The sequence below is a fragment of the Zobellia sp. OII3 genome (assembly GCF_002211465.1).
Classification (GTDB): Bacteria; Bacteroidota; Bacteroidia; order Flavobacteriales; family Flavobacteriaceae; genus Zobellia; species Zobellia galactanivorans.
The window spans coordinates 1-115343 of sequence record NZ_MWRZ01000003.1; the positions used below are offsets into that span (position 1 = coordinate 1).

95 protein-coding genes, 1 other RNA gene and 1 pseudogene (1 of these 97 running past the window's edge) are annotated in these 115343 nt (G+C 41.2%); 44 read left to right on the forward strand and 53 right to left on the reverse strand.

The genetic code is table 11. The features are described 5' to 3' along the window. On the forward strand, window positions 1-389 hold a 389-nt coding region (locus B4Q04_RS10770; RefSeq protein ID WP_236631007.1), incomplete at its 5' end, for a transposase. Window positions 390-485: 96 nt separating this feature from the next. Here the strand turns inward: B4Q04_RS10770 and B4Q04_RS10775 are convergent. Further along, entirely contained in the window at window positions 486-1484 is a 999-nt protein-coding gene (locus tag B4Q04_RS10775; protein WP_088696816.1) for a hypothetical protein, read from the reverse strand. A 553-nt stretch (window positions 1485-2037) separates the two neighbouring features. Between B4Q04_RS10775 and B4Q04_RS22445 the strand changes: the two genes are divergently transcribed. Both B4Q04_RS22445 and B4Q04_RS23085 read left to right on the forward strand, forming a co-directional pair. After that, the gene (locus B4Q04_RS22445; protein ID WP_123772361.1) at window positions 2038-2247 is read left to right on the forward strand and encodes a hypothetical protein; all 210 of its coding nucleotides are present in this window, start codon (window positions 2038-2040) and stop codon (window positions 2245-2247) included. A gap of 188 nt (window positions 2248-2435) precedes the next feature. Next, on the forward strand, window positions 2436-2567 hold the full coding sequence (locus B4Q04_RS23085; protein WP_262508233.1) for a hypothetical protein: 132 nt from the start codon (window positions 2436-2438) through the stop codon (window positions 2565-2567). A 24-nt stretch (window positions 2568-2591) separates the two neighbouring features. Here B4Q04_RS23085 and B4Q04_RS10780 read toward each other — a convergent pair whose 3' ends face one another. The 4 genes from B4Q04_RS10780 to B4Q04_RS10795 form a co-directional block, all read right to left on the reverse strand. Beyond that, a complete protein-coding gene (locus tag B4Q04_RS10780; protein ID WP_088696817.1) occupies window positions 2592-4004 on the reverse strand; it encodes an alkaline phosphatase D family protein in 1413 nt (470 codons plus the stop codon). Between the two features lie 100 nt (window positions 4005-4104). Continuing rightward, window positions 4105-4680 (reverse strand): NAD(P)H-dependent oxidoreductase, encoded by a 576-nt coding sequence (locus tag B4Q04_RS10785; protein WP_013994006.1) that lies wholly within the window; start codon window positions 4678-4680, stop codon window positions 4105-4107. Between the two features lie 74 nt (window positions 4681-4754). Continuing rightward, window positions 4755-5567 (reverse strand): helix-turn-helix domain-containing protein, encoded by an 813-nt coding sequence (locus tag B4Q04_RS10790; protein ID WP_088696818.1) that lies wholly within the window; start codon window positions 5565-5567, stop codon window positions 4755-4757. A gap of 13 nt (window positions 5568-5580) precedes the next feature. Beyond that, window positions 5581-6006, reverse strand: a complete 426-nt coding sequence (locus tag B4Q04_RS10795) for a hypothetical protein (protein ID WP_123772362.1) — start codon at window positions 6004-6006, stop codon at window positions 5581-5583. Window positions 6007-7134: 1128 nt separating this feature from the next. Between B4Q04_RS10795 and B4Q04_RS10800 the strand changes: the two genes are divergently transcribed. From B4Q04_RS10800 to B4Q04_RS10810, 3 genes are all read left to right on the forward strand, one after another. Continuing rightward, window positions 7135-10077, forward strand: a complete 2943-nt coding sequence (locus B4Q04_RS10800; protein ID WP_161496066.1) for a carbohydrate-binding protein — start codon at window positions 7135-7137, stop codon at window positions 10075-10077. 152 nt (window positions 10078-10229) lie between these two features. After that, entirely contained in the window at window positions 10230-12173 is a 1944-nt protein-coding gene (locus B4Q04_RS10805) for a T9SS type A sorting domain-containing protein (protein WP_088696821.1), read from the forward strand. A gap of 71 nt (window positions 12174-12244) precedes the next feature. Further along, a complete protein-coding gene (locus B4Q04_RS10810) occupies window positions 12245-14983 on the forward strand; it encodes a right-handed parallel beta-helix repeat-containing protein (protein ID WP_088696822.1) in 2739 nt (912 codons plus the stop codon). Window positions 14984-15102: 119 nt separating this feature from the next. Here the strand turns inward: B4Q04_RS10810 and B4Q04_RS10815 are convergent, their stop codons facing one another. From B4Q04_RS10815 to B4Q04_RS10830, 4 genes are all read right to left on the reverse strand, one after another. Next, complete coding sequence (locus B4Q04_RS10815; protein WP_088696823.1) at window positions 15103-15312, reverse strand: hypothetical protein; 210 nt, start codon at window positions 15310-15312, stop codon at window positions 15103-15105. Window positions 15313-15405: 93 nt separating this feature from the next. After that, on the reverse strand, window positions 15406-15708 hold the full coding sequence (locus B4Q04_RS10820) for a DUF3817 domain-containing protein (RefSeq protein ID WP_046287482.1): 303 nt from the start codon (window positions 15706-15708) through the stop codon (window positions 15406-15408). Between the two features lie 2 nt (window positions 15709-15710). Then, complete coding sequence (locus tag B4Q04_RS10825; RefSeq protein WP_088696824.1) at window positions 15711-16169, reverse strand: hypothetical protein; 459 nt, start codon at window positions 16167-16169, stop codon at window positions 15711-15713. 68 nt (window positions 16170-16237) lie between these two features. Next, window positions 16238-16828, reverse strand: a complete 591-nt coding sequence (locus B4Q04_RS10830) for a TetR/AcrR family transcriptional regulator (protein WP_088696825.1) — start codon at window positions 16826-16828, stop codon at window positions 16238-16240. Between the two features lie 376 nt (window positions 16829-17204). Here B4Q04_RS10830 and B4Q04_RS10835 point away from each other — a divergent pair, with 376 nt between their 5' ends. The 14 genes from B4Q04_RS10835 to B4Q04_RS10905 all read left to right on the forward strand — a co-directional run bounded on the left by B4Q04_RS10835 (window position 17205) and on the right by B4Q04_RS10905 (window position 36309). Beyond that, a complete protein-coding gene (locus B4Q04_RS10835) occupies window positions 17205-18368 on the forward strand; it encodes a DNA-binding transcriptional regulator (RefSeq protein WP_013994017.1) in 1164 nt (387 codons plus the stop codon). Window positions 18369-18610: 242 nt separating this feature from the next. After that, entirely contained in the window at window positions 18611-21688 is a 3078-nt protein-coding gene (locus tag B4Q04_RS10840) for a SusC/RagA family TonB-linked outer membrane protein (protein ID WP_088696826.1), read from the forward strand. 11 nt (window positions 21689-21699) lie between these two features. Then, window positions 21700-23169, forward strand: coding sequence for a RagB/SusD family nutrient uptake outer membrane protein (locus B4Q04_RS10845; protein WP_088696827.1), 1470 nt, complete (start codon window positions 21700-21702; stop codon window positions 23167-23169). Between the two features lie 97 nt (window positions 23170-23266). Further along, window positions 23267-24649, forward strand: a complete 1383-nt coding sequence (locus B4Q04_RS10850; protein WP_201723394.1) for a right-handed parallel beta-helix repeat-containing protein — start codon at window positions 23267-23269, stop codon at window positions 24647-24649. A gap of 224 nt (window positions 24650-24873) precedes the next feature. Next, window positions 24874-25836 (forward strand): ROK family protein, encoded by a 963-nt coding sequence (locus B4Q04_RS10855; RefSeq protein WP_088696828.1) that lies wholly within the window; start codon window positions 24874-24876, stop codon window positions 25834-25836. 19 nt (window positions 25837-25855) lie between these two features. After that, the gene (locus B4Q04_RS10860; protein WP_088697014.1) at window positions 25856-27310 is read left to right on the forward strand and encodes a sugar porter family MFS transporter; all 1455 of its coding nucleotides are present in this window, start codon (window positions 25856-25858) and stop codon (window positions 27308-27310) included. Further along, on the forward strand, window positions 27297-29054 hold the full coding sequence (locus B4Q04_RS10865; RefSeq protein ID WP_236631008.1) for a class I mannose-6-phosphate isomerase: 1758 nt from the start codon (window positions 27297-27299) through the stop codon (window positions 29052-29054). The genes B4Q04_RS10860 and B4Q04_RS10865 overlap by 14 nt, the downstream gene beginning before the upstream one ends. Beyond that, window positions 29054-29836, forward strand: coding sequence for a glucose-6-phosphate isomerase family protein (locus B4Q04_RS10870; protein WP_013994024.1), 783 nt, complete (start codon window positions 29054-29056; stop codon window positions 29834-29836). The genes B4Q04_RS10865 and B4Q04_RS10870 overlap by 1 nt, the downstream gene beginning before the upstream one ends. A gap of 56 nt (window positions 29837-29892) precedes the next feature. After that, complete coding sequence (locus B4Q04_RS10875; RefSeq protein ID WP_088696830.1) at window positions 29893-31293, forward strand: sulfatase; 1401 nt, start codon at window positions 29893-29895, stop codon at window positions 31291-31293. Window positions 31294-31392: 99 nt separating this feature from the next. Then, window positions 31393-31596, forward strand: a complete 204-nt coding sequence (locus tag B4Q04_RS10880; RefSeq protein ID WP_088696831.1) for a hypothetical protein — start codon at window positions 31393-31395, stop codon at window positions 31594-31596. 651 nt (window positions 31597-32247) lie between these two features. Continuing rightward, complete coding sequence (locus B4Q04_RS10890) at window positions 32248-32994, forward strand: hypothetical protein (protein ID WP_088696833.1); 747 nt, start codon at window positions 32248-32250, stop codon at window positions 32992-32994. A gap of 7 nt (window positions 32995-33001) precedes the next feature. Then, on the forward strand, window positions 33002-33514 hold the full coding sequence (locus tag B4Q04_RS10895) for a LemA family protein (protein ID WP_088696834.1): 513 nt from the start codon (window positions 33002-33004) through the stop codon (window positions 33512-33514). Between the two features lie 4 nt (window positions 33515-33518). Further along, the gene (locus B4Q04_RS10900) at window positions 33519-34715 is read left to right on the forward strand and encodes a DUF3137 domain-containing protein (protein WP_088696835.1); all 1197 of its coding nucleotides are present in this window, start codon (window positions 33519-33521) and stop codon (window positions 34713-34715) included. Between the two features lie 1000 nt (window positions 34716-35715). After that, entirely contained in the window at window positions 35716-36309 is a 594-nt protein-coding gene (locus tag B4Q04_RS10905) for a hypothetical protein (RefSeq protein WP_123772363.1), read from the forward strand. A gap of 69 nt (window positions 36310-36378) precedes the next feature. Here B4Q04_RS10905 and B4Q04_RS23165 read toward each other — a convergent pair. Continuing rightward, window positions 36379-36591, reverse strand: a pseudogene (locus B4Q04_RS23165) (integrase core domain-containing protein); the annotation flags it as partial. 207 nt (window positions 36592-36798) lie between these two features. Between B4Q04_RS23165 and B4Q04_RS10915 the strand changes: the two are divergent. The 5 genes from B4Q04_RS10915 to B4Q04_RS10935 all read left to right on the forward strand — a co-directional run bounded on the left by B4Q04_RS10915 (window position 36799) and on the right by B4Q04_RS10935 (window position 42657). Further along, a complete protein-coding gene (locus B4Q04_RS10915) occupies window positions 36799-37083 on the forward strand; it encodes a hypothetical protein (RefSeq protein ID WP_123772364.1) in 285 nt (94 codons plus the stop codon). Between the two features lie 82 nt (window positions 37084-37165). Then, complete coding sequence (locus tag B4Q04_RS10920; protein WP_088696839.1) at window positions 37166-37870, forward strand: GLPGLI family protein; 705 nt, start codon at window positions 37166-37168, stop codon at window positions 37868-37870. A gap of 11 nt (window positions 37871-37881) precedes the next feature. Continuing rightward, a complete protein-coding gene (locus tag B4Q04_RS10925; RefSeq protein ID WP_088696840.1) occupies window positions 37882-40551 on the forward strand; it encodes a carboxypeptidase-like regulatory domain-containing protein in 2670 nt (889 codons plus the stop codon). Between the two features lie 607 nt (window positions 40552-41158). Continuing rightward, window positions 41159-42391, forward strand: a complete 1233-nt coding sequence (locus B4Q04_RS10930) for a tyrosine-type recombinase/integrase (protein WP_088696841.1) — start codon at window positions 41159-41161, stop codon at window positions 42389-42391. Window positions 42392-42450: 59 nt separating this feature from the next. After that, window positions 42451-42657 (forward strand): type II toxin-antitoxin system Y4mF family antitoxin, encoded by a 207-nt coding sequence (locus tag B4Q04_RS10935; RefSeq protein ID WP_088696842.1) that lies wholly within the window; start codon window positions 42451-42453, stop codon window positions 42655-42657. Between the two features lie 280 nt (window positions 42658-42937). Here B4Q04_RS10935 and B4Q04_RS10940 read toward each other — a convergent pair whose 3' ends face one another. The 7 genes from B4Q04_RS10940 to B4Q04_RS10970 all read right to left on the reverse strand — a co-directional run bounded on the left by B4Q04_RS10940 (window position 42938) and on the right by B4Q04_RS10970 (window position 52703). Then, on the reverse strand, window positions 42938-43378 hold the full coding sequence (locus tag B4Q04_RS10940; protein WP_088696843.1) for a hypothetical protein: 441 nt from the start codon (window positions 43376-43378) through the stop codon (window positions 42938-42940). A 4-nt stretch (window positions 43379-43382) separates the two neighbouring features. Then, window positions 43383-43859 (reverse strand): transcriptional regulator, encoded by a 477-nt coding sequence (locus B4Q04_RS10945; protein ID WP_088696844.1) that lies wholly within the window; start codon window positions 43857-43859, stop codon window positions 43383-43385. Window positions 43860-43861: 2 nt separating this feature from the next. After that, window positions 43862-44431 (reverse strand): hypothetical protein, encoded by a 570-nt coding sequence (locus tag B4Q04_RS10950; RefSeq protein ID WP_088696845.1) that lies wholly within the window; start codon window positions 44429-44431, stop codon window positions 43862-43864. A 352-nt stretch (window positions 44432-44783) separates the two neighbouring features. Beyond that, on the reverse strand, window positions 44784-45371 hold the full coding sequence (locus B4Q04_RS10955) for a GIY-YIG nuclease family protein (RefSeq protein WP_088696846.1): 588 nt from the start codon (window positions 45369-45371) through the stop codon (window positions 44784-44786). An 11-nt stretch (window positions 45372-45382) separates the two neighbouring features. Further along, on the reverse strand, window positions 45383-46450 hold the full coding sequence (locus B4Q04_RS10960) for a DUF3800 domain-containing protein (RefSeq protein ID WP_088696847.1): 1068 nt from the start codon (window positions 46448-46450) through the stop codon (window positions 45383-45385). Window positions 46451-46547: 97 nt separating this feature from the next. Further along, entirely contained in the window at window positions 46548-49403 is a 2856-nt protein-coding gene (locus B4Q04_RS10965; RefSeq protein ID WP_088696848.1) for a TrlF family AAA-like ATPase, read from the reverse strand. Between the two features lie 3 nt (window positions 49404-49406). Further along, entirely contained in the window at window positions 49407-52703 is a 3297-nt protein-coding gene (locus B4Q04_RS10970) for an Eco57I restriction-modification methylase domain-containing protein (RefSeq protein ID WP_088696849.1), read from the reverse strand. A gap of 1448 nt (window positions 52704-54151) precedes the next feature. Here B4Q04_RS10970 and B4Q04_RS10985 point away from each other — a divergent pair. Continuing rightward, on the forward strand, window positions 54152-54337 hold the full coding sequence (locus B4Q04_RS10985) for a hypothetical protein (protein WP_088696852.1): 186 nt from the start codon (window positions 54152-54154) through the stop codon (window positions 54335-54337). 383 nt (window positions 54338-54720) lie between these two features. Here B4Q04_RS10985 and B4Q04_RS10990 read toward each other — a convergent pair whose 3' ends face one another. The 12 genes from B4Q04_RS10990 to B4Q04_RS22715 form a co-directional block, all read right to left on the reverse strand. Next, the gene (locus tag B4Q04_RS10990; RefSeq protein WP_088696853.1) at window positions 54721-55647 is read right to left on the reverse strand and encodes a hypothetical protein; all 927 of its coding nucleotides are present in this window, start codon (window positions 55645-55647) and stop codon (window positions 54721-54723) included. A 238-nt stretch (window positions 55648-55885) separates the two neighbouring features. Then, window positions 55886-56119: a hypothetical protein gene (locus B4Q04_RS10995; RefSeq protein ID WP_088696854.1), complete on the reverse strand. Its 234-nt coding sequence runs from the start codon at window positions 56117-56119 to the stop codon at window positions 55886-55888. A 49-nt stretch (window positions 56120-56168) separates the two neighbouring features. After that, window positions 56169-56777 carry a ParA family protein gene (locus tag B4Q04_RS11000; RefSeq protein WP_236631009.1) on the reverse strand — a complete coding sequence of 203 codons (609 nt, stop codon included), beginning with the start codon at window positions 56775-56777 and terminating at the stop codon, window positions 56169-56171. Next, window positions 56756-57205 (reverse strand): DUF6730 family protein, encoded by a 450-nt coding sequence (locus B4Q04_RS11005; protein WP_088696855.1) that lies wholly within the window; start codon window positions 57203-57205, stop codon window positions 56756-56758. Before B4Q04_RS11005 ends, B4Q04_RS11000 begins: the two co-directional genes overlap by 22 nt. Window positions 57206-57207: 2 nt before the next feature. Further along, complete coding sequence (locus B4Q04_RS11010; RefSeq protein ID WP_088696856.1) at window positions 57208-58059, reverse strand: relaxase/mobilization nuclease domain-containing protein; 852 nt, start codon at window positions 58057-58059, stop codon at window positions 57208-57210. Continuing rightward, window positions 58056-58361, reverse strand: coding sequence for a mobilization protein MbpA (gene mbpA, locus B4Q04_RS11015; protein WP_088697016.1), 306 nt, complete (start codon window positions 58359-58361; stop codon window positions 58056-58058). Before mbpA ends, B4Q04_RS11010 begins: the two co-directional genes overlap by 4 nt. Before the next feature lie 91 nt (window positions 58362-58452). After that, window positions 58453-59286 (reverse strand): toprim domain-containing protein, encoded by an 834-nt coding sequence (locus B4Q04_RS11020; protein WP_088696857.1) that lies wholly within the window; start codon window positions 59284-59286, stop codon window positions 58453-58455. Between the two features lie 397 nt (window positions 59287-59683). After that, window positions 59684-60775, reverse strand: coding sequence for a replication initiation protein (locus B4Q04_RS11025; protein ID WP_088696858.1), 1092 nt, complete (start codon window positions 60773-60775; stop codon window positions 59684-59686). 83 nt (window positions 60776-60858) lie between these two features. Further along, window positions 60859-61149, reverse strand: a complete 291-nt coding sequence (locus B4Q04_RS11030) for a hypothetical protein (protein WP_088696859.1) — start codon at window positions 61147-61149, stop codon at window positions 60859-60861. 67 nt (window positions 61150-61216) lie between these two features. Further along, complete coding sequence (locus B4Q04_RS11035; protein WP_123772365.1) at window positions 61217-62035, reverse strand: hypothetical protein; 819 nt, start codon at window positions 62033-62035, stop codon at window positions 61217-61219. A 143-nt stretch (window positions 62036-62178) separates the two neighbouring features. Continuing rightward, window positions 62179-62577, reverse strand: a transfer-messenger RNA (tmRNA) gene (gene ssrA, locus B4Q04_RS11040). 227 nt (window positions 62578-62804) lie between these two features. Continuing rightward, on the reverse strand, window positions 62805-62957 hold the full coding sequence (locus tag B4Q04_RS22715) for a hypothetical protein (protein WP_013994059.1): 153 nt from the start codon (window positions 62955-62957) through the stop codon (window positions 62805-62807). A gap of 51 nt (window positions 62958-63008) precedes the next feature. Here B4Q04_RS22715 and B4Q04_RS11045 point away from each other — a divergent pair, with 51 nt between their 5' ends. After that, the gene (locus B4Q04_RS11045; protein ID WP_088697017.1) at window positions 63009-64208 is read left to right on the forward strand and encodes an NAD(P)-dependent oxidoreductase; all 1200 of its coding nucleotides are present in this window, start codon (window positions 63009-63011) and stop codon (window positions 64206-64208) included. 82 nt (window positions 64209-64290) lie between these two features. Here the strand turns inward: B4Q04_RS11045 and B4Q04_RS11050 are convergent, their stop codons facing one another. Further along, window positions 64291-65403 carry an Sb-PDE family phosphodiesterase gene (locus B4Q04_RS11050; RefSeq protein ID WP_088696861.1) on the reverse strand — a complete coding sequence of 371 codons (1113 nt, stop codon included), beginning with the start codon at window positions 65401-65403 and terminating at the stop codon, window positions 64291-64293. 68 nt (window positions 65404-65471) lie between these two features. Next, window positions 65472-66143, reverse strand: coding sequence for a DUF1361 domain-containing protein (locus B4Q04_RS11055; RefSeq protein ID WP_088696862.1), 672 nt, complete (start codon window positions 66141-66143; stop codon window positions 65472-65474). Window positions 66144-66221: 78 nt separating this feature from the next. Between B4Q04_RS11055 and B4Q04_RS11060 the strand changes: the two genes are divergently transcribed. Beyond that, entirely contained in the window at window positions 66222-66581 is a 360-nt protein-coding gene (locus tag B4Q04_RS11060) for a DUF1801 domain-containing protein (protein ID WP_013994063.1), read from the forward strand. Here B4Q04_RS11060 and B4Q04_RS11065 read toward each other — a convergent pair whose 3' ends face one another. The 5 genes from B4Q04_RS11065 to B4Q04_RS11085 form a co-directional block, all read right to left on the reverse strand. Beyond that, window positions 66582-68171: a PepSY-associated TM helix domain-containing protein gene (locus B4Q04_RS11065; RefSeq protein WP_088696863.1), complete on the reverse strand. Its 1590-nt coding sequence runs from the start codon at window positions 68169-68171 to the stop codon at window positions 66582-66584. A 5-nt stretch (window positions 68172-68176) separates the two neighbouring features. Continuing rightward, a complete protein-coding gene (locus B4Q04_RS11070) occupies window positions 68177-68479 on the reverse strand; it encodes a hypothetical protein (protein ID WP_013994065.1) in 303 nt (100 codons plus the stop codon). Between the two features lie 4 nt (window positions 68480-68483). Next, a complete protein-coding gene (locus B4Q04_RS11075) occupies window positions 68484-68816 on the reverse strand; it encodes a hypothetical protein (RefSeq protein ID WP_088696864.1) in 333 nt (110 codons plus the stop codon). A gap of 9 nt (window positions 68817-68825) precedes the next feature. After that, window positions 68826-69563 carry a DUF4198 domain-containing protein gene (locus tag B4Q04_RS11080; RefSeq protein ID WP_013994067.1) on the reverse strand — a complete coding sequence of 246 codons (738 nt, stop codon included), beginning with the start codon at window positions 69561-69563 and terminating at the stop codon, window positions 68826-68828. Window positions 69564-69653: 90 nt separating this feature from the next. Beyond that, complete coding sequence (locus B4Q04_RS11085) at window positions 69654-71999, reverse strand: TonB-dependent receptor (RefSeq protein ID WP_088696865.1); 2346 nt, start codon at window positions 71997-71999, stop codon at window positions 69654-69656. Between the two features lie 69 nt (window positions 72000-72068). Here B4Q04_RS11085 and B4Q04_RS11090 point away from each other — a divergent pair, with 69 nt between their 5' ends. Then, a complete protein-coding gene (locus B4Q04_RS11090) occupies window positions 72069-73070 on the forward strand; it encodes a helix-turn-helix domain-containing protein (protein ID WP_088696866.1) in 1002 nt (333 codons plus the stop codon). Between the two features lie 11 nt (window positions 73071-73081). On the opposite strand, the gene kdsA is transcribed toward B4Q04_RS11090, so the two are convergent. Continuing rightward, window positions 73082-73903 (reverse strand): 3-deoxy-8-phosphooctulonate synthase, encoded by an 822-nt coding sequence (gene kdsA, locus B4Q04_RS11095; RefSeq protein WP_013994070.1) that lies wholly within the window; start codon window positions 73901-73903, stop codon window positions 73082-73084. 83 nt (window positions 73904-73986) lie between these two features. Between kdsA and B4Q04_RS11100 the strand changes: the two genes are divergently transcribed. The 4 genes from B4Q04_RS11100 (at window position 73987) to B4Q04_RS11115 (ending at window position 78215) form a co-directional block, all read left to right on the forward strand. Continuing rightward, window positions 73987-74553 carry a DUF3575 domain-containing protein gene (locus B4Q04_RS11100; RefSeq protein ID WP_088696867.1) on the forward strand — a complete coding sequence of 189 codons (567 nt, stop codon included), beginning with the start codon at window positions 73987-73989 and terminating at the stop codon, window positions 74551-74553. Between the two features lie 121 nt (window positions 74554-74674). Further along, window positions 74675-75214, forward strand: coding sequence for a hypothetical protein (locus tag B4Q04_RS11105; protein ID WP_013994072.1), 540 nt, complete (start codon window positions 74675-74677; stop codon window positions 75212-75214). 190 nt (window positions 75215-75404) lie between these two features. Next, window positions 75405-77204: a translational GTPase TypA gene (gene typA, locus B4Q04_RS11110; RefSeq protein ID WP_013994073.1), complete on the forward strand. Its 1800-nt coding sequence runs from the start codon at window positions 75405-75407 to the stop codon at window positions 77202-77204. A 99-nt stretch (window positions 77205-77303) separates the two neighbouring features. Beyond that, window positions 77304-78215 carry a hypothetical protein gene (locus B4Q04_RS11115; RefSeq protein ID WP_236631010.1) on the forward strand — a complete coding sequence of 304 codons (912 nt, stop codon included), beginning with the start codon at window positions 77304-77306 and terminating at the stop codon, window positions 78213-78215. 37 nt (window positions 78216-78252) lie between these two features. On the opposite strand, the gene ppgK is transcribed toward B4Q04_RS11115, so the two are convergent. The 5 genes from ppgK to B4Q04_RS11140 all read right to left on the reverse strand — a co-directional run bounded on the left by ppgK (window position 78253) and on the right by B4Q04_RS11140 (window position 83437). Continuing rightward, entirely contained in the window at window positions 78253-79002 is a 750-nt protein-coding gene (gene ppgK / locus B4Q04_RS11120; protein ID WP_088696869.1) for a polyphosphate--glucose phosphotransferase, read from the reverse strand. An 80-nt stretch (window positions 79003-79082) separates the two neighbouring features. Then, window positions 79083-80561, reverse strand: coding sequence for a sulfatase (locus B4Q04_RS11125; RefSeq protein ID WP_088696870.1), 1479 nt, complete (start codon window positions 80559-80561; stop codon window positions 79083-79085). A 39-nt stretch (window positions 80562-80600) separates the two neighbouring features. Next, the gene (locus tag B4Q04_RS11130; RefSeq protein WP_013994077.1) at window positions 80601-81416 is read right to left on the reverse strand and encodes an NUDIX hydrolase; all 816 of its coding nucleotides are present in this window, start codon (window positions 81414-81416) and stop codon (window positions 80601-80603) included. Between the two features lie 93 nt (window positions 81417-81509). Then, complete coding sequence (locus tag B4Q04_RS11135) at window positions 81510-82595, reverse strand: hypothetical protein (RefSeq protein ID WP_013994078.1); 1086 nt, start codon at window positions 82593-82595, stop codon at window positions 81510-81512. Between the two features lie 158 nt (window positions 82596-82753). Continuing rightward, complete coding sequence (locus B4Q04_RS11140) at window positions 82754-83437, reverse strand: cell division ATP-binding protein FtsE (RefSeq protein WP_013994079.1); 684 nt, start codon at window positions 83435-83437, stop codon at window positions 82754-82756. Window positions 83438-83734: 297 nt separating this feature from the next. On the opposite strand from B4Q04_RS11140, the gene B4Q04_RS11145 reads away from it, so the two are divergent. From B4Q04_RS11145 to B4Q04_RS11160, 4 genes are all read left to right on the forward strand, one after another. Continuing rightward, window positions 83735-86752 carry a tetratricopeptide repeat protein gene (locus B4Q04_RS11145; protein WP_088696871.1) on the forward strand — a complete coding sequence of 1006 codons (3018 nt, stop codon included), beginning with the start codon at window positions 83735-83737 and terminating at the stop codon, window positions 86750-86752. A 98-nt stretch (window positions 86753-86850) separates the two neighbouring features. After that, window positions 86851-88605, forward strand: a complete 1755-nt coding sequence (locus B4Q04_RS11150) for a TonB-dependent receptor (protein ID WP_088697018.1) — start codon at window positions 86851-86853, stop codon at window positions 88603-88605. 120 nt (window positions 88606-88725) lie between these two features. Next, window positions 88726-90204 carry a hypothetical protein gene (locus tag B4Q04_RS11155; protein ID WP_088696872.1) on the forward strand — a complete coding sequence of 493 codons (1479 nt, stop codon included), beginning with the start codon at window positions 88726-88728 and terminating at the stop codon, window positions 90202-90204. Window positions 90205-90305: 101 nt separating this feature from the next. Next, the gene (locus B4Q04_RS11160) at window positions 90306-91427 is read left to right on the forward strand and encodes an OmpA family protein (RefSeq protein WP_088696873.1); all 1122 of its coding nucleotides are present in this window, start codon (window positions 90306-90308) and stop codon (window positions 91425-91427) included. 14 nt (window positions 91428-91441) lie between these two features. Here B4Q04_RS11160 and B4Q04_RS11165 read toward each other — a convergent pair whose 3' ends face one another. Further along, on the reverse strand, window positions 91442-92230 hold the full coding sequence (locus B4Q04_RS11165; RefSeq protein ID WP_088696874.1) for an NIPSNAP family protein: 789 nt from the start codon (window positions 92228-92230) through the stop codon (window positions 91442-91444). A 164-nt stretch (window positions 92231-92394) separates the two neighbouring features. Here B4Q04_RS11165 and B4Q04_RS11170 point away from each other — a divergent pair, with 164 nt between their 5' ends. The 3 genes from B4Q04_RS11170 to B4Q04_RS11180 all read left to right on the forward strand — a co-directional run bounded on the left by B4Q04_RS11170 (window position 92395) and on the right by B4Q04_RS11180 (window position 95352). Beyond that, window positions 92395-93159, forward strand: coding sequence for an NYN domain-containing protein (locus B4Q04_RS11170; RefSeq protein WP_046287927.1), 765 nt, complete (start codon window positions 92395-92397; stop codon window positions 93157-93159). Window positions 93160-93234: 75 nt separating this feature from the next. After that, window positions 93235-93657: a hypothetical protein gene (locus B4Q04_RS11175; RefSeq protein WP_123772366.1), complete on the forward strand. Its 423-nt coding sequence runs from the start codon at window positions 93235-93237 to the stop codon at window positions 93655-93657. A 75-nt stretch (window positions 93658-93732) separates the two neighbouring features. Continuing rightward, window positions 93733-95352, forward strand: coding sequence for an amidohydrolase (locus B4Q04_RS11180; protein WP_013994087.1), 1620 nt, complete (start codon window positions 93733-93735; stop codon window positions 95350-95352). A gap of 58 nt (window positions 95353-95410) precedes the next feature. Here the strand turns inward: B4Q04_RS11180 and B4Q04_RS11185 are convergent, their stop codons facing one another. Beyond that, window positions 95411-95959, reverse strand: coding sequence for a DUF2911 domain-containing protein (locus B4Q04_RS11185; protein WP_013994088.1), 549 nt, complete (start codon window positions 95957-95959; stop codon window positions 95411-95413). A 239-nt stretch (window positions 95960-96198) separates the two neighbouring features. On the opposite strand from B4Q04_RS11185, the gene asnB reads away from it, so the two are divergent. Both asnB and gyrB read left to right on the forward strand, forming a co-directional pair. Then, window positions 96199-97863 carry an asparagine synthase B gene (gene asnB, locus B4Q04_RS11190; protein ID WP_013994089.1) on the forward strand — a complete coding sequence of 555 codons (1665 nt, stop codon included), beginning with the start codon at window positions 96199-96201 and terminating at the stop codon, window positions 97861-97863. Between the two features lie 352 nt (window positions 97864-98215). Next, entirely contained in the window at window positions 98216-100168 is a 1953-nt protein-coding gene (gene gyrB, locus B4Q04_RS11195; protein ID WP_013994091.1) for a DNA topoisomerase (ATP-hydrolyzing) subunit B, read from the forward strand. A 438-nt stretch (window positions 100169-100606) separates the two neighbouring features. Here the strand turns inward: gyrB and B4Q04_RS11200 are convergent, their stop codons facing one another. Further along, entirely contained in the window at window positions 100607-100981 is a 375-nt protein-coding gene (locus B4Q04_RS11200) for a hypothetical protein (protein WP_013994093.1), read from the reverse strand. Between the two features lie 353 nt (window positions 100982-101334). On the opposite strand from B4Q04_RS11200, the gene B4Q04_RS11205 reads away from it, so the two are divergent. Both B4Q04_RS11205 and secDF read left to right on the forward strand, forming a co-directional pair. Then, complete coding sequence (locus B4Q04_RS11205; protein WP_013994094.1) at window positions 101335-102261, forward strand: malate dehydrogenase; 927 nt, start codon at window positions 101335-101337, stop codon at window positions 102259-102261. A gap of 156 nt (window positions 102262-102417) precedes the next feature. After that, the gene (gene secDF / locus B4Q04_RS11210) at window positions 102418-105399 is read left to right on the forward strand and encodes a protein translocase subunit SecDF (protein WP_013994095.1); all 2982 of its coding nucleotides are present in this window, start codon (window positions 102418-102420) and stop codon (window positions 105397-105399) included. A 121-nt stretch (window positions 105400-105520) separates the two neighbouring features. On the opposite strand, the gene B4Q04_RS11215 is transcribed toward secDF, so the two are convergent. The 8 genes from B4Q04_RS11215 to B4Q04_RS11250 form a co-directional block, all read right to left on the reverse strand. Beyond that, on the reverse strand, window positions 105521-106762 hold the full coding sequence (locus tag B4Q04_RS11215) for an ATP-binding cassette domain-containing protein (protein ID WP_088696876.1): 1242 nt from the start codon (window positions 106760-106762) through the stop codon (window positions 105521-105523). Window positions 106763-107238: 476 nt separating this feature from the next. Continuing rightward, window positions 107239-111330, reverse strand: a complete 4092-nt coding sequence (locus B4Q04_RS11220) for a PKD domain-containing protein (RefSeq protein WP_088696877.1) — start codon at window positions 111328-111330, stop codon at window positions 107239-107241. A 277-nt stretch (window positions 111331-111607) separates the two neighbouring features. Further along, window positions 111608-112126, reverse strand: coding sequence for a GNAT family N-acetyltransferase (locus tag B4Q04_RS11225; protein WP_088696878.1), 519 nt, complete (start codon window positions 112124-112126; stop codon window positions 111608-111610). A 6-nt stretch (window positions 112127-112132) separates the two neighbouring features. Then, window positions 112133-112621 (reverse strand): DUF192 domain-containing protein, encoded by a 489-nt coding sequence (locus tag B4Q04_RS11230; RefSeq protein WP_013994099.1) that lies wholly within the window; start codon window positions 112619-112621, stop codon window positions 112133-112135. A 97-nt stretch (window positions 112622-112718) separates the two neighbouring features. Beyond that, window positions 112719-113681 carry a prolipoprotein diacylglyceryl transferase gene (lgt, locus tag B4Q04_RS11235; protein WP_088696879.1) on the reverse strand — a complete coding sequence of 321 codons (963 nt, stop codon included), beginning with the start codon at window positions 113679-113681 and terminating at the stop codon, window positions 112719-112721. Window positions 113682-113818: 137 nt separating this feature from the next. After that, window positions 113819-114028, reverse strand: coding sequence for a membrane protein insertion efficiency factor YidD (yidD, locus tag B4Q04_RS11240; protein ID WP_088697019.1), 210 nt, complete (start codon window positions 114026-114028; stop codon window positions 113819-113821). A gap of 155 nt (window positions 114029-114183) precedes the next feature. After that, complete coding sequence (locus B4Q04_RS11245) at window positions 114184-114555, reverse strand: DUF779 domain-containing protein (RefSeq protein ID WP_088696880.1); 372 nt, start codon at window positions 114553-114555, stop codon at window positions 114184-114186. 1 nt (window position 114556) lies between these two features. Then, a protein-coding gene (locus tag B4Q04_RS11250) for an aldehyde dehydrogenase family protein (protein WP_088696881.1) crosses the window boundary here: on the reverse strand, window positions 114557-115343 show its 3' portion. 734 nt of this gene lie beyond the right edge of the window; only the last 787 of its 1521 coding nucleotides appear in the window; its start codon lies beyond the right edge, outside the window; its stop codon occupies window positions 114557-114559.

Genomic DNA, 115343 nt, shown 5'->3' on the forward strand with positions numbered 1-115343 from the left:
AATCCACATGTCTGGGCAAGGTGAACGAAAAACAATTTTCGGTCACCTATTACCGGGCCGAGTACGAGCGGAACATCAAAAGGGTGAACAGCCAACAGGGCAGATATATGAAAGGCAAACGACAGAGCACGGTAGAGCCCGTTTTTGGAACGTTGACACAGTTCATGGGGCTGAGGAAGGTGAACACCATAGGGCTCAAACAGGCGAACAAGGTCATGCACCTCTCGGCGATTGCCTACAACCTGAAAAAGTACCTGAAATTCACGGAAAAACGTTCAAAAAGCGGGGCGGGAAGCTTTGTTTTGCCACGCATCGCAAAAAACTGCTTCCAAGCACTTCAAAGTTCACTTGTAGGCTACCCAAAAAATATAGGTTGGCCAGTGGTCTAAAAGATAAAACCGCCTTAAAAAGCGGTTATGTGAGTCGTTATTTTAATGATTATGGGGTTGTGCAACGGTTACTTTTGTTGTAAGCTGGCTTTTCTGCTAATTTTGATGATAAAAACCACCTTCTCCAAAAGGCGACCAGAAAGAATATTTAGCAAACTTATTAGTCCTAGTTTCTTCTGGAATTAGGTTTACTCGATTATGTGATTTATTTCTAACACTTTTATCTGCTAAATATGCGACCATATGCTCGAAAATCATAACTAGATTTTTCTTTGTAACATTTAGTGTTTCGAAAAGAGAATTTCTATTCAACTGACTATCTCGATAATTTAATTCGATACTTGGAGTATTAATATCTCCACTTGGTAAAAGTTCGTAGTTATAGACTTTCACATGAGGTAGTCTGTGGTCCAGACAATTTCTTAAAGACCTAACTAGTAATAGAAATGGGCGTACTTCTTTTATAAAATTGTAAAACCTATCATTCTCTCCATATTTTTCTAATAAGAATTTCTCGAATATCTCAAAATTATTGTTTTTGTCATCCGGATAAAAAATTGAGACAAGGTCCAACATTATTTGTTCAATGTGGTCAGCTTTTTGATAAATAGTTTTACACCTAGTTTCAACGTCACTAATTGAGGGTATCTTGAAGTTGGAGTTTTTTGCTTTCCCATCTTCATATTCATTATTTTCTTTTTCTTCTAATTGTAAATACTCATTTATCTCAATTTCTAGAACTGCCATTTCTTGAAGAGCTTCGAGTGCCAAACTCAAAGCTTTAACTGTATCTATTTCTTTTTTTAAATATTCTGTTTTGAATAACCGTTTTGCCGTAATAAAAACACGAGAAACTAATTCTGATTCTGTACCTTGATTTAGAATTAATCTTTGCGCATTGGGTTGAAGGTTAATATTTGTTCTTTCAGGGTCAATCCTGTCTGCGAACATAAATTCATAAATCGCTCTCTCTTTTAAACATATAAGTTTTCCTTCAAATTCGAACATTTCTACAATTGCTCCATCATCTTCAGTCCCAATAGTTAATGAACCTGATGATTCTCTTTTTATATCAATAGGTCTTCTTTCTTTCATTGATTGATAAATGTTTATAGCTTGCTTACAACGTACGTATATGTGTACAATTACACATATACCTCTTTATTTGGGTATAAATGTAATCGTTTAGCTTGCCCAAATACATGCCAATATAAAAAATCTTACACTTGTATTCTTACAGAAAAGCGTAATCTCAAAAAAGTGTAGCTAAAATCTGAACGAAAACTAGTGCTGTAATCCATAGTATCATTTTTCTATCATTCTCCAACATCCTTTTCCTACAGAACGCTAAATATCGCAAAATAGCCCTACAAAAGAGAAGGGCACAGATCTATATGAAGGGCTTTTCGATAAAGCGTAGGAATTTATAGACGTAGACCTGGTTTTGTACGCTATCCTTAAAATTTTGACTAAAAAATAAAGATATCGCTATTTCCTTGGCTTTTGCGGTCGGCTTCCGTGTGGGTTTGATGGCTATCCTATTTAGTGTGCTCTTTCCGTACTTCTGTTTTTTACTGGCCTCCCATGATTTTGGGCTATTCGGTCAGAGCGATGGGTCTCTAATCCTTTCCCTAAAAAGCAAAACGTTTTGATAGATGATGTGGTTTTTAATTACAATACCATGGTCGCCACCGAAGAACGCAAGTTCGGTTTTGGGGAGAGTTCCCAGTTTTTGGTGAACTCCCGGGAAAGCAAACTCATAGATGCCGAAATAAAAAGGAATGCCGTAGGGAACAAGTTTTTTTCGGCTAAGGCCCAATTGTTCCATTCCATTGGGGGGAATCCTAAAAACCTGTAGGGTAGTGGTGTAGCGGGGATTTTGGGGTTTAGGGTCCCATTTTTTAGCTAGGGGAATAAATTCGCTGTGCGGTATCGGTTTTACGACCATATATGGCCCCTATGCCGCTCATCTTCTATAGGTCCACTTGGTCGGCTTTCTGCCCCTTGCCCTGAAATAAGCGGGAACTTTGTAGTAAATTATAGGTTATGAAAGCCATGTATATAAAGCTTAAGACCCGTATAGAAGGAGGGGATACCTTGGCGATGGTCGTATGTTTCTTTATTTCCCTGTCCGTTTTCTTTATTCTGAAAGTCTTGAGCAGGGAGCTTCCTTTGTAATACCCGTTAGAGCTTTTAAAGAAGCTATACCCGTTTCTTTATGACCTCCTTGTTCACTTGGTTTCCGTCTACATCGTAATGGATGAATTCAATGACGGCATCCTTTTTCTCGCGGTACACCTTTACCGCTAAAAATCCACCTTGTACTCTTAGAAATTTATGTTCGGGACGTTTGTCTTCCTGCTTCCATCCTTGGGCGTGAAAATCGCTTACCGGCCCTTGGCTGAATTCACGTAGTCCGGTTACAGGGTCTGCGGAAACATATTGCCAATGTCGGTCACCGTTAATGACCAATACATTTTGGTCGGCCAGGTACTGGCGCAGCCATTTGCCTTCCGTGGCGAATGAGGTATTGGAGTGGTTGTCATACTTGCCTTTGGAGCGGTCGGGCCCTACGACCGGCGTAGGCGAGACCAGGATCTTAAACGTAGCGTCGGATGCTTCAACGGTTTCCTTGAACCAAGCGATCTGTTCCTCTCCCCAAATGGTTTTTTCCTTTCCATCGGGAGATTTGTTGTCACTTCTAAATTCCCGTACCTCTACGTTCCATAGCTGTACATCCTTGCCCCACCTGAAGGTACGGTAGGGTTTGTCGATAATGGGCACTTGTTCCCGCCAAATATCCAGGCCATCCTCATAGCTCAATTCCCCAAAGGGCGTGGAATACGGATTGGCATCGTCTTTCAGTAGATCGTGGTCGTCTTTTTGTAGGTAGGCGGGGGTAGTTTTATAAAAATCGAAGAGGGCGGGCCACGAATTCATGGCGTGCCATTTGTGTCGTGCCAGTTCTACGGTGTAGGCCATGGGCCCGGGTTTGTCGTAATACACATAGTCTCCCGTTTGGCAATGGAAGAGCGGGTTTAGTTTTCGCATGCTGTCGTAGATTTTAAAACCGCGAACGGCATCGTCATGCGACCAATAAAACTGGCAGGTCGATGAGGTAAAAAATACCGGCACCACCTGGTCGGCGGCCGGGGCGGTCGTAAAGGATCCCCTTATTTCCGCCAGCGGGGCCTCCGCATTTTTTCTCCCTTGGATCTGTATGTCGTAATGGGTGTTGGGGCGTAAGCCCTCAAACTTTCGTTTTAGGGTAAAGTCCCTATAGCCCGAAACATAGGTCCATTCCGTGCTGATCAGGGTGTCCTTTGATTTTAGGCTGATCTTTACCTGTCCCGAGGCGCCCTCAACCGCGCCTTCCATTTTAGAAATGGGCATGTTGTTGTCAAAGTCGATGGGCGGCCTAAATACCTTATCCTGTTGCTTGTGGTAGACGGCCACGGGCTGGGGCGATTTACAAAGCCGGGTGAGAAGAATGGCGGAAGTATCGGTTACTTCCCCAATTTTGAATCCGGTGGTAAAATAGACTTCGGTGTCGTCTTGGGCAGCGCCCGTAAAAAGTCCGATGCTCAGCAGTACTAGGGTAATGGTTCGTTTCATGTGGGTTTAGGTATAGCTTGTGGTCTCCTGTGGCCAACTTTTGGTAAAGTCGAACAGGAAGTATAAATATACCAATTCCAAACACTTTAGGCCCCCGGAATTAGTATTGGTAGGAGGCTATGAGCATTTCCGTCCATTCTTGAATGCGTTCGGGCGATGGTCTGTCCGCTTGGTCGAAGAAGAAATGTTGCGCTATTTCGAGTCCGCAATACCCGTACACACCGGTGTCGGAGGTCAGGGAAAGGGCCTTGTCCATACCTATGCCTTTGTACTCGGCCTGCGATTTTCCATGGGTATTGATAAGGGTCGCTCGCTTTCCTTTGAGGAGTCCTTTTTGAACGCCCCCATCGTAGCGGTAGGCAAAGCCATAGCTAAAGACCCGGTCGATATAGCCTTTCATGATGGCCGGCATTCCCGTCCACCAAATCGGGTAGACAAAGGTGATATGCTCTGCCCAGGTGATGTATTCTTGTTCTTTTTGAACCTCTTCGGAAACCTCGCCCTTGCGTTGTCCGGCCATATCGGCCAAGGAAAGAACGGGGTTGAAGTCGAGTTGATAGAGGTCCCTTACTTCAATTTGGTGCTCGCCCTGTTCAAGGGTTTGTATTACGGTCTGTTTCAAATGGTGGTTGAGACTTGCGGCATTCGGATGGGCGTAGATAATAAGATGCTTCATTTTCCGTAGATTTTTAGATTGATGAAACAAATGTAGCCCAGGGCCTTGGTCCGTAATTGTAAGAAAACGAAATGCTATTCGGGCTTGCAGATATTTTCTTGGAATTTGAGGTATTGGGTCGGCGTATGGCCGGTGAAGTGCTTGAAGTCGTGTATAAGCTGGCTTTGGTCGTAATAGCCACAAGTCTCGATGATGTCGAACCAATGTATCGGTGAACTTGAATCTTGCAAAATCGAAATGGCCTTGACGAATCTTAGGTACCGGCCTTTTTCCTTGGCGGTATAGCCAAAGTATTTTTTGTGGTTGAGCTGAATGCTTCTTTCGCTCTGTTGGGTTTCTTGGGCGATAATCTTAATAGGGTTGAACACGGTGTAGTCTTCCGTATGGTCCGAAATGTTTTGAAAAGCCGTATCGCTCTCCCTTAGGTAGGGTTTGCAGAAATCGAGAATCAGGTCGACCCGCTCGCCAGGGCTTGCGTTTTTGATAAGTCGCCAGAGGTTGGTAAAGCAGTTTTCGCCCAAGAGCGCATCTGGGTGTATGGGGAGATAGTCGGACAAGATAACCTTACCGAAGAAGCGGTAAAAGGCATCGTCTTTAAAATTCGCCACCAGCATGTCGGAACCTGGGGCAAGGGTGTAATCAAAGGCCTGTTTCAAGGGGCCAAGAACAAGGCATTTTTCAATGCTTATTTGAGTGTCATCCGCCGTCTTTAATTGAATTGGGGTGCCCAAACTAAAGACCATGATAATTTGAAAGTGGGGAAGAAGGGTGTGGCTTATGGATTGTTCCGTTTGATTTTCGGCCCTATAGAAATGGGTGAAGACGTCTTGGAAATCTTTGGGGACTTCTATTCTTTCGCCGTTTTGGTCGGGATGCTTGCTTTCCATTCTAAGACTTGGCTTATTCGATAAGTTGATTGCTTCCGCTTTGGGTCTTTGTGAATTGGGCCCTGTTCCTCGCAATGATTTGGCCCGGGTTGGTAAAGCTTCCGATACGAATTGAAATTTCCGCAATTTTAACGGGTTTTCTTTGGTTTAAAAATACAAGAAGGTATATGGAGTCGAGGTATTCAATATTATTTTTTCCCAAGGATTCTAGGTCGAGGTCGAGTTCGCTTTCAACGGCATCTATGGAGGTGTAGGGCGCAAGGATCAGGAGTTCGGTCCATTCAAAATCGTCAATTTTGCCCAAGTCGTTTATGTTTTTTTTCGAGCTGAATTCCGCTTCGATTTTTTCGGTCAACAGACGGTCTGATCGGAGTTGGTTTGAGTAATGGCATGCCATTAAACTTAAAAATAGAAGGGTGGAGCCTATAGTTTTTTTCACGGTTCAAATCGATTGATGCGGTCGTAGAAGGAAGGGGTGTTGGGTATGTGCGTCTGTTTCAATACCTAGGGAACCCTATCCTCGGCGATACCACTAAAGTAGTATTATTTTTATACATGGCTTCGGGGGTGTCCTTTCTGCTCGTCTTTATGGGGAGGGCTTCGTTTTTGTCTTTTGTTGGAGTAAAGCATAGGTTTTATTCTTCTATATGCCTATATATTAAAATGATATATGAATCAGTTAATTCTTACAATGTAATGTATTTTGTTCTATTCTTATGGGATTTATTTTTGAGGTATTGGTGATTTTTTAGACGAAGCAAAAAGTTACATTTAATGCGATATTAGGCCCTTTTAGAACTGTTAATGTGTTGTTGTACAGTCTTTTTTGTCATAGCGATAGCTTTTGTAAAGAGCTTTGGTTTACGGAAATTCGTAAAATTAACAATTAAAAATTTTGACAGGTAAGAAATTTCTTTAAATTTGATCGCCCTTTATTATGAACTTAATTACATTATGAAATGAGAAAATTATTACTTAAGACCTACTCTATTTGCACTAGTGAGTGTAGAACTTGTCAAGGCAAGTTTGATCGAATTCAATTTAACTTAAAATTGATTTGCTAGTCTAACTGTTTTACCGAAAGCAGTACCAATTTAATTATGATCCTTTTCTGGTTTGTGCCTTCATGGGTGTATTAGTATACGCGAAATGATAGGAGTCTGGATGCACGTATTTTTGAATGTAAGATATAGTGGTTTCCATTTCCTTGTAAACTAGAACCTAGTGAGGTCTGTTCTGAATCGTTTTTTTGCGATTACGGCAGGTTTTACAAATCGTCATGGATCTTTAAGGCGGTGTTCTTTCCGGTATTACTCCATTATATATAATGAATCATAGCGCTGTTTCCTCCATTTTTTTTGTTGAAAAGATGGGTGTTAGGTGGTTGTTTTCAAACTGTTTTAACCAATAAACTTAAGTGGTAAGGTAAAGTTGTGTCTTTCGGTTAGCGAAAATAAACGGTTAGGCCCTGATTTACCTAGGATAGTAGTTGTGACTGATTCATTGGTATTTAATTAAACAACATTAAATTTTGTGTTTTATGGATTTTTTAAAATCGAATGTATTCATGGCGTTATTACTGTTGGTGACAGTATCGAACGCCCAGACTCCAGACGGGGAATTAAAAAGATGGCATAAGTTATCGTTGACCTTTAACGGACCGAGCACTACCGAAACCTCGACCCCAAATCCGTTTTCCGATTATAGTTTAGAGGTAACCTTTACCCATGGTGGCAGTGGGAGGAGTTATACGGTTCCCGGATATTACGCCGCTTGTGGCGATGCGGAAAACACAGGTTGTGATTCGGGTAATAAATGGCGGGTGCATTTTGCCCCTGATGATGTAGGAAACTGGAATTGGACCGCCAGCTTTAAGTCGGGAACAAATGTAGCGATCAATGGTGGAGGGTCGAGTGGAGGCTTTATGGATGGGGCAACCGGTTCATTTAGTATTGCCGAGTCGGACAAATCTGGCAGGGATTTTAGAAGTAAGGGCCTAGGAAGGTTAAAATACGTGGGAGAACACTATTTAAAGCATATCGGAACAAATCCGACAGAACCGAACGGCCCTTGGTTTTTAAAAGTCGGTGCCGATTCACCGGAAAACCGCTTTCACTATGTTGACTTTGACGGTACTCCGGGAACGGTGGCCGGTAATGCCAAAAGTAAAACCTGGCAAGCCCATGAAAAGGACTACGTAGCTTCCGACGCAAGTGCCTATACCTGGAATGGTGGAAAGGGTAAAGGAATTTTGGGATCCGTAAATTATTTATCGGGTCAAGGCGCCAATGTAATGTCCTTTTTAACCTGGGCGGCCGGTGGCGATGATGGTGCCGTTTTTCCCCATGTTTTAAAAGTTTCGGCCCAAGACTATGGCAGTACCGGAAAAGCGGGGCAATGGGACAAATTGCACAAAGATCGTTTTGACGTATCTAAACTCGCACAATGGGAAAAGGTAATGGAATATGCCGATAAAAAGGGGGTTTACCTACACTTTAAGACCATGGAGGCCGAAAATTGCGAAAAAATGGACGGCCATACTTTTGGAAGGGAAAGAAAACTGTACTACCGTGAGTTGGTCGCAAGGTTCGGACACCACTTGGCCTTGAACTGGAACCTGTCGGAAGAGAGTACGATCAAGGACGATGTGGTTAAGGCTACGGTAAACTACATTAAAGATGTGGATCCATACGACCATCATATTGTATTGCATACCTACCCAGGGCAACAAGATCAAAGATACAATCCCTTGATCGGTAATAAGTCCAACTTAACAGGGGTATCGGTTCAGACCAGTAAGACCAACGTTCATAAAGACGTTCGTAGATGGGTAGAAAACTCTAAAAATGCAGGTAGAAAATGGGTGGTTGCCAATGATGAGCAAGGTAGTGCCTCCGAAGGTATCAGGGTTTCCGATAAGGAAGTCCGTGAAAAAGTGCTTTGGGCTACCTTATTGGCCGGTGGTGCCGGTGTCGAATATTACAGTGGTTACACCAGTGACGACGGAGACCTTAACGGTGAAGACCACCGAAAAAGAGGGGTGAAGTACAAAGAGGGAAGCTACGCCCTTAAATTTTTTAAGAACAACCTTTTGGGGGACTTAAAAAACATGGTTTCCGACGATGGTGTTACGGCAGATGGCAATGATTATGTCTTTGCAAGAGAGGGAAAAACATACGCTATTTACAGGCCTAACGGTGGAAGTACCTCTTTGAGTTTGCCTGCGGGGAACAATAAGTACGATGTGCAATGGTTCAATCCAAGAACAGGCGACGACCTTACGGCGAAATCGACCCTAGGGTCTAATTTGGTGGCCCCTGACAATAACGACTGGGTGGCTTTGATCACAAGCAAGGATAGCGACGGCAATGTAGATGACTGCGATAATAAACTTAATGCTACATTGACCCAAGATGCGTATCTGCAAGGCAGCACTAGGTTTAATAGTGGTGAACTTAGGGTTGAGAGTGGAAACCGGATCGCTTACCTCATGTTTACGGTGCCTGCAAGCACCAAAACGGTAACCAATGCCAAATTGGAACTTACCGTAGGTAGCGATGGAGGCAGTGGTTTGATAGAAGTTTATAAGGGAAGCTCAAATAGCTGGACCGAGGCCAATCTTTCCAGTGGCAACAAACCTGCCGAAGGTACAAAATTAGGGTCCTTGAACACCACCTATAGCGTGGGCTCTACCTATACTTTTAACCTGAGCGGTGTTACGCCCGGCCAGACCATTTCCTTGGTCTTGAAGCAAACGGGCGGCAACGATGTGTCTTTCTCATCAAAGGAAGGTTCCTATTCCCCAAAACTGATTCTAGAGCTAGAGTGTGAAGATGATGGAGGGGCCATAGATAATTCCATAGCCATTCCCGGGCTTTTAGAGGCTGAAAACTTCGATACACAATCAGGGGTTGAGGTAGAGAATACTACCGATGCCAATGGAGGTGAGAATATCGGCTATATAGAAAATGGAGATTATGTCACCTATAATGTCACTATTGCCGAGGCCGGTACGTATGAAGTAAAGGCAAGGGTAGCGAGTAAAACGGCCGGTGGCAAAATCAATATAGAGGCAGATGGTGTAAAAGTAGGTGAGTTTACCGTTGGCAATACAGGCGGATGGCAAACATGGACCACACTGACGACCACGGTTGACCTGCAGGCGGGCGAGCAAAACCTTAAGCTCGATTTTGCCGGTGGTACGGGCTATTTGTTCAATGTAAACCACCTTGATTTTGATAAGCAAGATAGTGCGGCAAGTGCCCTTTTTACAGCCGAAACGACTGCGGAAGTAAAACTTGTGGCCTATCCTAACCCGGCCCAAGACTATATTACCGTTTCGGGTATTAAACCAGGGAGCCGATTGGTGATATATGACTACTCGGGAAATAGGGTGCTTCAAACAGTGTCTCAAAGTACCGATGTATCTCTAGATATAAACCGCTTAAGAAAGGGCGTATATATCATTTCCATTCAAGGAGAGAAGAGTCTACAGTTTATTAAGGAATAAGAAAATTAAGGGCTATTTCGGGTACCCTATCCCGAATGGCCCTTACATCTTTATAGGGGACAATAAGCCTTTTTGTGCATGGTAGAATATAAGAACGCATCGAAAAAAAGGCTTGTTGTTTATTTTGTTAATAGATAAAAAATCAATGTGTTATGAAAGTTAATTTTTATATGCGCCATACTCGGCCTAAAGTGCTTTGCACTTTGTTCTTGCTGATGTCTACGGTGTACCATGTGAGTGCCCAGTTAAGGGTAGGTGACCCAGGGGTGACTTTTGATACGGGCAAGTATGACAGCCGCTATCCACAGATGAAGGAATGGCAAAAGGCAGGGGTTCGAGGCGGAATTCCCTTTCTAAAGGATGTCAAGGTCGTAAAAACCCTTACAAGTGGTGCCGATAGTGAAGCCATCAACAAGGCTATCGTCGACGCATCAAAAACGAGTGGATTGGTGGCCGTTCTTTTAAAAAACGGTACCTATTCCATTGATCAACGAGTGGTGATGAAATCGAATGTCTCTTTGATAGGAGAGAGTAGAACGGGGGTAAAGTGTATCGTAAAGATGAACAATGGCGATGCCTTTAGTTTTTATAAGGTCCAAAAAAGCGGCATATATACCTTGACAATCGAAGGTAGTTGGGGCAAACCAAAATACGACTGGAACTATAGCCTAGATGCCAACGACGAATTAAAGAACAACGATAATATATCGGTGAAGTTCAATAAGTCGGAAGATTGTTGGTTGGACAAGGTCGATATCATAAATTCCGCCAAAGACCCTGTGAGGGTTCCTGCTAACCATATTACCTTAAGGGATCTGCGGGTAGACGGAGCACACAAAAAAGCCGGAGGGGCCCAAGGATACTTTTTTATACAAGGGGCCTATAATCTCATTACGGGCTGCCAGGTTACCCATCTGAGACACATATCGCTTCAAGGGGGGAACGTAGAATACAATGTGGTGTACGACAACGATTTTAGACAAGAGGTAAGTTTCCACAGTGGCGATAAGGGGAATAACCTAATCGAGAATAACAGGATCACCTTGCCCTATGATATGCCCAACTCTAAGGCAGATACGCCCAATGCCGTCTATAATAGCAATAAGGAACCTAACTATTACGCTATTATGGGGCCTTGGTCCATTCAGCACGATAACTCCGAAAAACCCAATTTTATATTCAAAAACCAGTGTCTAGAAGAAAACCATGGCAACAAGAGACCTTGGTCAGACCCTAATCTATTGTATAAGGGACCGAAGGAAATCAAACCGAAGGATCCCGCTACAAATTTTCCCGCACTGCCCCAAAGCCAAACCCCATCTGGAGGGACGCTCTATCCCATAGTTTTGAATGGAAATACCGGCGGGGGCAATTCTTGTGATGCTTCTAGAACCGTGTTTGCCGATACGGATGCTTACCTGCAGGGCACTACAAGATTCAATACCAATGAACTTAGGGTGGAAAAGGATAAAAGGCTTTCCTTTCTCAAATTTACCCTTCCCGCTGATCTACCTGCAATTACCGACGCTAAATTAGATTTGACGGTTTCTACCGACAATGGCAACGGACGAATAGAAATTATAAAAGGCAAGTCGAACAATTGGACGGAAGATAACCTGTCTTCCTCAAATCGGCCACAGGAAGACCAAGTATTGGGCGTTTTGACAGATACCTATGCCAAGGGGAAAACCTACCAATGGACATTATCGGGCCTAAAGGCAGGGGAGACCATCACCCTGATCGTAAAGCAAAGCAGTGGTAACGATGTATCGTTTTGGTCTAAGGAAGGCAGCAATGCGCCCAAGCTTACCCTAAAGTCAGATTGTAATGCCGCTACGGAAAATGTAGCCCTAAGTATGGAAGCGGTAGGAAGCGATCCCATCGTTAAAGTGTATCCTAATCCTGCAAGCGACTTTATAAGCGTGTCTCATGTGAATATTGGGGAAGAGCTTATCGTGTACGATTTCCTAGGCAATATCGTGCTAAGGGAAGTTGTCAAACAAAGCGAGCCCGTTTTAGATGTTTCCCCTTTGAAAAAAGGAAACTACATCCTTTCCGTTCAAGGAAAAAATAGCTTTCAGTTTATTAAGAAGTAATACAAAGGCCGCCCTGCCGGTACATACAAGTAGGGCGGTTTATAAGGTCAAACAAAAAAAAGAAAACGATTATGGTACCAATAAAGCAAAGACGGAAGGCATATGTTTTATATGCATTTCTCATGTTGTGCGCCACTACGGCATTCGCACAGAACAATTATTATCTAAGTGCTTCGGGAAACGATTCCAATAGCGGAACATCGGAGGCTTCGCCTTGGAAAACGATAAATAAGCTGAATAGCGTAAAGAATTCCATTAAACCGGGCGATGTTATTCATTTCAATAGGGGCGATGTATTCTATGGCTCACTCGATCTAAAGGGCAAAAAGGGTTCATCGGGAAAAACAATAGTCTTGAAATCGTACGGCTCTGGTGACAAGGCCATTATTAGGGCGTCGGTAAAAATCAATAACTGGACACGTCACAGTGGAAATATCTGGAAGGCCAACTTGGCTAAGATTGATAACGGAAGGACACCGGCCCTATTTTTAAACAATGTGGCCCAGCAGATCGGTAGGGAGCCCAATGTTGATGCGGCCAACGGTGGGTACCGAAGGATCAAATCGCACGCGGGCAACAACAAATCCATATCGGAAGGGGCTAATTTGCCCTATGCTTCAAATAGGTTTCAAGGGGGCGAAATTACCATTAGGACTACTGATGATAACGTAAAGGTAGAAACGGTAACTTCCCATAGTGGTAATACGGTCAACTTCGGGTTGTCGGACCCAAGTGCCACTTTTGAAAATGCCATTGAAAACAATTTCGGATACTTTTTTCAGAACCATGTAAATACCTTGGATAAAAACGGGGAATGGGCCCACGATACCAATGCGGGCGTACTGTATTTGTACAGTAATACGAACCCGAACAGTTTAAGTGTAGAAATCCCTTCTGGGGAAAGTGCCCTAAGCCTTAACAATACTGACTATGTAAAAGTTCAGGATTTAAGATTGGAAGGCGGCTTGAAATATACCTTGGCCATTAGTGGGGCATCGAACATGACCCTTACCAATTGTCATATTTATAACGGAAACGAGTACTTGTCCCTAGGATACACCCTAACCAATATCACCGCTACCAATAACACTTTTGAACAAAGTAATAACATAGCCATCCGATGGGAGGGGCTAAGCGGACTCACTTTTGCCAATAATAAGATTATAAATATTGGTATGCGCTCCGGTATGGGCGCGCGTAGTTTTATTGGCTATACGGGGGCAAGGTTCGTTAGTAGATCGGGGTCTTCCGCCAATGTAATAGAAAAGAATACCTTAAAAAATATAGGCTACCATGCCATGCTTTTTTCCGGGGGTAATTTAAAGATACGCTACAACGATATTAGCAACTATTGCTATACGAAAGATGATGGGGGCGGAATATATTCCGTAGGAAACAGAAATTCGAATAACAGTGTGTACGGGAACATCGTTCATGACAGTCCTGGTGCCATTAGGGGCATTCCTGAAGGAAGGGGCGTAAAAACGGCCGGTATTTATATCGATAACGACTCACAAAACCAATTGATATATGAAAATACAGTGTATAACATCGTCGGTTGGGGATTGATGGCCAACTTGTCAAGTAAAAGCACCATTAGGGACAATACCGTCTATAATTGCGAATTCGGACTCGTATTATCTACCTATAACAATAGCTTTGGGGCCGGAGGAAGTACGGCAAAGGCAACGGACAATACCGTGATGGACAATATATTTTTCTCTAAGAAACCAAGCCAGGTTTCCGCACGTTACACCAACCAAATTACCGATGCCGGCTTTAATACCTTCTTGGGCGATATCAATAGCAATTACTACTGTATGCCCTATAACGGAAGCAAGCAAATAAGCGTAACATTGGCCAGAAAAACCGATGAGTACACCTTGGACGAATTCAGGACGAAATACCCCAATTATGAAAAAGAGGGTAAAAGCGCCCCTGTTAAGTTCGGTGCCTCGGTCGACCCGAATACCTTTATAAAGTTTGTGGTAAACAACACAGGTACGGCCAAAACCGTAAACTTGGGGTCGGAAAACTATGTGGACGCGAAGCATAAAAACTATTCGGGAAGTGTTACCGTACCGGCGTATTCCAGTATCGTATTGCTCAAGGGAAGCGGAAATGACGGTTCGACCGAAGAACCCCAACTCATAGAAAACGGAACGTATACCATAGGATCGGTTACGTCTAACCAAAGACTATTGTCCCGCGCCTTGGAAAATTACAATGCCAGAATGGTAAACCCTGGGGACTATGCCGATCAAAAATGGGTTTTTAACCATTTAGGGAACAACGTCTACACCATAAAGAACAAGGCCAATGGCCGTTTCTTGGAAGTACCTTATGCAAAGTGCCAAAACAGTGTGCAGGTATCAACCTATACCAGTGCGGCACAAGACCACCAAAAATGGAAAGTGGTCGAAAATGGCAATGCGATTTACGGCCTTAAACCGAACCATTGTTTAGAGCAAGGTTTGGATAGGAATAACGGCACCTTGGACACGAATGTCATTACCTATTCTTACGGGGCGGACAATGGTAACCAAAAGTGGAAAATTCTACCGATAGCGGCCAGTCTTAATGTAGATGAAGTGGCTATCAAAGCCTATCCTAACCCTTCGACCGAATTTATCAAGGTGGCAGGCATAAAAGTAGGCGATAGGCTTAAGATCAGAAATATGAGCGGTGTAGTCATAAGAGAGATACATGTAAAATCTTTGGAAGAGACCATTCCTTTAGATGATATTAAATCGGGAGTGTATATTATTTCCGTTTCCGACAAGGAAAGTATACAATTCCTAAAACAATAATCCTCCATTTCATGTGTTTTGAGCTGTCTAGACCTTAGGGTTTAGGCAGCTTTTTTTTGCCCACGCATAATCACGGATAAGGCAACTGGCCCTTTGCAACCGTTGTGGCCGTCCTGTTTTTATTCGAGTTCTTCACATTCGAAATTCTGCTTTTGTAACAGTTCTATGACCTTCTGCTCCGAACAATGGTCACTCTCTATCCGTAAGATATTATCACAGTCCTCAAGGTCAAAATTCCAATGGCTTTTCGGCAGTAAATGATCTAAGTGGGGCCTTAAAATTTTGATTTGGCTCTTGGTCCGTACGCTTGTTTTAAAGACGTGTATCATAGGTCGTAATGTATCGGTCTAGGCTTCGTTGAAAGCCTGCCTTTCTTTAGGTATTTTGAAAAGGGAAGGCTCAGGTTCAAAAAAAGCTTGGCATTAGAGTTTGCTTAAGATGCTTCTATCGATATAAAAGGTGCCGAAAGGAATGAAGCAGGCCAATAGCACCTTCCAAGTAGTCGTTGCGAATTTCCAATTTTGCTCGACCCCTACACTTAAGGCGTTAAATAGGAAAAGTAGAAAAAGGGCCCCATGGATCGGGCCGAGTGTTTTGGTCAATTCCGGATAGTCAAAGTAATACTTCAAGGGCACCGAAATAAATACAAGTACTAATAGGGAAATGCCCTCTAGAAAGCCTATGATACGGAGACGGCCAATATTTGTTTTCAATAGATTCTTCATAATTATCTGAAATAAGGTCTGTTGGCAAACGGTGAAAAGGGCCAGGGAATGGCTATAAAAATGATGGTCAGGGCCACCGAAAACCAAAGCAGTTGGGTTTTGAATTTTTCTCGGTCGGAAGGCTTTCGCTTTGCCAGGGCCGAACCAATGGTAAGAAAAACAATGGCCAAGAGCATGAGTGCCATATGTATGATTCCGAAAAAGGTGGTGTCGATATGTTCTAGGGCCTCATCGGTATGCTTCCAAAAATAGCTGACGATCGGACTCTGGGTGTATAGTAAGATGCCAATGAGAAGTTGGATATGGGCCAGGGTGGCGGTCCAATGCCTGACGCGGTTGTCGTGCTTTGAAAAATCCAAATTTTGAAAGTAACCTCGGTACGCCCGGTAAATGGAGTACAAAAGGCTTAGTAATACGAGCCAACGTACAACCGAATGGCCAAAAGTAAGTGCTTGATACATCAGTAAGGTATTGAATGCTGATGCAAAGATATAAAAACATACTAGTTAGTATGTTTTGAAGGTGATATTTATTTTAGCTGGTTTAGATACCGTTTAAGTTCTTTTAAATAAGCGTGATAGCAATCGGTATCGTTGTAGGCCTTACCGAAATTTCGAATGCCCCAATAGCTCGACATCACAAAATAGGCCACTTGTTTGGGGTTGACGTCACTGCGTACCGCTCCGTTTTCGATTTCCTTTTGAATGGCCTTTTCTATGGTAGTCTGCCACTCTAGGATCAATTCGTTCAGGGCTTTGGAAAACGCCTCGTTCCAAGGTGTCATTTCTTGGGCCAGGTTGCTCGCGGGGCATCCGTATTCAAGCTTTAGGAAAGGGGTTTCGAACAGCAGGGATTCCGTCATTCGGTATATTGCCTCGAGGGGACTTGAAGCATTTTGTAAGGGAACGATAAAGGCGTCTTGCATGGTCGGTTTGACAATTTCATTGATAATGGCGATTCCCATTTCGTCCTTTGTCTTGAAATGGTAGTAAAAAGCCCCTTTGGTGACTTCCGTAGTTGCTATGATCTCATCAATGCTCGTCGTTTGGTAGCCCTTCCTGTAGATTAGGTCAAATGCTTTTTCGAGAATGGTATGTCGGGTATTCGATGCCTTTGTCATAAAAGATACTAATTAGTATGCTGCGCAAAGTAATCAAAAAAATATTGGGAGGGGAAGTCGGTATAATTCCTGTGGCCTGTTTTTAGTTTGGGTTTCTCTTTGAGGAAGGTGTTGGGGGCGAGTTGAATTTGACCCTGTGTTTTGACTCGTTTCCTTCTTTTCTTCCTTCGGATTTGTTTAAGAAAGACAAAGTCTTGACCCTTCGCCGGAAGTTTTTGGTGGCCGGCATGGAAAAATAATAAGGGGGGTGGTGGTAAGTTATAGATAAAATATAACGTATTTTACCACGGATAAGATGTGGGTTTGTTAATACGCTTTATGTTCCCAACCTTACACACCGAGTCGTACAATAATTTATTAGTATCCATTCAAGCTGTTGATCAAAACTAAACCAAATAGAATTGCCATATTACTTGATTCGGCCCGAAGGTATGATCGTGACGTATTAAAGGGAATCATTGATTTTAGTCGGCAAATGGGGCATTGGTCGACCTATCACTTACCACCTGACTATATTCATGGCCATGATATGGACAAGATTATCGAGAATATTATCAAGTGGTCTCCCGACGGTGTAATTACGCGGACATTTACGGGTTGGGAACAGTTTAAGGCTTTGGGGGTTCCTCTGATACTTTCTCCCTATAAAAAGATTATTGAGAATGAAATCAGCTTTCATAGTGATGACCGTGAAATTGGTAGAATGGCGGCGGACTATTTTATGGCATTGGGTTTTGAGAATTTTGCCTTTATAGGGAATAGTGATTACCATTGGTCTGATGAAAGGCAAAAGGCCTTTAAAAAAGAAGTGAAAAGCAGGGGGCTATTTTATAAAAAGGCACCTGAGTTTATCAAAAAAAAGAGTTGGTACGAGATTCCCGAGCTTTTGGCCGAATGGCTCTCCGTACAGCCCAAGCCCTTGGCTTTGTTCGCCGCCTGTGATGAATTCAGCAGTCTTGCCAATAGGGCCATTGAAATTTCAGGGTATCACTGTCCTTCACAGATTGCATTGCTAGGTTGCGATAACGATGTGCATATTTGCGAGTTGGCCGAGCCACAGATTTCTAGTATTGGAATGAATGCTATAGGGGCGGGTTTCGAGGTAGCTAAAACAATGCACGGTCTAATTCGTGGGGAACAATTGGGTTCAGGTAACATTGTAACCCTTCCCGAAGGTGTTGTTACCCGAAAGTCTACCGATATCGTAGCCGTAAAGGATATTGAACTTCAGAAGGCGGTACGCTTCATTATAGAGAATGCACCTATAAAAAATATTAGGGTTTCCGATGTTGTTAAAATAACAAGCCTCTCTCGAAGGTTGTTGGAAATGCGGTTCAAAAAGGAACTAGGACTTTCCGTTCTTCATGTAATCAAGAAATACAGGATATCACATTTTAAAAAATTATTGAACGACAAAAGTATCAGGGTCAAAGATATTTATGCCGTAATGGATTTTTCCAATCAAGAAAGTGTTTCTCGTTACTTTAAGAATGAGACCGGTATGACTCCCTCTGAATATCGTGAAAAATTCAAAAAGTAAAATTCGCATTTTGTCATTTTATATGCGTTTTTTATCAATTACTCCTTCAGTTTATACCTTTCCTTTACCACGTTTTATAAGTGGTTCTCTTTCAATCTATTCTCTTAGTGACTATTAGTCGTTCTCAACAACGAACACTACAAGGGCGTATTCTGCGAAACTTCCAACTTATAATACTCAGATTGCCATTTTCATGAAATAGCAGAAATGTATAACTCCAACTTTAACTAAACCGTCAAATTATGAAACAAAAACTGTTCTTATATCTATTCATCATAGCTCCTATGTGCCTCTTGGCACAGGGCGGAGTATCGGGCTCGATTACCTCTGCGGAGGATGGAGCGCCCTTGCCTGGTGCAAATATCCTGGAAAAGGGAACATCAAACGGGACCCAAGCCGATTTTGACGGTAACTTCTCTATTGAGGTAAGTGGTTCAGATGCCGTACTGGTAATTTCTTATATCGGTTTTACCAGTCAAGAAATAGCAGTTGGGGTACAGACCCATTTTAATATTTCTCTTGAAGAAAGTGCCTCGGCGCTTGATGAAGTCGTACTTGTGGGCTATGGTACGCAGAAAAAGGCCAATGTAACCGGTGCCGTTTCTACCATCAAGGTCGATCGGCTTGCGAATATGTCACTTGGGGCCATTGACCAAAAGTTGGGCGCACAAGTAGCTGGTGTTCAGGTAAGGCAAATTTCCGGTGCCCCGGGTAGTGGCGCCGTTGTTAATATAAGGGGGGCGGGGTCCATAGGTGCAGGTGACGACCCCTTGTATATTGTAGATGGTTTTCCATTGGTTGCGGGAAGTGATAAAAGCTTTAATCCGTTGAATACCATTAACCCTGATGATATCGAAAGTCTTACGGTATTAAAGGATGCCTCTTCAACCGCTATTTACGGTTCTAGGGGGGCTAACGGTGTTGTGTTGATTACGACCAAGAGCGCGAAAAACGGAAAATCGTCCATAGAGTTTACGGCCTATGGAGGCCTGCAACAGGTTTCCCAGAAATTCTTTCCCCAAATGATGAACGCAACGGAGTTCGCACAATTTCAACTCGAGAAAGCCCAAGATTTTTGGGTAGATGAAGGCAACGACCTAAACACTTTCGATATCAACACCTTAGATCCGATCTACCGCAATCCGGCAAGTAACGGGGAAGGGGTGAACTGGTTGAAGGAAATCACACGTGTGGCTCCTATGCAAAACTACAACCTGACCATTACCAACGGTACGAAAAAAGTAAGATCGGTGATATCGGCAAGTTACTTCAATCAAGAAGGAACTATTCTAGGTACCGATTTTGAACGATTTAGTTTTAGGTCGAACCTCGAGACCGATTTAACCGATAAAATAAAGGTGGGTTTGAATATTGTTCCCACTTTAACCAAGCAGAACAGCCGACCTACGGAAGGGCACAATGGTAATTCACTTATTACCCAAGCCTTTATAACACCGCCCTTCGGGCCAATTTATAACCCTGATGGCAGTTACAACCCCAATATTCAGGTGGGAGGCCCGTTCAGTGATAGGGTAGGCGGTACTTTTCAATTTGCCAATCCGGTAAATCGACTCAAAAACCTTGTGGATGAAACCAAGGGGGTATCCTTATTGATCAATGCTTATGTGGATGCGGAAATTTTCGAAGGACTGAGGTTTAAAACAACCTTTAATGTAAGTCACAATAACTCCAACAGAGATCAGTACTTTCCTTCGGCTGTCGGAAATTATAGAGACCCGGCACCCTCAATTCCTAGGGGACAATTTCAAAAGAACACCTTGAACAATTTTCTTAATGAGAATACATTAAGCTATACAAAGTCCTTCAATAAACACAATATAGAGCTATTGGCCGGCTTCAGTAGCCAACAGGAACGATTTGAAAGGTCAACGATATTGGCAAGCAATTATCCGCTCAACGATGATATTATTACGCCCAATGCGGCGGCTACCGTAGAGAGTTCGGAGCTTGTTGATAAATGGACCTTGGTATCTTATTTTGGAAGGCTCAATTATAATTTTGACGGAAGATACTTGATAGGTGCTACCATTCGTAGGGACGGTTCTTCGAGATTTGGCGAGAACAATCGTTGGGGGCTGTTTCCATCCGCTTCTTTGGGTTGGAGGGTTTCCGAAGAATCTTTCTTTCCCGAAGACGGTTTTGTGTCAGGCTTGAAGCTTAGGGCGAGTTACGGGTTAACGGGTAACAATTCAATAGGCAACTACACCGCCATTTCTTCCGTTATAACCGACGACTATGTGTTTGGAGGCGTTTTGGCCCCAGGGAAACGACAGTCAAGTTTGGCCAATGTAGATCTGGGCTGGGAAAGCTCCAAACAGTTCAATGCGGGAATAGACCTAGAGCTCTTGAAAGGACGATTTTTTATAAGTCCGGAAATCTACGTAATCGATACCGAAGATATGCTTCAGGGTATTGATATTCCTGCCAGCTCGGGCTTCTCCAGTATCCAGGAAAATATCGGAAAGGTAAGGAACAAAGGTTTGGAACTTACCCTTACGGGACGGATCTTAACCGGTAAATTACGGTGGAATTCAGATTTCAATATTTCGTTCAATAAGAATGAAGTGCTCGACTTGGGCAATAAATCTGAAATTATCATAGGGTGGCCCCATAAGACGATTACCAAGACAGGGCAGCCTCTAGGCTTGTTCTATGCCTATAACTTTTTAGGGCTCTATGAAAACCAGGCCCAACTCGATGAGGCCAGTGCGCCCAATAGCACCATTGGTACGCCAAGGTTTGAAGATGTCAATGGTGACGGTGCCATCAATTCTTCCGATTTCACCGTTGTGGGTAGTCCGCACGCGGACTATAATTGGGCCATGACCAATACGTTCAACTACGGTGATTTTGATTTCTCATTTCAATTGGCAGGGTCACAAGGTGGTGAAGTAATTGATGTTTACAGAAGACATACCCAATTGTCCGTCGGATTTTGGAATTTGGAAAAAGACGTCGCCACTCGGTACAGGCCTTCAAATGCTTCCTTCGAAACCAATTATGGTAGGGTAACGAGTCCTTACGATTTTACCAATCAAGATATCAGCTCGCTCTTTGTGCAAGATGCTTCGTATGTGTCTATTAGGAATATTACATTGGGGTATACGCTCAATACGGAATACCTAAAGAATTTTAGACTCTACTTCAGTGCACAAAATCCCTTTGTATTTACCAAATACAAGAACGGTCATCCTGAAACCGCAGGATTTGGGGAGACTAGCTCTTTGCAACAAGGAATCAATTATGGTGGATATCCATTGCCACAAATCTTTACCATCGGGTTAAATTTTAAACTATAAATTCTGTAATCATGAAAAAATGTAATTATATATATATGCTCTTAACTTGTTTCTTGTTAGGGTGTAGCGAAGATTTCTTGGATGTGGCGCCCGAAACCTCATTAGGCTCAACTTCTTTCTTTAAAAATGAGGGACAGTTCGTAGCCGCATTGAACGGAACTTATGTGCCCCTTAGGGATTTGTACAAAGGCGGAAATTTTTGGTTGTTGGCCGAACAGCGTTCAGACAATACCTCTTATGAAAATTTGGATGGCTCGGGTGTTTCTAAATTTGAGATCGACGAGTTTCGGGTTACCGAATTAAACACTTTTCCCCCAACAATTTTTAGAATGTCTTACGATGGTATAGGGCGAGCGAACTTATTGCTTTCGAATATAGCCACGACCGAGGTGTTGAACGATGATATAAAAAACCAATTGGAAGGTCAGGCCTATTTTCTCCGGGCCCTGTATTACTTTCATTTGGTTAGGGTTTTTGGTGACATACCGCTGGTTTTAGAACCCGTAAACAATACGGAGCAAGCCTTCGCTACAGCTGAAAGGGTCGGTGTCTCCGAGGTTTATTCGGTAATTGTTGACGATGCTACCAAGGCGGCGGCCTTACTTCCCGATTCCTATACCGGCAATGACATTGGGCGTGCTACAAAAGGTGCGGCCTTGACCCTTTTAGGTGAGGTGCAGATGACCTTGAAGAACTTTGAGGCAGCAATAACCGCCTTAAATGGCGTTACGGGCTATACGCTTTTACCCGACTATGGGGAACTTTGGAATGCTGCCAATAAAAACAGTGCTGAATCTATTTTTGAAGTTCAATATTCCGTAGGCTTGGGATCTGAAGATTTTGCCAGTGGTTTTATGTACCGTTTTGTACCCCAGCATTCGGGAGCGGGTGAAGAAATCATTGGGTTTGCCGCAGGAAACGGTTCCGATTCCGGTCACAATACCCCCACCAATGATATGATCGGGGCCTACGAGGCCGAAGACCTTAGAAAGGATGCTTCTATCGGATTTTGGAATAACCCGCAAACGGGAATGGATATACCCTATGTGAAAAAGTTCAATAACCCCGGGCCGTTTCGGTTCTGGATGGATGACAATATGCCGATCTACAGATATGCCGATGTCCTTCTGATGTTATCGGAAGCACTAAACGAACAGGGCTATGTGGCCGATGGAGAAGCGTTCGACCTATTGAACCGGGTCAGGCAAAGAGCAGGTTTGGCTGATTTGACATCTGCGGAATTAACCGATCAAGATAGTTTTAGGGAAGCTGTAGCCCAAGAAAGAAGGGTCGAGCTTGCATTTGAAAACCACAGATGGTTCGACCTTTTAAGAACGGATAAGGCGGAAGAAACTATGACGGCACATGGCGTGGAGGAAAAAGCGCTGAAAAGTTATGTTCCTACCAATGCCTATCAAAATATATCCTTGTTGTACCCCTATCCGAACCGGGAAACACTTTTGCTCGATGCCGATAATTAAAGGTCTTGTTTATAAAATAAAGAAAGAATGTTTCCTTTTTGGTTACTTTAAAGAAATAATTGAGGTATCGCTTTTGCATACTTGAAAAACCATAAAAATGAAAAAACCAGCTAGAACCCTAATTTTATCGTCATTGTTAATTTTGTTTTTATCGACGGTCAGTGCCCAAAAGGGATATCAAGACCCTATGGATATAAGGGTTTCCGAATCAAAAATGGCTACGGTAGAAGTGATTACGAATGCGGGTAAGAGAAGTTATCACCTGAACAATACCGGAACCGTTGATGTTTCAAGGGCCCTGCAAGCTATTTTCGATGAGATTTCGGCAATAAAGGATGTGTCAGCTACCTTTTCGTTCATACCAGGGGTCTATTATTTAAACGGCCCGGTAAAACTGAAAATCGCAAGTGTTAAGATGATCGGGCACGGTCATGGGGGAATAGATATTCATGGCGCCAATATTGAAAGCGGTAGTATTTTTAGGTTTGGAAAAGACACGGGACCCAACTGTATTACATTTGATTATGCCGGAAGGAGCAAGGCTTTTCCATCCGGCGAAACCCCATGGGATAATCGCAATTTAAAGGTTGAAATTGAAAACCTCACCTTTGTTGGTTACAACAACACCGGGGTAAATACGGCTGATGGCTATAGCCGCTTCAGGGGTGATGAGCCGAATTTTAGAGGGCTACATTGGTACCCGTCAAAAGACCGGTACAAGGATGTCGAGGCAGAGGGGCAGCGGGCCATTGTCTTGCCAAGTCCGCCCAAGGGCAAGGGACATGCCAAGTGCGAGCTATTGAGGGTGACCGGCTGTTATTTTACAGATCTATATGTCGGGCTTGATGTAGCAGGGAGCGATGTGACCTATATCGATAAAAATTGGTTCGGACAGTTGACCTATGCCATAAGGCTTCATAAAAACGGGCAAGGAATGATGGTCGGGGATAATCTGTTTGCCGACCTTGAGACGGCAATGGTATTGGGAAACCCTAGCTTTTCTTCCTTCCATAACAATACTTTTGCCTATGTAAGCAAGTGTTTCGAAATCGATAATATTGAAAACTCTACCATAGTCGGTAACACCTTGTACAATTGGAAGATATCGACCGGTGCCGCCGCTTATGGGGCTTTTTGTCATATAAAAAAATCCAGTAACCTGGCCATAACGGGAAACACCATTTCCCAATACCTTGATAGCCGAAAACGGACCAAGACTATTGATGAAAAGAACAATGGTCTTTCGTTTATACAATTTGATAACGCAGATCAACTGCTCTTTTCGAACAATGTAGTGCATACTATTTTGACCCAGACCGTAGTACGGCTTAACGATTCGAAAAATTGCGTAATTACCGATAATATCATTACCCATGGTAAAGGAGGGAATGCCGTAGCCCAGACCGGTACTAGTAGTAATAACTATTATAGGCCCATCGATCCTAAAAATTCGGAACGCTTCGATGAATATAAATATTGATAGATAAAACAATTAGGGGTATGATGGCTAAGCTTGTTGGTATACGTCTACCTGCTTCCTTTAAAAATAGATGCCGGTGATGGTTCAAAAGCCATCTTGGCAGCTTAGTTGAGTTAGTTAGTTCGGGAAACACGGGTTTCTATTCGTGTTTTTTATTCGCTAAGAATCGATTCGGTTCCTTGCGTGGATCGAATGGCGATTCCATAGTTTTTAAAAATTAAAATATGCTTAAAGAAACGGTAGTCTTAGCGGCCGACGTTGGGGGGTCTCATATTACCTTGGCGCTTGTCGTAAAAGGTCATGTCATGGATTCTGTAACTATTAAGGCTGAGCCTATAAAGGGGATGAGGGCCTATCTGCCTTTGATGGAACAAATGGCGAAACAGCTCGTGGAGAACAATTCGTTGAGCTTTCTTGATCTTGCCGGTTTTGGTATGGCGCTCCCGATGTTGGTTGATTCAAAAAAGAATACGGTACTGTCTTGTGCCAATAATAAATATGAAGATGCTGTCGAAATTGATTTTGAACAATGGGCGAGGGAAAAATTCGGCTTGCAAATTAGACTGGAAGTTGATGGAAACCTTGGCTGTATGGGAGAGTGGAACTATGGTGCCGGAAAGGGAGTGCAAGACTTGGTCTATGTGATTTTAGGAACTGGTTACGGAAGTTCGGTCGTGCTCGGTGGCCAACCGCTAAGGGGGCGAAATTTTACCGCTGGAATTTTAGCGGGTCATATGGTGGTCAACCCTATGGGAAGCAAATGCATTTGCCCGGGAAATGGTTGTGTCGAAAGTGAAACCGGTACATGGGCACTGCCAGGAATCGCCAGAAAAACCGAGGGATTCCATACCAGTCTATTGGCAAAAAGGGAAAAAATAGATTATGCGGCATTGTTTGAAGACCACGCCTTAAACGATAGTGTTGCCATTAAAATTTTAGAGCGGAGCATCATGTATTGGGGGGCCTCTTTGGTAAACCTTATCTACGCCTACAATCCCCAAAAAATTATCATGGCCGGTTCGGTCATAAAGGCAGGTGATTACATCATTCCGAGATTGGACGCCTATATTAAAAAACAATTATGGACGATTGGGGAGTATCCTGAAATATGCAAGGCCCAACATTTTGATACGGCAGCATTGTTAGGGTGTTATTCCTTGGTCACTACTTCTGATGAATATGAATGAAACTATACTCCAGCCTAGAATGCGGAAATATCTTGTAAAATGCACTTTGGTCGCTGCCTTGGGCGGATTGTTGTTCGGTTTTGATACCGCTGTAATATCGGGTACCGAACAGTCACTCAGGGTATTGTTCGATGGAGAGTACCAAAAGCTCAGCCAAGTATTTGGTACCGTAAACTTTTGGCACGGATTGGCCATAGCCTCGGCCTTAATAGGGACCATTGTCGGGGCGATGCGCTTCGGGAAATTGGCAGATACCTACGGACGGCGGAAACTGCTGATGATCATCGGGGTTTTATATTTTATCTCGGCTATCGGTAGTGCGCTGGCCTATGACTTGTCTTCCTTTGTTCTTTTTAGGTTCGTCGGGGGTGTTGGTGTCGGAGGGGCATCGGTCATCTCACCCATGTACATTGCGGAAATATCACCGGCAAAGTTTCGGGGGCGCTTGGTGGCCATAACCCAATTCAATATCGTTTTGGGCATTCTATTGGCCTTTGTTTCCAATTATCTTATTGCCGGATTTGAACTAGGGGCGGTTACCTGGCGCTGGATGTTCGGCGTAGAGGCTCTTCCGGCCCTTTTGTTCTTTTTGTTTTTGTTCACCATACCTCGCAGTCCGAGGTGGTTGTTGGTAAAAGGATATGTAGACGAGGCCAAAAAAGTATTGTCGCAAGTAGGAACCGATTCCGGTAGTATTGAAGATGAAGTGGCCGAAATTCAAAATACTTTAAAAACCGACGAGCGGAACAAAGGGGAAACGATTTTTAAACGAAGGTATTATAAACCGCTTTTCTTGGCCATATCAATAGCGGCCTTTAACCAACTGTCGGGAATCAATGCGGTTATGTATTTCGCGCCAAGGATTTTCGGAATGTCCGGTTTTGGCGAAAGTGCCGCCCTCTTGGGGTCCGTTGGGGTAGGCCTGGTCAATTTGACGGTGACTATGTTTGCCATTTCCATTATTGACCGCTTTGGCCGTAAAAAACTAATGTTGTTCGGGTCTATAGGATATTTGGTCAGTCTTGGGCTCATCGCTTTTACATTCTATAGCTATGATTCTGAATTTCGATTGGTCCATGAGCTGCAACAGGGCCTGCGCGATGGTTCCGATTTGGCGTCGGCCATGGCATCGGCCGCTACGGGTGGCAGTATTATTATGTGGAGCTTGTTCCTGTTTGTCGCGGCACATGCTTTCGGACAGGGAACGGTTATTTGGGTGTTCATAAGTGAAATATTTCCGAACAAGGTGAGGGGCAAGGGAGTTTCGTTGGCGAGTTCCACCTTGTGGATTATGGCCGCCTTGATTTCGTGGACCTTTCCCATGTTCGCCGAAGAATCGGGTGGAAAGATATTTACATTCTATTGGGTGTCAATGCTATTGCAATTGCTTTGGGTAGTGTTTGTAATGCCCGAAACAAAAGGCATAAGTTTAGAGGATATGGAGAAAAAACTGAATTTAAATGATGAAAAGTAATTTTAATAAGACTCCTTTCGTACCTATAACAGGAAACCAAAACTGCTATGTCGGTTGGAGGCAAATAGGCACTGAAATAAAATCGGTACTTGATAATGTCCCCCGAAATAAAAAGGTATTGGCGGTGGAGTGCTATCATGGTGTAGATGAGCTGGAAATATTGAACGGTCTCGAGAAACATCTCGGTCCCGTAAGGATCATAAGATCTTCCGAAGCCTTTAAAACCGAAGCGGAAATCTCAAAAATGGTATTTTCCGATGTTACCGATGACCGCATATTCGGGAGAATTACGGAGCTCGGGCTAAATAGTTACTTCGATAGGGGTAAGACCGAAAATTTAAGGAGGGCCATTGATCGAATTTCCAATGGAACGGTCTTGGTGATAGGTATTGGGGCTTCCTTGTTGGTAGAAAACCATGATGGCCTCGTCTACGCAGATATGGCCCGTTGGGAGATTCAAACCCGTATGAGGCGAAAAGAGGTCGATAATATCGGCTTGGCCAATCGTGAAACGGATTTTATGCGCTTGTACAAGCAAGGATATTTTGTCGATTGGCGTATCTGTGATTCCCTTAAAGCCGATCTATTCGGTAAAATCGATTTCGTATTGGATACCCATACCAAGAACCAGCCTAAAATGGTTTCCGGGGAAACCATGATCGAAGGAATGGAAGCCGCCCTTAAGAGGCCCTTTAGTGTCGTGCCTTTCTTTGATCCCGGTCCCTGGGGAGGTCAGTGGATGAAGGAAGTGTTTGATTTGGATAAGGACAAACCTAATTATGCTTGGTGTTTCAATTGTGTTCCCGAAGAAAATAGCCTATTGCTGAAAATAAACGATACCCTCATAGAAATGCCTTCCATCAACCTTGTGCTCTATGCACCTGAAAAGGTCTTGGGGAAGAAGGTCTATGAACGTTTTGGCGCAGAGTTTCCCATTCGGTTTGACCTTTTAGATACCATGCAAGGTGGTAACCTAAGCTTTCAGGTACACCCTTCAACTTCTTATATCAAGGAGCATTTTAATATGGACTATACCCAAGACGAGAGCTATTATATGCTCGATGTGGGCGAGAACGCCCTTATTTATTTAGGGGTGAAAGAAGGGGTTGCTCCCCAAGAACTTATCGGTGACCTTAAAAGGGCCCAAGAAGAAAACCAAACCTTCGATGCAGAAAAATATGTGGCTACCTTTCCGGTAAAAAAGCACGACCATATTTCCATTCCGGCCGGAACGGTACATTGTTCCGGAAAAAACTCCATGGTGTTGGAAATCAGTGCTACACCGTATATTTTCACTTTTAAATTATGGGATTGGGGCCGTTTGGGAATGGATGGAAAGCCAAGACCGATAAACCTGGCTCATGGTGAGAAAAATATTGAATGGAACCGAACAACCCAATGGGTAAAGGGAAATTTAATAGATCAAGTGGAACCGATGGAAGAAGGGGAAGGGTGGCGCGAAGAACGAACAGGCTTACACAAATCACAGTTTATAGAAACTAGGAGACATTGGTTCTCTTCTAAAGTGAAGCATAGTACCGGAGGAACGGTAAATGTACTGAGTTTGGTTGAAGGTCGGGAAGTCTTAGTGGAGAGTCCTGATCATTTATTTGAACCATTTGCGGTACACTATGCGGAAACCTTTATAGTGCCGGCCTCAGTGGAAGAATACACGATACGGCCGTATGGCGAAAGCGAAGGTTTAGAGGTCGCCACGCTTAAGGCATATGTAAGAAGTCGATAATGGAAAAACTAGACCCTGGCTTTGGTATTGTACCCCATTTTGAACCTTTAGGGTTTGAATATGGCAAGAACTGTTTCGGACCTAAGGTAGAGCACCGTTCGTTGAACAGTATACGCCCTAGTCTGAGGGATCCCAAGTGCCACGGTCCTGAAATTGTTTATGCCATTGCCATGGACGTCGGAAAGAATGAACACCGGGAATTATTGCAAAATAGACACTTATTGTACGGGGCCGTAATCTATGCCGCGGGTAACTTGGGTGATGAGCCTATAAGAAGCCAAGGGCATATACATCAACAATCGACCTTTGCCCAAGGGTGGTCTACTCCGGAAGTTTATGAAATCTGGTCGGGCAAGGCGGTTATCTATATGCAGGAAACGGCAAATGATAATCCCGGAAGGTGTTATGCCGTACACGCCATGGCAGGGGAGGTCGTAATCGTTCCCCCTGGCTGGGCGCATGCCACTATCAGTGCCGACCCTAATGAGGCCTTGTCCTTTGGTGCTTGGTGCGACCGCGATTATGGTTTTGAATATGACCAAGTACGGGAGCATCAGGGCTTGGCATGGTACCCCATATTGAAGTCGGGTAAGTTGGATTGGCAGTATAATACCCGTTATAAAAGGCAAAAACTGATGGAGAAATCACCTGAAAAATATGCGGACTTCGGCCTGATACAAAATACTCCTATCTACACCCAGTTTGAAAACTGTCCAAAAACATTCGATTTTGTGTCCAGACCGGATAAGGTAAAGGGACTTTGGAACCATTTTTTGCCCTGACATCGCTTGGTAATAGTTTGGGAGAATACCGATAATAAGATTAGAAGCAAATAAATATGAATTATTCTAAGTTGATTTTGGCCCTGGCGGTATCGTTTGTAACTTTTATTGTCCGATCACAAGACCGAAAAGTTCCTAATATAGTAGTCATTTTTATCGATGATATGGGGTATGGCGATATAACACCTTTTGGTTCGACTACGAACTATACGCCAAACCTTGTGAAAATGGCCAAGGAAGGAATGAAACTTACAAGCTTTTACGTGGCTTCGCCCGTTTGTACTCCTTCGCGGGCCTCTTTGATGACCGGGTGTTATCCTCAGCGTGTTGGTCTAAACTGGGGCTCTGATCATATTGTGCTCTTCCCTGGTGACCCGCATGGCTTGAACCCCAAAGAGATTACGATTGCCGAGTTGCTCAAAACAAAGAATTATGTCACCGGATGCTTTGGGAAATGGCATTTGGGCGACCAACCGGGGTTTTTGCCCTTGGACCAAGGTTTCGATGAATTCTACGGAATACCTTATTCTAGTGATATGTGGATAGGGAACAAGAATTGGAAATTTCCTGATCTACCCGTAATGAGGGGAAATACGATCGAATACCTAGTTGAGGATATGGCAGGACAGGCCAAACTTTGTAGCCGATTTACCGAAGAGGCCATTAGCTTCATAAAGAGAAATAAGGAAAAGCCATTCTTTTGTTACATACCCCAAGCATTTGTGCATGCTCCGCGAATGGCTAGCCCCGAATTTATGGCGAATGCTAAAACTGCCGAGGAAGGACAGATAGAAGAAATAGATTGGAATGTTGGCCAAATTTTAGAAACACTGAAAGATTTGAAGTTGGATAAAAGTACCTTAGTGCTTTTTACCAGTGACAACGGACCGGCTGGAGGCCTTTCTGCAGGTCCTTTAAGGGGAAGGAAGGCTTCGGTTTATGAAGGGGGGCATAGGGTGCCTACCATTGCTTGGTGGCCGGGCCGTATACCTTCTGAAAGTGAATGCGATGAATTAACGGGTACCATCGACCTGTTGCCCACGTTTGCAGGGCTGGCGAAAATAGACCTGCCCAATGACCGGGTTATTGATGGAAAAGATATATGGCCTCTTCTCGCAGGAAGGGTAGGTGCAAAAACACCCCATGACCGGTTCTTTTATCAACAAAAGGGAAATTTGTCGGCAGTCAGGTCGGGTGACTGGAAGTTGTTGACGAATGGGGAATTGTATAATCTAAAGGAAGATTTGGCGGAGTCGTTAGATGTTGCGGATGAAAATCCGGAGGTGGTTAAAAAACTGCAAAGGATGTTAAGGGACTTTGATATTGAAATAAGCTCAAATAAGCGTGAGGTCGGTATTGTAGAGGGGTCACGCACTTTGGTGCCAAGGCCTGGTGTGGTAGGAGAAGATGCATATCTGCCCACATTGGTTCTAATGAAAAGGGATAAAGGGCAATAACATAAAATAGCCCAAACACCTCCAATTTCTTAAAACTAATGATAATAAACCTTTTTTCTGAATAGCTTATTTAGCTATTTTTGGGCCTTTGAAAAGAGAATGACGCGTCTGGCCCCACTTTTTTTGACACTGCTCTACCTTGTTGCCATGGTGCGACCGGTCTTTCCTATCCTTGAATTTGTTGTCAATCAAGATTATATCGCCGAATTCCTTTGTATCAACACCGATAAACCCGAATTGGAGTGTAACGGAAAGTGTTACCTAATGCAGATGATCAAGGCGCAGGAAAGCGAAAAGCAATAAAAATAAAGTTTACGTTCACATCGAATTTAATCCTCTTTCTTTTTGTTCATTTTATAAATAAGCCAAATAAAGCCCACGACAAAATGAAGTATAATTATGCCGGCAATCACATAAATCAATGTATTTGAGCTACCTCTCATATCACATCTATCTTAATATTCCCAAAACTAAGCATCATATGGAATTAAAAATATGATATTAATCAATAAGGCCCTTTAGTGAGGTGGAAATCACCAATTCCTTGTTTTCTATGTATAGAATGGCGTAAAACCAGTGGGGGTGGATGCTTATCTGGTTTTTTATGTTTCAAGTAGCGCTGTGATTTGGCTGAAACTTTTAAATTCGGGCCAAGTGTATAGGCCCCTATGTTGATCATAGATGTCTTCATCTTCAGGACTGAATTTTTTTTTTGCATCAAAATTTATAGGGCCATTTCTCTATCGGGGCCATTGCACCCTTTTTAAAATCACCCTGTTTTGTAAGGCGTTTTTGGGACTGGATATTAGGGGTAAACCGCAATAATCAATGATGGATATACTCAGATAGTAGAATTGTCGTTAAGATATACGATGAATTGAGTCGATTATTACAACTTTATTTGTAGAAAAAATCATCTTATTATTGAATCGATTTTCTTATGTATATAGTGTTATGGGTAATCTTGAAGTGAGTAGTGAAAAAATAGAAGATTTACGTCTAGATTATAGTAAATATGAGGTAGACGAACTTGTAGAGACCGTTTCGGATGCTGTCTTTTTTCCGTTATATATAGCCAAGGTAGTAGGTAGTGTATTGCTTACGGTGTTGGTCGTGTTGTTTGTTTTAACGGTTTATGGTACTTATCACTGGTTTACCGGTTTTTTGTTTTTTGTAATAGCACTGGTCGTTACAATGCCTAGTGTGATCCTGTTTTCGGTAATACGCCTTTTTAGTACTATAAAATCGGATCTCGAAAAAGTATATGCGATTACATTGGATACGGCATTACACGTGTATGACGATGCGAACAAACTAAAAGAACAACGAACGAACAATGTAGCCTTAAAATATTCCTTTGTCGATGTTTTTAAAGGGGTGGCGCTATATGTGATCAGACCGACCTTAAAGGGGGTTTTGTCGAAAAGGATAAAATGGTTTGCCCTGCCTTTTACTTGGTTGATCGATATTATTTTTAAGAAAATATTCTTGAGCAAGTCGGCCCAGGCCGCTTTGGAGAATGAAGATATGGCCAATGAGGAGGAATCGGGTAAAGAAACCGGGGAGAGGGATACGAATGGAATAGGGGCCAAGATCGTAAATGCCACTTTTATAACCTTGAAGTTTCCGTTCAGGTTGGCCTTGATGTTGTACGGCATCGTGAACAGCTTCATTATTTGGGTATTAATATATTTATTATAAAAGAGATATGATTTTCACCTATAACAAGATTGTTAAAAACAAAAACCAGATCGATTTTGCGTTAAAGAATATTGACGTTCAGTTAAAAAAGAGATTTGAAGCCTTGCCGAATCTGGTCGCTGTTCTAAAAAAGTACATGTCGCATGAGAAGGGAATATTCGAAAAAATAGCGGAACTACGTGTGGCGATACAAAACAGTAAAAACAGAAATGAACAGTTGGAGGCCGAACAAGAATTGTCGCATTTACTTGGTGGCATTAACCTTACGGTAGAAAACTATCCCGAATTGAAAACCAACGAGTCCGTAATCCATCTCCAACGTAGTATTAACGAATATGCCGAGCAAATCTCGGCCTCGCAAAGAGCTTATAACGGGGCGGTTTTGAATTATAATGATTCCATCACCGTTTTTCCCAATAACATTGTGGCCAAATTGTTCGGGTTTTCTAAGGAAGAATATATTTCCATTATCTCCAACGAAGAAGAAAGGAGAAATCCCGACCTAAACACTATTTTATAATTTCATGACTACTTATTCCGAACACTTTGATGCCGTAAGGGCCAAAGCGGTCAACATCAAACCCCCTTCTAAATTACGCTTGGTAGGAGCTTCTTTCTTAGGGCTTTTTTCGCTGTTTGCCTTTGTGGTGGCTTTGGTTTCATTTGTGATTTTCATTATTCTCTTGATTTTTCATGTAGGTTCCGGTTTTTTGTACGGCATGGCAAAATTCTCGTTTTTGTCGAGTTGTATCGGGTGGTTTTTTTTCTTTTACCTGATTCGTTCCTATAAAAAGCAACTGGGCAGGTTTAAGAATACGGAAATACTCAGAAGAGATTTTAAACTCGATATCTTGCCAGAGATAATCACAGAGAAATACAGCGATCTTGACTACAGGTTTGATGGTATTGTAGATGAGGCGCATATTTTAGAATCGGACTTCTTTTCGCCCTCACTGCTTTCGTCCTTAAAGGAACGTTGGTTTTTTGGGGACGACTATTTTAGTGGAAACCTCGAAAATGTTGAATTTGAATTCTGTGAGCTCTATTATAAGACCACAGGTATAAAACCAGGTGGTTGGGCTGTTATCGGACTCATATTTGCCATCGCATTCAGAACTAATTTAGACTTTATTATTGGTTTTTTAGACTTTTTTGGATCTATTGGTGATTTAGATTTTAGTGATAAGAATTCGGTTTCCCATGAGCAATCCCTCGGAAAGGGCAGAGGCCATGTTAAAGTAGACGAAAAAGCCTTTTTTTACGGGACTCAAACGAACTTCAAAGGCTTCTTCCTATATGCCGATTTCCATAAGAATTTTGAAGGGACCGTACATATTCGAACCAAGAAGAAATTCGCTTCCAGAAAAATGTTCAATTTTTCAAAGAAATTGAAACGTCTGCGTATTGAAAATAGGTTTGTAAACAAGAAATATATCGTAGAGGCATCAGACACCCAAATGGGATACTACGTTTTAAGTCCCTCGATTATAGAAGCTATAGACAATCTCAACAAACGATTGGGAAGGGATTTGTCGATGACCTTAAAGGATGGAAAACTCTACTTGATAGCGCCCATGAGCAAAGACTTCTTTGAAAACATCATTATCGGTGAAGATGAGATACAAGTCAATACGATCGAAGATATCCATAACGACCTGAACGTAATCAAAAACCTCATAACCGAGCTGAATATCAGTAACCGAATCTGGACAAAGGAATAGCCGAGGGCAAAGGTACTTTTTGATGTGGAAGTGGACAAGGTTATGAGATAGTCTTAAATATGCTAAGAAATGTATTTTTTTAGTTTTGATATGATTCAAATATGCAGAGGTCCATCGGCCCTGTTTATATTTTTTTAGGAAAAGACCATCTTTTACAAGCCCATATCGATTCATAATTTCAAGTTATTCAGAAGTTAAATGGCTTGCGCCTACACCACTCTTTTGACGGCTAATACATATAATTTTAGCCATTCCTAGTCTTTGTTGGTATTCCATTTTAAGTATTTATTTCTAGTCTCCGGATGCTGTTCAAAGAATCCATTGAAGTGATAAAGGGCATCTTTAGGCCCTGGGAGTGGTCGTTATCGATGATTCCGTTTACATCGGATTTGTTCAGGTCATCGGAAAATCATGTATTGATTTGGAGCTTTTAATGAACCTCTATCAAATTCAAATTTCGATGTTTACCTGTTTGTCGGGAGGAGATCAAAAGGAAGATTTCTTTCAATTATGTCTAGGTAATCGGATGTCTTACTTGAGAAAAAGTTAAGAAAAACTTTAAATAGGTTTAATGAAATATTAAAATCCATGTAAGGTTTTTACTCCAAATGATATATACATTGGTGGCGAAATCATTAACCATGAATATGAAAAACCAAAAGACCAATGTCCTACTCTTAGTATTAGTTGTAATTAACATATTGTCATGTAGCGAAAAAGAAACTCTAAATGACTGAATATACCCCAATTGTAATCGATTTGATAGATCAATGCAATCAAAACAAAATAGTGGACACATCAGGAGAGATTAGACCAATAGACAATGTTTCGGGGTATACCCTTTCAACCATTCAGTCCGCGCTTAACGGTTCTCGATATCAAAATATATGGAGGGATAAACTTAATAATAGTAGGCCCTCTGGTGTAACTACCGCTGAACTAAATCAATTGTTCGCATATACGCTAACCGCCTCATGTGACTGACTAAAATATTTTTAATATGTTCAAAATATCTGTAATGACAAAATACGTTTCAACATCATTTATCCTATTACTGATTGTAACAGGATGTAGCAACTGCGACGGTGACGAAAATAACTTGCTATCCGATGAAGAAAAAGGTTTAATTCCTTTTTCCGTAGACACGTCTATCAATTTTGCGAACGATGCTTCCGAAACAGTTATAGGTAATTACTCTCAAAAAGAAAGCGAGATTACAAATTTGGATTCGGGCAATGACGGAGATTGCTCAGCGACCAATGTAGAGAGAGAATTCACAACATTAGAGCTATCCGGCCTTGAAGTCGGTTTTAATATTGTGGTAAGGAAAGGAAGGAATAATGAGTTATTTTTTTTAATTAGTCAATCGGATGATAATAATGAAAGGTTTGCTGTTGACGATTGCGATGGAATAGTGGATGACCTAGATAATTTTTTACAGGACATTTCTGCAAAAGGATTTGAATTCACGGATGTTTATGTATTCAATTCTTGTACAGAGAATTCAATAGTTCAAAGGGTATTATATTCATCGACCAATGGTGTTGAATTCATTGAATTTAGTGACGGGAGTTACTTAAAACTTGATGTCTAATATTTCCATTTTTTTATGACTGTTCATTCCCCAATTAGTAGGACAGGTTTTCTATAAACCTAGGTTAATTTATGCTGCTTTTTTAAAGACATCCATCGGTCTATCATATGCTAATGATTCATGCCTTCTTTCCTTGTTGTAATATTCAAAGTATTCCGCCAATAGTAGGAACAGATCGAGTCTGTCACTTGGTGGGGCCAGATAGATTTTCTCATACTTTACGCTTCTCCATAAGCACTCTATAAATGCATTGTCGGTTGCCCTTCCCTTCCCGTTCATAGATAGCTTTAGACCAAAATACGGTCAATGAAAGAAAAAGACTACGTGTGTTCAAAAAACATTAATACGTTATGAGATAATTCTTACTTATTTTTTATTTTTGTCTATATTTAAAATGTTAATACGAGATTGAAAACATTCATACACGTCTTGTTTGCATTTGTTATGTGTTCAAATGCATGGCCCCAATCGAAAATAGAAATAGGTCTTATGGCTACTGACCAAATGAGCCTTTTGTACAAAGAGAATTGGTTCACCAAAAAATATAATCGCTTTTCTCCAGAAATGGACCTTACGAAAAAAGTAACTTTTTTATTTGCATTTGCTCTTGTAGCGGCACCTACTTTTGCTAGTGCTCCTAATACCGATATGGTAGAAGAAAAGGAAGCGTCCGATTGTCACACTTATGCTTGCCAAGTAGCGGAACAAGGAGAGTCAATGGGTGCTGACATTAATGAAATATACGAAATGGCCTTCGATCATTGCATGAGTTAATCATTTAAAAGTGGAACAGTTTGGAAAGCTGACTGTTCCACTTTTTGTATTTAACAAATATCATTTAAATCGAATCTTGAATATGAAAACTACTAAATCCCTTATTTTCATCTTATTTTTCTTTGCCCTGCAAACTTTTTACTCGCAGGAGGGCGAGATTGTATACAAATCCATTTTTTTTGATATGCCCAATGTGAAGAAGGATAAGGACTTTAAAATGAAGGTCTCACGGGAGATTAATGATATGGAATACCTGCTCAGGTACAATAAAGAGACTTCCTTTTTTGAAGGATTACCTCATATTCCACACGATAAGTTCATGGCAAAAATTGCAACCGGGGTCGCCCACTCAATTTTTAAGTGGTATCAAAATCCTAAAACAAATGAAGCGCTCCACAATAAGAAAATATTAGACTCCCTTTACATTGTCTCATATGATGACCGCATGAAGGGATGGGAATTGCACAACGAAACCAAAAAAATTGACGGATATACGTGTTACAAAGCGACAATGGACTACGTTCAATATTACACGGAAATTAAATTTACCATAGAGGCGTGGTACACACCTGAAATACCTGTACCCTATGGGCCAGCTGGCTATGGGGGACTTCCAGGACTGATATTGCAGCTTCAACGTAGCCATGTGATATTCGTAGCCAAAGAAATACGCCTCAACCCGAAGGGCGGGATAAAGCCTATAAAGGATTTGAAGCCGGGAAGACTTATCAGTGAAGATGAAAAGAGAACTCTCCAAATAAGGGCCAGAAAAGTCACTGAAGATTAAAACTTTGAAGATTGTTCCCGAAGAATATCCTGTTCCCGACCATCACCTTGTTTTTAGTCTTATTTGGCGAACAGCAATGCTATGCGCAAGAAAAACTGATTTTCTCCGGCGCAGTTTTGGATGCAGAGGAAAAAGGTCTTGAAGGTGCTAATATTATTCTATATCCCAACGATAAATTAAAGGCACTGTCTTTTACGACCACCGACGAAAATGGGAGGTTTTCTGCTCAAGTCCTTTCCAATACTCAATATGACTTGAATATTACTTTTATAGGCTTTGAGCCTATAAAAGAATCTATCAACTTTACCAATAGTAATACATTTAAAGAATTTACGCTTAAAGAATCTGCTGAAGAGCTTGAAGAGGTGATATTAAATTATACGCCGCCCATAGAGGTCAAAAAGGATACGACGACCTTTCTGACGGATGCCTTTGTAAATGGCAAGGAGAGGAAGTTGGGGGCCGTATTAAAAAAACTTCCAGGTATTTCCGTGAACAGGGATGGGGACGTTTTTTTCAAGGATAAGAAAGTCGATGGCGTAATGGTAGAAAACAAGACCTTCTTTACGGGACAACCAAAAATGGCGACCCAAAACATTCCCGCAGATGTTGTGGAGGAGGTACAAATGATCGAGAACCATAACGATACCCCTTTCCTTAAAGAGTTTGAAAGCTCAGATAACTTGGTCATGAACATCGTGCTGAAGGAGGGGGAAAAAAGATTTTTCTTTGGAGACATTGAGGCTGCTGTCGGCCATGAGGAAAGATATCGATTTCACCCCAGCGTATTTAAATATTCTCCAACTACCGTACATAATTTTATAGGGGACATTAACAACACCCAATCGAAATCTTTTACGCTATCGGACTATTTGAACATTGAGGGAGAAAAAAGTCCAGAAGCTATTTTGAGCATTTTAAACTCTCCCACTGCCAAATTCCTTCAGAACGAAGATTATTTCAGGAACAAGCATTTGTTCGGCGGCTATAACTTTCAATTCAATCCCGATGACAAAAGTGAGTTGAGAATATTTAGCTTGGGAATGCTTGATAAATCATTCAGGCAGGATTCCAACAATTTTATCTATCAACCATCCTTGGCAGTCGAGAATAAGACCAATGAGCGTAACGACAGGAACGCTATTTTTTTTGGGAAAGTGAAATATAAATATACCCCTGATCTTTATACCGTTGTAAAAGCGGATATTTCATATAACAGGTCGCAATTGAATGTAGATGGGACAAACTTTTCTGAAATTATCGATGAGCTACGGGAGTTTGGTACGTTAAATGAACTCAGGAATGATAAGGTGCTTTTTAATCTATCCGCTGATAAATGGTTTTCCGGAAATAATGTCTCAACAGCAAGTTTCAGCGTTGAAAATAATAACGAAGCCTTGCTGGATTCATGGCGTAGCGATACAAATATTTTCTCTCCACAGATTGTTTTGGAGGGCACAGACCGTTTTGAAGTTAAGGACATCGGTAACGCAAAAACTACAAATTTCGATTTCGATTTAAAGCATCACTATAGGCCCAAAAGGACAAGAATGTTAACCTTTGGCCTTAACGGGAAGATTTATCGAAATAATATTGAAAATAGCGCCTTCCAGGTAATTGGCGAAAATGAATCGGTAAGTTTGGATGGTTTCCGAAATGATTTTAGCAACCTTTTGACGGAATTGAACAATTCGTTGTCACACAAATTGTACGTTGGAGGTAATTTTATATTTGATGTTGGTTTGGTTCTGCAGAATATTTCTTGGACCGATAAGCAGTTTTCATCTGTAAGCAATTTTAGCGACTCTAGATTCCTGCCGATAGGAAAGATTGAATGGAACTTTGATGAAAAAAAGAGTATAAAATTGTCCTACAATATGTCTACCACGAACCCCGACGCTCAATCCCGTTTGAGCGGAAGAGTCATTGATGATTTCAACAGGGTTGTGCTTGGAAATTCTATTTTGGAACAACCCGTAAATGAAAGGGCACTTTTTTCCCTTTCACTATTCAAGACCTATGGCATAAGTTTTTATGCAAAATTGGGGTATAGAAAGCATAAAGATCCTATTGTCCAGAGCATTTCATCCGATGGTATCAACGTTAACGTCTCGCCCTTTCAATTGAATGGAGATTTCGTATCATACGATGCAACCATTCGCACGAGATATAACCGTAGGTATTGGAAGTTATCCCTGGAAAACAGTTTTTTTCAAAGGAACGGTATATCTATATTTAATGGATTACAACAATTTAATAATTCCCTTAATATCAATAACAATCTGGAATTCACTACGAATTTTGAGGAGGCCCCGAATATCGAATTTGAAACCAGAAACTCCTTCTTGGAATATAAAAACCCTTCTTTCACCAATATTACTTGGTCTACGGATATCGATTTCTCAATTGTATATGATTATAAAGATTGGAAGTTTGACTTTTCCATTTACCAAAACTTTTACAATAATAGAAGCCAGCGGAACCAATCTTATTTTAATCTAATAGAGTCAAGGATTTTTTACAGAAAGGAAGATTCACCATTTGAAATTGGTATCGAACTTTACAACTTGGGCAACAGTGCAAGACAAATTTCCAATCGATATACATCTGTTTTCTTTGTGGAAAACAGTAAGCGTTTGTTTCCAAGAACGATTATGCTAAATGTTAATTATAAGCTTTAAAAAAACCACGCCTTTGGTCGTGGTTTCTTGAGTGTCGTGGAGCCGGAGACGCCCGAGCGTTAAAAAAGGTCAGGTAGACCTTTTTAGCGAAGGGGCGAGAAGGCGCGCTGGCCTTCGAATCCCGTAGGCGGAACAAAAAAAGCCACCCAGAAGGTGGCTTTATTTTGTGGAGCCGGAGACGCCCGAGCGTTAAAAAAGGTCAGGTAGACCTTTTTGGCGAAGGGGCGAGAAGGCGCGCTGGCCTTCGAATCCCGTAGGCGGAACAAAAAAAGCCACCCAGAAGGTGGCTTTATTTTGTGGAGCCGGAGACGCCCGAGCGTTAAAAAAGGTCTGGTAGACCTTTTTAGCGAAGGGGCGAGAAGGCACGCTGGCCTTCGAATCCCGTAGGCGGAACAAAAAAAGCCACCCAGAAGGTGGCTTTATTTTGTGGAGCCGGAGGCTATTCTTTCTTATAGTTTGAGATATTCAATTTTAATGTGTATGTTTCTAAAAAACAGTTGATTAGGTCTGTTTTTTATGTCTGTTTATAACTTTTTTTAGTATACAGATATAACATTTTTGTCAACGATTTTGTCAACGCATTAATTAATTGAATTTTTTTAAAATTATGAAATATTCTTTTTACCTCAGAAAACCCAAGTCCAAAACCGAAACCTTGATTATGTTTTCCTGCTACTTTAATCAGGAAAAAAAGAAGTTTGTGTACTCTACGCAAAAGGCCATTTTACCCATGCATTGGGATTTTGATAACAAGTGGCCATTTAAGACCGGAAAAAATGTTTCTAGAAGAATGAGCGAGGTATCGAGACGTTTGAGAAAGTTTGAAAATGAGTTTGAAAGTATTATTTCTCAATGGGAAAGAAGTGAAGAGGCCTTTGATAGTATCTTGCTGAAGGAACATTTTGATAAGATTTTTCAAAGAGTAGATACGGCTAGCTCTTTTTTTGAAGTATACGATAAGTTTACAGAAGAGAAAACAAAGCTGAAAGAGTGGAAAAAGTCTACCGTCAAACGCTATGCGAACATTAAAAATCTACTTCAAGAATTTGAGCAAGTTTATAAATACAAGCTTACATTCAGTAAAATAAATAAAACCTTTTTCACGGACTTCACGGACTTTTGTTACGAGTATAAAAATCATTATACGAACACTTTCAGTAGAAATGTGGGTCTTTTTAAGACTTTCATGCTATGGTCCTACAGAAATAATTATTCTTATAATAACACTTTCAATACTTTCAAGAAACCGCAAAGGGTATTGACAAGAGAGGAAGTTTTAAGTCTTGATCAAATCATTGAAATATATAAAACACCATTGGGTAGTCTTCATCTGGAAAAAGTTAAAGATGCCTTTGTGTTTCAATGTCTGACAGGTATGAGATATGGAGAGCTAAAACTGATAAACAAGAGGGTTATTACAGCATCAAATTGTATTATGTTGAAAGAAGAGAAGAATACTGCCAAGGCCACTCGTCTTATTCCTATGTCGCAAATTGCGATTGACATATTACAAAAGTATGATTACCGACTCCCTTTAATTTCTAATCAAAAGCAAAATGATGCTATAAAGGAGGTTATCCAAAAGATGGGACTTAATCACGATGTAGAATATTCAAGAACTAAAGGTGTAGTTCAAGAAAGGTTTGTAAAACCATTCTATGAACGGATTTCTACTCATACAGCCAGAAGAAGCTTCATTACTATTATGAGAAATAAGGGTATTGCAGACAAAACTATTATGAGTATTAGCGGCCATACAGATATAAAGTCATTTAATCAATATCACCAAGTAGATAATACAGCCAGAATTACTGCAATTAATTCAGTTTTTAATATTTAATTATATGCCTTTACATACAATTTAGTGTTTTTGTTATTAATTATATTTAATTGCATATAATGAAGGAGCTATCCGATTTTGTAAAACAACGTAGAAAGGAGGTAAACCTAACGCAAGAAGAGTTTGCCGATAGGGCGGGCGTGGCTTTAACTGTGGTTAGGAAAATAGAGCAAGGCAAGACAAACTTGAATCTAGAAAAGGTTAACCATGTATTAAAAATGTTTGGGCATAAACTTGTTCCTGTTTCATTAAAAAAGCTAGAATAACTTGATTTTAATCAAAGTTTTAATATTAAGCGAGCAATGGAAAAAGTAATTAAAAAAATAGAAGAGGTCGAAGTGAGATTAACTGCCAAATTAAGAACCATTCAATTGGTAGTAGGTGTTATTATAGGCATAGCTTTAGTTTATCTATTAATTCTTTTAAAATAGTTTAGGAACTAGTTTTAGTGCTTTAAAAAATTAACTCGTTCACTATTTAGGGTTTTGTATATCTAGTCAAACAAATGGGTCTAACATTTAAAAAACCTATTGTTTCGTAGTGTTGCTAATCTGACGAATTTAGAACCAGATCTTCCTGAATCATACTTTTAACATCCATTGTAGGAAGCAGGTATTGGTTAAAAATAGTCCCCTCTGTTTTAGCATGTAAAACACCACGCGCCGATCCAAACATTAGTACAGCAAAGTGAGTTGCTAAATCTTTTGTAATCAGAAAAGAATTATCGGATTGTTTAACTTTTTTTATAAAATCATTTTTATTTATTTCAAAGAAGCCTTGTAACTCTAGTATTAAAAAAGGTTGATCTTTCTTTTTTTCAAATGAGAATTTTGTAGAGCAAGTTATAGTATGGTCATTTACATCTATACCAAAGGCAAGATTGGTAATCAAATCAACTTCCCCCGTTTTTTTATAAGCTGCTTCAATTTGAGCAAATGAAACAGTCTTTAATCCAACAAAAGCAAAACCAAGTTTGTTATAAGTCATATGCTTAAATTTGGTCCGCAGTGAAAGCGAGATTTTCTACATTTTCTAAAGTCGTTTCTAAAATTGAATTTTTTGTTGAACCAATATTTCTATTGTAAATAGGTTCAACCTGTTTTCTAGCAGCTTTGTGAACCAAAGTCATTGTATGTTCAATTGGTTTGGATTGAATTGGTTTTTTGTTAATAAAAGTAGGAGATGAAAGAGTAACACCCAATGCAGCTTCAATTTTATCTAAGGTCTCAAAGGTTAAATTAGCTTTAGCACGTAATATTTTATTTACTTGCTGTGGACTAACTTCCATTCGCTGTGCTAATTCTTTTTGAGAAATTTTGTTTTCATCTAAAAAATCCAAAAGATCTAATGCAAATTTCTGAGCTCTACTAATTTGCCTTCGATTGGCCCTGTCTTTTTTAGCACGATCTTTCCACTGAGTAGCGGTTTTCACTGCAATTTTATTAATATTTATTTTTTTTGGTGTCATGTTTAGAAATCTGTGGTATCTGTAATGTTGTTGTCTTTAAGCCAAGTTATCAAGTAACTCATTTTATCAAGCTCTAATTGTAGAGCCGTACTGTCTTGCATTTTACCAACTAATTTAATAGCTGCGCCAGTAATTATCAGGCAATTGTTTCCTAAAAGCACCCCATATATTCTAAGTAAGGAATCATGGTCATAGGTGTACATTTTGCGTCTGCCTGGGTCTTCATAATTTTCTTTTTCTGATAATCCTTTAAAATTATCGAATAAGGTATCAAAACAATTTTCACTTTGAGCTTCTTCCTGGACTTCATCTAATTTATCAAATAAATCAGCAGTCTCCTCTAAAACATCATAAGCTAAATGTGATAGAGCTACATTCTTGTAATCTCCCTTTTTCCAACCTGAAGCTGTTGATTTAATAAAGTTGCGAACGAAGAGAGGGTCTTGAAATTCTTCTTGAATTTTATCAAGTTCTGTTTCATAGGTTTCTGGTGTATTATAGAAAGGACATCGTACAAAGCGAGCTAGGTATATACCCTTAATTTGCTCATCAAATGTAGTAAATATTTCCATAAAATCAACCTGTAGGTTTATTTTTGATGTAAAATTAACATTATTAGTGGTCTACACCCTAAATGTTTGTTGCGAGTTATCAACATATTGAAGATTTCAAAAACAGGGAAAAATTCAGTGTTGATGCATTTATTTCAATTTCTTTATGCCTGCTTGTATTGCACCTTCAAACTATGATAAGGCTCATATTATGTTTTGCCAATTCTTCACATTTTAAAGGTTTACCGAAATCATTTTCAATACTAATTTTTTGACTTAATAGTTTTTAAAGTATTGTTGGTTCTTTTCTTGAAGATGAATTTTAATTTGTCGCAAGTATATTTTAGTTAGAATTATAGAATCGTACAAGTTATTAATGTGTTTTAAATTGATTGTAAAGACTTAATTTTAATTCTACAGCTAAGTATACTTCGAATAAATAGAGTTCCACAGGACTCTTTATTTTTAGCATAGATACTTGACATTCCTCCTTTAGCAACTTCTTGAATGGACTTGAATATTTGTCAAAATCCATTTCTCTTCTAGTTCCTTTATGCTTAATACCTAATAGCTCATGATGGTATTGTTTACCCATCAAATAGCTTAATGATGAGGAAAAATGATTTTTGCCTTTTATATGTTGATGAATTCGTTTAACAACACCACGTGATATTCCAGTATAGAAGGGTTCATTTTCATGCCAAAATAAATATATTCCTTGAAAATCTTCCTCATTAAATACTTTGGGAAATTTGCTTTTTAAAAGTTTTATGGAATTTTTTTTTCCTATTCCCGATTTACCAAAAACCGGATATATATCGATAATATTTGATTTTTTGGTGATTGTTCTGAGCATTTTAGGAAACCGGTTTATGATTTCATCAAAATTTCTAACATCTTCAGGAATGAAACTAGATGACCAATGTTTTTTAAGTTTGATAAATGGTTTTTGATGAGACATATTTGATGTAATTATTTAAAACCTTGAGGAAAATTTTTGGTTAAAAAACCTAAAGGATTTATACCTTCTCCTTTCTCTTTAGCTAAAGCTTTGAGGGTTAAATCGTCTGTTGGCCAAATGCATTGAGAATTTGATAATTGAAAAAGTCTAGAGGCTTTAATTTGATTTGAAAATTTTTGCATTTTACTTTCTTCATTGTTGTACGCAAAAGTGATTGAACTTGCAATTATATCAGCTAATTGAACTCCAAATTCTTCTTTAGAATCAACCAATTCTATAGATAATATTTGATGAGGAAAAGTCATTTTTCTACTGTCAAATCCGATTTCAACGGTATTATCCAATTTGGCGGTAAGCTCAATCATTTCATTTATATAATTCGAATAGTGTGCTACTTGCTTGGATTGATCAAATCTTATATCGATTTTATTTTCTAATTTTTTAGACCACTTATCGCACAAAACTAAAAAAGTTGAAAACGTTACATCTATCGAATAATGATCTAAAGGATCCAAAATTGATGTTATGTAATCTTTACTTTCAAGGACTGGTTCTAGTATTTCTGTTTCGCTATTTTGATCATATAATTCTTTTGTTAGTGTGTAGAAATTTTCGATTGAATTTTGGTCTTTCTTTCTTATCATCTCTACAAAGGATTCTAGGAACAATTTAAAAATCTGTTTGTTCCATTTGAAATTACCGAAATAAAATATCCAATTTGAATAAATTATATGGTTACCCTTTTTGTAAATATCAAAGCCTTTATTATGGAATACAGTCTCTATTAATAAGTTTACTATTTGTGCACAAGTAGCAAACTCCTTATTGACATAATATGGAATAATATATTTTTCATCAATCCAAGAGCTATTCAAAAATGATATAATTTTTTTTCTACCAGGTCCACTGTTCTTTAATTGCTTAAAATGGATTTCTTCTTCTTTCGTCCCAAAAAATGCTCTTATTGCCTCTTGTTCTAGAACATTATAATTGACTGATGCTAAGGAGAAAACGCGCTGATCTTTGTTAAGAAGATCTTGGCCAGTATTTCCTGATTCATCAAAGTAAATTTTATTCATAAGTATAGAGTAATTAAATTTAATAATTAGAATCAAATTCGATAGAAAAATATTTTCTAAATTTCAATAGAATGGGGCGTTAATGTAATAATGTAGCTTAGAATCCGTACTTATCTTTCCTCAATATAAAAGCTTTTTCTCCTCCTTCCATTACAGAAGTAATTTCGGATTTAATAATTGTATTGTCTATAGCTCCTTCTGCTTTGATAATTCCTCTGGTTTGTGAACTAGAATCTTTATAATCACAACATATGACTAATTCGGCATCACCATTAACTACTAAATTAGCATTGTGACTAGTGAAAATAAGTTGTCGTTTCTTTTTCGCTTCCCAAATACTATTTATTATTTTGTCAATTGCTCTATTGTCAATGTCATCCTCAGGTTGATCAATAATTAGAGGTATTCCTGGTTGATTCAAAAGTACGGTCAACAAGGCCGTTGCTTGCTGACCTGCTGAAGCATCTCTAAATGGAATCTCATCTCCCAATTCATTGCTTGTTATGTAGTAAAATTCTGGATCAAAATCTAGCTCGGCAACCGAAAGAAATAACCAATCATCTGTTGTAAGCTTATGCAGTATTTTAAATTTATGGTCATTAGTAAAACCTGTTCGGTTGAGAATAGGTGTTGGTGGCAATTCTTCTGGGTTTTCTTCATCATATCTAAACTCCGCTAATAGCCTAAGTTCATCAACTGCATTTATAAACTGTAAAATGGGGTCATTGTGATTTTTAATGTATTCTATAAGTGCATCGATCCGATCTTCTCGGATTCTAGTGCCTTCTAATATTGTTCGAAATTTCTCCTTAAATAATCCCAAGTTTATATTTTTTGTAACTTCTGCTTTTATCAAACCTTCTGATAATTCACTGAATTTGGTTGCTTGAGTATTTAAAATCTTTGCTTTTTCAATGTGTAAATTTTTCCATTGAATTTTGTATTTAGCAAAATCAATTTCAGGGTTGGCAAGCCCTTTTAAAACTGATTTTCTTTCCGCAACAGTAGTTTTAATTTCAGCTAACCTATCCTCGAGTTGTTTTATAGTATTAAGTTGGTCTTGACTAGAAAGTGATTTACTCTTTGCTGATTCGTATCGAGCATTGAAGTCTCTTTGTTTTTCTTCCCACTTTTGGATAGCAGCATTATAAGCTTTCATGTTAGGTTCATCAAAAATGCTTTTTAGATATTTGGCTGCTTTATTTATTTTCTCAAACTTGTTTGTTACAATAGATTCTAATTCTCTAATTAAATCTTTATTAACTACATTCTCTAATAGCGAATCAATAGGTTCGGGATATAGCAAAAGCATACTTAGTAAATCATCAGTCTTTTCTTCAAAAGTTGCTAATTCCGTTTGCGTATTATCAATAATAGTTTTTTCAATTTCATATTTTGATTTTCTATCAATTATTAAATGGTCTTCAGAGGAAATACCTTTTAGAGACTCTCTTATTTCTGCAAGTTGGCCGCCTATTGAAGTCCCTTCAATATTAAAATTTGAGATTTCGCTTTGGGCGTGTTTTTTTCTTATCAGACGATTGTAAGATTCACGCAACTTAACATTAGTATTACTTAAATTATATGAAACTCCATCAAGTTTACCTTTGATAGGTTGTTCTATAAATCGTTTGAGTTCTTCTGTTTTAATCCCGACATCACTTAACTGTTTTTGGCTATAAGACTGAATGGGTAACACCTTTCTTATGTCATCTTCAGTTACTTTTTGAAAATCATCATTGCCAATTTTTAGTAGGATTTCTCTGCTTGAGGTATTTCTTTTAACTACATGTTTAATGTTGTTTTTAAGCATGGTTATTCTAACTTCTCCATTTACAGCACTCAGTGTTTTGTTTATGAGATTATCCCGCCTTTTTTGAATGATGTTTAACTCTTCGGAATTACCAATTCTTACGGTCTGGTCACACAATCCCCAACGCGTATATTCAAGTATTGTGGATTTACCCGTTCCTCGTCCTCCAATAAGTGCGTTATATTGTTCATTAAAATTAATGCTAAAACTTCCTAAGAATTTCGAATTTGTAACATCTATAGATTCAATAAATACTTGAGGAATTTCTGGTAAAGATTGGGATATTCTTGATTCCTTTGCAAGGCATGCTTGCCTAATAGCTTCTGCGGTTGGCTCTGCCCATTTCACCCAAGTAGAAAATTTTCCGAAGTGACGACCATCTTCAAATCTGTTATCTGAAGTAGAAAATAGACCCAAGCTTTTATTCCCGTAATTAACATCTCCACCGTTCAATTTATTTAAATAACCGGAATCACTTGAAATTTCCTTGTCTACATAACCACCTACACATGGCATACTCTTGTAATGGTCTTTATAACCATTCCTCATTACGGAATGTTGCCCACTCTTATTAACATTGGGGAGTATGATATATCTCCCTTTGCAATATTGTAGGTTGTCAAGTGTTAGGTGAAGATTACTGAAACTTCGAATTAATTCGACTGGAATTTGATCTGTGGCTATCGTCTCTCTATGCAAGGGGGGGGTTGGGGATATACCTATGAAACTCAAGACTGCATCCAAATGAATATCGCTAAAGTCTGAATCCAAGATTAAAATTGCTTGACTAGGGGGGCTGGAAATAGTTAATTCAATACCAGGGAAAACTGTAATCATCTTTTCTGTTTCACCCAAAAGCTTGAAAGTTTCATTTTGTTCGAGAGAAACTTTTCGTAAATGTTTTACAAAAGTGACATCGTGATGATCTGTCATTGCAATAGCATTGAGACCCGCATTTCTAATTTTGTCAAGATATTCTTTACAAAATTGCTCTCTTTTTTTAATTATGTCTTCTTTCTCATCTTCTGTGAGGTGTTCAATTTCCTCAGATTTCACACCAAACCTAGCCCCAGTCCAAGCGATATCTCTAGGGCTATGAACTTGAAAATCACATTTATAAAATTTAGCTCCTTTGTCCATATGTTATTGATTATCAACTATTTTAATCTCCTCCTCAGTCAACCCATACAACTCATAAACTATTGCATCAATCTCTTTCTCAGTTTGGTTTATTTGGGTTTGCAATTCCTGAGCTTTCTTTTTGTTTTCCTCAAAGAGCTCCATCCATTCAAACTCATCTTTATTGGTTAATGGTGAAATTACCTCATAGGGTGTGGTCTCTATATCTCCTTCTCCTAAATCTATTTCAGCATCCTTTTGTCTTTGCTTATTGGTTGCTTTTATGGCTTTGTTGAGCTCTTTAATGAAGTTGTTGAAATCTAAATCTTGCCAGTTTTCGAGTTTGCGCGAAAGTTTTGTTAAATTAAATTTGGAAGAAAAGAATTTTGAGAATTTAGAATTTAAATCATTCTGAACTTGGGTATGTATGATTATTTTATTTACGCTGATCTCTAAAACATCACCTAAGTTCTCAGGAATTGGCACTTGGCCGAAATATTTCCATATTAATTGAACTCCATTTTGTATTTGAGTACAATATTTTCTTATCAACCACCAACCCATCTTGGAATTTAAAATACCTAGTAGGGCTTTATTTTCCGTTGGAATAATCCACATAGAATCGTTACAATACAAACCAGATTCATCAAAAATAAAGCATGGTTTTACTTGAAATTTTTGATACATTACTTTCGGTTTTAAGAATAGGTTGTAATAGTCACAAGCTCTTAATTCCCACCAATAATCCCCTTGGTCTGTGCGTTTTTTGGCTTTTTCTTTAAAAGGTAATAGCCATTCGGCTATTCCCGGTAAATTAGAATGAATCCATGACCACCCTTCATCTTCACTACAATCACCTAATTTTTCTTTTGTAAATCCTTTTTCAAATAGAATAAGATAAGAGTTGATTTCAGGAGCTACATTTGCTTTTAATCCACGACCTTGAAGAAAAGGGAAAACATGATCGTTGGAGTTTATGTCTTTTGATGTAATTTTATTCTTAGTTTCTTCTGAAATTAAAAATGCTTCAGATAAACCAGTTAAAACTCCTCGGTAAGATTTTAATTCATTGATTGAACTAAAAGAAACTTCAAGTCTTTTAAGAAGTTCACTTTCATTTTTGGAGGAAATCACCCATGTATCACTGCTTAATTCGGTTTGATTAAATCGTTCTTCTACTAGTAATACATTAGAAGTGAAATCTGAAGCTTCGGCACTTTGCAAAACTGATATAGCAATTTCTTCCGATGGTTTTTCATTACGGGCAGTAAAAATACAAGAGTAAGTAGTTGCTCCCTCAAAAATTTGAAAATCACCAAAATCAATAAGTTGTATTAAATTTTTTGTTAAGAATAATCCCCTTAAGCCTTTGCCGTAATTGGCTTGAAGCCATTTGTTGGGCATTATATATGAAATAAGGCCATCATCCTTTATTAATTGAAATCCTTTCTCTACAAAAACACAGTAAAGGTCTCCTCGCTTATTAAAAGTTTGATACCCTTGTTTATCCAAATAAAGTGATGTTTCTTTTAGCCTCTCCATATTTACATATGGTGGGTTCCCGATAATAATGTCAAAACCACCTTTTTCAAACACTTTAGAAAAAGCGGTTTCCCAATTAAAAGCTTTATCTCCAGCAACACTTTTACTATCTATTAGACTATTGCCACATTTTATATTACTGCTTAAATCATTCAGCTTACGTCTTGGTTGAGCGGTACGTAACCAAAGGGAGAGTTTGGCAATCTCCACAGATTCTTCATTAAGGTCCACACCATAGATATTATTCTCTAATATGGTATTCTCAATATCCGGAAATTGGAATCCACCACCCAGAACCTTAGTTTTAAGTTCATCTATATATTGGTGTTCTTTTATAAGAAAATCTAATGCTTGGTTAAGGAATGCTCCTGAACCACAAGCAGGGTCACAAATGGTTATTTGTAGTAACCAATCACGGTAGGTATCTAGGATGGTTACAAGTTTTTCAATGGTGGTTTTATTTCGGTTTTTACGTCCTTTAAAGTATTCTTCTTCAGCAAAACCTAATTCAGTTTTCTTTTCATTACATAATTTACCTACCGTATTTTCTACAATATATTTGGTTATGTATTTTGGGGTATAGAAAACACCATCTTTTTTACGTTTACTAGTTTGTTTATCAAAATCGCCACCCTCAATTTCGGTATTGATGCTCTCTATTTCGTTTAGTGAGTTTTCAAAGATGTGACCTAGAATATTGACATCTACTTGGCTGTCAAAATCATAGTTAGATAGTTTTAGCGCATACTTATGCAACATTTCACTATCTATTTCTACAGCATCTAAAATAGCATCAGGCTTAAAGAGACCGCCATTGTATGCGTAGATTTCAGAACGTTTCTCTGTTCCCTTTCGCCCTAGGTCTAAATAATTAAAATACTGTTTAAAAAGGTCGTATAAAGGGCGTTCATCGCCAAAATCCCAATCGTCTTTCCATTTGTTCAATATTTGCAGCGTGGAGTTAGAGGGTAATAGCATTCTATCTTCGGCAAAAAAGATAAAAAGAAATCTATCAATCAGTTTTTGAGATTTCTTGAACAAGGTCAATTTTACGTTTTTCTCAAGCCTTAAAATATCTTCTTGGTTTTCAGGAAGGGTCGCCCCACTTAACTTGGCCTTAACTGTCCTTGCATTTCTTTTAACTAAGTCACGGTAAAGCTCTCTTTTAAATAGTGAGTAATCCTTGTAAAAATCTTTTGTAATCTGTTCTTCTTTTACAATGGAAGCTTCCTTAATTTTTAAGGGGACGTTATTAAGTACTTTATCTATGTGTAGGCATAAATAGAGTAGTTGAAATCGTTCTTGGGAGAGTGCAAATAAATTAAACTCTTCAAATTCCGTAGCATCATTAATGTAGAACCGTAATTTTTCAAAGTTGGACGTTATAACATAAACACATCCTTTTTGATTTGCCTTATAGTCAAATGCTTGTTTACGTATACTCTCTAGGTCTTTTGTTTTTGTGCCTTTCAACTCAATAACCCCAATTGCCAACCCATCTTTAAGAATAGCACCATCTGCCTTACGAGCGTTTTTCTGATTTTTGAACTCTGTGGTAAGGTTAGGGTTAGGATTTGGAAACAAAGTATACCCTAAAATATTTACAAAAAGCTCATTTAAGAAAGTTGCTTGGTACTGCTCTTCTTTAGCGCTTTTTATATTCTCTTGAATCGTGGTGTTCCAAAAATATTTTTGATACTTTTTATATGCTTTTTCAACTTCCGAAGAGTCAAGTAGTGCAAGGTGTGATTTAAGAACTGAAGACTGAAATAAGGCCATGAATTATAAAATTGTGCTTGGTTTCCGAAAGTAACGGAAGAATGAGAATAAAAAGAAACTTTTTTCTCACAAGTTATACATTTATATAATTCTATAATTACAGAAATCCGTAGTCGTAATAGAGTTTGTATATTATAGGTAATCATCTGAAGGTAAATTGATATACATCATTTAAATTTAAAAAATGAATATTGAATTAAAAGGGGAAGGCAAGGAGTATATAGGGAAAAATTAATATTATCGGGAGCTTATAGAAATATTGATGAAATAATACAAGATGCGCTTCAACTTCATACGCTTCAAAAAGAAGGTTTAAAAAAGGGGCTATTGGAAAAAATCAATAGTGGATGGAATGGCCCAAATAGTAAGAAATCAATTAACGATATTATCTCCGTAAAGAGAAATTTAGAAGGTATTTGATGTACAAAAGTCAATAGTTATTATAAACATTCAATATAGGTTAGAATCAAAACCCAAATCTTACCAAAACTAATACTATGAAGTGCGAGGGAAGCTTATCGCATGGAAGCAAACAAAGATTCGAGATAAGGAATAAAATGACTTAACGAGAATTTTGTGCGGCTGAGAAAGATAAGATTTTTCTAACCATATTTTTTTGAAGGTTGTTAGCTTCCCTTTTTTCTAAAATATGTAATTCGGAAAATGTAACTTAGTGGAAAGTTTTAATATAAGGATGAATGAGAAGCAATTAATAATACCCGGCTTAGTCAGCTGTAAATTGGAATACTTTAAGGACCGCAAGAACAGATTAAAATCATTTTTGATGAAATTAGGGCTATAGCTCAAGACTATAAAGAATTTTATAAACATTTTGAAATTGATTATTACAAACACGACATTGGCCCTATAATGGGAAGTGGATTAAATAAGCCAGTTTTTAGTTTACATCTCAAATCGAAGTTAAACCGCTCGAATATATTAAGCTAAATGAAATGACTATGAAAGCAGCTCAATTATTTATCACTAGCAGGGTGTTTAACGAGCGATTTCCTTTTAGAAAATACAAAAATATAGAGGATTTACTTATTTCTTGTAACACAACTATTAAGTTTAAAAATGGATTAATGAAATGGTTCTCTCAAAGTGATAGCAAAAGAATTAACAAAATGGTCGTAGACCGCATTATTAATCTAAAGTCTAAATAAATGTTGTACAGTTACTTTATATTTGGATTAGTTCTGATTTTTGTATACATCTTCTTTTGGAAGCCATCTGGATTGTCACAACAAGATGAAGCAAATAATAAGAGCGAGGCCGAAAGAAAAAAGAACATAGAAAGCAATATAGAAATTATGAAAGAGATGGAAGAGGACTTTGTTTGTTTTTTTTGCGCTAGTAACGATTTTAAAGACAAGGAAGAGTTCCATGCTCATATCGAAAAATGTCGGAATTAAACTTTGATAATAAAACAGATAAACTGTGTAGATATGGGTTTTCAGTTAGGGGATAGAGTAAAATACAAAGCGGGAGTTCAACCACATCTTGCATCAAACATTTATATTGTAGTAAGACGAGAGTGGGTTAATATTGCTGGACAAAATACAATTGAAGTTCTAAATGAAGCAACTGAAGAAAAGACATTTAAAAATCCTGAGGAATTTGAACTCGTTTAAAGTCCAAGTAAAGGATTAATTCTATGAGTTGTTTTGAAGTAATTAGAAAATAAATTTAGTCAACTTTCTTTTCGAAGAATGGCTTAAAACACTCTCTGTTTCCTCAATGTGTTTAAAAAATAAATACTTAGATATAACTATACGAACAATTGCATATTTACCAATGCTACGTTATAATAAAATTATTTTATAATATTTAATGTTTATGTGAAAGAATTTTTAACACAAAATAACAGTAATATTCTATTATTTTAAATCATGTTGTAGACCTGAGTATTTTAATATCGCAGTAGATGTGCGGCTGAAAAAGATAAGCCTATAAAGTTTTTTAAAATATCTATTATGTGATTTGATCAATTGACTTAGCTTAATATCTACAGGGATTAAGACTTATATTTATTATTGATATCTCCACTATGCTTTGGGCCTCCTGTGCGCGGCAAATTCTTATATTTCACTATCTTGTCTGAAGGGGTTATTGACAGGTGAACATCTCCATTTTCTCTAGCATAAAGAGCGTATGAAAGTGGTTCTCCCGCTTTCAATACCACATCATTTTCTAATTTAATAACTCCATTATTTAAAGGGTCATCTACTGAGTTACGATTTTTGTTTTTTAGCATTCTAAAACTTATCCTTGAATGTTCCTCTTTATTTGAACTCGGAGGTTTTTGTGATACTTCCAAATAGGGTTTTACATGTTCTTCAAGGTTATATAATGGGTAATGTTGAATTATGTAATTTTTACTATTTTTTACTAGGTCAACAAGGCCATATTCATTAGCTCTATGCAAAATACTCCAATATTTTTTTTCCTTTAATTCTATTAATTTTTCAATTAAATGTTTGGTAGATGGGGCTTGTAGCATTTGAATAAGCAATTTTAATTCGCTTCTAGTAAATTTATACCAAGCTTTCTCTTCTGTCGCTTGAACGAACTTATTAGACCTTCTTTTTTGGGTAAGTATCTTTTCATCTTTTAATCTGTCGAATTCAGCTTGTTCAATTTGTTTTAAACACGTAGTACATGTCCATGAAGGTTTTAAATAAGTCTTTGCTAGGGTTATGGAATTAGCTTTTAATTCCTGTTTTAATTTGCAACCAGAACAATATTGAGTAATATTTAAATAGGAACCGTTTCTTGCTATAGTTGAAATTTCAAAAGACCTCAAACCGAATTCCCTCCCTATATTAGACGGTGTTTCTTTAAATACTCCATCTTCTATAAACCAGTATCGATTCGTTATTTCAAGTTCTTGTAGGCTTAAATTATCATTAAGCACTAATTCTATCTGGTGATTTTTTTCCATAAAAAAAGCGTGGAACTGAAAATGTAGGTATAGGAGGTATCGCCAGACACCCATTCGCCAAACAAGAACAGCCCACGCAGAACGTGGGCGTCTTAGTCTTGATTGTGGCGAATTAAAAAAACTGGCGATTTTCCTAACCAAATCAAAAGCTAAACGCTTTTGTATTTTATGATTTTATATGTTCCTTATAAAAATGTTTATTATTAATAGTTCAAATTTAAATAAAGGAATCCAAATTCTACCTTGGTTTCTTTAGGTAATTAAGAATGCTCTCGTTGATGATGGCTTTAAGGCTTCTATCCTCTTCGATGGCTCTAGATTTTAATTGCTTTAAAATGTTTTTGTCAATATAAAAGGAAAATTGCTTTTCCTTATTCGATTGTATTTTTTCAGGAACAATTTTTTGAATCGTTTTCTTAGGTTGGGAAGCCCTTGCTTGGGCTATCAAACTGTCAAACTCTGATTTTGCCATAATATCGTTATATATGATTATACAGTTCTATATTTATATAATTATAGATTTATAAAAGTGAAGTCAAAACTTCTTTTGTTAAGCTATCCATTTGTTTTTGTGCCTTATTGTTGTCTAAAACTCCATGTAACAAGGTAGATCTTGTGAACGCTACCAAGTCGCTTATTTTAGTTTGAGCTATTTTTATATTATATGTTGATAGGCTTTTAAGAATATCGTCGGTAAGAGTGGTATTTGGCTTGATCATGTTCAAGACAATCATACTATTAGTTTTTTTTCCTTGCTCTGCTATTAGGCTGATAGTGCTATCAATAGCTAAAAGGTCTAGGATGCCGGCTTTAGTTGGAATCAAAATTAAATCTGCTGCTTGTAGCAATGATTTTAGTTGTTTTGATAGGTACGGAGGGGTATCAACAAAAACAAAATCCAATTCCAGGTTTTCCGTTAAGATATTTTGGTTCGTAGTTATTTCAAAAGACTCTACCATATTAGAAATTTGAGCCAAACTTCCTTGAATATCCATGTCTAAAATAGCTACTTTGGAATGTTCACTTAGATTTTGTGCCAAATTAAAAGTCAAGGTGCTTTTACCTACGCCACCTTTTTGATGGGTAATTAGTATAATTTTTGCCATACCTAGTTTCTGTTCGTGTTCCATTTTAAGTATTTATCCTTGGCCTCTGGATTCTCTTCAAAAAACTTATTAAAGTGATGCATTGCTTCTTTTTGACCTTTAACATAGTTATTAAGGTTAGCGTCAGAACTTGTTTTTATCTCGTAAATTGAATAACTCACCAAACAAAAGGTGAATAGTAATACGGAGCTCAGTAGTACTAATAACCATCTTGGATAATGGTTCGATTTGGATAAGTTTTTAGTTAATTGCGATACTTTAGTATGTTGTTCTCTAAGAACTGTGTCTTGGCTTTTTACAAACGAATTCAAAATCGAACTCATTTCGGTCATATCTGGTGATAGCTGAGTCATTTTAAGTTCATTGGATAGATGCTTCATTTTTTCCAGTTGCAGTTTGAAATCGCTTAATTCCTCTACTAGTAATTCCGCTATGTCGTCAATTTTTGCCATGGTTATATACTTAGTCCTTTATTAGTTGATTGTTGAATGGATTGCTGTTTAGTATTTGTAGCGAACTTTGCACCTATTTCAACCACTTTGTTTGAAATTAGAATCGTCTTGCTTCCATTCTGTAGTATATGACCATTTTCTGCTATAGTATTTGTGATTTTTCCACCGGACATAGACCGATGTATTTCACTGCCCTTTAAGCTGATGTTTTTATATTTAAATCTGAATCCTTGAAGATTATTAGCCTTGTTTATACTAGGGATTACATCAATACCTTTCAGTTTCATCTTCTTAATATAATCGTCAAGGGTTTTAGGCGAGTTTTTCCTTAATACCTGTTCGTTTAAATTGTGTATTTCTCTCCTTATTTGTTTAAGAGAATTAAGCTTTTTCACTTGAATTTCTTGAGCGGTTTTTAAGTTCATATCTAATGCAACCTTTCTAGCTGCTTCGATGCTTCGTTTTCCTATAAATCCGTCAAGGTAGGCTTTACCTTTAAAATCAATTCTATTTACGTACAAATGAATATGGGTGTGTGCTTTGTCTTTGTGAACGAAAGCTATAGCTTGACGGTTGTTCAAATTCATCCGAGCTAGAAACTTTGTTGCTATGTCACCGAGTTCCTTTTTTTTCAACTTTTTGCCATCTTCTATGGTTGGACTTAAAACAAAGCTGAGAGTATTCTTTTTGCAATTTTCATTCATGTCCTGAATGATTTGAAATTCCCTAGTTAGCTCTTCAGGGGTATTGCCGGCTAAATATTCTTTCAAAACTACAATAGCGCTTTTTTCTTGGTTCCATCCATAAGCAATCGAGGCACTAGTATGTGAGATAGATTTTCCTTTACCAATCATTTTTTGAAATTGTTTAAGTGTTCTCTTATTTCTTTGGCCAAGGCATAAACTTCTGTAGTCAGTTTTGGATTCTGTTTACGGTACATATTGCCTATCAGAGTGAAATTGCGACTATAGGTTGAAAGCATTTTATATACTTCTATTTCTTCATCTGTAAGGCGTGCAGTAATTTCTTTATTAAATGCTGCCCTAAAACAAAATTCACTGAGGGAGAGTCCCGATTTTTTAGCTTTTATTTTCAAAAGCTTTTTCTCGTAAATCGTACTTCTGAACTTGGTGACAACTCTTTCTTTTTTCTTCATTGGTTCTTTTTTTATTTTGCGACCATCGGGAGAAAAATCAAGATTGTGGGCCCAGCACACACATCTTGAACTCTTACTCAAAATCATTTTTTTATTTTTGCTTAACCCACCATTCGTTCAAGTCATTATAGCCTTGGTAAAAACTTGAACAGTCATGATAATTGAGTTCTTTGGTTACGAATTTTTCAGTGATTGTACGGCCTGTTTCATCTTGGTCTAAATAGAGATTTATGGTGTTGTACTTGTCTGTATAGGCATTTAATTTGCTAGCGAAAGAACAAGAATTTAGGATTAACAAGTCCGCCTTTTGTAATATTGAACTATCTAGCGACATTAAAGAGAGCATATCAAACATACCCTCAGTAACCACCAGAGAATTATGTCCATTTTGAATTATGGAGATATCCTTAGGTGAAGAACCTGATTTGAAGTATTTATTTCTCAGATCATATCCTCCGGAAATGTTCTCAATACCTATTGAAAAATATTCTTTTGAATGATTTGAATAGTGTACTTCTTTACATATTTTTCTCGCAATTTTTAAAGGTATTCTCCTTTGATTTAAATAAGCTATAAGTCCTAAATGCTGAATATCAATTACAGAAGTAATATTTATTTTGGTATCGTATATGTGTTTAAAACTTGGTTGCTGGTGAAAAGAGAAGGTGTCGCTTGAAAGTTTTTGCAAAACTTCGGAAATAGAACACCTGTAAAATTTTTGCAAAAAATCAATTATTGTGCCACGGGAGCCTGTACCATAATCGTACCAGCAGTTTTTATTAGTATTAATTTTAAACGAAGCAATTTTTTCTCCTCGAAATGGCGATATGTACCATTTGTCATATCCCCTTGTCTTTTGAGGTTCAAAGCCAAGTTTTTTTAAATATGAAACCATGTCTATTTTTTTAGCTTTTTGGCAATTCATTTCTTTTATTTTTGACTAGCAAATATTTATTGCTGTTTTAACTTCTGTTTTTTTCCATTTTCATTTTTTTACAGTAGTATTTTAGTATGCTCTGAAGCCTTTATGTAAATGGGCTCACAGATAAATATATGAGGGTGTATCCTTAACGAAAAGTGAGGGTGCATCCTTAATGAAGGGGGAGGGTGTATCCTTAATAGGTGAGGGTACATCCTTAATGAGTGAGGTAAAATTTTGCTGATTTTTATCAAAAGTGAGGGTGCATCCTTAATTGGTGAGGGTACATCCTTAATAAGTGAGTGCATATCCTTAATAGGTGAGGGTACATCCTTAATAGGTGAGGTTGTATCCTTAATAAGTGAGTGATGAATAAGTATTTCAGTTTTTACCAAAGTTGTAATCATGATATTTTATTTAGCTCCTTAAATAGATTCTTATATAAAAAACCTGATATGTTTTTTATTTCGCTCTGTTTAACTTTATCGTAATATTTCGCGGTTTGATTTTGGCCGAATGTACTTCTCTGGATGTTTTCCATCCATCTTTTTTTCATCTCCCCAGAACCAATTCTATTAATTAAATAAATGACTTGAGTTTCATCTAGTCCAAGTCCTTTGAAAAACTCTAAGCAGCTTAGCTCTTCTTTGTTGAGCTCATGCTTTAAAGGTTTAAATCGAAATTCAATATGAGATATTCTTCTACCTTTTTTAAATTTTCTATTTATTCTTAATTCTTTAATATCCTTACATTTTTCTGAGTTTATCCATTGAATTGCTGGCTTTAGGAAGTCTCTTTCGAAATAGCTAAACTTGGGTTGTTTGTCTTTAAACTCATAGTTTTTTTCAGGGATAAAAATAAGTTTGAGCTGGTCTTCAGGGGTTAGAGTTGTTTTCAATTCTTTGTCTATGATTTCTATATATCCTAAAATCATTTTAAGCTCTATTACGGCTATAATGCAAAATCCGGTATTCTTAAATTGTGATAGTATTTCGTAAAATTTTTTTCGTCTTGCTCCCCGAATTTTGAATACAGAGTTTTCAATTTGCGTAAATCCATTTTGTTTTTGAACTTTTCCTACGGGTGTTATTTCATTGATGTACTGAATAAGTTTTTCTTTATAGAAGAAGATTTTTCCAAAACGAGCTAATTCTATCTTTAACGTATCAGGACTGTCAGGATCTACTTGAACATTGTCCACGATATTAAATGCGATAAAAGACCTCTCAATCTTATTGTAAAAAGCTCCTCCCACATTTTTAACTTCATTAGTAAATTTGTAAAATTCAGAAAACGAATATGTGTCGTTTTTTGAAGTGTTTTTTGCATCAATATAATCGTTGAGTGAAATTTTAATAACACTTTTGGGTTTGCCAAAAAAATCTATTTTACTTTGAATTAGATAAACAATGTCCTTATGTATTTCTTTATCTAACTTGAAAAGACTTCTAGTAAAAAAGTTTGCTTGATTAAGCTGCTTATTTCGTAATTCCATGCTCTTAAAATGAAATATTTTATTGGCTAAGAATCAGTTTTCTATGCTTTAGTTGATATTCAATTGAGCATAAAACAACTGATTTATGCTCTTCTTTTGTACTTAAATTTTTTGATGGAGTTGTCCTCGTTGAAAATCTGGAAGTGATGAATCAACTTTTTTGCAGGCCCGAAATCTTCAGCTTCAATCCATCCATACTTTATATAGTTATCAATAGATTGAACGGAGCTTCGACATATGTCGGCAGCTTCTTGTCTGGTGTAGTACTTTGTAGAATAATCTTCTTTAGGAGCATTTTTAATCTCCAAAACTAGTTCTGTAAGTTTAGCTAGTTTATTGTGAATACTTAGAAAGGGATCTGTGTAGGTGCTCATGTCTATTAATTTTATTGTTTAATAGACCAAAGAGACAAAATAGATTTTTTTACTTGTTTAACCTATTTCATTTGACTTGATGTTTATTATGAAATAATTGTAATTCCTTATAGAATTCAGTGCTTTTGAGCTCATGAATTTCCATACCTTTAAGATATTTTTTTTTAAATGACGCCCAATTTGACTTGTCTAAATCAATATTATCATTGAAGAATGCTTCGTTCAAAGGAAGATAGTATGGTGCCGGAAGGTCACTCAAATAACTCTTATCCTTTAAGACTTCTTCAAAAAAGAAAACTAGCAATAAAAAGCTTGCATGGGTCTGTTTTAAAATTGTTCTTCCGTTCAAACTAAAACTAGAAAGTTCAAACTGTTTGGTTTCAGGAATAAAAAAGTCAAACTCGTTATGACTTTTTATATAATCTTTAAATAGTGTTAGATTGGATTCTAGCTTAAGTTCATCCAATTTCAAGACATCCTTATCTTTTTCTAAAGAGGGGGATATCTCATTTTTAAAATTGGATATATCCGTTGAATGTGGCTTTAGTTTGTCTTCCTTGCCAATTTTATTGATATTGAACCAGATACAAAATGATTTAATTGAAATTATGATTGTGAAGAGGCTAAAAGCCACAATATTATTCTCTATATGGAGGTTTAAAAAGACTTTATAAAGAAATAACGGCGTGAAAAAGAACAACAGTGTAAAGAAAATTTTTCTTCTTCTTGAAAATTTATCTTCAACGAGTTTCGAAATACTTGCTGACATTTGACCATAACCCATAAGGTAAATAGACAATTCTTGGCTTAATCGTTTTGATACTAGAACTGCGTGGCCAATTGATAAAAAGAATAACAGTGCGATAAGTGGTATAAATGGGTTCATAATCTTAGCATTATTTAGTAGTAATTACTCTAAAAATACTAAATTCGAAAATAGAAACAACTTATTGATGTTGAATAGTATTGTCAACGATTCTGTCAACGCAAAATAAAAAACCCCGTAAACAAAGGGTTTACGGGGTTTAAATGTGGAGCCGGAGGGATTCGAACCCTCGTCCAAACAAGCAATAACAGAGCTTTCTACATGTTTAGTTTCCGCTTGGTTTTCGATGTATACCTGACCGGAAACGGCCTAATATACACTTAGCTTCTTAAGGTTTTGGTGCCACTACCGAAGCAATAGTGGCCTTATGTTGACTTTTCTGGTGCCTCTAGATGAACCGCCGCCAACAAGGGCTGTTCAGAGACATCTCGCTTTCCGACCTGGTCGGAACGAGGCTAAATCCTACTATAATTCAGATTAAGCGGCAAGAGCGTAATTATTTTCGCCAATTAAAAGTGTGAAGTATGATATTAACGAGCTGTACCCCAGCGCTCGACATGCTTACAATGCCATTGGTCTCGCTGTCAAAACCAGTCGGCCCCGTAATGAGACAGCAAATCTCCGATTTGCGTAGTCGAATTACGTCCCGAATTCACTTCGGGACCATAAAACAATTTATCGCGACAGCAAATCTCCGATTTGCGTAGTCGAATTGCGTCCCGACCTAGTATTACGAGCGTCGGGACCTTATTTACTATTATTTTTTCAAAGAACTACTTTGGCGTTTCCCTTTTTCGCTTTCGGCTCAAAAGGGGCGGGCTATCCGCTTTTACTCCTCGGCCCAATTCGCAAAAGCCAATAGGGCCTGTGGGGTAACCGCTACTATCCCTAACGCAAAAAATCCACTAGGGAAAAAACCACCACGGTCGGCAAAGATACCCCAAAAAGTATTCCAAAAAAAGTTTTGATAGGCTTCAATCATAAGTTACATTTGAAACCGTAGTTGACCAATAAGTTATAAAAGCCCATGATCATGAAGTTCGGAATCATTCGAGAGCGTAAAAATCCGCCCGATCGCCGTGTGGTACTATCGCCCCAGGCCTGCCAAAAAGTCCTGGCCCAACACCCCAAGGCCCAAATTGTCGTAGAACCTTCACCTATCCGCATTTTTTCCGATGACGATTATAGGGCCCAAGGCATCGAGGTAGCTTCCAAAATGGAAGAATGCGACGTGCTTCTGGGCGTAAAGGAAGTACCCATCAACCATTTGATTCCCAATAAAAAATACTTCTTCTTTTCCCATACCATCAAACAACAGCCCTACAATAAAGACTTGCTTCGGGCCGTACTCGAAAAGAACATAGAACTCTACGACCATGAGGTCATTACCAATGCCAAAGAACAACGCCTAGTGGCCTTCGGTCGCTATGCCGGTATTGTCGGGGCGTATAACGGACTCCGTACATACGGACTCAAATACGACCTGTATCAACTGCCCAAGGCCGAAAACTTGGCCAATCAGCAAGAACTGATCCAAGAACTGAATAAAATACAGCTGCCCAACATCAAGATCATCTTGACGGGTAGGGGCAGGGTCGGCAACGGCGCACGGGAAATGCTCGATGCCATGAATATCAGAAAAGTAAACGTTACCCAATATCTGGAAGAAACTTTTAAAGAACCGGTGTATTGCCAGATAGATGCTTCCGATTACAACAAACGTAAAGATGGAGTACGGGGCAATAAGGCCGACTTTTTTGCCCATCCCGAAGAATACAAAAGTAACTTTTACCGGTTTGCACGGGTTTCCGATTTTTTTATTGCCGGACACTTTTACGGTCAGGGGGCACCCTATCTTTTTACCCGTGAAGATGCCAAGAAAGGTGATTTTAAAATAAGGGTAGTCGCCGATATAAGCTGCGATATCGATGGGCCCGTGGCTACCACCATCAGACCTTCGACCATTGCGGACCCCATCTATGGCTACGATCCCGTTTCGGAGTCTGAAACCGACTTTAAAAACGAATCGGCCATAGCGGTTATGGCCGTTGATAACTTGCCCTGCGAAATTCCACAAGATGCTAGCGAAGGCTTTGGGCAGGCATTTATAAAAAACGTGATTCCCGCCTTTTTCAATGGAGATAAAGATGGCGTCTTAGAACGGGCAAGAATGACGAAAAACGGAAAGCTTACCGCGCGTTACGCCTATTTGTCCGATTACGTGTCGCACTGATCCAAGAATTAAAAGGTCTTCCTTTGTCATTGCGGTCTCTACGAAAATCACAAATCGGCATGGCGCCCATGGCAAAAAAGGACTAATCGATGACGATCTTCCACTCAATGATCGGTTGTTGTCTCGGTGCGGTAAAACAACCCAAGGCCTTCAGCTTTAAAACGATTTCGGTCTTGGTATCCAAGGTTTTTACCAACAATCGCTTGGTTTCACCGGCCGGTATTTCAAACACTGGCGAACTGTCATAAAAGGAGTATTCCATTTGGTTCTCAAAAAGCAGGTCGCTGCTACTGATGTTTTTTAACTGAAGTTCCAGTACTTGCGATTTTGAACGGTATTCCGCTTTACCGATCGCTATACTTTTCCGTAGTAAAGGCTTTAGGTATTCGGCCTTGCCCACCATAAGGTCGTTGTAAACGGCAACGGTTCTTCCGGCGAATAGGGCTTCCTTTAGGCCTTCCATGGTCTTGTCTTCGGCAAAGACCAAGGTAATGGGCCTATGGTTTCCTTTTTCGGTATAGTCCCAATCAATGAGTCCGTGAATATCACTGGTGCCCATAATGGTCAGATCGTTTTCCAAGGCCAAGGTCAAGGCTTCCTCTGAATAATCTACGGTATTTATGACCTCAATACCATGTAGTTCGCCCTTCTTGATGCGTTTTTCCTGAAAGTCGCTTAAGATTGGGGTGCCTTTAGGACTTTGGGCGTACCACGCAGGGTGGTTCCAAAAGACAAAGGCTCCTTGTTTTTTGGCTTCGGAAAAGGCTTTTTCGGCCTTGTCTACATTCAATTGGTTGGCATCCTTTATAAATATCGCATTGTTATGGCCCACGGGAGCCGAACGGGTGATTTCGGAACCGTGTACAATCAATAGATTGTGTGATTTGGCTTCGGCCAGGGCCAGGGCGTAAGAACGGTTCCGGTCGGGGTGTGGAATATCTTCTTTATGGGGTTGGTATTCCAGGTGTTCGGTCAGTGATATGGCATCTAGGTTTTCCCTTAGTGCCTCCTGTACGCGAATGGTCGGCCACACCTTTCCATCCGAAAAAACGGTGTGCTGGTGCAAATCGGTCTTTAGCGTTTTGTAACCCTCGATATCCGGATAGCTCATAGGTTTTGCCCCGGCGTGCGAATGTGTTTGCGAATAGCTTTGTTGAAATATGATCAGAAGGATTACAAGGGCCCGTTTTTTCATGGTGTGGATTTATGTTGCTAAATTATACAACAAGAATCGGAACCTATTACCTCTAGTATTAAGTAAACTTAAACTTTCGGGTTGCTTACGGTTAAGGTGCCATGGCCCCGTAAAAACGGCTTAAGCGCCCAGAACGAGACCCAAATAAAACTTCCGAAACCAAAAATCCATAACCAGGCATCGACTAAGAACAAGGAGTTAAAAAGGCTTTCGGCCAAGACCAAGGGCTTGGTGACAATGTCCCACGAGTTAAAACGTAGAAAGCGGCCCAGAAAAATGCCATACCCGCTCAGCAAGCTCACAAAAAGTAGGATGGCGTTGGCCAGAACGGGGTGGTTTCTTTTTCTTAGATAGCTGAAAACATCCATCATAGAGAGCACGCCTAATATCAATCCGTTTAGCGAAAAAACAAAAAACAACAAAAGGTCGAGCCAAAAGGTAGGCCTAGCAGAGTCTAAATGCACAAAGTCGGTAATGATATAGGGGCTGTTGGGCAAAAAAAGTACCCATAGGAACAAGATAACAATACGTAAGGCCCTTGATTTTTGTACCTGTGCATTGAAAAGGAATTGCTTCGATAAAAAAAGGGGAACGAGGGCCAAAAAAAGGTTCCACAACAAAAAGGTAAAGTCGATAGATTGGGTCCAATATACCCTTAGGGCTAAAAGTGCCGTACCCAATGCCGTCAGTAAGAGGAGTTTTTTGTGGAACAGATTGTTTTTTAAAGCGCTGGGAATCATGGAATAAAAAAGGGATTTAGTCTATGTTATAGAACGGGAGGGAACTATATTTGTTGTTGATACTACGAATTTTAGCCCATGAACCCTGCAGAAAACTACATCCTCGATCAGCCGGAACCTTTTAGGGGTATTTTGTTGCATTTGCAATCGGTCATTGAGCGAACCGTTCCCGATGTCGATTTAAAGTTCAAATATAAAATTCCCTTCTATTATATCAATGGAAGTCCCTTTTGTTATTTGAACCAAAGCAAAAATTATATTGATCTGGGGTTTTGGAAGGCGGCCCACCTGACCGTTCACCAAGAACTTATGATTACCGAGGGGCGCAAAGTCATGAAGTCCTTGCGCTATACTTCATTGGAAAGTGTTAACGATTCCGTGCTTACGGAAGTCCTAAAGGAAGCATACGCCGTACGCAACGCTAAATTTTATAGGTGATCAGCCTACCGAAATGGTTTTGGTTTTCGCTTTTTTGAGATGGGCTTTTTTTGGTTTTTGTCTTGATTTCATATAGACCCATAGCCCTGCAGTCGATAGGAAAATCCATAGTAAATCGACCAGTAGGATATCATGTTTTCCCTCGGCCATGGCGACCCAGGGCCAATTGCCCGAAACCATACCGTTGGTTATGGGAACAAAGAATCCTAAAATGCTTCCCCATAACAAACAATACCTATGGGTGAGGCCGTTGTTTTTCCTTAAGATAAAATAAACCGATAAAAGCAACCATCCTAAGAAATAGCAGTAATAGATCATTGTTTTTCCTTCGGCATCAAAGGCCTTTACCATAATAAAAGTGAAGGCGGTTATAGGGAACATACTTAGGCAAATGGCCAAATAGTAGCGTACCACGCCTTCGTTAAAACGTCTTTTCTTTTCCGGAAGGTTCTTTTTGTCGCGGGCCGTAAGCCATATTAAAACTCCCGAGATGATCACAAAACAGGAAACCAGCCCTAAAATAAATGAAATCACCCTTAGGCCATAGCCGGCATAGTCGCCAAAATGAAGCCTGAAGAGCATGTTCTTTACCCCGTCTAGATACGAGCTGGTGCCCGTGGGATCTTTGACTACCGTACTACTTCCGTCGAGGGCTTTGTAAATAATGTGGCCGACGCCGTTTAGTTTGCTCTTATAGTCCATTTGCCCGTTTACCGAAACCTGCATGTTGGTGTCGCCATAGTTGAAAATATGTACTTCGGTGACCATGAAATCCTTCCATTTCTCTTGGGTTTCGGCTATGAGCCCGTCAATATTCGGAATGTGCCGTAAGGGCTTATGGTCGGCTTCAAATACGGGATGGCCGTATTCTAGTTCCTCATACATTTTTGTTTGGTCTCCCTTATAGAGGGTGAGTACACTGGGGGCCACTACTATGAGCTTCAACATAAAAAAAGCCCCGGTTACCGCATAGACCAGTTGAAAGGGCAGGCCAATGACACCAAGGGCCGTATGGGCGTCGGTCCACAGTGTTTTCATCTTGGCCCATGGCCTGAAAAGATAAAAGTTCGGAATGATTTTTTTCCAGTGAACGATTATGCCCGTAACGATAGCAAAGAGAAAAAAGAAAGCCACAAAACCTGAAAGGTAATACCCGAAAGGATAGGGGATTTGCGCAAAGAAATGCAGGCGGTACAAGAATTCACCTAATGAATAGTTACCGATATAATCGGTTGTACCCAGATCATGGGTGTCTAAATAAAAAAATGCCCTGGCCCTTTCGGTCTCAGACAACAGGGTGTCTTTTGAAGCCCCTAGGTTTACACTTATTTTGCGTTCGTTGTAATAGTGCCGAAATTCAATGTCCCTGCCTTGTAGAGGTTTTTCGGAGGCCAGACTGTCGAGAACGGGGCCGATCGGTACCGATATTTTGTCTTTGATGCTTACTTTATGGCCGCGTTGCCAATTGGCAATCTCGTCCCTGAAAAATGAAAAGGACCCCGCAAAAAAAATGACGTAAAGCGCTACACTGATAACTATGCCGCTCACCGTATGGGTGTGAAGTAAAATGTTGTAAGTTCTTTGGCCCATAAATTTTATGTAGTTAGGGGGTAAAGCGACTGCCCTATGTAGATGGCAACACCGCAAATAAGAATAATGATGAGGTATAATCCCCATAGCTTCCAGCCGTTCTTGGCCAAAAAACCCAAGATCATCAAGGCCGCCCACAACAGGAATAAGGTATAGCTAGCGGTAATAAGCACGGTGGCCCGGTCTAGCCATGCGGCCAAGGCCAAATGGAATAGAACGGAAACAAGATAGCCCCCGAGAATGGCAGCGCTTATCTTGGCGAATCGCTGCCATTTGGATGTAGTGAGGTATTTGGGGTTTGCCGGCATCGGGTTAAAAGATTAGTAATTCTAGACTGAATGAAATTGAAAACAGGGCCAGCAGGCCCCATCTTCCGATGACCCGTAAGGGGGTGATGCATATGGTAAGGCTTCCAATGGTCATCAACATGATCGATCCAAGTAAAAGTCCTGCTCCCCAACCGTATTGGATACCCGTACTAAGAAGGGAAAGAACCACAAGGGAACTTCCTGCGGCCTTAGCGGTCAACTTGTGTTGTTGTACCCATGTGATTCCCAACATTTGTTGGTTGTGGGGCATCCTTTCGGAAGAGGCGTACAATTGAAAAAAACCTAGGAAAAAGAGTAGACTCAATAAAGTGATCATAGTTTTTGGCTATTGTTTTTTTAGGGGAATACAATAGGTGGCACAATGCCAAATGAATTCGTAATCAAGACCCTTGTACGTTCCGGGTACGGTTTCGTTATAGGTGGCCTCGACCGTATATTTTGTGGGCCATGGCAGTTGAAATGAGATCTTTCCGTCTTGGTCCGTGCTCAGTTTTTTTGACCATAGATCGGAGACAAAGATGCTTACTTCGTTTTCGGCCAAAGGCTTGCCCTTGAAAAGCAATTGAAGACTGACTTCCTTCGAAACCCCATATGGATCAGGACTGACATCTATAATTTCAATACCGTCTACATTGGTTTTGGCAATTGCAGCGGGTTTTTTGTCCACAACAACTTTGGCCTTGGCGTGGTATTGTGGCTTGAATATGCCAAAATCGTACTGGGTAAAGTCCAATACCTTCATATCCTTATTGTCCAATGCCAAGGTGTAGGTGCCTTTTTGGTTAGGGGTAAAACTGGCCGCGTAAAAGTCGTCTTTGGCGGAAATCGGCAGGGTGGTTTTGGTACCGTCGGGAGCGATCAGCCATAAGCTAAAGTTGCTTACGCCCTTAAAAGCGTCTCCCTGAACTTTTTCAATAACACCATAGGTGTATTCCCCGAAGCGCACTTTTATCTGGTGCTCTTGGTTCAATTGCCCCTGTGGTGCGGCTTCGATCCATAAATAGTGCGAAAAGATAGGGGAGGTCGATAAAAGCAATACGAGTAAGGTGATGATTTTTTTCATTTTTATAGGGATTAAAGATTACAGGAAAAAGGGATAAAGTGCCCTTGACGAAAATCACGTTCAAGGGCACTGCAAACAAACTAACTCAACTCAAAAAAGCTTGTAGGTTACCGTAAGGCGTCCATTGATACCGGGTTCTGATTGCCAGTATAGATAGGTGCCATAGTTAGAACCGGAATACAGATATTCGTCCAATAGGTTGTTGATGTTCAGTTGAACCTTCAATTTGTTGTTTTTCCACGATAGTGCCCCGTCCAATCTGAAGTAATCGGGCAAGTCGGTTTGGTTGTCCGCACCCCATGACCATGACGAACGGTCAACTTGGTATTGGTAACCCAGTGAAATACCGAAACCCTTTAAGGAAGAAGAGGTATTGAACTGGTAGTTCAACCAGCCATTGGTTACATGCTTGGCATGGCCGGCCATTCTCTTACCGATGTTTTCGGCGTTGGTGTCTTCCGTTATCTCAACATGGGTATTGGCGTAATTGAGCACCACGTTCAGTTCAGGGCTTACTTGGCCTTGGAGGTCAAATTCGATTCCTTTGGATTGTATCTCGCCCAGTTGAATGGAGAAATTGGGATTTTCCGGGTCGCCGACCAATACATTTTGTTTGGTTATTTGGTAGGCCCCTAGCGAAGTTTTTAGCCTTCCGTCAAAAAACGACTTTTTAAGTCCCCCTTCAATATCAATGGCATCTACGGGGTCAAAGGTTTCACCTGAAAAGCTTACGCCGCTTTGGCCGATAAAAGATTGGTCGTAAAGGCCGTATACGGCAAGTGTTGGTAGAATGTCGATGCTTATTCCGGCCCGAGGGGTGAATTTTTGGTCTTGTTCGTCTTTGCCTTCGGTGGCCAGTTGGGTATATCTTCCGGCAAGGGTCAGGCGAATTCGGTTATCGAGAAACCCGATTTCATCTTGGACGTAATAGGCCTTTGTGATCGCCCCATACATATAGGGTTGCCCGCCATTTCTGTTTTGTAAGGCCAATGAGCGGTCAAAACTGGGCGATGGGGTATTGTCATAAACCGGATTGTAGATATTGAAAGGTGTAGCCGTGTCGATATCGAAAGCTTGGTAAAAATCGGCTAGGTAATGTTTTTGGGTGTAATCGAAGCCCCCTAGAACCGAGTGGTTTATGGCCCCTGTTTTAAAATCGCCATAAAGGTAGGCCTGAAAGTATTTGCCGGTAGAGAGGGCGTCCCAAAGGCTAATATATCGGTGGGTGTCACCATTTTCCGCTATATCCCTTAGCCAAAAGGAATTGCCTTCCTGGTCATAACGCAAATAGGCAAATTGACTTTCTAGGGTCCAATGGTCCGATAGGTTGTGACTGAGGTTGGTGAAGAAGGTTACTTCTTGAATATCGGTTACCGGATAATTGTTGTCGGTAAATTTAAAGTTACGGTCAAGGCTTGCATAACCATCTGGGGTAGGGGCAAAGACGTAAGACGAGCCGATAAAGCTTTCCGCCTGTTGTAAGTTCAATTCGGTGGTAATAATGGTTTTGTCGGAAAAGCGATAGCTTAACGAGGGCGCAATACCATAGCGTGATGCATCTTCGTTACCTCGGTGCGAATCGGAGGTTTGGTACATGCCGTTCAAACGGAACAATAATTTTTCGTCGTCGGTCAGTTTGCCTCCTAGGTCTATCGTTCCGCGATAGTTGTCGAAGCTTCCGGCAGTAAATGACAACTCGGCAATTTTACTGGCGGTGGGCTTTTTGGTGACTACATTGTAAAATCCACCAGGCTCGCCCGCCGACATCATAAAACCGGCAGGGCCTTTTACAAATTCTATACGGTCTACCGTATTCATGTCTTCCGATAAAGGTCCCCAAGTGTCTTGAACGTTAATACCGTTCCTGAATGCGGGCAAACGAAACCCCCTCATATTGACACGGGCAAAATGCCCCCAGTGCTCGATCATGGTCACACCGCTGACATTTCTGATCACGCCTTCCATAATATTGGTGGCCTGTTGATCTTTTAGTAACTCGGAGTTAATGACCTGTATGTTTTGAGGTAGTTTGGCGAGTTCGGTTTTCAATCGCAATGAAGTGGAAGGTTCGCGGTTAATGTATTTGTTATTGCCATTACCGTTGACAACTACCTCGTCCAATGACTCTACCAATTCTTCCAAAACGATTTTTGGCAAGGAGGTCGTTGTGTTCGCTTGTATAGTGATGTTCTTTTTGAAGGTTTGGTAGCCTAGTTCCGATATCTTTAAAGTATAGTCTCCTGAAGGGACGTCTTTTAGAACAAAATGACCGTTGATGTCAGATGTAGTGCCGTAGTTTGTTTTCACGAGTGTCACATGGGCATAAGGCAAGGGGGTTCCGTCGCTCACGCTAAGGGTTCCTTCTAGGGAACCGGTCTGGGCAAATGCTCCAAAGGTTAAGGTGAGGAATAATTGGAGCATGTAAATCTTTTTCATAAAATATTGCTATTTAAATTTAGTCTAAATAAATTTGATGCAAATGTAAGTTGTGAAATTGTATAAGGAATGACGCCAAATGGAGAAAAAAAGACGCGATTTGCCAACTGTGAAATTTTGCCGAAAAACCTCGATTCGGAGGCTAAGATGGCGGCTTATCTGACGGGGGATAAAGAGGGTTGTACGCTGTGTGGTGTTCGGCTTTGGAAGGCTTATATCAAGGCTGAATTTGGTGTGGGGCGGATAAGTTGTAAAACCTTTCCGGACTTTTCGGTGGTCATTGCGCGTTGTAAATTCATGAAAGATGTGATCTGCTACCCGAAGCAAAATGGGAAAGGTATACGTCTTTCGTTTTTGTTAAAAGGACAAAAGATCTTTTCGGAACCCACATGGCATGAAGATTTCTACCAAGAAGGTCATGATTGCTATATGACCTGCTTTCAGAATTTTGAAGGTTTTGTGCGTATTGCCGGAAACAAGAATTATAAAGAAATAGTGGTTTTATTGTCTCGATCGTTTTTAGAGGATAACGAGTTTTTAAAGGATGAGGCCTTTACGGTGTTTCGGGACAAGGTGCGTATGGTGCCCATTACGCCCAGTATACAGGCGACTTTAAAGGTGTTGGAGTCACATCAAATAAAGGGGCCGGCCGATAGGCTTTTTCTAAAAGCCAAGGTTTTGGAACTATTGGCCGAACAGTTCAACAATTACATACGCTTCCGCTCCCTTCCTGAAACCCCAAGGGTGGGGGAGTCCCTTAAAAAAGTATATGCGGTGAAGCAACATTTGGAAAACAACCTTCACAAAAACTTTTCGGTACAGGAACTGTGCAAGATCTTCGGGTTGAACGGGCAAAGCTTGAAAGCCGATTTTAAACGAATTTTCGGAGCCTCGGTCACGGTCTATGTTCAGGCCAAAAAAATGGAAAAGGCACAGATGCTTTTAGATAATACCGAACTTATGGTCTATGAGGTAGCCGAAGAGGTAGGGTATAAAAACGCAACCCATTTCAGTGCGGCCTTTAAACGTCATTTCGGAAAGACTCCCAAGCAATACAAGAATGTAGTTTAGATCAACTGGATCTACTGCAAGCCGTTTATCGTTTTTCTAATAGCTGTCAAATCGGTCAACAATTTTTTCATTAGCCCTAAATCTAGCATATTGGCACCATCACTTTTTGCATTAGCGCAATCAAAATGTGTTTCTATAAAAAGACCATCTACCCCAGCTGCAATTCCTGCTCTTGCCATGGTACCTATTAATGAAGGTCTACCGCCCGTTACTCCTGAAGATTGGTTTGGTTGTTGTAACGAATGGGTTACATCCAGCACAACAGGAGCAAATTGTTTCATGGTGGGTACTCCTCTAAAATCAACGATCATATCTTGATAGCCGAACATGGTGCCACGATCGGTAATAATAGCTTGTTGGTTACCTGTTTCGGTAACTTTATTAACCGCGTGTTTCATGCTTTCCGGACTCATGAATTGTCCTTTTTTGATGTTCACGGTTTTTCCTGTATTCGCAGCAGCAACTACTAAATCCGTTTGTCGGGCTAAAAAAGCAGGAATTTGTAATACATCTACGTATTCAGCAGCCATAACAGCATCTTGTTCCGTATGAATATCGGTAACCGTAGGTACTTGAAAAGTTTCAGAAACTTTCCTTAATATCCTTAAAGCTTTTTCATCCCCAATACCTGTAAAAGAGTCAAGCCTGCTTCTATTTGCTTTTTTGAAACTGCCTTTAAATACATATGGAATTTTTAAATCGCTGGTAATTGTTACGACATGTTCTGCAATGCGCAGCGCCATATCTTCACCTTCTATGGCACAAGGGCCAGCAAGTAAAAAAAAGTTATTGCTATCAGTATGTTTTATTTGAGGAATTAAGGATAAGTCCATTCGTCGAAAATTTTTGAGCAAAGATACTATTTTATGGGGCTAACTGTTGTCTTTACATAAGATTGTATAAAAACCAAATCTACATGTATCTTAAACAATGCCTACCCTTGTTTTTACTGCTGTTACTCATTTGCCAAGCCAATGCCCAATTCGGCAAAAATTGTGAATTGAGACAAATGAAAGTCAATCTATTAAACCCTGGTTTTGAGTATGAAATGGCACTAGGAACCAATACTACTTTTGATTTAAAAGTAGGTGTGCAAGTAGGTTTAGATCCTTTAAAAGCTAATGTTTACGAGGAATTAGGTTTTTTTCCTGCCGTTGCCGGTCAGTATCGGTATTACTATAACTTTGAAAAAAGGCAACAAAATAGAAGGCAGATTTATGGTAACTCAGCAAATTATGTGGCTCCAGCCGTTGCGGCTTTTTTTCCGGGTTCTAGCACAATTGGTGGTGAAGAGGTAAAAGGCGCTTTCGGTTATGCGGGTTTGGTAACAGGTTTACAGCGCAGCTATAATTCAGGTTTCAATTTTTCTGTGGATGTTGGTGCGGCTTATTACACGGGGCAGTTTGAAGATGGAATTTATCCGGTGGCTAATTTGAGTATCGGTTGGATACTTAGCGAAAAACGATGGTGTGTAGGGCGTTAGTATGTGTTTTTTATTGCGAATAAGTCGAGTTGTTTTTTTCTTACAAATTGTTTAGAAAAAAATGAATTTTAGGCTTGATATTTGATGATTGTTCAGGAGTACTTAACACCTGAGTCAACTTATGAAAAACACTGGAATCCTACTCGTTCTTTTTACGTTTACAATTTTTACGAATGCACAGAACCAAAATAATGTTGAAGACCATCAAGTACAATTGGGTTTGCCTATGCCTGCCATTCTATACGAAAAGGCACTGGGCCGGAATACAACCGCTACCATGGAGTTTGTTACGGGCTTTGGTCTGAGGGGCTGTAGTGGTTGTGATACCGACTTTGGTATTTATCCGGTTCTTAGGGGGCAGCTCCGCTATTATTACAATATGGACCGGCGGTTGGATAAGGGTAAAAATATCTCGGGCAATTCGGGAAACTATATCGCCATACTGTTGGCCTATCAAGATAAAAATCCCCTGATCGGCAATTTGATGTTGTCGGAAAGTGTTTTGGGCGTTGGTCCGGTCTATGGTTTGCAACGCACCTATAGACGTGGTTTCTTCTACCGTTTGGAAGGTGGTGTGGGCTATTCACAAACTCAAGATGACGGTGGTTTTGCATTGCTTTTGGCGGCACGTGTGGGTTGGGCGTTTGGAAAACGGCGTTGATCGGCATTTCACTTTTTTACACCCCCTTTTTACCTTGAAAAGGGCAGTGCCTAAAGCTTCTGAGCCTATTTGGGGTGAACTTGCTAGAAATCAACAAGATAAAAATAACATAAGTTTGTGTTATGCGCAGAAAAATAGCAGTATCTTTGCACGCTCAAAATAGCGGCGGACTGCTATTAAATAATTACATATGTCAATAACTAAAAACATTGCGATCATCGCACACGTAGACCACGGTAAAACAACCTTGGTAGATAAAATTATGTATCACTGTCAATTGTTTCGCGAGAACCAAAATACAGGAGACCTAATTTTGGATAATAACGATTTGGAACGCGAACGTGGTATTACCATTACTTCAAAGAACGTTTCCGTAGTTTATAAAGGTACCAAGATCAATATAATCGATACCCCTGGTCACGCCGATTTTGGTGGTGAAGTAGAGCGTGTTCTCAACATGGCCGATGGTGTGCTATTGTTGGTAGATGCTTTTGAAGGTCCTATGCCCCAAACGCGTTTTGTATTGCAAAAGGCTATTGACCTAGGTCTGAAACCTTGTGTGGTAATCAATAAAGTAGATAAAGAAAACTGTACCCCGGAAGAAGTTCACGAAAAGGTATTTGACCTTATGTTCGAATTGGGTGCCGAAGAATGGCAGTTAGATTTCCCTACCGTTTACGGTTCGGCAAAGAATAACTGGATGAGTGACGATTGGCAGAATGAGACTGAAAACATCGAGCCGCTTCTAGATATGGTCATTGAGCATATTCCTACCTTTGAACCGAAAGAGGGTAATACACAAATGTTGATTACATCTTTGGATTTCTCTTCTTTTACGGGCCGTATCGCCATCGGAAGATTACAAAGGGGGAGCTTGAAGGAAGGACAGCAAATTGCCCTGGTTAAAAGGGATGGGTCTATCGTAAAATCAAAAATAAAAGAGCTTTTTACCTTTGAAGGCCTAGGAAGGCTTAAGGTTCAGGAAGTCGTTACCGGTGATATCTGTGCGATTACAGGTATTGAAGGTTTTGAAATCGGTGATACCGTTGCCGATATAGAAAACCCTGAAGGGTTAAAGACCATTGCTATCGATGAGCCAACGATGAGTATGTTGTTTACCATTAACGACAGCCCATTTTTTGGTAAGGATGGTAAATTCGTAACTTCAAGACATATCAAGGAGCGCTTGGAGCGTGAACTAGAAAAGAACTTGGCCTTGCGTGTCAACGAGACCGATAGTGCCGATAAATTTTTGGTTTTCGGTCGAGGGGTATTGCACCTTTCCGTATTGATCGAGACTATGCGTCGTGAAGGTTACGAACTTCAAATCGGTCAGCCACAGGTTATCATTAAAGAAATCGATGGTGTTAAATGTGAGCCGGTAGAATCGTTGACCATCGACTTGCCCGAAGAAGTATCGGGCAGGGCCGTTGAAATGGTTTCCATAAGAAAGGGTGAGATGACCAGTATGGAAGCGAAAGGCGAACGTATGATCTGTGAGTTCTTGATTCCTTCAAGAGGTATCATCGGTCTTCGTAACCAATTGTTGACCGCTACTGCGGGTGAAGCTATTATGGCCCACCGATTTTTGGAGTACCAACCGATGAAAGGTGATATTCCACAACGTCAGAACGGTTCCTTGGTTTCTATGGAGAACGGAAAAGCTATTCCTTATTCTATCGATAAGCTTCAGGATCGTGGTAAGTTTTTCGTCGATCCGGGTGAAGATATTTACGAAGGACAGGTTATTGGTGAAAATTCCCGTGGTGATGATATGACGGTGAACATTACAAAGACCAAAAAACTTTCCAACGTACGTTCATCAGGTGCGGACGATAAAGCTAAGATTGTTCCTGCTATCAAATTCTCATTGGAGGAGGCCTTGGAATATATTCAGAAAGATGAGTATGTTGAGGTAACACCGAACTTCCTGCGACTCAGAAAAATATATCTGAAGGAAGTTGATCGGAAAAGAAATAAAATTGCATAATATGAAAGCCCTGAATTGTTGTTCAGGGCTTTTTTTTTACCTTTTTTGAAAGGAGGGGTAAATTTGGGCGACTATAGCTTTTAATCTAAAATAATGTCTATGAAATTAAATGTTCGAATAGCAGGATTTTTATTGGCGGGCCTTTTATTATCGGCCTGTAACGAGAAACCGAAGGCCAAGAAGGAAGTGGTGGATACGGCCAAGGAAGAAAAGGTAGTCGATTATACCATACCCGAGGCTTGGATCAACAAGCGTGTGGAAAAGGCTAAGGCCAAACTTGAAAAAACAGATGCGGGCAAAGTGGTCTGGGCAGCTATGGAAGCTCATGGCGGACTCAAAAACTGGTACGGTAACGGGGCTTTGGCCTTTCGTTTTAATTACCAGCCCTTAGACGGGAGTACACAACGCGACAGTTATCAGGTGGTAGATGTATGGCGCAATAAGGCCGTGCACACCAGTGTCGTCGATAGTACCGCAAAATTCGGTTGGGATGGGGCCACCGCTTGGGTGCAGGCCAAAGATTCTACGGCCTTTGCCTATGATACCCGATTTTGGGCCCTGACTCCCCTTTACCTTTTCGGACATCCGTTTGTCTTGGATGGAGAGGGAGTACACCTAGAGTTACTGCCCGAAACAAAGTATAAGAACAAAGTGAACGAGGTGGTAAAAGTAACTTTTGCCGAAGGTACGGGAGATGCTCCGGATGATTATTACATTCTACAGTTCGATAAAGAAACACATTTGTTGACGGCCAATCGCTATATCGTTTCCTATCCGGCCTATTTTAAGGATGGTGGGCACAACCCTGAAAAATTCATGGAAGTAGGGGAGTTGGTCAATGTAAGCGGGGTATTGTTGCCTAAGGAACTCAAAACCCATTGGACGGTTAAAGGGGGTATGCCCGGCGAATATATCACTCAAATCGATATCACCGATATTCATTTTGTAAAGGATATCGACAAGGACTTCTTCGAGGTTCCGGAAGATGCAAAAATTATAAAAGGCCTTTGATCAAGGCCTTTTTTTTTGTCTAATAAGGTTGTGCGTTTTAGTGTTTGGGCACCGTATGAAAGGCTGCGGCAGCCGCACCTATAATACCGGCATGGTTCTGTAGCTCCGCAGGAATGACCGGAGTTTCTATGGTTATGCACTCCTTGAACTGGTCAAAATCTTTAGATGCGCCCCCACCGATAAGAATGGTGTCGGGAGCTACCAGCAATTCAACATATTTTAAGAATTTGTTGAAACGCTTTCCCCATTTTTTATAGGATAGTCCTTCTCGGTCTTTGGCAGATCCTGCGGCCCAAAGCTCTATTTTTTTGTGTTTTTTATAAGGAATTTGTCCTAGTTCAAAATTAGGGATCAACCTGCCGTCTAAAAAAGCACCGCTACCAAGGCCGGTACCAATGGTGATCATAATGACCAAGCCTTGCATGCCTTTTCCTATACCGTAGTTCATACAGGCATAGCCTGCAATATCGGCATCGTTTACTACGGTAAAATCCAATCCGGTTTTTTCTTCGAAGAGTTTTTCAACATTGACGTTCAACCAACTTTTATGAAGGTTTCCAGGGGATTTACAGATTCCTTTTTTGATTACGGTCGGAAAACCGCAACCTACTTTTCCTTTGTAATCGAAATGGGCTACGATTTGAGCGATAACGTTGGCCATGTCTTCCGGCTTGCGTCCGACAGGCGTAGGTATACGATGGCGTTCAGAAACCAATTTGCCGGTTTCTATGTTCACTAAGGCACCTTTTATGCCCGAACCACCTACATCTATACCAAGAACTTCCATTATTTGTTTTTTTAGATTATTTGGGGGCAAAGTAACAAAAAGTTTTGAGAGTAATCGAAGGATCGGGCCGTGTAACCGATTTATTCGGAAGCATTGTACAGTCCGGTATCGCCTTTGTTCAAAAGCGGCATCAATTCTTTTACGGTATTGGGCTTTTTATCGGCTATATTTTTGTTCTCTATGGCATTGCCCTTGTGATGGTCATATAGTTCAATGACAGGTTGGTCCTTTCTAAAATACTTGGTCAGCCTATAATCTTTGGTACGCATCGAAATCCCGTTTCTGAAATAGCTGTAGGCTACCTCTTCGGTATCGGGAATATTATATTTTATGTGCTTTTCAAAACTTTCGCCATCGGTCGGTTTTATTTGGTCGATACCGCACATATCCAAAAGGGTAGGGTAAATGTCCACACTTTCGACAATGGCACGTACTTTTTTCGCTTTGTGTTGAGGTAGGGGGGAGTTAATGATGAGCGTGCTCTTCAGGGCGTTTTCAAAAAGCGTGTGTTTGCCCCAAACCCGCTGGTCTCCCAAATGCCAACCGTGGTCGCCCCAGATAACGATAATGGTATTTTTGTCGAGTTCCAGGGCTTTCAATTCTTGATGGAGTTTGCCGATTTGGGCATCGATGTAGCTGATAGAAGCTAGGTAGCCGTGTCTCAGTTTTCGGGCATAGGCATCCGATACCTGTGTATCGAGGCCTGCCTTTTCTTCGCCAAGGGCGTATTGGTTGAACTCGCCACTGCCATGCAGGCTTTTTAAGTTGACGTTTTCAGGGATATCCGGATTTGGGGATAAGGGAATTTTATTTTCTTCATAAAGGTCCCAATATTTTTTGGGGGCATTAAAAGGAAGGTGGGGCTTGAAAAAGCCTACGCCCATAAAAAAGGGTTGGCCCTTCTTTTTTAATTCCTTCAATTTTGAAATGGCAAGATCGGCCGTTAGACCATCGGGATAGCCCTGGTCATCGGTTTCACCGGCTTCGTAAGGATTTACCTGTTTTTTTAGGCTTTGCCTGTTCTCTCCGTTCGCATAGGCAAAAAAGGAATTCCAGCCGGTTTTCCATTTGCCCGGGTTAAAAAGAAGTTCGCTCCAGCTATGGGGAAGTTCCCTCTGCTCTGAGGGTTGCGCTTCGTAGCCGTAAACGAGTCCGTCTGCCGAATGGCTGATCTTCCCGATTCCTACGGTATGGTATCCGTCTTGTTTGAATCTATGGATAAAAGTTTCCGGAGTCTCTTTTTCAGGTTGTCCCGAAATTTCCTCAACAATGGAATTATTCGATAGGTGGATGGGTTTTGAAGGGCGCATACCCGTAAGTATAGCGTGCCTTGATGCGCCACAGGTAGGTACTTGAACATAGTGATTGGTAAATAGGGCCCCGGTTTTGGCCAAGGCATCTATATGGGGCGATTTTACATAGTGTTTTCCGTAGGCACCCAGTTCGGTGCGGAGGTCATCTACGCAGATGAACAATACATTGGGTCTGTCTTGGGTTTGGGCCGATAGGTGGTTGGAAAGGCCCAATACGAGATACAGGGCGGTAAAATATCTGAACATTAGAACGGGTTTGGTGAATGCGAACTAAAGATACAGATTTTAGGCAAGCTCACCGTTCTGGTGCAGAATATCAAAGATCAATTGGTCTACCTCGCTCAATTGATGTTTGTCCTCATAGCTTAGCCAAGCTATTTGGTTGGTTTTTGGGTCGGTATAAGGTTCGCCTTTGTATTGGGCGGTATAGCAGGTCATTCGCGATAAAATACCCGGTTTCTTGCCTTTGGCTTGGGCTTCGAAGATTCCAACGAATTGCATAGAGGGCATGTCAATTTCTATATTGAGGATGCGCTTGGTGTTCTTGGCTAGGGTTAGGGCGTCGGTCTCGCCTATGGTGCGTATTCCTTTGGGAATAAAGTAAAAGTCCTCGTCCGCCTTTTTTAAGCAAAGTATCTGTCCGTCTTCAATATGTATCCACCCCAGATGGTCTATTATATTTTCGGAAGGCTCTACATAATAGTCGATGGAGTTCAGGGAGTGGTTGGGGTCTATGGTATCGAGAATTTTGTCGATGAGTTTTCCGGGAGCGGTGAGGGTGCCCAACTTTTTGTTACGGCCCAAGGCACTCGAAATGGTTTCGTCCCTATTGCCGAATTTATAGCCGTTCTCATTCGTCCAAAGAAGGTTCAGAACATGTTGCATCATAACATTGCCCAGTTGGTCAATGGAAATGGCAATTTTCAATAAGTATTCGCCAATGCCTTTTGCCCCTCGGGTGAACAGGCTGTGAAATATACCGTATATAAAGCCGATCGGACCGGTAATGAAAAGTAAAATAATGGAAATCAGGAAGAGCAGTGCCCCGATAAAAGGGTTCGTTGGCTTATCGGGTCTGTAGGTTTGCTTTTTTAAAATCATGATGTAGGCTTGTGGCCGCCAAAACGGCTAATCTTTAATTCGGTTTTAAAGATACCGGTTTCGGTGGATTACAGCATGTTTTATAAGCGGTTCTCAGTAGTTAAGTCTTAATTTTAAGGGAAGGTGGTCGGAACAGCCCTTGGGTACATAGTTGGGCTTTTTGGATTTGTATTGAAAGGATCTAGGCCTCCCACTAGACGTTGCCAAAGTACGGTCGTCGATGATATCGAAGGTGTCTATGTCAGCGCTAATTCCATTGCCTGACAAGAATCCGCGGCTTACTACGAGCTGGTCTAACATTTGATAGCGGTTGGCGAACACCGTGCCGTCGAACAATCCGCTTAAAAAATAAGTGCCCGTATTTCCCGATGACGATTTGTTGAGGAGGGTAGTGCTGAGGTTGTACAAAAAAGTCTCCCTACTCCGATACTGATAGGTGTGTACAAATTTGTCAAAATCATTGGTGGCCCCCTTTACCTTGTCGAGGTCCCTAGAAGCTTTTAAATGCTGTACCACACTACGATCAAAAGGTTCGTCGTTAAAATCGCCCACTACGAGCACCTTTCCTTCCCATTTGGCTTGAACGGCGGCCAGGTCGTTGTTGGCCTGGAGCGTTTCATAGGTCGTTGAATCTACCTTGGTATGGGCTTCCACCAAAAAAGCGATATGCTCGGCCACGGCAATACGTAAGGGTTCCGAATGATATTGTCCCCTACTTCGCGAAGGCCAGTGAGAGGCAATGACCACAAATTCTTCGTTTGTGGCATTGATTTTAAAGACCACTTCAAAAATATCACGGGTACGGTACCTCAGGTGAACGAGATGTGAGGTTCTTGAGACTACCGTAAGTTTATCTGGGTTATAGGCCATGGCCACATCAATGCCTCTGAGGTCACTTGTTCCCGAGGCATCGAATACCACTTTGAGGTGGTTCATGCCGGCTTCGTCGAGCAAACTTTGTAGTAGGGTATCCTTTTCTATTTCGCAAACGGTCAACAGGTCGATCTGTTCATTGGGCCAGATGAGATTTAATCCTTCGGCCAGGCGCTCTTTTTTGATGTCGAAGACCGCGTCGGTCCAACCTTCTGCAGGCGTAAAACTAAAATCGTTCGAAATCGGGTCGTCATCGGTATCGAAAAAGTTCTGAAGGTTCCACCAGGCGAAATTGATATGGGGCATAACGTTTAGGTTTTAGAAAGTAAATTAGCAAATGGCCATGCCCCGCACCCTAAGGATGCCAAAAGCAGACTTCTTTCCTAAAGTTATGAAAACAGGGGGGCTCGTACCCTGTAGTTTTGTAAGGATATGGTGATTTTATGTGTAGTTGGTAGACGGGGCTATACGGCTCGCTGTACGACCTCGAAGATTTTATTCCCGTCGCACTTCAGGGTTTTGGATGGATATTTTAGAATTAGGGCATAATCGTGCGTGGCCATCAAAATGGAACGGCCCGATTTATGGATTTCCTGCAATACTTTCATGACCTCTACGCTGGTCTGTGGATCTAGGTTTCCGGTAGGTTCGTCGGCCAAGATAAGCTCGGGATCGTTTAATAGGGCCCTGGCGATGGCCACACGTTGTTGCTCCCCGCCCGACAGCTGGTGGGGAAACTTGAAGCCTTTGGTCTTCATACCTACTTTGTTGAGTACCTCCTCGATCTTTTGGTTCATTTTATGGGAGTCTTTCCAGCCTGTGGCCTTGAGTACAAAATGAAGGTTTTTGTTGATATTCCTATCGGGCAACAGTTTAAAGTCTTGAAAGACGATGCCTATCTTGCGCCGCAGGTACGGAATTTCTTTTTCGCGCAATTTGGTGAGGTCGAAACCAACGATGCTTCCAGTGCCTTGTTTCAGGGGAAGGTCACCGTAGAGGGTCTTCATAAAGCTGCTTTTTCCGCTTCCTGTCTTTCCTATCAAATAAACGAATTCGCCCTTTCTTACATCAAGGGTCACTTCGTTCAGTACAAGACTGTCCTTTTGAAAAATAGCTGCATCCTTAAGCTCTAAAATCGTTTCTGACATATGTAGGGGTACCGGTTTTTAAGTTTAATTTTGTTAATCAATCGTTAAAGGGTCTTATCGTGCCCTTCAAATCTCGAACTTTGATTTTTTAACGTTGATATAAAAGTAATAAGTTAATCACGAACCTATGTCAGTCGTTGCCAAAATCTTTTTCTTTGGTCTGTTTTTTGATGTGGCTTTAGATCAATTGATGGGGTATGCTTAAATCAGGGGAAAACAGAAGCATCGCATACTTAGATGCAATATTCAACGTTATTAATTTAATTAACGGTAATACATATTTCTAGTTAGAACACTATGCTAAAAAAAATCACCGCTTTTATCCCTGCTTTTCTGGGAATGGTTTCTATGGGAGTCGCCCAAGAAACTAAAATTTACACTCACGATCAAAAAGAATATCAAGATGCCCTGGCGCTCTACAACAATGAGCAATACCAAGCGGCACAATCTATCTTTGCAAAGGTCAAGGAAAATACCGATAACCTAGAGACCAAGGCTAACAGTGCCTATTATGAGGCCAATGCGGCGGTGCGTTTGAACCAGCTCGGGGCCGATAGGTTGATGGAAGATTTCGTGGCCAATTATCCTACCTCCACAAAAAGGAACTCTGCTTATGTGGATGTGGCCGAGTATTATTTTGAAACGGGAAAATATCCGTATGCCCTGAAATGGTACAATAAGGTCGATCAAGGGGCGCTGTCCCGAAAAGAGATGGACAAGTTCAATTTCAATTATGGGTATTCCCTTTTTTCCTCCGGAAAACAAAAACAGGCTGAAAGCTATCTTCAGAAAGTTGAAAATTCACCCGTCTACGGGTCTCAGGCCAAGTATTACATGGGGTATATAGCCTATCAGCAAGATGATTACGATACGGCCAACCAACGTTTTGACCAGATTCAAGATCCTGAAATTCTTGAGGAAAAGATGGATTATTATCAGGCCGATATGAACTTTAAGCTGGGCAAGTTCGATCAGGCCATTGCTTTGGCAAAGAAACAAATGGCCAAGGGCGACCGTAAGGAAAAATCGGAACTCAGCAAGATCATAGGGGAGAGTTACTTTAATTTAAAGGACTATGCCAGTGCAGTCCCCTACCTTGAGGATTACAAAGGAAAAAAAGGAAAATGGAGCAATACCGATTACTACCTTTTGGGATATTCATACTACAAGCAGGGCGACTATGCCAATGCGGTACAACAGTTCAATAAAATCATAGGGGGTACCAACAGTGTTTCCCAAAACGCCTACTACCACTTGGCGGAGTGTTATTTAAAATTAGATAAAAAACAGGAAGCCCTCAATGCGTTTAGAAACGCTTCCCAAATGGATTTCTCGCAAGAGATCCAAAAGGATGCCTATTTGAACTATGCCCGTTTGAGTTATGAAGTGGGGAACGCCTATGAGCCCGTTCCCCAAGTTATTACCGATTATTTGGATAAATATCCCGACAGTGCCCACAGGGAAGAGATGCAAGAGCTTTTGGTAGACTCGTATATTACTTCCAAGAACTTTGCGGGGGCGATGGAGCTGCTTGAGAAAAATAAAAACTACGCCAGCAAGGCTACCTATCAAAAAGTAGCGTATTACCGTGGTATAGAATTGTTCATGAACGGTGATTACCAAGCTGCGGCCGAGAACTTAGGAAAATCATTGGCGAGTGCCGAAGACAATCTTTTTAGGGCCAAGGCCAATTATTGGAAAGCCGAGGCGGAGTATGCCCTCAATAACTATGGCGATGCCTTGGTAGACTATATCCAATTTCAACAAAATCCGGCGGCGAAATCGACCGAAGAATATAAGGAGCTCGATTATAATTTAGCATACACCTACTTCAAGTTGAAGGATTATGGTAATGCCATATCGTACTTCGGTAATTTTACGAGTGCGGGATCCAAGGATACACAGAAACTATATGATGGTTACTTGCGTTTAGGCGATAGTTATTTCGTAACGAGTAAATATTGGCCGGCCATTGAAACCTACAACAAGGCCCTTTCCCTATCCGGACCGGAAAAAGATTATGCTGCGTACCAAAAAGGGATCAGCTATGGTTTTGTAGATCGACGCGATACCAAGATCGAAGAGTTGCGAAGGTTTGTTTCGGCCTATCCGAAATCAAGCTTGAAGGATGATGCCCTCTTTGAGTTGGCCAATACCTTGATCTCTACGGGGCAGGAACAGCAGGGACTTCAGACCTACCAACGTTTGATCAACGAATACAAGGGGAGCTCGTTGGTGCCACAGGCCATGATGCGCCAAGGTTTGGTTCATTATAACGCCAACCGAAACGAACAGGCCTTGACCGAATTTAAGTCCGTTGTACATAACTTTCCCAATACCCAAGAAGCGATTCAGGCCGTGGCCACCGCTAAGTTGATCTATGTAGATTTAGGTCGGGTAGATGAGTATGGCGAATGGGTGCAAAAACTCGATTTTGTTGAGGTGAGCGATAGTGAACTCGATAATGCCACTTTTGAGTCTGCCGATAAACAGAATATGGAAGGCAAAAAAGATGCGGCCATAAAAGGCTATGAAAGCTATATCAAACAATTCCCTAACGGTTTGCATTCGGTTAAGGCCAACTTTAATCTGGCCCAACTCTATTTTGCAAAGGGCGAAAAGGAGAAGGCATTACCTTACTACATTTTCGTTGCCGATAAATTGGGCAGTGAGTTTGCAGAGCAGTCCTTGACCAGGGTTTGTGAAATCTATATCGGAAAACAAGACTATGCAACGGCATTGCCTTATCTACAGCGTTTGGAAAGCCAAGCCGACATTCAGCAGAACCGAACCTTTGCCCAGTCGAACCTTATGAAGGGCTACTACGAGCAAAAGGATTACGATAAAACCTTAGACTATGCGGAAAAGGTTTTGGCCACGCCGATCATCGATAACCGCATCAAAAGTGATGCACAGATCATGATAGCGCGTTCGGCCATTGCCACGGGCGATGAGGCCAAGGCTGAACAGGCCTACGCCGATGTGTTGAAAATAGCCTCGGGGGCGACGGCGGCCGAAGCACTTTATTACGATGCCTATTTTAAGAGCAAGGCCCAAGATTATGAGAACTCGAACATATCCGTCCAGAAATTGGCGAAAGACTATTCGGGCTATAAGGAATGGGGTGGAAAAGGCTTGATCATTATGGCCAAGAACTTCTACGCCTTGGGAGATGCATATCAGGCGACCTATATTTTAGACAGCGTAATCGGCAACTTCGGCCAGTATGCTGAAATTGTGTCGGAAGCCAAAAGTGAATTATCGATCATCAAAGCCAAGGAGGCCAAGAGCAATTCATCAGTGAGAACCGATTGAAATTGAAAATAGATTTAACACGATTGAAAATTGAATTTGAACGGGGCCTTATAGAACCGGTTTCGTTTTACAGGTGTAAATTCAAAAAAGAACACAGAATGCACAAACATATAAAGCTTAGCCTTATTTTTCTTACCGGTGTCTTTCAATTTGCCATGGCGCAAGAAGAGGAAAAAGACGATATAGGTACTGAAACCGTTACCGTTACCAAGGCCTATACGCCAACGATCAACGATGCCTTTAAAATCAAGACCATGCCCAATCTCAATGATTCCATCGTCTTGCAAAAGAAAAAGATAAACTATAGTATTTTTTCGGTTCCGGTGGCTTCGACCTTTACCCCGGCCAAGGGTAAGGCTTCTGCCGTAAAGAAAACCCCGCCGCCCGTATTGTACAATTCATATGCTTCGGCCGGTGTGGGCAACCCTGCCAATTTAATGGGAAAGTTTTACACCAGTAGGACTATCGACCGCGAGTCTGGTTACACATTGGGCTTGGGGCATAATTCTTCCCGTGGCGATATTGATGGTGTGGCCCTAGACAATATTTATTCGAATACTGAATTGGATGCCAGTTATACCAAACGCGATAGCGATTTTGATTGGGGCGTGAACATTGGGGCGCAGCATCAATTGTACAATTGGTACGGTATTCCCGATGCTACTTTTACCAAAGAAGAGGTAGAGGCCATCGATGAACGTCAAAATTATTATATGGCCGAAGCATCGGGGCACATTAATGTCGAGGATTCGTACTTTGAAAATGCAAAACTAGAGTACCGAAGGTTTTGGGATGCCGTGAAATCCGGTGAAAACAGGGCCGTTCTCAAAACGGGCTTTTCATTTCCCGTGGCCGAGGAAAACCTAGGAATCAAAGCTAAGGTCGATTATGTGAGCGGTAGTTTCGAAAATTCCAGTCTTAATAATCCCGTCAATACGCCCGGAATAGATTACAGTAACCTCCAAGTAGGTATTAGCCCGAGCTTGGCATTGGCCAACGAGGATTTTTCCTTGAACCTAGGGGTGAACCTTGTGTATGGCCTTGATATGGAAAACAGCGATGGTAATTTTTATATCTATCCCGCGGTTACCGCATCGTACAGATTGTTGGATGATATGGCCATATTGTATGGTGGGGTAGAGGGAGATTTGATGCAAAACTCCTATTTTGGTTTTGTGGAAGACAACCCCTACGTGTCGCCAAGTTTGACCATTGTTCCTACCGATAAGCAGTATGATGCCTATGTAGGTCTAAAAGGCCAGATTTTGCCTAATTTGAGCTATAACGCAAAACTGAGTTATACTACCGAAAACAGAAAGGCGCTCTATAAACTCAACCCTAGAAACGATGCAAGAACGGATGAAAAAGGATACTACTACAGTAACTCGTTCGAGGTGTTCTATGATGATGTCAAGACCATTGGGGCTTTTGGGGAATTGAATGTTGATGTGAACCGTAACTTTACCTTGGGGGTCAATGTAGAATACTTTAATTATAACACCGAAACCGATAACCCCGCTTGGAACTTGCCCAATCTCACTAGTTCGCTGTTTATGGATTATCAAATCGGCGAAAAATGGTATGCAGGTGCAAACTTGTTTTATGTAGGCGAAAGGGATGATGTCGCTACCATTGCTACGGCCAGTGGCAACCCTGCCGACTTTTTCGCGACCCCTATCACATTAGATGGATATTTTGATGCGAATTTTCACGTCGGATACCGATGGAACGACCAACTTTCCTTCTTCTTGAAGGTGGCGAATATTGCCAATAATAATTACCAGCGTTGGGCGAACTATCCCGTTCAGGGATTGCAGGTTATGGGCGGATTGACCTATAAATTCGATTTGTAATCCGTTTGTGAAATGGGGTAAAGTGTATTCGACCGATTTTTTTTAGGCTCTCGTCTATGGACCGCTTTGGTTCATACCAGATTAGCTACTTTTGGTAGTATTGCTTAAAGAAAATTGAACATGCTCCGCAACCACTTCAGTAAATCGATAGCTCCCTACGCTATTTCGACTTTTTCTAATTTCTCCTTTAAAAGGAAAGTGGCCCGTTTGGGTAGTCTGGCTTTGGTGGTGGTGATTGCCGCTTGTGGCTCCGATGATACGACTACTACTTCCGATATCGATACCGATGGCGATGGTATTTCGGATCAAAATGAACTTCTCGACGGCAGTAGTAAGAGCAATCCTTGTGATCCCGAACAGGGAGCGGGTTATACGGGTTACGATGCCAATAATAGTATTTGGTTGAGTGGCGATTGTGATACTGATGGAATTACGAATGCCGATGAACTGGCCAATGGTACGGATCCCTATGTGAACGAAATTACCGATAGCGATGGTGATGGGGTTCTTGATTTTCAGGAAGACCTTGACGGAACCGATAAAAACGACCCTTGTGATCCCGTACAAAATGAAGATTATACCGGTTACAATGCGGCACATGCCATATGGAAGAATGCCGACTGCGATAATGATGGTGTAAATAACGGTGATGAGGCTACGTCGGGTAGCAATCCCTACTTGTACGATACGGTATATGCCGTTGCCGATTTTCTTCCGACCTTGGCTGACTTAAAAATATTTAGGGGCAACCCAGCGGATTTGATTCCCAATAATACTTCATACGAATACAGCTTGAGTACGCCGCTGTATACCGATTACGCCCAGAAATTTCGGACCATATCGCTTCCTGAAGGGGGGCAAATGACCTACAATGGGGAGGGCCTTTTGGTATTTCCGGATAGTACCGTAATCAGTAAGACCTTCTTCTATTATAATGATGAAAGAGACCCATCCCTAGGAAAAAAAATAATTGAAACGCGTGTGTTGATCAAGGTCAATGGTGCTTGGAGCATGGGCAATTACCTATGGAACGAAGACCAGACCGAAGCTGTTTTAAGTGTTGAGGCCCCCACGGTACAAATAAGTTGGATCGATAGTGCGGGAGCGAACCAATCCGTAGGGTATACGGTGCCGTTTTCGGTCAATTGTACCCAGTGTCATGGCCTGAACAGTATTACTGTGCCTATTGGTCCGAAAGCGAGAAATTTGAACTTTGTTTACAAGGGTAAAAACCAACTACAGAATTTTATTGATAAAGGCCTGCTTTCTGGGGCACCTTCGGTTACGGAAATCGAAAGGCTTCCCGATTGGATCGATGATTCTTTTACGCTTGAGGAGCGTGCCAAGGCGTATATGGACGTCAATTGTGCACATTGCCACCAGCCAGGGGGATACCATCCCTCAAATGAGGGACTTCGACCTGATCTGAGATATGAGGCCTCCTATGCGGAAAGCCATATCGAAGATTTCAAAGAAGATATCCGGTCCCGTGTGGGAACCGATCCCGGTTATGGTCCGTCAATGCCGCTTGTAGGGGTTTCCGAATTGCATACGGAAGGCGTAGACCTCATACAGGCCTATATAGACTCATTGGACTAAAATAGCTTTGTCGCTTGCCGTGTATGGGCAACGTATTTTTGGGACGTCTAAATCCACTACTTTTTATTTTTCTATTTTAGGGTGGATTTAAATGCGCTAAAATGGCCCGATTTTCAGTAAGGCAGATGATTTTTCTTTGGCTTGGGGTGTGTATTTCGCTCCCTGTACGGTCGCAAAATTTGGTTCCTAATCCAAGTTTTGAAAGCTTTCTGCACTGCCCAGGCCACCTCGGTAACTTTAGTACGGATGTAGAAGGTTGGTCAACGCCCACTGCCGGCTCTACCGATTATTTTAATAGCTGTAGCCTAGAAATGGGGACCCCTAAGAACTTTAATGGGGTGCAACCTGCAAACTTCGGAAAAGGTTATGCCGGACTTTATTTGTTCGCGCCCGATGACTACAGGGAATATTTTCAGGTCGAATTGACCGAGACCTTGCGCAAAGGGACTAGGTATCAGGTCTCCTTCTATGTGAGCCTGGCCGAACGTTCCGATTTTGCCGTCAAGGAATTCGGGGTGCTTTTCTCGAACAACAAAATAGCGCTTCCTATAAAAAAGGAACTTTCTAAAAAACGCTTGTACCAGGAAAAGAACAACGTCTATAACTATCTCGAAATTGGCTATTCCAATTTTTATTCCGATACCCAAGATTGGGTATTGGTGCATACACGGTTTGAGGCAAAAGGCTCCGAGAAGTACTTGGTCATGGGGAACTTTAAGGATAATTCCCGAACTCGACTTTTTCAGACGAAGCGAAATGCCAAACAAGGGGCGTATTACTATGTCGATATGGTAGAAGTAGTGGAAGACCAAAGCGATGAGGTAAAAGCGGATGCCCCTATTGTGGGTAGGGCATCAAAACCTTTTGAACTGGATAAGACCCATGTCTTTGAAGACGTACTCTTTACCTTTGATAAGGCTACCTTGCTTGAAACGGCCAAGGTAGAGGTGGATAGAATTTATTCCTTCCTATCTGAACATAAAAATTTGAATATTTCAATAAATGGCTACACCGATACCGTGGGAAACGAAAAATACAATCGATCTTTGTCGGAAAGGCGTGCCAAGGCAGTGGCCGATTACCTCCTTCGGTTGGGACTCGAAAAAAATCGGGTGGCTTGGAAGGGGCATGGGGGTAAGTGGCCCATTGCCAGTAACGCTACGGCCCAAGGGAGGAAACGGAACAGAAGGGTCGAATTTGTTATCAGCGGCCCCAAGCCTTGATTTATACTTTTTTTCTAATAATCGGAATAGTCGGTGGGGTAGAGCAGCATAATATCGGCCTTGCTCACATTGTTCTGATATTTTGGTTCTGCCTTTAGTTTTAGCCATTTTTCAGCGGTTCTAAAAGCGTCCCAATGGGCATCCCTTGATTCCATATCCTTGAAAGTGGTCATGTACATAAGGTTGGGCATACGGTCGCCCGACAGAACTTCGGCATAAAACACGGCATTGAAGCCCAAAGATTCGAAAAGTTCCACTTCCCCTCCGGCATTGAACATATCCACCTTGTTTTGAAATAAGGCCTCGGTAGCCGATTCGTAGCTCCTTAGTTCATATACCCGTTCTTTTTTGGGGCCGGTGATTTCTGTCGCCTTCATCGTCGGCATTTCGGAAAAGGCCTTCATCAAGGTAGAGGAGATACGTTCGTATGGTGCGTTGTCGTGGGAGGCATTAATGTAGTTGGCACCTGCCGAGATATAGCTTTTGTCTTGGGCGATCATAGCGTCTAAGGTCAAAAATTGCTCAAGGGAATCAAAAGGTATCAGTACATATATTTTATGATCGGAACCTTCTTTGTTGGGAATAGGTTTGAAGGCCCCTACGTTTTCGATTCCGCTTCTCTTCAAGGCGGGCAGGTAGGCTTCTTTTAAATATTGGTCGACTACTTTTTCTTGATGGCTGTCCTTTAGAAAATAGGTTTTTAATTGATAAAATTGGAGGTCTTGCCCTTGGGCCTGCTCTGAAAAGGCAAACACAAAAATTAAAATGGTCGTTACAAAAAATGTGTTTACCGATTTTTTCATGATGGAGGTGTATATGGTGTTGAATGTACCAAATCTAACAAAGAACCCCTTTAAAACCTAATTAAGGACAAGATGAGGGGCAATTCGTTTACGCCCTTCTTTCGATGTGGCATTGTCTCGTTTTTTTGAAAGAATCGATGTATCTTGCAATAAAGAAAATGAATATGGATTTAAATCTTGCGGTACTTATAGATGGTGATAATATTCCTTCGGCCTATGTTAAGGAAATGATGGAGGAAATTGCCAAATACGGAAACCCCACGATAAAACGTATTTACGGGGATTGGACGAACCCACGTCTTGGAAAGTGGAAAAACGTGCTTTTGGAAAATGCCATAACCCCCATTCAACAGTATGGCTATACCCAAGGCAAAAACGCCACCGATTCGGCTATGATCATTGACGCCATGGATATTTTGTATTCGGGCAAGGTCAATGGTTTCTGTCTCGTGAGCAGTGATAGCGATTTTACGCGTTTGGCTACGCGATTGCGCGAAGCGGGAATGCAGGTTTTTGGTATTGGGGAAAAGAAAACCCCCAATCCCTTTATTGTGGCCTGTGATAAGTTTATCTACATAGAGATCCTTAAAAAGGATGAAGAGGAAGAAGATAACGCCGTCAGTGCCAAAAATCAAAAAACGGCAAAGAGTAATGTCGATAGGATAACGGCCAAGGAAATACGCTTGATCGCCTCTACCATAGACGATGTGGCCGATGATGATGGCTGGGCCTTTTTGGGCGATGTGGGCAGTCTTTTACAGAAAAAACAACCGAATTTCGATTCGAGAAACTATGGTTTTCAAAAGTTGACCCCATTGATAAGCTCCATAAAATCAATAGAAGTGGAGCGACGCGAAGATTCCAAAGGGCGTAAAAAACTCATTTACGTGAAAATGGCCGAAAAGCCTAAATCGCGATCTGCAAAATAATAAGGACCATATGTTCGTTTTAGTTAGATAAGCCCGTTTTAGAATGGGGCCTAACGAAATTCATCCATGGAAGATATGAGAATTATAAAAAAAAATCTGTTTGCCTTATTGGCCGGTGCTATGCTTGTACCTAACTTAAGTGTGGCCCATCCTACAATTGTTGACGAAGCGATGGAAATCATGGTTTCTTCGGTGCAAGAAAATGGAATTTACGGTAGATGGGGATATACCGCAGAAAGTGCTCCTGAACAATATCGTAGGGGAGGACTCGCCATTTTTGAGGAAAACGGACAGAACAAGGTAGTGGTCAAGTTTGAGGAAGCCGATGTTTTTGGTCAAAATGTGAAGGTGTCGGGAAATACCATTCGTTTTAAGTTCACTTATGAAGGTGCTACTTTTGATGTGGAACTCACCGTAAAAGGAGATACCTTGACCGGTAACTATACTTCCCCTGATGGCACGTATAGCATAAAGGCCGATAGGTTGAAAGTGATGTAAGTACTCTCGAATTTTAAGTGACCTAGGAGTAAACCGAATAATGTGTACATTTAGAGGGTTAAAACACACTGGGTTATGAAAAATATATTGCTTTTGGTATGTCTATGTCTTCTGGCGTTCCAACCTGCCAAGGATAAAGTGGATTTAATTGTTGTCAATGCCAATGTCTATACGGTAGATAGTGGATTTACCAAGGCCGAAGCCTTTGCCGTGCAAAACGGAAAATTCATAGCCGTAGGAACTTCTGCGGAAATCCAAGCAAAATATACATCCGATAATATAGTAAATGCCCAAGGGAAAACGATAACTCCCGGGCTTATTGATGCCCATTGTCATTTTTTCGGATTAGGGCAAAAACAACAGGTGGTCGATTTGACCGGTACCAAGAGCTATAATGAGGTGCTTGAAAGCGTCAAGGCCTTTCAGGAAAGCCAGCCGAAAGATTTTATTCTAGGGAGTGGATGGGACCAAAATGATTGGGAAGTAAAGGAATTTCCGACCAAGGAAAAACTAGATGCCCTGTTTCCCGATACCCCTGTGGCCTTAGTACGAATCGATGGGCACGCGCTCTTGGTCAACCAAAAGGCATTGGATAGGGCGGGCATTGGTGTTGATACCAAGGTCGAAGGCGGTGAAATTGTTAAACAAGACGGGAAGTTGACAGGTGTGTTGGTCGACAACCCTATGGATATGGTCTATGCCGTAATCCCCGGTGGGGATCGGGCCAGCCAAACCAAGGCCCTAAAAGACGCCGAACGTATTTGTTTGGATTATGGTCTTACCACGGTAAACGATGCGGGACTTGATCGGTCGACTATAGAACTCATCGACAGTCTTCATCAGACCGGAGACCTGTCCATTCGGGTATATGCTATGGTAGGCGCATGGGAAAGTAACTTAGAGTACTATCTAAAACGCAAACCCTATAAGACCGAACGTTTGAATGTGCGCTCGGTAAAAGTATATGGTGATGGGGCCTTGGGCTCGAGGGGTGCCGCTTTGCGGGAACCTTACTCCGATATGCCCGGTCATTTTGGGGCCATGGTTACACCGGTGTCCCAAATAGAGGATCTTGCCCAATCTATTGCCAAAACCGATTTCCAGATGAACACCCATGCTATTGGCGATTCGGCCAACGTGGTGGTTTTAAGGGCTTATGAAAAAGCGCTGAAAGGCCAGAAAAATAGGCGCTGGAAGGTAGAACACGCACAGATTATATCTCCTGAAAATTTCGATTATTTTAAGAACGGCATTATTCCTTCCGTACAACCTACGCACGCTACCAGTGATATGTACTGGGCTAAGGATAGAATTGGGGAGGAACGCGAAAAAGGGGCGTATGCCTATAAGACCTTGTTGGATAAAGCGGGAACCATTGCCCTAGGTACCGATTTTCCCGTGGAACAGGTGAATCCCCTTCTTACCTTCTATGCTGCGGTGGCCCGAAAAGATTTGGAGGATTACCCCAAGGGGGGCTATCGGATAAAAGAAGCCTTGACCCGAGAGGAAACCCTAAAGGGAATGACCCTATGGGCGGCCTACTCCAACTTTGAGGAAGATGAGAAGGGTAGTGTAGAAGTGGGGAAGTTTGCCGATTTTGTCGTCTATAGCGATAATCTTATGGAAGTACCCATAGAAAAAGTACCGGAAATCAAGGTGGAACAGACCTTTGTGAACGGAAAACGACTACATTAAAAACAAAAAAGCCGAAGTAATTTACTTCGGCTTTTCTTATTATAGGGTTCAGGTGCAATTACATTTTTGCTGCGGCGATCGGAACGGCCACTCGGATTTTGTCCCAGCCCATTACCATTTCAAAACCAGCTCCCGCTTCTTTGAAGGCGATGGAGAATTCTTCCAAGGAATTCGAATCTTTCGAACTAGGTGCCTTAACACGTGCAACATCGGCACTTTCATCATACGAATAGGAACCCCATTGATTCAAGTTTTTGTTCAAAATAACGGTCCATTCGCTTTCCCCGGGTATGGTAAAGATGGAATAAGATCCCGCTTTGATTTGTTTTCCGCCAAAAACTACGTCGGTGTAGAAGGTGATTTCCGCTGCTTCATTGGCACCGGTGCGCCATACTTTTCCTGCAGGGGCAAGTTCAGATAGCGAACGACCCTTTAGCTGTGGGCGGCTGTAGATGATACGTACCGTTTTTTCGGAAACCTTGTAATCGGTAGGGTAAGAAGCCATATCCATCGGGCTTTTGTCCAACCCACTGAATTTCTGTGCGATAGCATCGGTTGAAACGGTCATCGTAAGGGCCATAAAGGCTACAAAAAGTGCTTTTTTCATAATTGTGTTTGTTTTGTGATAAATCTAATTAGTATTCAAGGTAAAATCAATTAAAAAGTCGTTAAAATTGGTAGTACTTACAGAAAAGATGATTTTTAAAGGAAATCGGCCAAAAGAATAATATAATTGAGTTTAAATGTATTTTTGTGTGTTAATATGAAATCATTAGTGGTGTTTGTGTTTTATAAATGAAAGTTTAGTTGCATTTTTGCTTTCAAATTAGAAATAAACAAAGCGTTATGTGTGGAATTGTATGTGCATTTGATTTAAAGGAAAGTTCAGATGTTTTAAGGCCCCAGTTGTTGGAGATGTCTAAGAAAATTCGTCACCGTGGCCCGGACTGGAGTGGTATTTACGCAGATGAGAAGGCCATATTGGCCCATGAGCGTCTGGCCATTGTTGATCCAGCTTCAGGTAAGCAACCCTTGTTCAGTGAAGATAATAAATTGGTTTTGGCCGCTAACGGCGAAATCTATAACCATAGGGAATTGCGAAAGCAATTCGACGGAAAGTATAATTTTCAGACCGAATCCGATTGTGAGGTGATTTTGGCCCTTTACCAAGAAAAGGGAGCCGATTTCCTTGATGAGATGAACGGTATATTTGGTTTTGCCATCTACGATACCGAGAACGATTCTTATTTTGTGGCCCGTGACCATATGGGAATTATTCCATTGTATATCGGATGGGATCAGAACGGTACTTTCTATGTAGCTTCGGAATTGAAAGCTTTGGAAGGCACCTGCACCAAAATAGAACTCTTTCCTCCAGGACATTATTTGAGCAGTGAAGATGGGGAGTTCAAAAGATGGTATTCAAGGGACTGGATGGAGTACGATGCCGTAAAGGAAAATGAAACAAGCATTCAAGAGATCAAGGAAGCCTTGGAAGCGGCGGTACACCGTCAGTTAATGTCCGATGTGCCTTATGGTGTGTTGTTGTCGGGGGGGCTTGATTCCTCGGTTACTTCGGCCATTGCCAAAAAATACGCTCAGAAACGTATCGAGTCCGGTGACACTACCGATGCTTGGTGGCCTCAGTTGCATTCGTTCTCCGTAGGTCTTGAAGGTTCCCCTGACTTGGCGGCCGCCCAAAAAGTGGCGGACCATATCGGTACGGTACACCACGAGATCAAATTTACCATTCAAGAAGGCTTAGATGCTATCAAGGATGTGGTCTATAACTTAGAGACCTATGACATAACTACCATTAGGGCCTCTACACCTATGTACCTTATGGCTAGGGTAATCAAGTCTATGGGGATAAAAATGGTGCTTTCCGGCGAAGGGGCCGATGAACTTTTCGGAGGATACCTTTACTTTCACAAGGCGCCGAACGACAAAGAATTTCATGAGGAAACGGTACGTAAGCTAAGCAAATTGCATATGTACGATTGTCTCCGTGCCAACAAATCGCTTGCGGCATGGGGTATTGAGGGCCGTGTGCCCTTCTTGGACAAAGAATTTATAGATGTAGCCATGCGTATCAACCCTAAAGACAAGATGATCAATGGCGAACGTATGGAGAAATGGGTGGTGAGAAAGGCTTTTGAGGATATGCTTCCCGAAAGCGTGGCATGGCGTCAAAAAGAACAGTTTTCAGACGGTGTAGGGTACAGTTGGATCGATACCTTAAAGGAAATCGTGAACGAAGAAGTGACCGATGAACAATTGGCCAACGCCAAGTTCCGTTTCCCTGTCCAAACCCCGACTTCGAAAGAGGAATTCTACTACCGTTCTATTTTTGAATCGCACTTTCCATCCGATGCAGCTGCCCTATGTGTTCCTCAGGAAGCCTCGGTGGCCTGTAGCACGCAAATTGCCCTTGAGTGGGATGAAGCTTTTAAAAACATGAACGATCCATCCGGTAGGGCCGTGGCAAACGTTCACGATGACGCCTATTAGAAGGGGTTAGATCAATAATCGTTTAATTAGCTAGGAAATCGACCTGCTGCGCTATAAATGCCGGCAGGTCTTTTTATTTACAGTTATATGTCCGGCAGGGACAGGTCTTGGTCTAAGGGGCGCAAAAGATGAGGCCTGTGGGGAGTGTTCGAAACCTTGATTTCTTCGGTTTTAATCAGGGAAACATAGGCTTTAAAACCATATAGTTCAAGGCGGTTTTCCCTAATTGTAATTTTCCACAATCTTTGTTGATAACTTAGGGGTTATAACTGTGTCATAACCCTATATTCTATGGGGTTTTGCGTATATTTGTGAGATTGCCAAAAATTAAGTTTAACAACCAGTTAATTTTATGAGCGAAGAAGCAAATAAGGAAGAAAACAAAAAACAATATTCGGCGGACAGTATCCAGGCCCTTGAGGGAATGGAGCATGTGCGTATGCGTCCATCCATGTATATCGGTGATGTAGGCGTTAGAGGTCTTCACCATTTGGTTTATGAGGTGGTTGACAACTCCATAGATGAAGCTATGGGCGGTCATTGTGATACAATTAGTGTCATCATAAACGAAGACAACTCCATTACGACCCGTGATAACGGTAGGGGTATTCCGGTGGACTTGCATAAGAAGGAAGGTATTTCCGCTCTTGAGGTGGTAATGACCAAAATCGGTGCCGGTGGTAAGTTCGATAAAGATTCCTATAAGGTGTCCGGTGGACTTCACGGGGTGGGTGTTTCCGTAGTGAACGCCCTTTCTGATAGGTTGAAGGCTACCGTATATAGGGATGGTAAGATCTGGGAGCAGGAATACGAACGCGGAAAGGCGCTGTATCCGGTAAAGAGTATCGGTGAGACCGAAGAAAGGGGTACTATGGTAACCTTTCATCCCGATGATCAAATTTTTCAGCAAACCATAGAGTATAGTTACGAAACTTTGGCGAACCGAATGCGAGAGCTTTCGTTCTTGAACAAAGGTGTGACTATCAGTATTACCGATAGAAGGCAAAAAGACGAGAAAGGTGAATTCCTTTCCGAAACCTTTTATTCGGATGAAGGTCTTAAGGAATTTGTTAAGTTCCTAGATGGCAATCGTGAACCGTTGATCCAGAGTGTTATCTCAATGGAAGGCGAGAAAAACGACATTCCCGTTGAAGTGGCCATGATCTACAATACGAGTTATACCGAAAACTTGCACTCGTATGTAAACAATATCAATACACATGAAGGGGGTACGCACCTTTCGGGTTTTAGAAGGGGTCTAACGACTACTTTGAAAAAATATGCCGATGCTTCGGGAATGCTCGAGAAGTTGAAATTCGAGGTTCAGGGTGATGACTTTAGGGAAGGTCTTACCGCTATCGTTTCCGTTAAGGTGGCCGAGCCTCAGTTTGAGGGGCAGACAAAAACTAAACTAGGAAACCGGGAAGTATCTTCGGCGGTTTCCCAAGCGGTTTCTGAAATGTTGTCCGATTATTTGGAAGAACATCCTGATGATGCCAAGGTTATCGTACAAAAGGTAATCCTTGCCGCGCAGGCGCGTCACGCCGCTACCAAAGCTCGTGAGATGGTACAGCGTAAGACCGTTATGAGTATAGGTGGTCTACCCGGGAAACTTTCGGATTGCTCCGAACAAGATCCCACACAATGTGAAGTCTTTCTTGTTGAGGGAGATTCTGCGGGCGGTACGGCAAAAATGGGCCGTGACCGTAAATTTCAGGCGATCCTGCCTTTGAGGGGTAAGATCCTGAACGTTGAAAAGGCTATGCAACACAAGGTCTTTGAAAACGAGGAAATAAAAAACATTTATACCGCATTGGGGGTTACCATAGGTACCGAAGATGATAGTAAGGCGTTGAACCTAGAGAAATTGCGTTACCATAAGGTGGTAATCATGTGTGATGCCGATGTTGACGGTAGTCACATTGAAACCTTGATCTTGACCTTCTTCTTTAGATATATGCGCGAACTTATAGAAGGTGGGCACGTTTATATAGCGACCCCGCCATTGTACTTGGTGAAAAAAGGTTCTAAGAAACGTTATGCCTGGTCTGACAAAGAGCGTGATGAAATCGCCGATAGTTACAGTGGAGGTGTAAGTATTCAACGTTACAAAGGTCTGGGTGAGATGAACGCGGAACAATTGTGGGATACTACCATGAATCCTGAATTTAGGACCTTGCGTCAGATTACGATAGACAATGCAACCGAAACCGATAGGGTATTCTCCATGTTGATGGGGGATGAAGTTCCTCCTCGTAGGGAGTTTATCGAGAAGAATGCCGTTTATGCGAACATTGACGCATAGGAATTCGGTTTCTTTTACAACAAATATTCGTCCGCCAATTGGCGGACGAACTGTTTTAGGGGTATTGCCATACTCCTAAAACCTTGGATGCGATTTTGGGGTCCCCTTACCTTGTTCGTTCTGCTGTATGGAAAAAAAGGATGGGGTTTTAGGAAGTTTACCGATGATGTGACGGCATTACCTTGGTTCGGTAGGGGGTAAGCGTGCCTTGAGGCTTTCTCGAGTTATTGGGGCGGCTATTTATTGTCGCAGGCTTGTGTTTTTGTGGCTTACCATGGCGGCCTCCGTCTTATGATTATGGGGTATGGACTCGAATATGGGTGGGCCCATCGTTTGTCAGCTGTGCGGATATTTCGGTCGAAGCGGAAGGTAGGATATTAAAAAAGCCATATTCATTTAAGAATATGGCTTTTGCGTATTTGAAACCTAGTAAAATTGTTATTCCCGAACGGCTATTACGTTGCCGATGGCATCGGCCAAGGTATTGCCTTCTTCCGAAGATTTCATCGAAAGCACTTGGTCCTCCATGTCCGTTCCAGGATAAGATATAATGTATTTGTCATTCTCGTAGCTCCATTTAAAATCGGTCTTAAAAGTGATGCTGCCGTTTATTTTTCGGTGGTATCGACCTAAGTAGGCGTCGTTGAATATCCATTCTTTTCGTACGGTTTGTGACTTTGCGGTGGTACTGGCCGGAGCCACTTCAATATCTGACCAAATACCGATTACGGGATTGTCGTTTTCGGGAATCCGTGAGCAGTTGCTGACGAGAATGATGGCTATTATTGATAATAATGAAAAGACTTTTTTCATTGTGATGTTTTTTTTGGTGATTAGGGGATTTTATACTTTAAGAACGGCCAATTGCAAACTCCTATTGCTATAATTCGACGTATGGCAACAAAAGGCTTTATTCTTCGTTAAAGCGCATTTAATTTTAACAGGAGTGCATTTCACCGAGTATTTCGTCGAAGATATTTCTGCCATTTAACCTACTTTTCACGGTAGTTTTCTTTTCAGATTGTTTATTTTTGGAAACCCTTTTGAAAATTTGGTTTCTAATCGGTCTAAATCGGTTCTTTGACAGCTAATGTCAGGTGTAATTGGTTTGGTATCAAATCAAAAGGTCGAAAAAAAAGTCTTTAATAATAAATAAACCATAACAAATGAAAGTTACCGTAGTAGGGGCAGGAGCAGTAGGTGCAAGCTGTGCCGAGTATATAGCCATTAAAAATTTTGCATCTGAGGTGGTCTTGTTGGATATCAAGGAAGGATACGCTGAAGGTAAGGCAATGGACTTGATGCAAACCGCATCGTTAAACGGTTTCGATACCAAAATTACAGGTGTAACCAGTGATTATTCTAAAACGGCCAATAGTGATATTGCCGTAATTACTTCCGGTATCCCGAGAAAACCAGGGATGACCCGTGAAGAATTGATAGGGATCAATGCAGGGATCGTAAAAACGGTGTCGGCCAACCTTGTCGAGCATTCACCTAATGTGACTTTGATCGTGGTAAGTAATCCTATGGATACTATGACTTATTTGGTACACAAGACTACAAGTCTTCCAAAGAATAAAATTATAGGTATGGGCGGTGCTTTGGATAGCGCACGTTTTAAATACCGTTTGGCCGAAGCATTGGAAGCTCCGATTTCCGATGTTGATGGTATGGTAATAGGTGGGCACAGTGATACGGGTATGGTCCCGTTGACTTCGCACGCTACAAGAAACAGTATCCGTGTTTCCGAATTCTTGTCTGAAGACCGTTTACAACAGGTGGCCGAAGATACTAAGGTCGGTGGGGCCACTTTGACGAAGTTGTTGGGTACGAGTGCATGGTATGCACCAGGTGCTGCCGTTTCTGGGCTTGTACAGGCTATTGCTTGTGATCAGAAAAAGATTTTTCCATGTTCTACCTTATTGGAAGGTGAATACGACCTTAACGATATCTGTATAGGTGTACCTGTTGTTTTGGGTAAAAACGGTATCGAAAAAATAGTCGATATTCCTTTAAGCGAAGCTGAAAAGGCGAAAATGCAGGAAAGCGCGGCAGGTGTTAAAAAGACCAACGGGCTTTTAGAATTATAGTCGCTCAGTCCTATGAAACTCTAACATCTGTTCCGGAAAAATTTCCGGGGCAGATGTTTTCATTTTACAATAACTCTAAATATATTGTCAATTCCTATGGGAAAATCATATATTTGCACGCTGTTATAAAAAGCACGCAATTAATTCACATAACCAATGCAGAATAAAGGACTTATTAAGCTTTTTGCCCTACTCTTTGGGCTAGTAAGTATCTATCAGCTATCCTATACTTTTATAGGTGGTAAGGTAGAAAACGAGGCAAAAAGGTATGCGGAAAGCCGCATTTCAGATGCTGAAGAGAATTATGTTTCCAAACGTGAAGCATTAGAAGCTAGGTATTTAGACTCGATCGGAGATCAGTCGATACTTGGTTTTACCAATTATAATGAAGCTAAGAAAAAAGAGCTGAACAAAGGGCTTGACCTTAAAGGGGGGATTAACGTAACCTTGCAGATTTCCGTTAAGGATATCTTGAAAGGGTTGGCGAACAATACCAAAAACCCCGTGTTCAACAAGGCATTGGCTGACGCTGAAGCGGCTTCCAAAAACAGTGACGATACATTTATCGAGCTTTTTTTCAATGCATTTGACAAAATAAAGGGTGATACAAAACTAGCGTCTCCCGATATTTTTGCGAATAAAGAGTTGAGCGGCGAGGTTAATTTTCAAATGACCGATGATGAGGTTAAGCCTATCATCCGAAGAAAAATTGACGAATCTATCGTATCGGCTTTTGAAGTACTTCGTGAGCGTATCGATGGTTTTGGTGTAACACAGCCCAATATTCAACGTGAGGGTAATTCAGGACGTATTTTGGTGGAATTGCCAGGTGCCAGGGATATCGCCCGTGCACAAGACTTGTTGTCCAGTACGGCACAACTTGAGTTCTGGGAAACCTACCAACCTAACGACCCTGAGCTACAAGGCTTCTTTTTTCAGGCTAACGAAAAGCTAAAATCATTGGTCGATACCGATGAGGCTGACGAACCTGTTAAAAAGGAATCTGAACTTGATTCACTTCTTTCCGACGTTTCCCAAGATTCATTGGATATTGCCGGTCAGCGTAATCCCTTGTTCGATAAATTCCAATTAGGGGCGCCTAGCTATGCTGTTGGTGTTGCCGCTATTCAAGATACGGCCGAAATCGGTTCTTACCTAAGAATGAAAGAAATTAGGAGATTGCTACCTGCTAGTATGCAATTTGCCAAGTTTTTATGGGAGCGACCTACCGAAGGTTCTGAAATAGTTGAACTATATGCCTTAAAGTCAAACAGGGACGGTACTCCAAGAATCAGTGGTGATGTGGTGAACGATGCACGTGATGAGTTCGTGAACGGGAAGCCTGCGGTTACTATGAGCATGAATACCAAAGGTGCAAAGGAGTGGGAGAAACTTACGGGTGATGCCTATAACAACAGAACCGGTATTGCCATTGTATTGGATAATAAAGTATATACAGCCCCTGGTGTTTCCTCAGGACCTATATCAGGAGGTCGTTCTGAGATTACGGGTACCTTTACGGTTAACGAAACAAAGGATATTGCCAACGTATTACGTGCTGGTAAATTACCGGCATCGGCTGAGATCATTCAGTCAGAGGTGGTAGGTCCATCTTTGGGTCAAGAAGCTATTGACAGTGGTTTTATGTCGTTTATGATCGCCATGGCCATTGTATTGGTCTGGATGGTTTTCTACTATGGTAAGGCCGGTGGTTTTGCCGATATAGCCTTGTTGTTGAACATTCTATTGATTTTCGGGGTCTTGACCAGCTTAAGTGCGGTATTGACTTTGCCGGGTATCGCCGGTATCGTTCTTACCATTGGTATGTCGGTGGATGCGAACGTACTGATCTTTGAACGTATAAAAGAAGAGTTGGCTAAAGGAAAAGGAAAGTCCTTGGCCGTAGCCGATGGTTTTGGCAATGCGCTTTCTTCTATTCTCGATGCTAACATTACCACGGGTCTTACTGCAATTATCCTTTTTATCTTCGGATCAGGTCCGATCAAGGGTTTTGCAACAACCTTACTTATTGGTATCGTAACTTCATTGTTTACCGCCATATTTATCACTCGTCTATTGGTAGACTGGTATATTGACGGTAAGGGACGTACACTTGAGTTCTCAACTGGATTGACAAAAAATCTTTTCAAGAATATCAATATCGATTTTCTTTCCAAAAGAAAGATGGCCTATATCTTGTCTGCTATATTGGTAGGGGTAAGTGTTTTCACTTTATTGACCAACGGATTACAGCAAGGGGTCGATTTTATAGGGGGACGTTCGTATCAAGTGCGTTTTGAGCAGGCGGTTAGCGCTTCTGAAATCGCTTCCGAACTGAACGATGTCTTTGGTAGTGGAACAAATGTAAAAACATTTGGTGATGCCAACCAGATCAAGATAACCACACCTTACAAAGTAGATGTAGAGGGTATTGAAGTAGATAACGAGATTCAGAATAAATTGTATACCGCCTTGCAGAAATACCTTCCAGACGGTATTAGCGAGCAGAGCTTTAAAATTGGTTCTGGTGATAAATCCATAGGTATTTTACAATCTGTAAAGGTTGGGCCTACTATCGCCGATGATATTAAGAATAACGCTTTCTTGGCCATTTTGGGCTCTTTGGCGGTAGTGTTCTTGTATATCTTGTTCCGTTTCCGTAAATGGCAATTCTCTTTAGGGGCGGTAGCGGCAGTGTTTCACGATGTTATGATCGTATTGGGGATCTTCTCGTTATTCGGTACGGTTATGCCGTTCAACATGGAAATCGACCAAGCCTTCATTGCGGCCATATTGACCGTAATCGGATACTCCTTGAACGATACCGTGGTTGTTTTTGACCGTATTCGTGAGATTATAGGAGAGCGAGGATGGCGTGGAGGCGACAATATCAATTTGGCCCTTAACAGTACATTGAGCCGTACGTTGAATACGTCTTTGACTACCTTGGTAGTATTGTTGGCCATATTCACCTTCGGAGGGGAATCGCTTAGAGGATTTATGTTCGCTATGATAATAGGTATTATTGTAGGTACATATTCTTCATTGTTTATCGCTACGCCGGTGATGTATGACACATTGAACAAAACTGCAAGGGCAGGTGGCCTGGTTAAGGATGATGCCGAGGCAGAAAAATAAATTTCTCTATATTTGAGGAGTTAAGAACTAACTAACTCAATTGATTATAAAAGCCGTTCGCTACTGCAAACGGCTTTTGTATTTATAGGAATTTTTTCGGGTAATGGAGAGGGAGTTGGTTTTAAGAAGTCAGTATGCGACCTGTTGATCCGGTCTCCGATTTTTCCAACTGATAGATGAATTCGGCTTCTAGTCCGGGTTCTTTTCGGTGCGAGACAAAAATGACCGTAGTATTGCTCTCGTTGGCGAATTTATTCACCAAGGCTACAAAAAGGGCGGCACTTTCATCGTCGAGACCCGCGGTAGGTTCGTCGAGAATAAGTAACGGAGGGTGTTTGATCATAGCCCTGGCGCACATAATCAATCGTTTTTGCCCCATTGATAGGTCGTGAAAAAGTTGGTCTTTCATATGCCATAACCCAATAAGTTGTAACCATTCCTTTGCCACGCGCAACTGCGCTTCGGTGGGTTGTACGTACAGCCCGATAGAATCGTTAAGGCCCGATATGATCATATGGTTGATTGAATGGTAGCCGGTAAATTTATCGGTCATGGAGGGCGTAAAATACCCTATGCGCTTTTTAATTTCCCAAACGCTTTCCCCGGTGCCCTTCTTACGGCCGAAAATATAGAGTTCTTGTCCGTATCCTTTTGGGTTTTCCCCGGTTATCATTGATAATATGGTAGTTTTTCCACTACCGTTACGGCCTCGTAGTTCCCAGAATTCCCCTTTTTTGATTTGCCAATCGATATCGCGTAAAATGGGTTTTTCACTATAGGTCACCCCGACGCCTTTTAATTCGATCAATGTTTCGCCTTCGATTTCGTACGAATCGATGGGTAGGGGAATGTCATCGGCAAAAACTTGTTTTTCCTGCTGCTTCAATAGGGTCTCTAGGGTCTCGCTAAAAACCAGATCCTTGCCCTCGAGTTTGGCGAAGGTGTTGGCAAAGGGCAATAAGTCAGTTTTACGGCTTAATAATTGGATCATTGGGGTATCTGTCGAAACTTCCTTCAGCTTCGTTTTGAGGTCTTCTTGCGCAGTGGTATCGAGGTTGTCGAAGGGGTTGTCTAGAATGATAAAATCGGGTTGGGTGCTGAGAATGTGTTTCAATAAAGCTTTTTTCTGTTCACCACTAGACATCGATTTTAAACTTTGCGAGGTATCCGAGGTGATTATCTTGCTGCCATGACGGTCTTCCTTGTCGATAAAACGCTCGACGGCCAATTTCGATAAAAGGCTTCCTTCGAGGTGTTTTAGTTCGTTAAAACCCTTAGGAAGCGGTCCTTCGAGTAGGCTATCGATCAATTCTTCTTTTTGGGAGGTGTTGCCGGTAAATATGGCCCAGTGTTTCTGTGTCATAATTGCACTCTAAAAATATATACGGGGTTATTATGGTATGTCGTAGTTTTCTTTAAATACATGCCATTGTTAATAGCTACTTTTTGGGAAGGTATGTTGTTTACATGAATTATGGAAATTATTTATTCGGTAAGTTGGTGTTCTTGCTCTCAAGTATTGAATATAATCCTGTCTTACTAACATAGAGCTTTGAAGTCAATATTTAGACGGTATGGAATATCCAATTTTATTAATACGGAGAACGTTCAGCTTCGGAATGTCACGCAACTTCTAAAGGAGGCCCCTTCTCCTGAAAAACCAGAAAACCTGGTCATAAGACATGCTTATTCTCTACTTGTGAAGTATAAGAATATTTGGAATTATATAAGTTGATTTTTTTCCCAGTTCCTTTTCTTATTCCAAGAATGATTGGAGGTGTTATTGACAACCGAATAAATCACAATCAAATAATTCAATTTCAAAAATTTAAAGAATTATCAGGGTATACCACCGTTAACTGCTACTGTAAAACCTTTAGAGGGTCCTTGATTATTACCAATTATAACTCTCGAATTCGAACTACCAAATATTTGTCTATGATTGGACGAAAAAGTTACGCGTCCACTTGGCGGCATTGTAAATTCATAAGTATCCATTTGGCTAAATTCTTCAGTCTCATCTCGTCCGTTCCATGAAGTACCTGCTGAACCTCCACCTCCTGATACAGTCGCATTTCCTTTACCAGTACCATCTGACCTAAGTGTAACTGTAACTCTTGACCCAGCTGGCGCCTTATAAACGCCTGTAAGAGGATCATATGATATCGTTGACGGGTTTACCGTAACGGTGACTTGATCGGTAGCCGTTGCGTTGTGATTGTCGGTCACGGTAAGCCTAAAGGTATAGCTTCCTTCGTTCAATCCCGTTACCGATGTGATCGCACTGCCCGAGGAAACTATGCTCGCGGTTGTGGGACCGCTGACCTGTGTCCAGGCGTAGGTGTCAATATTACCAGGGGCCGTATCACTACTTCCGGAGCCGTCCAATGTAACGGAACCCGTAGGCAGGGTGATGGTCCGGTCGGGACCTGCATTAGCCGTTGGTGGCTCATTCACTGGTTCACTGACAGTTATCGTTACGGTTTCGGAATCCGTTGCGCCATCATCATCCGTAACTGTTAGGGTTACGATATAATCACCGGGACTTATATATTCATATGTTGGATTTGCCAATGTACTTGTTCGGTTATTTTCCCCAAAATCCCAGTTATATGAGATTATGGAACCATCGTCATCAATAGATTGGTCCCCCGTAAAATCAACACTTAGAGGTGTCGTGCCACTTGTGGCGCTGGTAGAAATTACTGCCGTTGGTGACTCATTCACTGGTTCACTGACAGTTATCGTTACGGTTTCGGAATCCGTTGCGCCATCATCATCCGTAACTGTTAGGGTTACGATATAATCACCGGGACTTATATATTCATATGTTGGATTTGCCAATGTACTTGTTTGGTTATTTTCCCCAAAACCCCAGTTATATGAGACTATGGAGCCATCGTCATCAATAGATTGGTCCCCTTTGAAATTTACGGAAAGTGGTGTTGTACCGCTTACGGTATTACTCTCGATAACCGCCTTGGGATTATTATTTGGATCATCAACACCTGTTACCGTTACGCTAACCATTGCCGTATTGGAATTAGCGTTTCCATCGGTTGCCCTATATTGAACAGTTGTTGTCTGGCTATCACCATCGTTAAGACCGTCAAATTCGCCATTTGTATCAAATGTAAGGTTTCCGCCGGCGGTTATGGTAAACAGACCGCCATCTGAACCGCCAATAGATTGTCCAACATTAGCAGGGCTACCCCCGACCCAATTGACTGTTAGGTCGTCATCGTCGATATCATTGGTTAAAACAAGCCTGTTCAAACTACCGGATTCAGCTACCGTAAAATTATCATCAACGGCAACGGGAGCTATGTTCGTTGCTTCGTTGACGGTAAATGCAACGGTATTGGTACCAGTGTCATTGTCGTTGTCAGTGGCTGTAAGCCTAAACACATAGTTTCCAGCTACAAGGTCAGTAGCCGTGGTGACCGAAGAGGACGGGTCTGTTATAGTGGCAGCGGGACCACTATCCTGCGTCCATGTGTAGTTCACGATCGTACCACCTTCATCGGTAGCACTCCCCACAAGGTTTACTGATTTCGTCGGTAAAGTGATATCGGTAATACCGGTAACATCTACTACGGGCGCAGTGTTCGTATCCGCTTCAATCGTTACGCTCACGGTATAGTCCAAAGTACTGTTATCCTCGGCGGTTACGGTGTAGGTTACATTGTTGGTGAAGTCAGTGGAGGTTCCAGAAGCTGGATTGACAGATTGTCCAAAAAATTCAATAATAGGGGACAGCGCAGTTACATCCGTTCCAAAAGGCAGGGTCACCGATATATCCGTACCGTTGAATGTTCCGGATATCCCGTTGATTACAAAACTGTCAATTGATTTTTCGTTGCTGGTTTCTGTGACTACGTTCACGGTCCAGACCTGTGGGTTGCCGTTCTCGGCGGTCACGGTATAGTTCACGGGCTGGCTGAAATCCTGTTGCGAGGCCGGACCGGGTTCGATGTTGGCCCCAGTGGAAATATCCAATTGGGAGGGAACTACGTTCAGGTCCGTTCCGTTCGGTACGTTCACCGTTATGGTATGGTTCACATCGTTTATGGCCACACTGTTCTGAACGGGCAGCGCAAAACCCGTTATCGCGTTGTCACTCCCCGTTGGCTGGGATACGGTCACGTTCACCGTCCATACCTGCGGCGTTCCCGTCTCGGGGCTCACCGTATAGGTAACGGCCCCTGAGAAGTCCCGGACCTGGCCGATGGCCGGTGCTACGGTCGCCCCGGGGGAGATTTCCAGTACCTGGGGGGCGACGTTAAGATTTGTTCCGTCGGGTACGTTGACGGTTATCGTATGGTTCTCGGTATCGATGTCGGAACTGTTCTGCCCGGGAAGTCCAAAGGCCGTGATATCGGTATCCCCCGCAACGGGCAGTACCAGTACCTTGGCCGTTACCGTCCATACCTGTGCCGTGCCATTGCCCGATATGACCGTATATTCCACAGGGGAACTGAAGTCCCGTTCCTGTAGGAGCCCCGGCGTTACGGTGGCCCCTTCCGATACCGTCAACATGATAGGTGCCACGCTCAACGGTGTACCCTCTGGGACCGTTACCGAAACGGTATGTTCCTCTGTATCTATCGTTGCCGTCTCGATCTGTCCGTTCAGGGCGAAGGCCTCGATATCGTTCGCCGATTGTAGCGAGATGCCCGTAATCTCGATCTGTACACTGCCACTGATTTCCGGGTCGGAGACCGAGGTGGCGGTTATCGTGGCCGTTCCCGCGGAAAGACCGGTCAGAAGACCGTTCGCGTCTATAGTCGCTATCGCATCATCACTGGAGGACCAGACCACACTAGGGTCCGTTGCATTCTCGGGAAGGACCGTTGCCGTCAGTTGGCGCTGCGCTCCGATGGCTCCGGAATCCTCTTGGGAAACCGTGATGCCCGTTACCGGGACCCTGTCCGGGGGGGTCACCTCTACGGTGACCGTATCGCTGGCTTGGGGGTTCGAAACGGAGGTTACGGTCACCTGCGCTGTACCCAACCCTACGGCGATACATACGTTGTTCCCGTCGATAAATACGATATCGGGATCACTGGACACCACCGTCACTTCCTGGTCGGTAGCATTGGGCGGGTCGAAGGTGAATGCAGGGGGTATCTCGTCCCCTAATTTCATTTTGATCGTATCCTGGCTTACCAAGGCAATGGAAATGACATCGATAAACTCCACTACGTTGAAGTCCACACCGGCCTCGATCTCCTGTCCGTTGCTGTCGCGCAGGGTGAAGACCAGTTGCTGGGGGCCTACTTTCGAAGGCGTGAAGACAAGTGGATAGGTACCGGGGAGAATGGAACTGTACTCCCCGTTGGGCACATAACCGTTCTCCTCTGATGCCTCAAGGCTTCCCGAACCTGAGCCGAACCCATACATGGCCTCATACTCAACGTCCTCTGCCGCATCTACAATTTCAAATAAAAGGGATAGGTCTATCGGCTTTTCCAGTTGGATCTCCGAGAGTTCGCTAGAAGCCTCCCAGACCGCAGGAACATCGCTCAGATTGTACATGACCTCGATCTCATCTGAAAACCCAAAGTTGTCCGACCCTGTTATCTTTACCCTGTGCTCACCTGTTTCGCCGCCCATGTACACCAAGGGCACGGAAAGGCCCTCAGATACGGGCCACCCCTTCCCTGATTCCACGCGGTTGCCGTCCATATCCTTGAAATGGCCCTCGCCGTCGAGTATCTCATAGGTGATGGTATATTCGTAGTTCTCCAGTACCTCTTCCGGGACGATCGTAAAGGTGGTGGGCAGCCCCTGGTTTACATAGCCTTCTTCGGTGTGTTGCTCTACAAGCTGGAAATCTACCTCGGTAATAAGACCGACCTCTTTGGTACAGGCCAGTACTATTAAAAACAGACAACAACAGGAGGCTAGGATTTTAAGATACTTCTTCATTTTCCAGTATGGGGACTAACAATTCCTTTAAAACAAAACCGTAATGGATAGACTCTTGTTTTATCAAGATAAGTCCTACAAGATATACAATCGGTTTAAATTAGATACGGTACATCCCTTTTTTTTGTCAAAAGTCTAGATGAACTGCAATATTTTTCAGATAAGATGGAATTGGAAAACGTGGAGTTTTTTTAAAACAGTGGAATTTGAGATTATTTATTAATTAACTCACTTGTACGGGATGTATTGGCCGTAAATATACCCCAGTGTTTCCGTGTCATAATTGCACTCTAAAAATATATACGGGGTTATTATGGTATGTCGTAGTTTTCTCCAAATGCATGCCATTGTTAATAGCTACTTTTTGAGACGGTAGGTTATCTATATGGATTATGGATATTAAAGAAGGGGCCAACTGATGCTTTGTAGCATGGGACTTGCACTGCAGGGCGGCCTCGGTAGCGTAGCCTTGTTGCCAGTATTTAGGGAGAATGGAGTAGCCTATTTCCAGTTCGTCAATACCGTCTACGGTCTGTTTTAGCAGTCCGCACAGACCGATAAAGTCTCCGGTCGATCTTGAGATAAGGGCATTCATGCCGCCCAGTTGCTTTTCGTAGCGTTCAAAAATTCGGTCGAATTGTTGTTGGCAGGCCACGTTTGGGTCAGATGGTAATCCGTTCCAAAACTCGGAAGAACGTTTGTCTTGGTGAAAGGACAACCAGGTTTCAAAATCGGAGGGACGTACTTTTCGGAATAGCAATCGCTCGGTCGTTTCCTTTTCCAAAAGTAAATCCATTTGCAATCATAATTTTTTGAAGGCAATACTGTCACCTGGCTGTATCCCGAAGTTTTGAACAAGACCGGCATTCAATTCAAGTACGTATTGTACCGCCCCTTGCGAAGGTAGGCTCGACTCGTTCAGAGGTTGGGCGTTTTCGTGATAATTGGCAATGGTCATGTCTTCCTTGATAAAAATGATGTCTAAAGGAAACTCGGTATTCTTCATATAGAACGAATGCCCGGACACTTCCGGAAAGATAAACAACATCCCGCGGTCGGCCTTCATGCTTTTGCGATACATTAAACCAGTTTGGGTTTCATATTCGCTCTCTGCGATTTCAATATCAAAGGAAGCAATCAAACTATCCGTTTTTTGCTTGAAAATAGAAAGTTCGCCTTCTTTTTTAAAGACTACAGGCTCTGCTTTGACAACTTTTTTCTTCTCTTCTTTGCAGGAATGAAAAACAAATACCGTTAAGATAAGGTACAAACTGATTTTAATGTGCTTCATTTTGGTAGCGCTTAAATTCGATAGTTGGGGAAGGGGCTATTTTGTTTTAGTATAGCCCTGATCCAATGTTTTTGGGTGTATGGATAATTAATATGGGTTACGATTTGCTGTTTATCGGTCGGAACATAAAGTAGAGTCCGATAAAAATAAACGGAATACTCAACCACTGTCCGGTCGAAAGTAGCCCGAGGCTCTCTTCGAAACCACCCTGACTTTTCTTTACAAATTCTACGAAGAAACGAATCGTCCAAAGCAAAACTAAAAACAGGCCAAAAAGATATCCTGAGCGATTTTTTTTATCGGTCTTCCAGTAAAGGTAATAGAGAAGGATAAAAACAAAAATATAGGCCACCCCTTCATACAACTGTGCCGGGTGGCGGTATGGAATCTGCGCCAATTGTTCGGCAAATTTCGGATTGTTCTCCAGTGCGGCATAAGCGGCATTTACCGTTTTTTCCTGTGTAATCGCCAAGGCTTTGGAGGGGTGCATATCATCGGAATCGCGAATGAACTTTGTAGCGAAAACAAAAGATTCATCGGTGATTTTTCCATTGATCTCTGAATTGAAAAAGTTGCCCAATCGTACACAAAAGGCACCAATGGCAAACGGTATGACCATACGGTCCAGTAGCCAAAGGGTTTTCATGTCGGGGAATTTCTTCTGGTAAAGATAGGTTCCGATCAGTACGCCTATAATGGCGCCATGACTCGCAAGGCCTGTAAAGCCGGTAAATTCATAACCGTTGATAAAACCGAAAAGCTGGCCCGAGGCATTCTCGCGAATAGGAAGAAGTATTTCGAGCAGGTGGTTTTGGTAATACGGCCAATCGTAAAAAAATACGTGTCCAAGCCGCGCACCCAACATGGTGGCAAGAACCGTGTGGATAAAGAGCGAATCTAACTGCTCTACCGTTTTGTTCTCGTTGGTAAAAATACGCTTCATGATATACCAACCTAAACCAAAGGCGGTAATCCAAAGTAAGTTGTAATATTTTATCTGTAACGGACCGAGGGTGAAAAGTGTTTCGTTCGGATTCCAAATGATACCTAAAAAGTACATGAGAAGTAGTTTTAAGAGCACTAAGATAATAAAATAGACAGCCGATATGCCTTGCTGTCCTTAAAATTGACGTCAAAGGAGGGAAAGCTCTCGGGGATTCTTCCCCCCTCAATTGCCCCTAGTTTATTTTTAAATTATTAAGGTACTGGGTCATAGCCTTTTCCTCCCCAGGGGTTGCAGCTCAAAATTCGTTTAATGGCCAGCCATCCTCCTTTAAAAAGTCCGTGTTTTTTTAAGGCCTCGAGGGTATACTGTGAGCATGTTGGGGAGTAACGACAACTTGCAGGGATGTATGGTGAGATGGCGACTTGATAGAACCTGACCAAAAAGACGAAAGGGGCTATCATTATTTTTTTTAGGGATAATGCCAAGACGATGGGTTTTAAGGATGTAAAAATACAACAATTTAACCAATACCCTTGTCCGGAAGTATGGAACGGGTCCAAAAAAAATCCGCATTTAAAAATGCGGATTTTAGTGACACTGAATCGTGTTATGAATTTTATGCTTGGTGCACGGGTTGAAGGTCAAGGGCTTCCTGTTCTGAAAATAATCTTGACTTTACCACAAAGCGCACACCTAAGGGGATTTCCAAAGAGAAACTGGCTCCCCTTCCTTCGGTGATATCAATGGTCAATTGCGTGTGTTTCCAATACTCGAACTGGTCTTTGGCCATGTAAAAGTCGCAATCGGCGATATTGCCAAGCCAAATATCGGTTTCGTTGAGTATGAGTTCACCTTCGCTAAAACACATGGGTGAAGACCCGTCGCAGCATCCACCGCTTTGGTGGAACATGAGCTTACCATGGGTTTGCTTCAATTTTTCAATGACCTCTTTGGCTTCATCCGAAACTAAAACGCGTTGTGTTTTCATCTTAAAAGAAGCCCATGGCCTTTTTGTCGTATGAAATCAACATGTTCTTGGTCTGTCTGTAGTGGGCCAACATCATTTTGTGGTTTTCCCTACCGATACCCGATTTTTTGTATCCGCCAAAAGGAGCGTGTGCAGGATACAAGTGATAGCAATTGACCCATACGCGTCCGGCTTGCACCGCCCTTGATATTTGATAGGCCTGATGGGTGTCACGTGTCCAGACTCCCGCGCCAAGGCCGTATAAGGTGTCATTGGCAATTTCTATGGCCTCTGCTTCATCTTTAAAAGTGGTGACACAAACAACGGGTCCGAAAATTTCCTCTTGAAACACCCGCATCTTGTTGTTGCCCTTGAGAATGGTAGGTTGAATGTAAATGCCGCCCTCAAGGCCTTCGTTATATGCGGCTTCGCCACCGGTCAATACCTCGCAGCCCTCGTCTTTGCCTATATTGATATAGTTCAATATTTTTTCGTACTGGTCGTTTGAGGCCTGTGCCCCCATCATGGTCGTTGGGTCTAAGGGGTGCCCTAGTTTAATGGCCTTGGTACGTTCGATGACCCTTTCCATAAAGCGGTCGTAAATGCTTTCTTGTACTAACATTCTAGAGGGGCAGGTACATACTTCCCCTTGGTTCAATGCGAACATTACCGCACCTTCCAAACATTTGTCAAAGAAATCGTCATCGGCATCGATAATGCTTTCAAAGAAAATGTTAGGTGATTTCCCTCCAAGTTCCAAGGTAACGGGCGTGATGTTTTTAGAGGCGTACTGCATTATGAGCTGGCCT

Excerpts from the sequence above, each read along its gene's own strand:
- B4Q04_RS10815 (WP_088696823.1), bottom strand. The coding sequence starts at position 15,312 with ATGATACACGTCTTTAAAACAAGCGTACGGACCAAGAGCCAAATCAAA.
- B4Q04_RS23085 (WP_262508233.1), top strand. The coding sequence starts at position 2,436 with ATGAAAGCCATGTATATAAAGCTTAAGACCCGTATAGAAGGAGGGGAT.
- B4Q04_RS10865 (WP_236631008.1), top strand. The coding sequence starts at position 27,297 with ATGATGAAAAGTAATTTTAATAAGACTCCTTTCGTACCTATAACAGGA.
- B4Q04_RS11030 (WP_088696859.1), bottom strand. The coding sequence starts at position 61,149 with ATGAGCACCTACACAGATCCCTTTCTAAGTATTCACAATAAACTAGCT.
- B4Q04_RS10920 (WP_088696839.1), top strand. The coding sequence starts at position 37,166 with ATGAAAACTACTAAATCCCTTATTTTCATCTTATTTTTCTTTGCCCTG.
- B4Q04_RS11215 (WP_088696876.1), bottom strand. The coding sequence starts at position 106,762 with ATGACACAGAAACACTGGGCCATATTTACCGGCAACACCTCCCAAAAA.
- B4Q04_RS10855 (WP_088696828.1), top strand. The coding sequence starts at position 24,874 with ATGCTTAAAGAAACGGTAGTCTTAGCGGCCGACGTTGGGGGGTCTCAT.
- B4Q04_RS11025 (WP_088696858.1), bottom strand. The coding sequence starts at position 60,775 with ATGGAATTACGAAATAAGCAGCTTAATCAAGCAAACTTTTTTACTAGA.
- B4Q04_RS10840 (WP_088696826.1), top strand. The coding sequence starts at position 18,611 with ATGAAACAAAAACTGTTCTTATATCTATTCATCATAGCTCCTATGTGC.
- B4Q04_RS10895 (WP_088696834.1), top strand. The coding sequence starts at position 33,002 with ATGATTTTCACCTATAACAAGATTGTTAAAAACAAAAACCAGATCGAT.
- B4Q04_RS10820 (WP_046287482.1), bottom strand. The coding sequence starts at position 15,708 with ATGAAGAATCTATTGAAAACAAATATTGGCCGTCTCCGTATCATAGGC.
- B4Q04_RS11245 (WP_088696880.1), bottom strand. The coding sequence starts at position 114,555 with ATGAAAACACAACGCGTTTTAGTTTCGGATGAAGCCAAAGAGGTCATT.
- B4Q04_RS10805 (WP_088696821.1), top strand. The coding sequence starts at position 10,230 with ATGAAAGTTAATTTTTATATGCGCCATACTCGGCCTAAAGTGCTTTGC.
- B4Q04_RS11125 (WP_088696870.1), bottom strand. The coding sequence starts at position 80,561 with ATGTTCAGATATTTTACCGCCCTGTATCTCGTATTGGGCCTTTCCAAC.
- B4Q04_RS10780 (WP_088696817.1), bottom strand. The coding sequence starts at position 4,004 with ATGAAACGAACCATTACCCTAGTACTGCTGAGCATCGGACTTTTTACG.
- B4Q04_RS10890 (WP_088696833.1), top strand. The coding sequence starts at position 32,248 with ATGGGTAATCTTGAAGTGAGTAGTGAAAAAATAGAAGATTTACGTCTA.
- B4Q04_RS22715 (WP_013994059.1), bottom strand. The coding sequence starts at position 62,957 with ATGATTGAAGCCTATCAAAACTTTTTTTGGAATACTTTTTGGGGTATC.
- B4Q04_RS11140 (WP_013994079.1), bottom strand. The coding sequence starts at position 83,437 with ATGTCAGAAACGATTTTAGAGCTTAAGGATGCAGCTATTTTTCAAAAG.
- B4Q04_RS11065 (WP_088696863.1), bottom strand. The coding sequence starts at position 68,171 with ATGGGCCAAAGAACTTACAACATTTTACTTCACACCCATACGGTGAGC.
- B4Q04_RS10880 (WP_088696831.1), top strand. The coding sequence starts at position 31,393 with ATGACGCGTCTGGCCCCACTTTTTTTGACACTGCTCTACCTTGTTGCC.
- B4Q04_RS10825 (WP_088696824.1), bottom strand. The coding sequence starts at position 16,169 with ATGTATCAAGCACTTACTTTTGGCCATTCGGTTGTACGTTGGCTCGTA.
- B4Q04_RS11155 (WP_088696872.1), top strand. The coding sequence starts at position 88,726 with ATGCTCCGCAACCACTTCAGTAAATCGATAGCTCCCTACGCTATTTCG.
- B4Q04_RS10905 (WP_123772363.1), top strand. The coding sequence starts at position 35,716 with ATGTTCAAAATATCTGTAATGACAAAATACGTTTCAACATCATTTATC.
- B4Q04_RS10860 (WP_088697014.1), top strand. The coding sequence starts at position 25,856 with ATGCGGAAATATCTTGTAAAATGCACTTTGGTCGCTGCCTTGGGCGGA.
- B4Q04_RS11230 (WP_013994099.1), bottom strand. The coding sequence starts at position 112,621 with ATGAAGCACATTAAAATCAGTTTGTACCTTATCTTAACGGTATTTGTT.
- B4Q04_RS11105 (WP_013994072.1), top strand. The coding sequence starts at position 74,675 with ATGAAAAACACTGGAATCCTACTCGTTCTTTTTACGTTTACAATTTTT.
- B4Q04_RS11220 (WP_088696877.1), bottom strand. The coding sequence starts at position 111,330 with ATGAAGAAGTATCTTAAAATCCTAGCCTCCTGTTGTTGTCTGTTTTTA.
- B4Q04_RS10955 (WP_088696846.1), bottom strand. The coding sequence starts at position 45,371 with ATGTCTCATCAAAAACCATTTATCAAACTTAAAAAACATTGGTCATCT.
- B4Q04_RS10850 (WP_201723394.1), top strand. The coding sequence starts at position 23,267 with ATGAAAAAACCAGCTAGAACCCTAATTTTATCGTCATTGTTAATTTTG.
- B4Q04_RS11130 (WP_013994077.1), bottom strand. The coding sequence starts at position 81,416 with ATGATTTTAAAAAAGCAAACCTACAGACCCGATAAGCCAACGAACCCT.
- B4Q04_RS10990 (WP_088696853.1), bottom strand. The coding sequence starts at position 55,647 with ATGGAAAAAAATCACCAGATAGAATTAGTGCTTAATGATAATTTAAGC.
- B4Q04_RS11035 (WP_123772365.1), bottom strand. The coding sequence starts at position 62,035 with ATGAACCCATTTATACCACTTATCGCACTGTTATTCTTTTTATCAATT.
- B4Q04_RS11060 (WP_013994063.1), top strand. The coding sequence starts at position 66,222 with ATGAACCCTGCAGAAAACTACATCCTCGATCAGCCGGAACCTTTTAGG.
- B4Q04_RS10830 (WP_088696825.1), bottom strand. The coding sequence starts at position 16,828 with ATGACAAAGGCATCGAATACCCGACATACCATTCTCGAAAAAGCATTT.
- B4Q04_RS11150 (WP_088697018.1), top strand. The coding sequence starts at position 86,851 with ATGCACAAACATATAAAGCTTAGCCTTATTTTTCTTACCGGTGTCTTT.
- yidD (WP_088697019.1), bottom strand. The coding sequence starts at position 114,028 with ATGATAGCCCCTTTCGTCTTTTTGGTCAGGTTCTATCAAGTCGCCATC.
- B4Q04_RS10950 (WP_088696845.1), bottom strand. The coding sequence starts at position 44,431 with ATGGAAATATTTACTACATTTGATGAGCAAATTAAGGGTATATACCTA.
- B4Q04_RS11075 (WP_088696864.1), bottom strand. The coding sequence starts at position 68,816 with ATGATCACTTTATTGAGTCTACTCTTTTTCCTAGGTTTTTTTCAATTG.
- B4Q04_RS10875 (WP_088696830.1), top strand. The coding sequence starts at position 29,893 with ATGAATTATTCTAAGTTGATTTTGGCCCTGGCGGTATCGTTTGTAACT.
- B4Q04_RS11020 (WP_088696857.1), bottom strand. The coding sequence starts at position 59,286 with ATGAATTGCCAAAAAGCTAAAAAAATAGACATGGTTTCATATTTAAAA.
- B4Q04_RS10930 (WP_088696841.1), top strand. The coding sequence starts at position 41,159 with ATGAAATATTCTTTTTACCTCAGAAAACCCAAGTCCAAAACCGAAACC.
- mbpA (WP_088697016.1), bottom strand. The coding sequence starts at position 58,361 with ATGAAGAAAAAAGAAAGAGTTGTCACCAAGTTCAGAAGTACGATTTAC.
- B4Q04_RS10800 (WP_161496066.1), top strand. The coding sequence starts at position 7,135 with ATGGCGTTATTACTGTTGGTGACAGTATCGAACGCCCAGACTCCAGAC.
- B4Q04_RS11145 (WP_088696871.1), top strand. The coding sequence starts at position 83,735 with ATGCTAAAAAAAATCACCGCTTTTATCCCTGCTTTTCTGGGAATGGTT.
- B4Q04_RS11200 (WP_013994093.1), bottom strand. The coding sequence starts at position 100,981 with ATGAAAAAAGTCTTTTCATTATTATCAATAATAGCCATCATTCTCGTC.
- ppgK (WP_088696869.1), bottom strand. The coding sequence starts at position 79,002 with ATGGAAGTTCTTGGTATAGATGTAGGTGGTTCGGGCATAAAAGGTGCC.
- B4Q04_RS10935 (WP_088696842.1), top strand. The coding sequence starts at position 42,451 with ATGAAGGAGCTATCCGATTTTGTAAAACAACGTAGAAAGGAGGTAAAC.
- B4Q04_RS10945 (WP_088696844.1), bottom strand. The coding sequence starts at position 43,859 with ATGACACCAAAAAAAATAAATATTAATAAAATTGCAGTGAAAACCGCT.
- B4Q04_RS11055 (WP_088696862.1), bottom strand. The coding sequence starts at position 66,143 with ATGATTCCCAGCGCTTTAAAAAACAATCTGTTCCACAAAAAACTCCTC.
- secDF (WP_013994095.1), top strand. The coding sequence starts at position 102,418 with ATGCAGAATAAAGGACTTATTAAGCTTTTTGCCCTACTCTTTGGGCTA.
- B4Q04_RS11225 (WP_088696878.1), bottom strand. The coding sequence starts at position 112,126 with ATGGATTTACTTTTGGAAAAGGAAACGACCGAGCGATTGCTATTCCGA.
- B4Q04_RS11205 (WP_013994094.1), top strand. The coding sequence starts at position 101,335 with ATGAAAGTTACCGTAGTAGGGGCAGGAGCAGTAGGTGCAAGCTGTGCC.
- B4Q04_RS11160 (WP_088696873.1), top strand. The coding sequence starts at position 90,306 with ATGGCCCGATTTTCAGTAAGGCAGATGATTTTTCTTTGGCTTGGGGTG.
- B4Q04_RS11115 (WP_236631010.1), top strand. The coding sequence starts at position 77,304 with ATGAAATTAAATGTTCGAATAGCAGGATTTTTATTGGCGGGCCTTTTA.
- B4Q04_RS11170 (WP_046287927.1), top strand. The coding sequence starts at position 92,395 with ATGGATTTAAATCTTGCGGTACTTATAGATGGTGATAATATTCCTTCG.
- B4Q04_RS10965 (WP_088696848.1), bottom strand. The coding sequence starts at position 49,403 with ATGGACAAAGGAGCTAAATTTTATAAATGTGATTTTCAAGTTCATAGC.
- B4Q04_RS11090 (WP_088696866.1), top strand. The coding sequence starts at position 72,069 with ATGACGCCAAATGGAGAAAAAAAGACGCGATTTGCCAACTGTGAAATT.
- B4Q04_RS11185 (WP_013994088.1), bottom strand. The coding sequence starts at position 95,959 with ATGAAAAAAGCACTTTTTGTAGCCTTTATGGCCCTTACGATGACCGTT.
- B4Q04_RS10810 (WP_088696822.1), top strand. The coding sequence starts at position 12,245 with ATGGTACCAATAAAGCAAAGACGGAAGGCATATGTTTTATATGCATTT.
- B4Q04_RS11000 (WP_236631009.1), bottom strand. The coding sequence starts at position 56,777 with ATGGAACACGAACAGAAACTAGGTATGGCAAAAATTATACTAATTACC.
- B4Q04_RS11005 (WP_088696855.1), bottom strand. The coding sequence starts at position 57,205 with ATGGCAAAAATTGACGACATAGCGGAATTACTAGTAGAGGAATTAAGC.
- B4Q04_RS10845 (WP_088696827.1), top strand. The coding sequence starts at position 21,700 with ATGAAAAAATGTAATTATATATATATGCTCTTAACTTGTTTCTTGTTA.
- kdsA (WP_013994070.1), bottom strand. The coding sequence starts at position 73,903 with ATGGACTTATCCTTAATTCCTCAAATAAAACATACTGATAGCAATAAC.
- B4Q04_RS11080 (WP_013994067.1), bottom strand. The coding sequence starts at position 69,563 with ATGAAAAAAATCATCACCTTACTCGTATTGCTTTTATCGACCTCCCCT.
- B4Q04_RS11175 (WP_123772366.1), top strand. The coding sequence starts at position 93,235 with ATGAGAATTATAAAAAAAAATCTGTTTGCCTTATTGGCCGGTGCTATG.
- B4Q04_RS10870 (WP_013994024.1), top strand. The coding sequence starts at position 29,054 with ATGGAAAAACTAGACCCTGGCTTTGGTATTGTACCCCATTTTGAACCT.
- B4Q04_RS10775 (WP_088696816.1), bottom strand. The coding sequence starts at position 1,484 with ATGAAAGAAAGAAGACCTATTGATATAAAAAGAGAATCATCAGGTTCA.
- B4Q04_RS10985 (WP_088696852.1), top strand. The coding sequence starts at position 54,152 with ATGGGTTTTCAGTTAGGGGATAGAGTAAAATACAAAGCGGGAGTTCAA.
- B4Q04_RS11085 (WP_088696865.1), bottom strand. The coding sequence starts at position 71,999 with ATGAAAAAGATTTACATGCTCCAATTATTCCTCACCTTAACCTTTGGA.
- typA (WP_013994073.1), top strand. The coding sequence starts at position 75,405 with ATGTCAATAACTAAAAACATTGCGATCATCGCACACGTAGACCACGGT.
- B4Q04_RS10970 (WP_088696849.1), bottom strand. The coding sequence starts at position 52,703 with ATGGCCTTATTTCAGTCTTCAGTTCTTAAATCACACCTTGCACTACTT.
- B4Q04_RS10940 (WP_088696843.1), bottom strand. The coding sequence starts at position 43,378 with ATGACTTATAACAAACTTGGTTTTGCTTTTGTTGGATTAAAGACTGTT.
- B4Q04_RS10995 (WP_088696854.1), bottom strand. The coding sequence starts at position 56,119 with ATGGCAAAATCAGAGTTTGACAGTTTGATAGCCCAAGCAAGGGCTTCC.
- gyrB (WP_013994091.1), top strand. The coding sequence starts at position 98,216 with ATGAGCGAAGAAGCAAATAAGGAAGAAAACAAAAAACAATATTCGGCG.
- B4Q04_RS11050 (WP_088696861.1), bottom strand. The coding sequence starts at position 65,403 with ATGAAAAAACGGGCCCTTGTAATCCTTCTGATCATATTTCAACAAAGC.
- B4Q04_RS11010 (WP_088696856.1), bottom strand. The coding sequence starts at position 58,059 with ATGATTGGTAAAGGAAAATCTATCTCACATACTAGTGCCTCGATTGCT.
- B4Q04_RS10915 (WP_123772364.1), top strand. The coding sequence starts at position 36,799 with ATGGCTACTGACCAAATGAGCCTTTTGTACAAAGAGAATTGGTTCACC.
- B4Q04_RS11045 (WP_088697017.1), top strand. The coding sequence starts at position 63,009 with ATGAAGTTCGGAATCATTCGAGAGCGTAAAAATCCGCCCGATCGCCGT.
- B4Q04_RS11100 (WP_088696867.1), top strand. The coding sequence starts at position 73,987 with ATGTATCTTAAACAATGCCTACCCTTGTTTTTACTGCTGTTACTCATT.
- B4Q04_RS10900 (WP_088696835.1), top strand. The coding sequence starts at position 33,519 with ATGACTACTTATTCCGAACACTTTGATGCCGTAAGGGCCAAAGCGGTC.
- B4Q04_RS10790 (WP_088696818.1), bottom strand. The coding sequence starts at position 5,567 with ATGGAAAGCAAGCATCCCGACCAAAACGGCGAAAGAATAGAAGTCCCC.
- B4Q04_RS11180 (WP_013994087.1), top strand. The coding sequence starts at position 93,733 with ATGAAAAATATATTGCTTTTGGTATGTCTATGTCTTCTGGCGTTCCAA.
- B4Q04_RS11070 (WP_013994065.1), bottom strand. The coding sequence starts at position 68,479 with ATGCCGGCAAACCCCAAATACCTCACTACATCCAAATGGCAGCGATTC.
- lgt (WP_088696879.1), bottom strand. The coding sequence starts at position 113,681 with ATGTACTTTTTAGGTATCATTTGGAATCCGAACGAAACACTTTTCACC.
- B4Q04_RS10960 (WP_088696847.1), bottom strand. The coding sequence starts at position 46,450 with ATGAATAAAATTTACTTTGATGAATCAGGAAATACTGGCCAAGATCTT.
- B4Q04_RS11135 (WP_013994078.1), bottom strand. The coding sequence starts at position 82,595 with ATGCCCCATATCAATTTCGCCTGGTGGAACCTTCAGAACTTTTTCGAT.
- asnB (WP_013994089.1), top strand. The coding sequence starts at position 96,199 with ATGTGTGGAATTGTATGTGCATTTGATTTAAAGGAAAGTTCAGATGTT.
- B4Q04_RS11165 (WP_088696874.1), bottom strand. The coding sequence starts at position 92,230 with ATGAAAAAATCGGTAAACACATTTTTTGTAACGACCATTTTAATTTTT.
- B4Q04_RS10785 (WP_013994006.1), bottom strand. The coding sequence starts at position 4,680 with ATGAAGCATCTTATTATCTACGCCCATCCGAATGCCGCAAGTCTCAAC.